The organism is Clostridium sp. Marseille-Q5894, assembly GCF_946902305.1.
Lineage (GTDB): Bacteria > Bacillota_I > Bacilli_A > Erysipelotrichales > Coprobacillaceae > Thomasclavelia.
The window spans coordinates 115,343-230,685 of the sequence record NZ_CAMPPT010000001.1 but is presented as its reverse complement, the minus strand read 5'-3'; the positions used below and the strand labels follow the sequence as shown (position 1 = coordinate 230,685).

Genomic DNA, 115,343 nt, shown 5'->3' with positions numbered 1-115,343 from the left:
AATAATTTCATTCCTTGTTTTCTACCTAATGTATTATGTGGTAACATACCTTTTACCGCTGCTTCAACCCAACCAGTTGGATTTTGTTCTTTAAATTGACGAGCAGTTTTTACTTTTAAACCACCTAGCCAACCTGAATGACGATAATAATTTACTTTATCTAATTTTTTACCAGTCATTACTACTTTATCAGCGTTAATAATAATTACATAATCACCAGTATCCACATGTGGTGTATAAGTTGGTTTATTTTTACCTCTTAATACTGATGCTACTTCTGATGCTAAACGACCTAAAGTTAAATCAGTTGCATCAACTACATACCATTTTCTTTCGATTGTGGCTGCATTAGCCATAGTTGTTTGTCTCATTTATTTTTTCTCCTTTATCCTTACCGGGGACTTTAGAGTTCATAAGAACATTCTCATTATAAGTACTTCATCGTATAATGTCAATCCCTTTTCTATAAATAAATTACCTATATTAGATAAAATTTTCCTCTTTAAACAATAAAACGACATAATTTAATTACATCTACATAGACAACATTATTTTATTATCCAACCAAAAAATCAAGCGATAATTTTAATACTTTCTTTATATGTTCAACACTATCATAATTATGATTAGCTCCGTTAATTGGAATAAATTTAGCTGTATCTATAAATTTAGGTACATATAGTTTAGATATATCAAACGGAACAGTCGTATCTTCTGTACCATGAATAATTAGTAAATCATTTTTATAAATATCTAAACCATCATAAAAATCACGAGCTAACATATCATCAACAAACTCTTGAGAAATTTCGAATCCGCCATGATCATATAATCCATCTTGATTTGCTTCAACTTTACCTGTTAAATAATCTAAAGCTGATGGTAAATTAAATGCTGGTGCCCACAATACCAATTTACTTATCACTTCTGGATAAAGTTTCGCTAATTCACTAGCTACAGCTCCTCCCATCGAATGTCCTAAGACATATATTTCAGTGCAATTTTCCATTTTTAAAGCTTCTTCTAAAATTATTCTTGCACATGCCAACTCATCTTTAAAAGTCATATCTTTAAAGTTTAAATCACTTTCACCACTACCTAAAAAATCAAATCTAAAAGTTGCAATGCCCTTAGCTTCTAACATTCTTGCTAATTGCACATAGCTAAATTTAGTCCCTGTCTTTTGACCAGTAAAACCATGAAAAATCAAACAAACTGGATGCTTATCTTTATTTGGTTTATGAAAAAAACCTCTCATTGTGCCTTTTGGTGTTGGTATTTCACAATAATGTTGCATTATAACACCTTATGCGCTCTTTTAAAGCGTTTAATACCATCATTATTAATATATTGATTTGTAATATTACGTATATTTTCCTCACCAAAATCTCCACCAATAAACAAGCAAGTATCCATAATCTCACTAGTTAATAAACGCCAGATTTCATCTGTAAAATCTTCATTTAGCACCATTTCTTTAACTATTTTCAAGCAATCTTCTATATATTCTGTTTTATCAATTTCTGTAATACCTTCCATTATTTATTCTCCTTTACGAGTTCTTTAATAACATAACCAGCTATCATCAAACCAGCGACACTAGGGACGAAACTCACACTTCCCGGTGTTGCATCAGCTACTTTTTGTGGTTGTTCTTTTGAATATAATACAGGACATTTTTTTATTCCACGAATCTTTAATTCTCTTCGCATTACTCTCGCTAAAGGGCATACACTGGTTTTAAAAATATCAGCTATTTCAAAACTTTCTGGTTCCAATTTATTACCTGTTCCCATAGATGAAATAATACGAATTTTTAATTTGTGACAATTTTCAATTAATGCTATTTTGGCTTTTACCGTATCGATAGCGTCAACAACAAAATCACAATCAGAAAATATATCTTCCATTCCCTGATCAGGAAGATAAAACTGCTGATATGTAGTTATTTTTAGATTGGGATTGATATCTAAACATCTTCTCTTAGCAACATCCACTTTATTCATACCGATCGTCGAATGTAATGCATATAGTTGTCTATTTAGATTAGTAATATCGATTTTATCATGATCAACTAAAACTATTTCTCCAATTCCATTTCTAACCAAAGCCTCAACTACATAACTGCCAACCCCACCTAATCCAAAAACTGCCACCTTTTTAGTTTGGAGGTTTTCAAGCCATTCTTGATTAGTCATTTTTACAATTCTTGCAAACTGTTCCATAATTCACCTCCCACTTATTATAAACCAAACGATTTTATTTATAAAGCTAAAGGTATAACTTTTTCTTTAGTCCATTTTGGGTAATTACAACCAAAGAAATTTGACCCCATTTATAATTAATTTGGTGATGATGTTATGGTTATTTATAAAAGAATTCGTGATCTTCGTGAAGATAAAGATTTAACTCAAAAAGAACTAGCTAATTATCTTAATGTTTCGCAAAAATCATATTCGCGTTATGAACGCGGTGAAAGAACGATTGCTCCTGAAATCTTAGATAAAATTGCTACTTTTCACGAAACTACTGTCGATTATCTATTAGGTAGAACTGACGATAAAACTGATTATACAAAAAAAGAAAACCAAATACATCGTTAAAATCATTTATATAAAAACTCTTACCCTGCTATTAATGCAGGTTTTATTTTTAATCAACAAATAATAACAATCATATTTTTTAGTCCAATTTGGGGTATTTAAGCATAGACCAATGGGGTCAATCCTATAATAAAAACAGGTGGTGATAACTATGGTTATTTACAAAAGAATTCGTGATCTTCGTGAAGACAAAGATTTAACTCAAAAAGAATTAGCTAATTATCTTAATGTTACACAAAAATCATATTCACGTTATGAACGTGGCGAAAGAACAATCGCTCCTGAAATCTTGGATAAAATCGCAACTTTTCATGAAACCACTGTCGATTATCTATTAGGTAGAACTAATGATAAAACTGACTATACTAAAAAAGAAAATCGCTCTAAACATCGATAAATTATATAAAATAAACCATTCTGTAATAATCATCTAAAATGATTATTACTTTTTATTTTAATAAAAAAGAGTTAGAAAGAATCTAATTCTCTTTATAACTCCTTTTCATTATTCATAGTCTGCAGTGTATCCACGATTATCCAATTCAAGTTTAACAACTTGCCAATCTTTAACTAAATCACCAAGTTCTTCCTTTATTCTTACTACTCCCATTTTATCCTCACCACGAATAACAGCCATGATAGTTGGCCCTGCTCCTGATAAATATGCACCTAAGACTTTCTCATCTTTTTCTAAGACCGCCATAATATCATTAAACCCTTTAATTAAATCTCCACGATATGGCTGGTGCAAACGATCTTTAAAGCCTAATTTAAGCCCTTCATCATAACCATTGATCAATGAAGCAACCATTAACGCTAGATGTGATACATTTTTAATCGCATCTTTCCGTGGTAAAACCTGCGGTAAAACCGAACGTGATTGTTCAGTCGATAATGTAAATGGTGGAATTAAAGCAACAAAACGATAATCATGCTTAACAGGAATATTTAATGTTAAAACATTATTTTCTTCCATCACCGACACTGTTAATCCCCCAAAAACAGCTGGTGCCACATTATCAGGATGACCTTCAATCGCTGTTGCCAACTCTAAAATCTCTTGACGATCATCAGCCTTATCTTTAAAAGCAAAAGCTCCAACGATTCCTGCTACAATACATGTCGAACTACTTCCTAGTCCACGAGTATAAGGAACATCTCCACTACATTCGATATTTATCCCATGGTATTTTAAACCACAAACTTCAGCAGCTCTTTTGAAAGCCTGATAAGTCATATTATCTTCATTACAAAATTGCTCTGGACAGCCTGTAATATTTAAACCACTATCACTTAATTCAAAGATAAAGGTATTGTATAAAGTCAGTGCTAAACCAGCCACATCAAATCCTGGACCTAAATTTGCACTTGTTGCGGGTACTTTTACTTTTACTTTCATGATAACCTCCTACATTGCTTCAATTTCTGATTTAATAAAGCTAATAATTTCAGTTTTATCGATTGCTTCTTTATGTAAAACAGCTCGATCTTTAATACCTGTTAATGCTCTAGGAACTGAAACACCTGTTCTTTCATTTAACTTTTCAATAGCACTATAAACATCAAGTTCTTCATCATAAATTGCTTTGTATACAGATTCAGGGAATTTATAAGGAGATGCAGTTGATAATAATATCGTCTTCGTATCATCCCCACTATCTTTTTGATACTGCTTTAAGACTCCATAACCAATTGCTGTATGAGTATCTAATAAATATCCTGTTTCATTAAAGCACTGTTTTATTGTTTGTAAAACTTCATCTTCATTTAAATATCCTGCTTTAAATTGCTTTTTAATTTTTTCATAAGTATCTTCATCTACTTCATAAACACCTTCACTGTTTAATTTATCCATATAACTACGCACTTTATCCCCATCGCCATCAGACATAAACCAAACTAGTCTTTCAAGATTACTAGATACTAAAATATCCATTGCTGGTGCATTAGTTTTATAAAATTCTCGATTAGCATCATAACGACCTGTAGTAAAGAAATCTGTCAAAATATTATTTTTATTTGATGCACAAATAAATTTATTAATTGGTAATCCCATTTGTTTTGCGAAATATCCTGCTAAACAGTTACCAAAATTACCACTAGGAACACAGAAATTAACCTGATCTCCTAAATTAATTTCATCATTTCTCACTAATTCAAAATAACTATGGAAATAATAAACGATTTGTGGAATCAAACGTCCAACATTGATTGAATTCGCTGATGATAAAAAGACATTATGTTTATCACTTTCAACTTTTAATTCATCAGATCCAAATGCTTTTTTCACAGCTGTTTGTGCATCATCAAAGTTTCCATGAATTCCAATAACCTTAACATTTTTACCAGTCTGACTTACCATCTGCTGCTGTTGAATTGCAGATACTCCATCTAATGGATAAAAAACTTTAATACAAGTTCCAGCAACATCTTTAAAACCTTCTAACGCAGCTTTCCCTGTATCACCACTAGTTGCTGCTAAAATCATTACTTCACGTTGTTCATTTAACTGCTTTAAAGATAAAGTCATTAAATAAGGCAATAATGACAATGCCATATCCTTAAACGCTGCCGTTTGACCATGAAATAATTCAGCCACATAAACATCACCAGCTTTTTTTACTGGCACGACAATTTCAGGAAACAGTCCTTTTCCATATGCATTTGAGCATGCTTCATGAATCAATTCTTTTCCATCTTCTGGTACAAAAGTACTTAATACTTCTGTAGCTAGATCTACATAATTCAAATTAGATAACGCTTCTAAATCCATTTTAGTAAAATCAAAATTAGGTACTAATAAACCACCATCTTCACCGATTCCCTGAACGATAGCTTGATAAAAATTAATTTCTTTTTGAAGATTTCGCGTACTTACATATTTCTTTTCCATTGTTCAACCCCCTGTTTGATTTAAATTATTGTATACAATTTATTTAAAGAAGTCAATATATTGTTATTATAACATAATTCGATAAAATTATTTTGATTATTTCAATTATTATTGATTATCATTGACTTATTGTATACAATCGTGTTAATATGTCATAAATTAGAAAAATGGAGGACCGCAGTATGTTATTAATAGGCAAGAATTCAACAATTATGGCTATAATTAGTTCCATTATTGCGCCTATTATAAAGATTATGGTTCTACTATTTAATAATGATGTAGGACCTTTATATAAGGTCCATTTTTATTATGAATAAGGGGGTATAGGATGAAAATCGGTATTATCGGGTTAGGAACTGTTGGTTATGGGGTCGTAGAGATTCTTACTAATGAAAAAGAACGTTTATCAAAAATTATCAATGAAGAAGTTACAATCAAATATGGTTGTGGATTAGAAGAAGTTGAATTACCAGAAGGAATAATCTATACGAAAGATTATAACGATATTATTAATGATAGTGAGATAGATGTTGTAGTAGAATTAATTGGTGGAACAACAATAGCTAAAACAATTATTCTAAACGCAATTAAAAATGGTAAGCACGTTGTTACAGCTAACAAGGCATTACTTGCCCATTATGGTAAAGAAATCTTTATAGCTGCTAAAGAAAACAATGTTCATATTTTTTATGAAGCCAGTGTTGGGGGCGGAATTCCTGTATTAGTTAGCCAAAAAGAAAGTTTAGTAGCTAACAATACTAAAGAAATTATTGGTATTTTAAATGGAACGACAAACTTTATCTTAACTTTAATGGAAAACGAAAACTTAGATTTTGATGAAGCCTTAACTATTGCAGATGGCTTGGGTTATGTCGAAGCAAACCCTGCTTTAGATTTAGATGGAATCGATGCTGCACATAAAATTTGTATTTTGGCTCAAAATGGATTTAAAAAATTTATTGATTTTGACAAGATTTCTGCTACTGGTATTCGTGATGTTACAAAAACAGATATGGATTATGCAAAAAAATTAGGGTATCGTTTTAAAATGATTGCTCAAGCAAAAGAAGTCAATGATGGTATCGGAATCGATGTAGCCGCAACATTGATTAGTAAAAAAGAACTAGTCGCAAATGTTATGGATGCATATAATGTAATAGAGATTGATAACGATTATGTTGAAAACGTAATTTATTATGGTAAAGGTGCTGGTAGATATGTTACTGCTTCAGCAGTAGTTAGTGATATTATCAAAACTACCCAGGCAGAAAGATGGGATCATGATTATGAAGACTGTCCTAATGTCTATCCTATTACTAAATCTAAATATTATCTTCGAGCAAACAAACCATTAGATGTTGATTACGAGATGTATTTTACAGAAAAACATGATCATATTTATATTACTCATGAAATTGAGTTAGCTGATTTAACAACCGTCTTAAACGATGAAGAATACACAATTTTTAAAGTGAGGGGATAAAATGAACATAATTGTCCAGAAATTTGGTGGGACTTCTACTCGTTCAAGAGAGTCACGTTCAATAATGTACAACAATATTATCCGTGAAATTAATAATGGTAATAAAGTTGTCGCAGTAGTTTCAGCTATGGGGCGCTATGATGATCCCTATGCTACCGATACTCTGTTATCAATCGTTAATACAAAACAATTAACAGACGAAGAAATCGATCGATTAACTAGTATTGGAGAAACAATATCTACTTTAGTATGTAAAAGTGAATTAGCATCATTAGGATATCGTGTTGCCACGATTACTAATGATGAATTAGGAATCGTGACTGATTCAACATTTAAAAATGCCACAATTAATAAAGTAGAAGGAAAAGATATTCTTGAAAAACTAAAATATGTAGATATTGTTTTTTGCCCAGGTTTTCAAGGACATTCTGTACATGGTAAAATTACAACTTTAGGACGTGGCGGGAGTGATTTATCTGCAGTAGCTATCGGAGTAGCCATTGATGCTCGAGAAGTAGAAATTTATAGTGATGTAAATGGTATATATACCGCTGATCCAAGATTAGTACCTGGTGCCATAAAATTAGATTGTATTAGTTATGCTGAAATGCTGGAACTAGCTAAAAACGGTGCCAAAGTTTTAAATCATCGCTGTGTTCAACTAGCTGCTAGTCACAATATTGCGATACACGCTCGTTCTTCATTTGAAGATACTAAAGGAACATATGTAATAGGAGATGACCGTATTATGAAAGAAAATTTAAATCAGCTAATTATTTCTGGGATCACGGGTTCACAAAATGAAGCCCGTATCACTTTAGTAAAAGTAGACGCAACAAACAATAGCGCTGGAAATCTTTTTGAAAAAATTGCTGATGCTGGTGTAAATGTCAATGTTTTCAACCAAGCTTTAGTCGGTGGAGGAAAAATGGATATTTCGCTAATAATCAGTGATGTTGATGTTCCTGCTGTTGTTGATATTATTAATGATTTAAAACCTCAATTAAATGCCAATCGAATTATTGTTCGTGGTAATATCGGTAAAGTATCTGTAATTGGTGTAGGAATTAAAAACAACCGCGGTATGTTCCAAAAAGCATACAATACTTTGAATAATAATGGTATTAATGTTGAGATGACATCTTGTTCAGAAATTAATATTTCTTGTTATATAGATCGTGATGATGTAAAAAGAGCACAAATATTATTACATGAAGCATTTTTAGGAAGGAAAGGTAAAATAAAATGAAAAAATATAAAGTTGCAATCGTAGGAGCTACTGGAGCTGTGGGAAGAGAAATGTTAAGATGTATTTTCCAATTTAATTTTCCATTTGAAAGCATTAAATTATTAGCTTCATCTCGAAGCGCTGGAAAAGTTATTGAATTTGAAGATCATAAATTTACAGTTGAAGAATTAACTGAAAACAGTTTTGAAAATGTTGAAGTAGCATTTTGGTCTGCTGGTGGCAGCATTTCTGAAAAATATATGCCATATGCAGTAAATGCTGGATGTATCAACATCGATAACACTAGCCATTTTAGAATGGATCCTGATGTACCTTTAGTAGTACCAGAAGTAAATGGTGAAGCTTTGAGAAATCACAAAGGAATCATCGCTAATCCTAACTGTACTACAATTCAAATGGTCAGTGCCTTAAATCGTTTAAATGAATATTTTGATATTGAAAGAATTATTGTTTCAACTTATCAGGCTGTATCTGGAGCTGGAGTTGCGGGAATGGAAGAATTATATCGTCAATCTCAAGAGGTTTTAGATGGTAAAGAACCAGTAGCAAAAACATTACCTTGTGCTGGAGATAAAAAACATTTCCCAATTGCTTTTAACTGTATTCCTCAAGTAGATAAATTTGATTTAGATAATCATTTTTCTAAAGAAGAGATGAAAATGGTTAATGAAACTAAAAAAATCTTTAATAAAGATATTAAAGTTAATGCTACATGTGTTCGCGTTCCTGTTCTTCGTGGACATTCTGAATCAGTATATATTGAAACAAAGAAACCAATCGATATTGACAAAGTATTTGAATTACTAAGTAATTCTACTGGTGTAGAACTATATGATGATATTGAAAATCAAGTTTATCCAATGGCAAATTTATTTGTCGGTGACCAATTAGTTCACGTAGGGAGAGTTCGTAAAGATTTAGATAATCCAAACGCCTTAAGTTTATGGGTAGTTGCTGATCAATTAATGAAAGGTGCTGCTTATAACTCTGTAGATATCGGTTTAAAAATGATTGAAATGGGAATAATCTGATTTAACATTTTAGCATTAATCTAAATATTTTCTTATACAATTCTTATTTTTTATATATTTAACAAAAAAAATCTCATATATAACCGATATTTTTTTGATGTAATTCTCAACCATGTCAAAAACATGTCAAAGAAAACACCCATTAATTTGGGTGTTTTCTTTTATGATCCTGCTTAACTTATCTTTTATCTGCCGTAGTTCTTCTACGGCTTTTTTAATGTCTTTTTCTTTCTTTAAATTTTCTACTGTCTTATTCAGTTTGTTAGTTATTTCCCTTAATTCTTTCATATTTTCCCTCCTAAATTATTTTACTACAATATGGAGGTATATTTCGCCAAATTCATATAGACCTATGAGGATTATAAAGGACACTAAAGTCTAGGGTATAGCACTTAGGTTTTAGTATCCTTTACAGTTTATCAAATTTTTTGACGTTATACACCCATTTTAATATCTCATTACTTCTATTTTTGTCAAAAAACAAGTAAACAAAAAAAACCTAGATCATGTTGATCTAGGTTTGAGCTCTATTTTTTTAAATATCTGCTTATTTTATCTATCTTCAAGTATTCTACTCTATACTCATCTTCACCGATTTGTATCGAATTAAAGGAATGACTTTGTTTTATAATTTTATCATGAACACATCCATCTACAATAACTGTATTAGCAGTTTTCTTGTTCATTAACTTATTTTTCACATACTCTTTATGGCAGACTATAGTTTTAAATTTATTTTTTTCATATATTTCGCACACTCTTGAAACATCTAACAATTCCTGATTTTCTACCCAAGAATTATTTTTGTAAACAACTATATTTGAAACACAAAAACAGTTGTTCTCATCATCTTCAGATATACAAAAATTATAAAAAATTTTTCCCACATTATATGATGCAACATACTTAGGATTTAATTTAGTATCTTTAGTACATTTAGATTTGTCAAAAGAATACCATTGTCCTTTTAAAAGTGCTTCTCTAATGAACACAAATCCTAAAACCCGATCTCTTACTGTTCTCTTTTTCCATGCTTCGCCATTTTTTGAATTTTTTAAGATATCAAGTGTAATAATTCCTTTTTTCATATTGGCATATCCATCAATTTTTGAGAAAGCACCAGGAAACCGTAATTTCTTGTTTTTCGTTCTTTGATCATGAAAAGCATGTAAATCAAGTATATGTGCAACATGTCTTGCTTCGACTTTTACGCTAAATGATCTACTGTTACCTAGCTCAACTATATAAATATTATTTTCAATATAATTTTCATAATAATCACAATATAATTTTAAAGATATTTTATTAACTTCAGGTAGGTTTTTATTTAATATTATCTCGTTTAACTCTTTTATAGAATACATAAAACCATTCCTCCTGAAAATCAAAAGTAAAGCGCTAGCCAAATCTAGCGCTCTACCATAACTTATTTACTGACGCAGTACATTGCAAATACAACTACTGCCACCCGTGCTTTTCAACGCGCCCCCGCACAGGTTTGGTTAACAACTCCAAGGGGAAGTAGGTCAGTGCTACTCTCATATAAAAATTATATGACTTACGCCGAACAGATAACACAAAAAACTTGCAAGTTAGGCAAGGAGGTTTCTATTCATATAATATATACTACTTTTTTTTAACTTTATCAAGTGTTTAAATAAAATTTTAACTTATTTTTAGTTAAATTAATTTATTTTATAATGAATTTGAATTTTATATACTTATTATTTACATGTATATCTTTATAACCGTTACTTATTACACTATGAGTTAATCCCATATGAATTAGTGTATATTCTAATCTAGTGTTTAATCGATTTCCTTGAATGTCCTCGGCGCCATGTTTTAGGTAAATTTTTTCCATAGCTAGATTACCTTAATTTCAATTGCTTCTAACTGCAAAGACTGCCCTACGCTTCCCAAGGTACTAATACCGTCTGCTTTAGTCCAGCTAGACCAGCCAATATTAGCCTGATGCACTCTATACACCACATTTGCATTAGTACAGTTTAAACACAAACATTCCAGCGCCTCGGCTTTTCCAACTGTTCCAATTACTGTGTTATTGTCAATTTTTCCATAATCGTGCCAACCTTCATTAGCGATATGAGCTTTAGCGTATATATTTAAATTAGATAATCTTGTATCGATTTGAATTGCCTCTAATCGTTTAGATTGCCCTACTGTCCCGCAAGTTGCACCATCTATGACTGCACTTGTCCAGCCGATATCCTGCACATGTCCTGCATATGCGATCTTAATTTTATTGGTAATATTCAAGTCCACGCCTGTAATCCCTTTAACAATCGCGTTAGCCATTGCTTCTGCACTATACAAATTTGCATCATCTTTATCATCTACAAAACAACATTCTATCAAAATTGCTGGTGAATTAGTATGTTTCAATACATATAATGTAGAACTAGATTTAACGCCTCTGTTTTTGAACCCTAATTCAGCAATCGCGTTGACCACCTTTTCAGCATATGCTTTTCCTTTTGTAGAATAATAATAAACTTCTGTTCCTGTAGTTTTTTCATCTCCGCTTACATCATTTGCCCCTGCATTGAAATGAATTGAAACATCAATATTCACTAAATGTGCGTTGCATTTTGCTACAATATTTTTTAAATTTGCACTTTGTGATGTTCCTAAATCATCTGTACAGTCATAAACCGTATGCCCTAATATTTTTAATTTTGAAATAACTAAATCTTTAACTTTTCTATCTTCTGTTGTTTCATCAAGAACACTATTCGCACCAGGCACTTTAAAATTATGTCCTCCATGTACATTAAAAATCATATTTTAATTTCCTCCTAAAGTTTAATATTCTCTATTTCTGCTCTTAGTTCTAATGTTCGCAAATAAGCAAACATTTGTGCGGCTTGTTTTTTGAATAAATTAATATTGCACTTTGGTTTAAAATTAAGTGTTCCATTTTCATATTTTTCAATCATTTTACTAAGACCATCATAACGAATTTTTAATTGATAATATTCAGCTTTAAATCTTTCTTTATAATCTTGATTATTCATCATGTCTACTGTTTCTTTTAATTCCATATTTATTTTTCCTCCTGATTAATCATTTTATCGGCTACTTCTAACCCTTTTGTTAATATATTTGGAATGTTATATCCAGCTTCTACTAGGTTTTCTACAATGCTTCTAAGTTCATTAATAGCTAACGAAGCTAAAACAAACCATCCTAATAATGTGGTGATACCCAAATCAATTCCTAAAGTATTTCCAATTTCAATAAATAATACTGACGCTGAAAATGAAATCATGATCATGATCCAGTACCCTAATTTTTTTAAAACTCCCGTAAGCCCCTTAGCGCTATTTTCTTTTTTGTTTAAGCGGGATTTCATCCAGCCTGTTATAAAATCTACAACATTGAATAACAAAAATAGCGCAAATAAAATCCAATGTTCTCCAAAAATAAAGGTTAAAAAAGCAATAATTGCTCCTGTAATTGCATTGTATGTGTCCATATAATTTAAATTGTTCATGTTATATTCCTCCTAATTTATTTATTCTTCAAATAATTCCCATGCACCTGGATAAGCCAGCGGATCCCATACACACCCATCCATTTTACATATGTATTTTTTACTATTAAAAATTATCTTATCACCCGCATTATAAGCATCATGAGCACCTAAAGGTTGTATGTACTCTGGCCATTCTTCCTCTGGTTCTGTAGGTTCTACACTGCTGTTATTTTCTAAAACAGTAATCCTACTGTCCAACTGCTGGTAATATTCCCACAGATTAGCAATCTGCTGTGTGTTTTCTGCGTATGAATTGTCGGGAACTGCGTTAGTTCTTGCTAGATTAACCAGTTCATCCCGTTCCTCTTCTGTAAGTGCATTTTCCACCCATAATTTATTAATTTTATTTAAAATATCTACCAATTCGTAGCTCCCTTTTGTGATTACATCTTTTATAACACTATACATTTTTTACTACCTCCTCTTGTAAAGTTAATACCGTGGATTCTAATTTTTGCTGAGACAAAAGTAAATCTTTAGGATACCTGCAATTATAAATTGGCTTAACCTCCCCTTCTACAAATACATACGTTACTGGACTGAAAGTACGCAACTGCTTTAATTTATCAATTACCTCAGGTTCTAAAGGTGTTATCTCAGCTTCTTTTAATATTAATGTAAATATGATAGGTGTTTTTAATTCTTTTACATAATTATCGAAAGCAACACGCTTTTGCTCGATTGGTGTATCATCAGATATTCCTAGCCTTTTGTTTGAAAATTTAAGATGCACTTGATTGGCGTTTTGTGCAAATCCTTCTTGATTTAAATTCCAACTTTGTCTAGCCCAAGGCAATATGTTGCATTTCAACTCAATAAATATCGAAGGATTTATATATATATCTTGTAACACGAAAAATCTACCATAATATCCTTTTTGCGCTTCATAGTCATGTTGAAATGTTTCAGTTCCAGTAAATTTATAAAATATTATCTTTTTATTTAATTTACCATCAACAGCATTTATTGTATCTCTAATTAATTTATCACTTGATGATAAAAGCGGCTCATCTAGGAATAGTTTAACCGCACTTTCCTGATAAGGCTGATATTCAGTTGCGGTGTCACCAGCCTCTATTTGAACAGTTGTAGAATGAGACCCTGCTGGCATTGCTCCGTTTCCTATTCTGACTGTCATGTATTTAGCATTATTGTATTTAGATAAATCAATAGTAAATATATTCTGATCAATGAAACTATACAGCATAATTATAGTTAGATTTTCATCATACAGTGCAGCGTAATTTTTGTTAAAAATTTCATTCGAGATAGTGACTGTAACTTTTTTAACATTTGATACATCAATCAAAGTTCCGCAATTCTTATCGTATGGACTTCCTTTATCATTTAATGTATTGAGGTAGGTATCTGCGTCAGCAGTTAACGGTGTCATTGTAATTATCCCGTTTTCTACTTCAACTGTGCAGTTTTTCCTGTACCCACTAGCAACACCAGCATTAAGCAAATTCTTCCCGCAGGTTTTTATATCTAAGCTATACTTCCCATACGGTTCAAATTCTGTTAAGTTTTTTTTATTCTCAAAAAGCATAATATTGCTATACTCGACAATATTATTTTCTTCTGTATTTTTAATTCCTTGGTAAAATAATAAATAATATTTTCCTGCATCTAGCCATTTTGCACTGCCATTACCAAAAGCTGTAGGATTGTCATTTGCATAATTAATCAAAGTAATATTACCATATGCTGCATTGCCTGCTATAACATTAAAATCAAATCGCAAACAATAAGTTGCGCTTTTATCAATTGTGATAACAACTGTTTTGCGCGGATTTAAATAACAATCTACGTTAGATATTCTAACAACACCATTTTCTACAGACATTCCATCTGTATAATTTTTCCACTTTTCAACAAAATTAATATCAAACAAATTTTCAGTCCGTGGCGTACAGCTTACAATCTCACTGGGTATGGTTGGCGAAGGTGATGTCGTATCCTGAAAGCTGTATCCTGCTTCGGTAGTATCGTTTTGATTGTATTCTATTTCTTCTATAATAGGAGTATCTAAACAATAATAAGCTATCGCATTAGGATTGTTAATATAATTTAACAAAGCTTCTTGTGTGTGCTCTGAAATATTACTTTCTTTAACAATTATAGAAAGTGTTTTACCGCCTGCACTATTACCGCCATATATACTTTCTTTTGTATAGTCATAAGCACTGTAGCTTATAAAAATATTAGAATATATTTCATTAGCGAATTTCAATGTCGGCTTAACAGATGCATAAAATCTTACTCCGACTCCTTCTCCATTATCACCAGCATAGCTATACACTAAATTGTTAATATTTACTTCTTGTACATTTCTCTCTATCCACGCTTTTTTATCCACATGGTCTACTATTTTGTAATCACGGACAGTGGGAGGAATGTAAGAATTAATAGTTTTAGCGCCTAGTACGACACTAGCTTTACCATCTTCATAAGCTCTATACGAAAATCTAAAATACTTTGCACTTGCATGAACATTTATGGTGTTTGTTACAGTAATATTCTCTATTGTATAATCACTAAAATCACTTACCCTAGAAATAAAAGTTTTATTACTGTCATAAAAACTAATCCCATACCATGCTCTAGTATCACTATCGTTATCGCTCCCAGAAGGAGTAACATTAATATAAAAAGATAGCTGTGTTGCATTGTTCGTAGGAATAAAATCACTTAATTTTTCATTTCTTTTTCCTTCGTTACTAGACACTATTTCACCGGCAGAAGTAACATATCCATGAATTGCTAATTTTTCATCAAACAAGTTTTCACTTTCTTTCAAACTGCGAAGCTCTACATAATCACCGTTTGCTAATGTTTTCTTACTAATAATTGGAATCGGTCTAGCGGGCGTAGGAACAATGTTTTCTTCTACATCCTGCACTGTATTTCCTTCTATACTATCTATTTTAAAATTTCCGGCTAAAGTGCAGTCTATTGTAGTATTATCTGTAAGCGTAACAGGCGTATACGGCTTATCCATCTTGTCTCGTAAAAGATAATCTACTTCTTCCTGGGTGTACAGCTTTTCTTTAATCGCGCTGTCGATAAGCGCATTTACTTCATCATTGTTTATGCCAGCTTCGCCAGGAATAATATTTCCTTCTTCGTCTACCACCATTGCCTTGCCTGCATTGTCGGTACCCTGATTCTTGTCTAATTTCCCGTCTGTTGCCAGAGTAGCTCTATCTGCTTCTTGTTTGGCTATATTAGCTTGTGCACTTGCCTCTGCAACTTTGCTATTTATAGATGTATTAGCTTCTGTAATAGTTGCATTTAACGCGGTATTTGCGCTGTTTACCGTGGTATCAAAAGCTTCTTTTTTTGTTGTGTAATTTGTATTAAACTCGTTAATTTTTTCGGTGTAATCGGTATTAAAATTACTAACCGCTGTATTAACACTGTCTAAATGTTCTTTAGCTTTATTAGCATTAGTTAGAGCACTAGAAGCACTACTACTAGCATTAGTTGCACTCTGCTGTGCTTCTGTTCTGGCAAGATTAGCCTGATCTGCGAAATTGGAAGCACTATTTTTAAATCTTTCTGTACTGGCCATATATTCCAGTGCTTTTTCTTCTGCTTCTAGTACTTTTTGCTCCGATAACGAAGCATTATTCGCACTTTCTAACGCACTTTTTGCATTGTTGGAACTTTCTGTTGCTTTTTCTTTTACTAATTCCACATCATTTTTTATTGCTTCTCTGGCAGCACTGGAAACTACACTTATCCACGTTTCTGCTTCTTCCGGCAAAATATCTACTGTATTACCAAAAGCTCTTTTTACGTATAATTCAACCCAGCCAAGGTGTATTACTTTGTCGCTATAGTTTAGCGCAAAAGAAAACTGCACAGATCCTGCTTTTGTAAAAATATCTGCAGGCAATGTAAATGTTCCGTCCTCTGCAATATCCAGCAGTCTTTCTTCCTCCTTGAACTTTTTGTACCAGCCAGTAAGAATACCGTCCGCGTAGTTTTCGTCCCGCACAAACTGTATCTCCAAGTTTTGGCTATACTGGAAATTAGACATTAACTCTTCTATTTCTATTGTTACATTTTCTTGGATTATTTTTGCTATTAACATTAATTCACCTCCTTATGCTACGTAAAAATAGCTATAATTTATCCGCATATCACCAGAAAAAACTCTATCAAATACCGCGTGTACATCACCTGAATTTTTTGAGCTGTCTCCAAGCCAGGTTGATCCCTCAACATGGACGTCACTAGCACGACTATCTCCATTTGAAAGAGTTATCGCAAGTTTAGTTCTTTCTGTAATAGTAATACCGTATTCGTTTTTAAAAAGATTTACTATTTCTGTCCATGTATGAAGCAAAGCTGAATCATTTCCAGCAGGGACTGTAACTATTTTGCTTCCAGCCACCATGTACAGCTGTTTTACAGGTGGTATCCTTTTTCCTTCCACCTGTAAAGCACCTCCAACATCAGGATCATAGAAGGCGCCAAAAGCCACACCATTTTGGTGAATAGATATTGCTGGAATACCGCTTTGCAGTATTGTTTGTTTCATAACATCTGTCGTTATTTTGTCTGAAAGAACAATTTTAAAATCATAGTTATTTGCAACCTCAAAACCATTAGCTCCTAAGTCACCTGCAATTTCTGTTTCAATACTGAAACTGTTACCACTTACACTATAATCAATGCTCGTGCTTCCTTGTGTCCATGTACTACTTCCTTGAACTTTATAAAAATACTGTATCGAAAGCGCATTATCTACATTGCCAAAATTGCCATTCCAAAAAGTACCTTTACATGTAACAATAACATTAGAACCTATACCACCTTTTTCTCGAGATACAGTTAATTCCAAAATCGAAGGTGGAAAATAATCTATAAAATTTTTAACAGTATGAGTATTTGAAACTATATTTCCTCTACTGTCCTCTGCATAATTTATTATTACATTAGAAGCTGCGTTATTAATTGTCCAAGAATTATTTGAACTTGCACGCTGTACACTTTCTCCACATACAATACGATATTCTTTAATACTTGCTTCTTTAACAGCCATAGCAGAACCAAAACTAGCTGTTATTTTAGAATAGCCTTTTATTACTGTATCATTACCTGCCAGATCACCATTATCTACAGTTAATGTGGCTGTATTTGGAAGGCTTGGAGCAGGATCTTTAATTGTTATTATCCTGTCTCGATAGTCAGGATTAACCCATTGCCCATTAATATTTGTATAGATTCCAACACGAATTGTTTGTGAATTTTTAGTACATTTTTGACGAATTAGTTTTTTTTCTGTTTCTGTCAAATTCCAGTCTAATCGACCATTTGAACAAGTACGTTCACAGATATGATCACCATTAGGGTTGACTTCAAGCCATGCTTTTACCCCTAAGCCACCAGGATTACTATAAGTAAGCCAGGGATCATCTTCATCTGTAAAATTTTCAATCATGCTTGTTAAAGTTGCTTGTCTAGGAATTGTTGGAAGAGACCACGAACCAGTCACATCTTCGTTTACTGTATTTGAATAAACAGCTGCGACAACATGTGCACTAAAATTAAAATTACCATTTACATCATGATATACAGTTTGATATCCATTTGCTAAATCACCTTTATATCGTTGTGTACGACTATTATTATTAACCAGAACTGCACCAAAAGCATCACAATAATCTCTATAGTGATAATAATATGATGATGTTCCTCCAACAACAGTTACCCGCCAGTAAATTACCGATGAATTAGTAGCAATATCCTGACTTACCAGCGCCCATGCAAATTCCAGATATCTGCCCTGATATCCACCACCGCCTAAAACACCACTATTCGCCATTTTCGTATACCTCCACTTCATTAGGATTGATTCTATTAATTATTGTTTGATCATTAATATTCTGAATCAGTAAATTAACAATCGTTGCTTTATTCTTGATAACAGCTGTGTTTGTTACAATACCGTCACTATCAAAAGTAGTTATATATTCGCCCTGTTTATTCATGAAACCAATAATATCTGCAAGGGCCACAAATTCTACATCAGTACCAATAGAAGAAATACGAACACCGCGACCAATCTTGACTGTATCCGACCAGGTTTCATTAGAATTAAGTGACCATTCCATTTTTTCATCACCTTTATTCAGCATTAGATTTATGATTGGACAGGCATTATCTGTATCACATTCAAATACGATCGTTATATAACCATCTGATATTTCAAATGTATGTTTAAATTCGGTATAGTCATTATTGCTTAAAACAAATTCATCTCCATTAATAAGCAGCTTAACATTAGCTAAATTAACCAGTTTTTTATAAACAAAAGACAAAGTATATACACCGTTGGCAACATTTACCTGTTGCTTTAAGCTATTATTTTTTAATAATAAAGCATAGCCATACTGGTTTCTAGAACGGGTCTCTGCAGTTGCATCAAGACTGTAATTTCCTTGCCAAGAACCATCATTAAAACAGCCGATACTATCTCTAATAAGATTGTTTCCAGATGTTGTACTTAAAGTGTTAGTTAGGCCGTCAAGATTAAGTACCATGCTTTCCAGCTTTTCCTCAACTTTTTCATTTTCTTTTTTTATAACTTCTTGCAAAGAAAAATTTATATCATCTTTACTTTGTTGAATTAGAGATTCAAATTTTATATCTGTTTCGCCACGGGTATAAGTATTGTTTATTCTCATAGTATTACTTTCTACATCACGTATTATTTCATTTATAAACGTCTCACTTCTTTTAATTTCTGTATCAATATCAGATACAGACTGTTTTATGTCATCTATTGTTCCTGTTATCTTCTTAAATTCGGTACTTAAAACAACGATATTTTTATGCTGTTCTTCTGGATATTCTGTATACTCAACAATTTGATGCAAAACGCAAATTTTGCTAACAGAATCCATCAACGTTACTTTATCGTACATCTTAAAATCCAAACATTTATAAGACTCAACTGTTCTCGACAAGTCTACTATATTACAACTATATGATCTGATTGGAGCAGATAAAATTTTTAGCTTATCTATTGCATCATCTAATAATTCCTGTGGATCTAAATATCTATCATCTTGCCAATATCCAACCAGTATTTTTTTGCTATAATCAAAGTTTTCAACGTAATTTTTGCCATTATTGATTGAGGCAAAATTCACATAATCTGTATTCACTACCTCACCATCATCATTTGTAATTTCTGTTTTCTTTCCAAAAGCGTATAAACGCGTAATGAAATCTGTACTATCTCCTTTATAATTTAATTCTTTAAGATTGAGTTCATCTGTTATATATAATCCTCTAGATTGAAATGTATCTGGTTTTATAACTTTAATAGTTTTATCTAAAATATGATATTCAAATACAATGTTATATGTGTTTTTACATTGCATTAATATATCGTAGCTTGTAACGCCTTCTAAAGTAATTGCTCTTCGACCAGTTATTGTGCCAGCTCCTTCAATCGTCCAACCATCTGGAATTATCATATTTACAACTTCGCTAAAAAGTTTATACTCTGTGTGAAAGTTAAGAAAAAAATTAGACTTCCAATCATCTAAATTAAGCAAACATTCAATCGTAGCCAGTTTAGGTCGTTGGTTGATTTTCTTTATTTTGTAACTATTATCTCTAAAACAAAGCTCTGTTTCTTCTGTAATTAAATTATACATATCATCTTTTATATAAATATCGAAGGAAAGTGTTTGCTCTCCTTCGTAATTCGTCACAATACTGAAATTGGTTTTTCGTATAATTGGAAAGTACTTTCCCTCATTTAATATTTTTAACATACTGACTCCTACATGTAATTTGGATAATACTGCAACTCAAACTCTACATTTTCATCGCTTAATATAATTTCGTTTTCACCTGGATTAACTATAGGAAACTTTATTAAGTTCTTAACTTCATCGAATTTTGAAATCAATCTCTCATCTTGGTAATATACAAGTTTATCTATGCCATCGATAACAAAAGTTCTATTCGCTTCAAGTTCAGATATTATGTAATCATTTATTTTAAAATTATTAATATTTCTAGATGCGGTAATCTTATAAATACATCCACTATAGGTGTTTCCTTCAGCATCAAACAAAAATTCATTTATAGTTTTTAATGGACCATGACATATACAGGACACTGTATAATCGGCAAGATATTTCAAGTTTCCCAAATGCTGTATTTGTGGCGTAGCATTCAATATGCAGTCATAATACAGATTAATTTCTTCGTCGAATATGGTAAACTGTTTTACAATTTCAGCCATAAAATTGGACATTGCTGTTTCACTTTCAAAAGCGAGTTGAAGCGTTCTTAACGCCGGATTAACATCCATTCCCATATCAACTTGATTGAGACCGTTATAAAGAATATTGCTTGATATTTCAGGAGAAGTATAGGTAAACCCTATAAATACTGCTCCTAAAGTTCCGAAATTTTTATTATTTATTAACATATACTTTCTCCTTAAAATCCAAGTTCTTCGGCAAGATATTCTTTTTCTGCGATAGCGAACTCACGTCCATCTATATTGAATGGAATTTGAATAGTCACTTTTTTATTAGATCGTCCACCTTTAGAATATTCAAGATTTTCTTTTTTAGTTAAAACACGCTCACCTTCGTGCAATCTTACATTATAACCATCATAAGGGACATAATCCAGCCCGTTATAAGCGAGATAGCGATGTTGTTTACCATCGCTCCCTTCTCTTATTTCACCATAAACATCTAGATGCTGGTTAACATATTTTGTAGTAACTGTAACAGTTTTATTTTCAGGTTGCCATTTATCCCAAGTACCGAACATCTTATCCCACCAGCTTATTATTTCACCAGTGGTTATATCAACTTTATCTGCGAAATCAGAGTGGGCGTTCATTAGTTTATCTATCCCTTCTGATTTTATTTTTTGTGATGACTTTACTGTTTCTTCATATTCTTGATTGGCAGCATCTATGATCTGCTGTGCTTTTTCTGCGTATTTACCACCTTCAAGATTCTTTAGCTCTTCTGCCTGCCTAACAAGTTCATCTCTTTTGTTTCCCGCGGTTTCAACTTGCTTTTCATACTCTTTATTCATTTCTTTTATTGTGTTGCCAACCATTTCAGCGGTTATAGTTTCTTGGCTTGTTTTTAAGCGATTAAGAATTACGTTTTGTTCTGCTTCATTCTGACTCATAGCCTGCACAGCATTAGTTTTCATGTTGTTGTAAAGCTCATCTAGCCGTGCTTGTTGATTTGCTGTAATACTTCCACCCTGTTGCTTTATTTGTTCATAAATCGTCAAAATTTCATTTTTCATTTCTTCTGTATTTGCAACTCTTTGATCAAAACCAGCTTGAACACTTGCTAGAATTTCTGCTTTTTCTTCTTCTGTAATTGCAGTTGTATTTGCAAACATATCATTATACTTCCCAACTACTTCATCTCGCTGTGTATTTGCAGCCGTGATAATGCTTGTTGCCATATCATTTACTTTTGATGTGATACTTGAAACATTTTCATCTGTGATTGCTGTTAGTCCTGTATACATATTCATTGTTTCCTGCTGAGCAGAATTTGATAGTTCTAGATATGCATCAATTTGCTTCTGTGTCTCTTCCCCGATTTTTACAGTATGTATTTCATATTTCCCTGTAACCTCATTAAACGCTGCTGTTGTAGAAGTTTTGTACAAATCTACTGCTGGTAAAACATCTGCAGTTACTGCTTTATATATTCCATAGCATGCACCCCCAATAGCCGCCGCTCCTGCAACCCAAGGTGCTGCAGCAACAGCTATTCCTCCGAGCGATGTTAATAGTCCTCCAATCCCTGCAGTTCCTGCAGCGCCAGCAGCTGCAGTGCCTAAAGTTCCAGCCTCTCCTGCTACTGTAGTTAGAGCTGCTGTTGCCACAGTACCACTTCCGCCTAGACTGGATAGCAATCCTCCAAGTTTTCCTATAAGACCTCCTGATGTTGCAAGATTTGACCCTAATTTTCCTAACAATGGAACACCTTTAGAAGCAAGTGTATTTATTCCTGATAGCAAAGGTTTTAATTTAGTATAAGATGTTACAAGTCCTCCTGTGATCTTTAATACTGGACCCGCCGCTGCTGCTAAGACTGCCCATTTAACTATGTTTTTTTGCTGTTCAGGTGTAAGTTTGTTAAACCATTGTACAAGTTCATTAATCTTATCTGCAATCGTTGTAACAACAGGAATCATGTTAGTACCTAATTTTATGGCACTGTTTTTAAGATCATTTATTGCACCTTTTAGTTTTTCAGCAGGAGTTGCATCCATCTTGTCAAAGGCTTCCTGTGTTGCTCCGGCGCTTGTCTGCATCGCTGCCAACATTTCATTGTACTCTTCACCATTTCCTTTAGCTAAAACTAAGGCTGCAGATCCCGCTTCTACAGAGCCGAACATGTCTTTAAGTGTCTTTCCGTTTTTCTTAGCTTCTTCTTCTAACATTTTTAGAATTTCACTTGTAGATTTACCTTCCTTTTTCAAATCAGCAAAACCTTTTTTTGTAAGTTTTCTTAATGTAAGATCCGTAATAGAGCCGCTTTTACCTAATTCAGACAACATTGATTTTAAATACGTCCCCGATTCAGCTGTTGCGATACCATTTTTAGTTAGTTGGGCATAAGATGCCGATAACTCATCTATGCCAAAATTTACACTCGCTGCTACTGGAATTACTGCTCCCATACTGGAAGCAAGCTCATCCACTGTCGTTTTCCCTAAATTTTGAGTGGTAATCAGCATGTCTGATATTTTTGTCGCATCATCTGCCGTCATGCTGTATCCATTTATAGCTGTTGTCATAACATCTACGGCTTTAGCCCCATCTGTAAATCCGCCTTTTGCTAATTTTATGGCATCCGTGGTGAATTTAATTGCTTTTGTTTGGTCCACTCCCGCAGAAATAGAGCCGTATACAGATTCTGCAAACTCGTCTACTGCTACTTTAGATTCGCTAGAAGCTGTTAAAATATCAGCTTTATATTTATCATAATCGATAATATTTTTATCCAAAAGAGTTGACACTTTTGCAAATGAACTCTCATAATCAATGGCCATTTTAGTAGCAGCAGTTCCGGCTCCAATAAGAGGTACTGTTACGGCTTTCGTTAAAGTATTGCCAACCTTTGTCATATTGGCCCCAACTTTTGCAGTTTTCTCAAGTGACTTTGATACTTCATCAGCTTTTTTTACAGCCTCATTTTTAATTTTATCCATATCTGTCTGAAATGAAGCTGTATCCACTTTTATTTTTGTTAATAATGGTGCCAGTTCTATACCATTTGCCATCTAACCACCCCGCTTCTTATTAAAATTGCGAATTGCATCTACATCTGCATCAGTTCGCTGCAGACGATGCAGATCCTTTAAAAAATCACGTCCTTGCTGAGATTTAAGATTGTTGGCTATCCAAGAATCTTTTTTAAACAATAGAAAAAGGCTTAGAGGCAAATTATTGACTTGTCTTATTGAAAGTCCTGTATAATCCGCTATAGCCTTTAATTCTCCACTTAATAAGGTATACTCACCTTCCCACTCATCCGACACAAAATATTTGTTAATAATCGCATCACGAATCTTTTTGTTGTCGGGAAGTGGGATTTTTAGTTTGGGTCGTTAAGAGCCCTTCTTGAAAGCATAATACATTCTTTATAAATTCTTGTTATAGCTCCCGTTGGAAGTACATCTATATCTTTTTGCGTAAATTTTATACCTGTCGTATTTCTATTTAATAGCCATAAAATTATTTCTGATTCATCTTCATGAGTAGCATTGTCACTATTTTCATATTCATTTATTTTTTTCATACCAGCATACGTTAATTCTGGACAACGAATTAATTTATCGCCGATTTTAAATTCAATGTATCTGTTTGCATATTCATTTAAATCAACTGTTTTCATATTAAACTCCTTCCACTGATGTTAATTCTTCAAATTCGGCATCTGTTAATTCTTCTTCAAATTCGGCCAACCAATCTTTTTTTCTTTCGATTGCACTTAGTTGAGCATCAATCGTCAACTCTTTCTCGCTTGTAAATTCTAATGCAAATCCATTACCTCCTTGCGCAATTGTGGTAAATCTAATTTTTTTGCCGTTATCTTTTTCATGTACAAACCGGACAAGCACATTCTTTAAGGCTTTTCGCCCTCCAAAAATAAGTTTTCGACTTTTAGCTGTTTTATCTGTTTCAAAAGAGGCAGTAGATAATAGAGCTAATTTATCTAACTCCCAGCTGATTATTCCTGTCTTAACGGCCACAGTCTCACTTATTGTAAACCTCTTTACAATTTTTCCATACTGATTTTTTACATCATAAAGCTCCGGTGTATATTCTATACTAAAACCGCTATTACAGTGCCCTACATTATGCGTTTCTGTTTCAATTTCTGAGTTTTCGGGTATTTCTGTTTCGTCAAATTCATACATATACAGTTCCCCTGAACCCATTAGAATCTCTTCTTTATTTTTTTCCATTATTTAACCTCCATTTAATAATAAAAATTAGTGATAATTCCCATACCTGTATACTATCATTATATAATTGTCCTCCTCCTGCAAGTTCAGCACGAAAGAGCAAGTTTTCATTACTATACCATGTTTTATTTGTAGGAGTTTCTAATATATCCAATATTTTATCTCTTTGTGTTACTGCATTATCAAGATTGGTATCAATTATTTTTATTTCATACTGCGACTCTCTTATACATCCAAACGAAATAGGTGTATGTGTGTAGCATATCCCCGGCAATTCTGTAACGAAAGAAGGTCTTATATTAACATTTAAACATTTATCTATATATTTTTTTAAATATATTTCAAACATCATTTTCCTCCTAATTTATTTTCTATTCGTGTTTTAGCCTTATTTTTTGCTCTATCCATAAAAGGATTAGGTTTTTGACCTTTTGTTGTATGCCACCCATCATATTTTCCACCTTTTGCTTCATATGTCCATGGTGTCTTTCGACCATTACCATCTTTTGCATAAAGCCCAGTCCCTTGATGCACATGTGGTGCAACCTCTTGGCTGGATCCTACACATCCTACCACACTCTCATTTTCTAAAATAACTTCATGCACTATAGAAACCCTAAGAATTCCCTGGTCTACAGGACATTCTCTTTTCACTTCTGCTTCTAGAACAATACACGCAGATTCCATGTTGCTCTTTAATGTTTCTATTATCTTTAATACTGCATCATCTATGCTTTTTGTGAAATTTTTATTATTAGTCATTAGTAGATACCTTCGATAATATGAGCATATTAGTTACTCCCATAACAGCTTGATCATTAATTTGATAGATTTCATCATCGATTTTTAAACGATTTTTTTTTGTTATTGAGCAATCGAATGTTAATGCGATATAATCTGCTTTTTCATATTTAACTCCATTTACGATTTTAACTGACTGTACATTATCAAAGAGTTTTACCCTCTTTAATTCCTTTTCGAGAATCCAGTTTTGTTTTTTTTCTCCTGTTAAAGTAGAAATGTTTGTGCACACTTGAACTTCCGCATCTACATATCTCATGGAAATCTCCTTTTAGATTTAATTTTTTTTAAATCTATCTCGCTTAAATTATCTTGAAAACTAAAAGAAATCCCACTAAAAGATTGTGAATTTAAGCCTTCTGCTCCAAATTTATTTATTGCCGCAAGTACAGAATTTTTAATTGTACTTGAAAAAGAAGATGGCAAATCCTCATTTTCATCGTAATGCAGCATTTCACGTAAGTCGTTAATGCTGTCTTCTACCATGTCATAAAGTAATTCTCTGTCTATATTTTCTGCATTAGGTCTTAAATAAATCATTTCTACAATTTTTTCTTTACGTATCATAATAATTCTCCTAACACAAAAGGATAGTAGTTTACTATCCTTTTGAAATAATTCTCGCAATAGGCACCAATTTATGAGCAATCGTATCCCCGTCGCTATCTGCTACAAGTCCCCAGTTAGTACCTTTTGCCAACTCATCATTTGTCGGTGATAAAGACGCTTGATTTTTCTTAAGGTAAGAAATGCCATAAACTGATACCCCATTACGTTTTCTTGAAATAAGCGTATCTTGACCACCGTTTATTTTAGCCTCACGGACCATTTCATATGGAACTTTTACCGGCATAGGCTCAAGAGAAAAAGCTGCTTCGCCTAAAATATAAGTTGTATATTTTGTATATGCAGGTGATGCGTTTTCTCCAGTTGTAGCAGCTACATTTTCAGTTGGCATACTATCATCAATTATAACAATACGTCCGTTCCATGTTGCTAAACCTAAATCTCTTTCAACCCCATTTGCATCTGTATATTTTAAATATCCTAATAATTTTAAATTCTCTAAATTTGTTGCTACCGCTGAGTGCATGATAGCAAGCTTAAATACATCCTTGTTATCTCCACACGCTTTTTGAATTGTATTATTTAATGTCGTTGCATCAACAACACCATCACCTTCTATAGAAGTAATATCATTGGTGTGGGCAGTAACAAATTCTGTATTTTTTGAACCTGTCATTAAAAACACACCTTTTAAGATAGCTAACAAAACATCCTGATCAACATCATTCCAGTATTTTAGAATCTTATTTCTGACATTGGCCATAAAATCAACTCCACCAGTAATGTCATAAGAAAAATCTTTTTCTGTCCAGCCATGTGCTCTGCCGTATGTAAAGCATCCTTGTAAATAAGTTTTTGTTGAATCTGTAGTGATATCTGTTGCACCATCATAATTATCTGGTGTTCCTTCTAAATTTCCATAAAATGGAATTTCCGCGTAAGCGGTAGTTGTTTGTCCTGCAAATGTATCAGATAATCGCTTATCTCTTACAATCGCACCACTTTCTAATAATTTATTTCTTCTAGCATCTGGAATCGAATTCATATATTTTCCAAATGCAACTTCATTAAAATGTTTTGCATCAAATAATGCTGCCATAGTTTATCTCCTTTTCTATTTATTTTCTTCCAATGCTACAAAATCTTCATAAGTCATTTTACTTAAATCCTTTGGAGGGGTTTTTGCACCATCAGGATTAGCTGGCGATGTACCTCCTAAAGAAGGTTCAAATAAATCAGCATAAGATTCAAGAATTGCTTTACCCTGATCTTCTAACCCCAAAACATTTCCATTTTCATCAACGTTCAATTTATCTAAATCAAATTCTTTGCGAATCAAATTTTCATGTTTTGATTTATGATCACTAAAAAATTTATTAATTGCTGTCTGTTTAGCAAAATCATTCTTTAATGTCTTTGTATCAGTGTCATACTGCTTTTGAAGATCCTTGAGTTTTTTATCCAAGTCTTTTTTTTCACCATCAAAGTCTTTTACAGTATTATTTAAGGTTGCTATCTGTTGATCAGCTTTAGCAAGCTCTTTTTCTTTGGCATCATATTTTTCCCTACTGATGTATTCGCCACCAGCAAGATTAGCAATCTTAATTTGATTGTTTTTATCAGCTTTATTGTGCGCCTCAATAGCTTTTAAAAGTTCCTCATAAGTTAACTGCTTATCACCAAATATTTTTTTTAAAAACTCCATATTGATTGTTCCTCCATTCCACCAGCATTTCTTATTTATATGTCGAGTTTCTCTCGACTGTGGAATACATGTATTTATATCTCTGCATGTTCGAGAAAATTTAAGATAGTTTATATGCCTTATCCAGGGCAAAATAAAAAGCACATCACTGTGCTAATTACCGATTATTGAGCTTATCTAATTTCTTCTTGAACATCGGCTGTATACGATTAAATGCAACTGTATCATTATTTATTCGAGCTTGATCCAGTTTTTTTTGAAGCTCCTTTGTTTCAGCATTATGCCACATAACATGATATTCAGCTCCACAATGCGGGCATGTATAAAATACTTTTATCAGTTTTTCTAAAAATCTCTCACTTAATACCAAATCTGCTGTATTGATATCGTTATTGCAAATCGTACAGGTTATTAACATATTAAAAACCATCCCCCTCCATTTTTTTTAACAGCATATTTTTGTATTTCTTTTTCTCGGTATCACTGATATCTACAGTTCCTATAACAACCGCTTCAGGTATATCATATAAAAACCTAAACTCGGTTTTATCCTCATCTGATAAGTGATGATAATTCTTTCTTTTGTCATCATCTGACAGTTTTAAAAAGTCTTTCAGTTTCATTTTAATCCAGCTCCTCTAGAAGGATAAACACCTTCCCTTTTTTCTCTTCCTTAGCTACTACTTTAAACGAACTACCACGTTTATACAATACCTCTCTTTCAAGTTTATTTATAAGTGTCAGATCTTTTCCTTTTTTTGAATTTAATATATATATTTGAATATTTCCTTTTTTATTATAAATTTCACCTGAAGTCGTTGATAGATATTCATGATATGTTACGATCTTACCAACTTCGTGTTTTTGCAAAAAAGATTCTAATACATAAGGATTATTAATAATTAATGATCTTGTAATATCACCCTTAAAATTATCCAATTTATCCAAAGCAGTATCAAGATTTTCACTCATTTGTTTTATACTTTCACTTAAATTTTTCCCTCGTCTTAAAATATCATTTATTTTATATGACTCACTAGAAATATACTGATTCATTGCATACATCTCATCATTTGACAGATCATATATATGCTGAATATCTTCTTTTGTAATTTCATCCTCAAATACTGGCAGCCATGTACATCTGCATCCAGGGTGACAAGGTAGATTAGGTGCTTTATCAATCGGATAAATCTTACCGTGATTTGCTCCACATGTTTTACAGGTACGTTCATCTTCAGCAGCCCACCATCGTACATATTCAATACCCGCATCTATTAATCCTCTCATTGAAGCTCTGTTGAGTGAATTAATGGTTTCAGTACGTACGAGGCGATGACAAATGTTCATATCCTTATTCATTCTATTGGAAAGCTGAAAAGCCATTTCCGCAACGGTTTCACCTTTTGTAATACCGACAGATAAAATATTATTTAATTCATTTGCTAATTTTCCTGTATTTTTCCATAACCTTTGTGAAAATGATGACCCCTGCCAGGGTGTATTAATTATATCCTTACACACATTTTTAGACAATCTTGAAAACTTTTCATCACTGATACTGACAAACGCTGTTTCATGAATATTCTGTATCTGCTTAGAAACATTTTTAAGCATTTCTTTTTCAACACTCTCACCAAGTTTTTCACACTCTCTGAGTATTTGGTCCTGAAGTGATTTTAAATGCTCTCGACGATATTTTTCACTCCGTGTGAGCTCTTTTAATTCATCCAGTTTCATCAGTTCTGAACGGATGCTGTTCATTGTTTTGTTGTAATGGTCCAAAAGCGCCATATTTTCCTCTTCAAGTGAATTATAAGAATCCCATACAACATTGGCTAGTCTTTTTTCCCAATAAGCACTATTCTTCATTGTTGCCATCTTCTTTTATAGGAACTTTATCTTTAAAAGGATTATTATAATCGTTTTGTTCTTTTATCTTTTTTAGCTCTTTTCCAATATCTTTGACCCACGGGTGGTTAGCAAGAATAGTCTCATCACTTATTACTCCCTTTGAATTACTACAATTTGCAATAGTTTCAGTTTCATCTGATTTCATGTCTACGTTAAAAGTTATTTCAATTGGTATTTCATCTATCGCCTTATTTTTTTCTTTTAAATAATGATTAATGAAATACTGTAATGTTTTAAAAGATTCCTGGTACTCCTGCGCCATTGCATTTGCTTTAAGTTCAAGTCCAGAATATAAAAATTTAAGCGCAACTCCTGAAGGAGCTGAACCAAACTTATCTAAATCTTTATTAATTGACTGACCATCTTCGAATATGTCTCGCTTTAATTGCTCATAATGTTCTTTTATGGATGTAACATCAGTTGGTGGAGTAGCAATATCAACACCTCCTTCGGACTTGTCATCCAATAACGCCATTCGATATTCTTTCAGTTCGCGCATAAACCTTCCTTTGTCACCGCCACCATATCCATAAACAAACACTAAATAATTAATTGCATCATCCACATAGTTTGCGGTCTCGCTTCTTGAATGATCATAACCATCTATCAAAGATTTGATAAATTTAATATCAGGAAATTCAATGATATTGTTCTTAAATGGTACAAAAGGGACACGTCCCCAGTTTGTCCACACTCCATCTTTTCGATAATGTGCAGTTGGCCCATTGTATTCATCAAGCATTTTATGCGGATCAGGAACAAGCAAATCATTAATAAGCCGATAATATTTAACATCTTGAGTAGACCATACTTCAACTTCAGTAACTGGAACTCTTATATTTCCCTGCCACACTATTTCATTATAAGCTCGAATCATATAATCTAGCTCTTCATGACTTCTATCACGCCAAATTGGGATACACTGTTCTGAGGGAATGATCATTGTTTTGAACTCTCCTTTTTCATCAAGGTATACCTGGAGCCAGCCAATGCCTTTATTAGAAGACTCATATCCCAGTTTAAATATAGTATATCTGCAGCTTTCTAAAATTGGTTTAATGGATTCCAAATAATTTTTATTGGGATGGTCAAGTGTATATGGTTTAGATAGAAGATAAGAAACTTTTTCATCGATCATCGTTTTGTACTTGGCATGAGCCAGTTGATTATGAGCTTTATAATCCTCTCGCTGCTCCTTTGTTAAAGGCTTCATTATGTCATTATCTACTCTGTAGTATCTTTCTCCAGTATCCATCCATCTTTTTTTATTTGAATCGATAAACTCATTAATTAAAACTTTTACACGTTCCTCGTTTAATTCATTAGTTTCATTTGCCATACGTGAAGCTATCACTCCCTTCCTTATTGCTTTTATCAGCCCCATTTAAACACCTCCAAGCTGTTTTCTTAATATTGTATAAACAAAGTAACGGACTGCATCCATACAGTGGTCATGTAGTTTGACTGGTTTGTCTTCACCTCTTTCACCAGCTTTAGTATCCCATGTATAGCTGGCAAACTCTTTTAAAGTTTCTATGCAGTTATTTTGAAAATATATGAGTTCTAAATTTAATGCACTTCCAACAACACGGATACCATCTTCAACGTCATTTTTAGCTTTACGTACATTGAAACCGCGCTTTCTAAGTTCAGTTATAAATGATGCTGCAGAAGGATCTACAATAATCTGTCTTACTTTTTTACCATCTAAGAATTTTCCCAGATCATCTGCGTATTCCCAATCGGTTTTCTGTTTTCCATTATCGCGTCCTGAATAGTAGTACTCTTTAGTGCAGTACCACTTGCCTCTATATGATTTTTCCCAAAGCAAAAAGACCATGGCATTTTGGGTTCCATAGTCACAACTTACATATCTACTGTCCTCATCATTGATCAGGTCCTTTACTGTATCAAAACAGTTTTTTGCAGCATCAAACATATCATAAATAATACCTTCAGCCACACACCATATTCCAAGAATGTAACGTTTATAGAATACACCTGAATACATTGAACGATAACGTTGTTTTATACGCTCCGACAAACTTAAATTATCATCCATCGTAAAATGCAGATAAATAAGGTTCTTGTTTCTTTTTTTATTTATCCAGTTAATTTTAAACCAGTGGTAAGGTCCATCAGGATTACAGTTAAACCAATATTTTGACCCATCAACTGAACAACGCCCAGTAGCCTGATTAACAAAGCTCTCTGGCATCAAAGCAACTTCATCAAAAAAACATCCTGCCAATGTAATACCTTGAATAAGATCCTGAGAACGTTCATCTTTTCCGCCAAAAACATAAAAATGGTTTTTAATGCCTTTTCTTCTAACAATAACAAGATTATCGGCACGATGATCTTCAACTTTGTATCCCCTGGCTTTAAGCATCAGTTTTAGCCAAAACAGAACATTTCTTCTAAATGAACCAATAGTTTTTCCACACATTCCAAAGTTCTGATTATTAAATGTAGTCATGGCCCATAGAACATACGATAAAGACATTGCAACTGTCTTTCCTGAACGAATCGCACCATCAGCAATGATTCCATCTTTATTTTTTACTGGACTGTCAGGACACCACCAGTTCAGTACCTGACGCTGCTTTTTAGAAAATAGTTTGAACTTAAATGTCGCTATCTTCTTTTTCTTCATCTTCCCAGTCCTCTTTCGCAGAACCATTTAATGCATTCAAAAAGCCATCATCTTCATATTCTTCTTCAACTTCATCATTCTTAGAAACAATTGATTTTGTTTGTGCTTTCAGTAATTCAATCTTGGCTTTCTGTTCATCAGTTGCTATATTCATGTGTTTTGACAACCATTCAAGCGCTTTTAAACGGTCACTGAATTTAAGAGCTACCCCGTTTTTATCCTGTTTAACTTCCTGAATAAGTGTTCCATCTACTTTTTCACTGTTTTTTAAAGCAACCCATCCATCTTTGAAAGTTGCATAATCTGTAATATCAGCAAAAGCGATGTCTATGTACTTTTGGACTATATCATGTGGATCAAGAAGTGCCTCAGCATATATTTCTTTTTTTAACCTTTTAATTTCCTCCTGAACCTCTGGCAGATTGTACCATCTGCTTCCACCTACCATTGCACTTGCATATGTGACATCGGGCTTTATTTTAAGATATGCCTTGACCTGACTGTGGTATTTCAGGCAGTAAATACAAAAGAGCTGTTTCTCTTCATCCAGCTCTCCTTTAGCAACTATTTCGGTTGCTATTTCTTTGCATACTTTTTTTGTACGCATACTTTTTGATTTTGTACGCATACTTTTTGCGCTTTTTTTATCTCTCCATCGATATCTCTGGGACCATGACTTGACAGTAGAAAGAGAAACTTCATACTTAACTGCAATGTCTTTATATTTCATTCCATCCAAATAATCCACAACTGCTAATTCATATTTTTCTTTCAAGTCATATCACCACCACCTCTTTTCGTATACTAAGTTATTTTATTTATTCTCGCATAAAGCGACACCATAGAAACAAATTATATTTATACAAAGGGGAGGCGTTATTGACTAGCTGGTGCCGCTTTATCTAAAAACAAAAAAAGCCTTGGGAGAGGTAAGGCTTTTTTGCTGTTATCTAAAATTCAAGAAAGGAATTATAAAAATGAAATTATAATAGTGCTGTCTTTCTAAAAGACCACATTAACATAGTACCATACTTGACAGGGAGAATCTTATACATAAACCAAAAAAAATGCTTTTTTTAAAGCATTTTTAATAAAATATTATTCGCTTTTCTGTATAGTGAATTAATATTTAAGATATTGTAGTTATCCATTACCTCATTTTTGCTGGTAGCGCTAATGTAAAAATCGATAATAAAATTTCTATCTTCTTTATTTAGTTTTTCTAAATAATATTCTATAGTTTCTAACCGCTCGTTTAAATTAAAATATTCTTTTATATACCGATTTCTATTTTCTGCTATGTATTTAGCTTGCTTGATCTCTAGCTCTGTTTTTTTATCGATTAGATAATTATATCTTTCTAAACTGTCTTGGACATAGCCTCCAAGCCCATCTCCATTTCCCGGGCTTTTTACAAGTGTCAATTCTTCTTCGACCTCGAGAAGCTTATTTTTGAACTCTCTGAGAGGCGTTTCGTAATCTGCTATTATTTTATCCCGTTCATACTTTAACGCGTTGTACATCTTAATTTCGTTACGTAGAACGGGTAATGTGTGTATTTTATAGATCAATGTTCAACCTCCTATTTCTTTTTTCTGCTTCTTTTTTTATCAAAATAAACCGCATAACAAATTAGCATTGCCAATTCACATATTAGGGTTGCACCTACTCCGCACCAAAATTCACTTATGTACATTTCAACCACTCTTTCCAGCAATTCATTTGTTGTCCAACTAACGAACCACATTTAGAACATTTTGGCCAAAAAATCATATATTCTTCTTTAGTCAAACTCATTTTTTAATCCACCCCAATTCTATTAACTGCTGATGTATAGCTTCGTGTATTTTTGTATCGATATGTACTTCATAATCTATACACTTTTGATCGCTCCATATCGTATATGTCTGGTCAAAAATATGAAACACTATTCTCCAGTAAGCGCCATTATGTCTGTTATAATTTTCTGTAACATACCATATTACATTTTTAGGTGCTTTTTCATAAAGTTCCAATCCAAGATTTTTAAACATTTCTTGTGCTGTCATTTTTTCTCACTCCAATCTATTACTTGTTCAAAATTCGAAACGAAAGTTCGTCTAATGCTTCTTCATATTTATTCATCTTTAAATAATCCCAATTCTTTTATAGTATATTCTTTTCCTAATACCATACCTTTGTACATTGTTCCTTTTTGAAAAAATGGAAGATGTATATATTCAATTCCAAAATAGCCATTCATTTCAACAAAAATATATTCTCTAATATCATCGGTAACTTTTGTGATATTAAGAGTTTTGATTTTAAACGGTTTCAAAACGCTTTCTAAGTATGTTTTTTCGTCATTAGTAAGAATCGGTTTTTCAATTTCTTCCATTTTATTTTCTGTCATCTTTCTCATCCTCCTTATATCTTTCCTCCAGCTCATCTAGCAGGAAGAACCCGCTTACTAGCAGTAAAAGCACGATAAGTATTAGCAATGTTTCTTGCATTTCTTGTTCACCTCTTTTTTCTAGCTCTGTACGTCCTGTGATAATGCTTTTGATACCAGCGTCCACATTCCCTGCAATAGCTGTTATGTCGGTTTTGTGATCTCATAAATCTAAAATTATCAATCTGCATATATTCACCGCACATTGAACATTTTCGTTTCATACCTTTCCTCCTATACTAAAACATTAACTTTTCTTAACGTTCATCCTCTACTTCATAAATGTCCAAATGAACATTTCTTCTGGCTTTGCCAGGTATATTTCTATTTTTGAATGCTGTCTTCTGTGAATGGAATGAGCTTACATTCATTCCTAACTGCTTAGCACATTCTCTTGCGGTACCCATTGCCAATATTTCATCTGTACGATTGTCATAGCAGATATATTCCTTCGTTTTCATAAGTCCTTGCCTCTATGCTTCATATAATCGATTACATCATCGTAATTGCTGAAATCAGTCTGATTGAGTATATTCGTAGATGATGTTATCTTCTTTGCTATCACATCAGGATCATCAGTATGCAGTGCTCTTATGACTCTTTTGATCATGATGTCATTTTTACTACTGCATTTACGTTTTCTAACGACTTTCTTAGGTACCTTCTTGCTGATTTTTTCCATATCAGCTTTTATTTCCTCCATAACGTCCATTTTTTTACACCTCCACATCAATCAATGACGGATTGCTGTTGATATTAGGGATTTGATTCTTGCAGAAGCATTCCCTGATACCGCTGGCTCTCTGCCACAGATTGAATCTTTCATATTTTTCTATCAGAGTCCAGCCACATGACTTGTGGCCAACTCTTAATTTTTCTTTTGTAATGTCATATCTTGTTAGTTTTCCCATAATTTCTGCCTCTAAATATTATATTCAATGATTTTTGATTTAACATAATCCATAAGCGCCTCCTGTGTTTTTTCCTTGTTTGCAACTGCCTTCAGTATTCTTTCATCAATGGTTCCTTTTGACACGATATGATAGATCAGTACTGTTTTGTCCTGACCCTGGCGATAAAGTCTGTCATTGGCCTGCTGATAAAGCTCCAATGACCAAGTAAGCCCAAACCAGATGATGATATGTCCACCATACTGCAGATTGAGACCATGCCCGATAGAAGCCGGATGCGCAAGAAGTATAGGTATTTCTCCGCTGTTCCACTTTTTGATATCTTCATCACTGTTGATCTCATATGTATCAAATCTTTTCATGATACGCTTTCTGTCATGTCTGAACTGATAGAAAACGATTACTGGCTGCCCATTCGCTGATTCTATGAGATCCTCAAGTACATCAAGCTTGTGATCATGAACACTCACGATATCATGATTTTCAGTATAGACTGCGCCGTTAGCTATCTGCTGAAGCTTGTTGCATGCTGCAGCTGCATTGCCTGCAAGTACTGCATCATCCTGACCCAATTCGATGATCGCATCTTTTTCAAGTCTTTTGTAATAGTTCATCTCAGCTGGATTTAGTTCTACTGCAATATCGTGGAATATCTCATCTTGCATTTCCAGATAATCCTCTTTGCTCATCGATATGCAGATATCACCTATACGACTGTAGATCGTATTTTCCGCATCAGGGAGCGGCACATAGTCATAAACGATATATCCATTGCATCGTCCTGGCTTGAAATATCTCTGTCGATATTGCGTTATCGTCTTTCCAAGACGTTCTCCCTGGTCAATCAGATAAATCTGCGCCCACAGATCCATCAGCCCATTTGGTGCAGGTGTTCCTGTTAGCCCGACAACTCTGCTGCATCGGCCGATATATTTTCGTAACGACTTGAACCTTTTTGACTGATTGTTCTTGAAACTGGAGAGTTCGTCAATGACACACATATCGAAATCCCAGTGATGATTGTTCACTAGCCACGTCACATTTTCACGATTGATGATATATATATCCGCAGCTGCTTCTAATGCAGCTTTTCTTTCTGCAGGAGTTCCAACTGCTATGGAATATCTTAGATGTGCTATCTCATCCCATTTTTCGATTTCACCCGACCATGTGCTTTTTGCAACTCTAATTGGCGCTATCACAAGTACTTTCTCTATCTCCATGCGACTGTAGATAAGCTCCTCGACAGCTATCAGTGTGCTGATCGTTTTACCAAGCCCCATATCCAGCAGCAGCCCGCATCGTTTGTGTTCAAGAATAAAATCGATTGATTTCTTCTGGTATGGATATGGCTTAAACTTCATCTGGTATCTCGCCTTTCATAAGACCAGTTACCAGATTATCGACCTGCTGTTTCGTGTTGATGAAAAATGTCTTGAACCCATACTGCGAAAGCTGCTTTGCTCTCCATGTCTGCATTGGAGAGATCCGTCCGCCTTTTTCTCGTTTGGTTTCGACAAAACATATCATTGCGTCTGGCATCAGCACGATTCTGTCAGGGACCCCTTTTGTACCTGGTGCGTTCCATTTGGGGCACATCCCTCCAAGATCCCTGATGCTTTCGACAAGATAGTCTTCTATTTCTTTCTCTGGTTTGTTATTGGTTCTACTGTTCCATGCCAATTTAATCTTATCTCCTCTCTACATAAACATCGTCTCGCGCGCACGCGTATACACATATCGCGTTTAGGCGTGTATTTTATATAATTTATATTAATATTTAACACTATATATGTTTTTAATGTTTACCTGTTTACCAATCCCCTGAAAGCCTTGCCCCGTATAGGACTAGCCTGGTAAACACCTTGATAAACACCCATTTATTATGTGTTTATCCTGTTTATCACTTAGGTGAACACTTATCGACTGTGATTACATCTTGTTTGCTCTAGGTGTTCACTCTTTTATACCCCCGTTTTGGTCCATATATCTTGAATCTCATCGGACTTCTCTGTTTTTCCCACGTACCTGTACTCTCGATTATCTTATTAATACTCGCTATCTCGTAAGCATTTAATTTCTTAGTATCATCATATCCAAGCGCCTCACACCATATCTCCGCCGAACATACCTTGGTTCTTTGTACAGTTCCTGTCTTATTAGAATTAATAAAATCCTGACGATCATACAGGTCCATAGCATCCCAGTTGTCGGGTAGCAGCCTATCCAGATACTCTTTTATAATTAATTCATTAGGGTCCTCCATCATAAAGAACTCCTGTTCTTCTTTAGCGGCTCTCTCTAATTCCTCATCTAAAAACAGCGATTCTGTTGAATTATCGTACAGATACTTGGCCTCTGCCCATATCTGTTTAACCTCCCCCTCTGTTAGATCATCGAACACATTTTTTCTTGATTTACCTTTAACATTACCGCTGACTATCCAGTATCTGCGATTACCGGTTTTGTCTCTCAAAAACGCACTCTCATTCGTTGTGGCGACGAAAATACACTGTCTGGGATAATTTTCAGTCCTGCGCCCATATGCCTTCCTAAAACGGTCTGTAGTCCCTGACAAAAATGATTTAATTGTTTCAGCATCACTTTTTTTCATTGCCGTTAACTCACTGAACTCAACTATCCAGATGCCCTGCAATCCTTCTAATGCATCTTTAGTCTTAATGTCCTTGATAGAATCTGTGTACCAGTTAACAGCTAGTTTTCTCACGAAAGTAGATTTTCCGCAGCCCTGCGCACCCATAATCGTAAGCATGGTATCAAACTTACAGCCGGGCCTATAGATCCGGGTAACTGCTGCTAAAAGCGTCTTTCTCGTCACCGCCCTTACATATTCGCAGTCGCGGGCCCCAAAATAATCAATTAGTAAGGTATCTATTCTTTTCTTACCATCCCATTCGAGACTTTCTAAAAAATCTTTAATCGGATGGAATGAATTTTTTTGACATGCTTTGACTGTCGCATCGAATATCTTGTCTTTGCCGGTTATGCTGTATTTTCTATCAAGATATGAACGAATATAGACATCGTCGTTATCAGTCAGCTCAGCATCCCATTTATGTATCTTGCGCCATGGCAAATCGCGTAATGCATAGAATCTTTTAGACAGCTCGTTATATCCCAGCTTGTCTTTAAAATAAGGGTCGTTATTCAAAATTAATTCGATATTGAAGTAGTTGCCGATAACAGCGCCCTGCTTTGTAACCTGCAGTTTTTCTTCCCAGTCTACCTCATCTTCAAACTCTTCGATAATACTGTTTTTAGCCTTTACTATTTCTTTTATTACTTTCTTATCCTTAGTGGCTAATTCTTCCATTGCTATATAGCTTGGAAGCTTGTTAGCTGGTGTATTTTCCTTTGCGTCTTCGTCAAGCTCCTTGAACTTGTGGAGCCGTACGAGATCAAATGCATTGCACAGCATACCGCTTGCAGGATCTGTTCCATGATGAGAATAGCTGAATATTCCATCATAGGTAATGACACCGGCTGATGTACTTCCTTTTGTATAGGTATATCTGTTATCTACGTCACATGGTTCATAATCATCAATAAATGCTTCAATAGCCTCATCAATCGTATAGCTTCGACAGAACGCACCAACAACGCCATTTTTTTCAAGCGGGTTCTTTTGTTTTCTGATATCCTTTTTAACAGCATCTCCTGCTCTTTTGCTTGATGGCCACGACGTAACATCTGTCCAGTCTTCATATTCCCCAAGAACATCATCAGCGCTTAAGAAATCGCTGTCTATGGACTCAAATACAAAATCCGCACCAGATGATGTGCTTGGCCAGTACATCAGTCTCTGTGGCTGATATGTCGTATCATCGAATGCATTGATATCAAGATTATCTGCAATCTTTCTTGCAATCGCCTGATATTCATCTGGACTTACCTTTCGGTCTAATGGAATGATAAGTCTCAATCTTGGATGAGCGGGCTCATGCTTGTGCGTTGAATAAATACAGCTTGCATTGCCATAAAGCAGGCTCCATCCATCCCATATGGTCATGTCACCAAAATCGATATCAAGTGCAACGACCTGACGGTATTTGACGTTCGTTCGACTTCCTTTGACAAGATAGCCTCCAACGAACCCTCCAACATCCTTGATATCATCCTGCTTTGATTTAGTCATTTTCTTATAGTCTGTTAATGTTTCAGGGGTACGAACAGTACCGGATAGTTTCTCTACCAGCTCCGACCAGTACATCTGCTTGTTCTTCCATGTTTTCTGTTTTCTGCTGTTTCCGACAGCTACATCCAGCTGTATATCATTCATCATGGTTTTACCCCCCGTTTAATCTTTTTTGTAGTAAGGAGTTTCATACCCCTCAGCGTTCAATATGAGCCCAGGAGCCCATTCTACAGGCTCACACATAATCGAACATACATCTTTAACTTCTGCACCTGCAGGTGCCTCTATGATCACTTCATCATGCACATGGCCAACTATGTCATATCCTGCTTCAGCAAGTCTGAGCATGGCCTGAGCAAGGATGTCACGTGATATGGCCTGTACGATATTTTCTACGAGTTTACCGCCCCACGTATCCGTCAGCTCCCACTTGCGAGATGTCTGATTCATCCCTTTGTACTGGATCTTGGCTCCTTTATCTGTATCTACGATCTTTGCATCTCTGTAACAAAGCTTCCTTCCAGAAGGGAGCTTTATGATAAGATGCCCTTTTCGATAGGCGAATACGATATGTTCTACTCTTCTTCTTACTGTCTGCTGGTAGATGGCGTCTATAGCTTCATTGCCGACCATTGTCCATAATGAAGTGATGCGTTTATTTGTATTGCGCCACATCTTGACCAGTTTAGGAAGTTCATCTTCTTTAAGTCCCATTTCTAATGCACCCATCGATTTGAGTGCTGCAGGACCGCCACCATAGCCTAAAGCAAGTTCCGCGATTTTTCCTTTCTGTCTCAAATGGCCATTGACTCCATGCTTTTCAACAGGTACCTTGAACATCTGACTCGCTGAAGCGCAGTAGATATCGCCATTATTTTTAAAAACATTCATGCGCCACTTTTCACCTGCAAGCCATGCGATAACCCTTGCTTCTATAGATGAATAATCTGCTACTATGAATTTACAACCATCTTTTGCAATAAAAGCTGTTCTAATAAGCTGTGACAGTGTATCCGGCACACTTTCATAAAGAAGGTCAAGAGTTTCAATGTCATTGTCCCTGACAAGTTCTCTTGTCATGTCGAGCTCGTCTAAATGGTTCTGTGGCAGATTCTGCAACTGAACGAGACGTCCCGCCCATCTGCCTGTACGGTTGGCCCCATAATACTGAAACAATCCTCTTATTCTATGATCTCCATTATCTGCCCTTTCCATTGCTTCATATTTAGCGGTTGAAGTCTTGCCAAGAAGAAGCTTGAGCTGTATAGCTCTCTTTATTTCTGGATCAGTTACACTCTCATAAAGTTCTGGTCCTGTTTTCTTTGTAAATGACTTGACTTCAAGTCCTTTTGAATTAAGGTACTGCTTGAACTGAGCCGTACTGTTGGGATTTGATAATCCTGTAATTGTTTTCAGCTCATCTATATAACCCTGTGTTATAGTACTGTCTATTTCTACTGCATTAGCTACAAGACGATGATCAATCATGATGCCTCTTCTGTTGATCTCCTGATCAAGTATATAGACACTTCTTTCCCAATCAGGCTGTTTAAAATCCTTCAGTATCTCATACGCTTTTTGCTCAACTTCAACATCTCGAATACAGTATTCAATGAATGTTTCCCACTTAGCCATGTCATGTCTTGGCAGATTCCTTGTTCTATGGCCATTTGACTTTGTAGGTTTGCATGGCTTTGAAAAATAATTGATGAGCAGTGTTCCTACACTCATCTTCTGTTCATCAAAGTTCAAGGCTGCACCCAGATTATTCAATGACCCAGGAAGTCCATTATGCATGGCAAGTGCCATCGTACATACCCACTGTCTTGGATCAATGTCAATCATGAAATATTCTCCGATACATGTCATTTCAAACTGTGCGTTATGCGCAGCCTTTACAACAGACGGGTCCTGCAGATCTTCAAGAAGATCATCGGGAAACTCATCATTGACCATATCTATGCATCTGACTTTTTCATTGTCATAGGCATAGGCAAAAAGCAGTATTTCAAATGAAGGGTGCGATGCATAGGCATACACACCCACCTTCGTTAGATCGAGCTCACAGTATGTTTCGATATCGATGTGAAGAACCCTAGATGTCATAGTCATCATCTTCTGGCTCTTCTTCGTCAAAATCATCAGAATTGACCCCACGAGCTCCTAATGCTTCTCCATCTTTTTTGAATTGAACGCCGCCTAAGGCTACTGCAACACCTTTGTTGCCGTGAGAGTCAAACGCAAATACATCTAAGATTGCATTGACATAGCACCCGCTGTAGATAACATTGTCATCTTCAGCTAAAGGTGACCTGTCTCTGTCAACGACAGTTGGACGTTTTGAATTGTTGGCATTGAAGAAATACATTCCTCCATAAACTTCCAAGTCGTCCTCTCTTTCTTCATCGCCATCTCTAAGCGGTGTTTTCAGTTTGGCCGGGATCTTATTGTCCTTGACCAATTTAGGAAATTTTTCACGCGCAACTTCATAAATAGCCTTTTTGAGCTCCTTGATTTGTGGATGGTCCTTGGGGATAATGAACTGTGCACTGTATTTTTCTTCTTGACCTTCCTGCATAGCACGTGCCTTGAATACATTGGCATAACTGATTCTTACATTATTTAATTTGATTCTACTCATTGTGTTTCTCCTCTATCTGTACATATTAATTAATTTTTCCTGTTTTGATTTTGAAAGCTTTCTGAAAGCTTCAAGGTGCATGACACAGAAACCTCTGTCGTTTGCACCAACGAAGAAGTTAGGTGTCGTATCAAGAAGCCTCAGCGGCTTCTTTCTTTTGTTTTTAGGTTTATTGTATTCGTGGATACGTTCTTCATTTCCACGTATCCTGTCTTCGATGATCCTTTGTTTGGTCATCTCTATTTTTTCTTCTTGACTCATCATGATTCATCCTCAAAATCATCAGCAGTCGTATAGACTGGTCTTTTATCACTCGCCGGGGCAAGTGTTGGTTTGCCTTTTGGCTTTTCAATATATTCGCCAATTAACTCATGGAATTTCTTTTTCCCGATGAGCTTTTCAAGATTTGTCATAGCGACTAGTTCCTTAGGCTTATAAATGACAAATTCCGGATAGCCGTCAGCGAGAAGTATGTCAATAACCTTATCTTGATCTGTAAATCTGCGATTGCTTCTGCCTTCCACAACCTTGTACCCGGGAACCTCAAGTTTCCCTTCAAGCATGCCGTTGATCGCATAGGACTCAACATCTTTGAGCCAGTTTTGAACCGTCTTGATACGCCCAACTATCATTGCAATATCATCAGGTTCTAACAGTGACTTATCCAGATTCCCGTCAAGATCCTCAAATTCTTCTTTGACGGTTTCAAGACAATAGTCAGCAAGTTTTCTGCATCTGTTCTTCATCTTGCAGAAAGTACAGTGTTCTCCGGCATTGAATTCTCCCCCACCAGCAATTGCAATTGCTGCAGTAGGTTTGACTGTACAATTTCCCCACTCGGTAAGATCTTTAACACTCATCACAGATTCACTGATATTGCTGATACGTGGCTGATAGATACACATTTCCACTTTATCGAAGTCATATATAAACCCAAACATCTCTATTGCACCAAGTGCGTACAGTTTCATTTGTGGGTTATTTTCAGCAAAAACTGGTACACCTTTTCCGTATTTGAAGTCAATGACAGTTAATGTTCCATCCTGTATGATGATACAGTCACCAGTTCCAAATCCTTCAGGAACATATTCGCTGAAATCAAGTCTTTCTTCAACGAGAATGACAGCATCATTAGAGCTTGTCTTTTCAATTATGTAATCGACATAGCCATCTGCATATTCAATCATTTCTTCATCGAAAAGCTTATCCCTTTTAAGCTTGTTAAGATGTCTTGTTACAGCTGATTTAGCCATGGCCCCTAAATGGCTTCTTAGTTTAACTTCACATATTTCATGTGCAAGAGTTCCCTCCATAGCATAGACACTTGTACTGTCTGGAAGCTCTGCCTCAAGCATCGCAGATGGCGGACAGTTCAGCCATCTGTGTGCTCCGCTTGCGCTCAACAGTGCATGGTTTCTACCTGCATGATTCATATTAAATCTCCTTTAATTCAGCAAGATAGCTTTCTAACTTGTCATCAGGAAGCTCATCTATCTTGCTGTAACCATATCTTGTAGTTAAGGCTTTTACTTCTTTTTGTTTCTTGGCTTGAACCAATTTAACGCCAAGCTGTTTGATTTCCTTTCTTAATGCTGTGTAATCAGCTACAGGCGCTTCAACAGTTTCTTCTGTAGTTTCTCCCTTTTGTACTTCTGTGGTTTCTTCCTTTTGTACTTCTGCCATCCTGACATCTGATATTTCTTCCGGTGATGCAGTTTTATGTATAGGTGTGCTTCCTTCTAAAATCTTTAAAAATTTCTGTGCTATACTTTTCGTATCTGCGTCAAGGCCAATAATTACGTTTACTTCCATTAGTCTTTTTCCTCCTCCTGCACTACTGTTCTTTTTAAAGCAAAATCTAATAATTTTATAGCAAGATACCCTTTTGAAATCCCCGTATCTTCTGCCAGTGTCTGCAGTTGATCGTAGATCTCAATTGGAACCATTAACGGTTTCCAAATCATGCTTTTTTTATTGCTTACATTCTTTTTAATGATAATCTGTTCCATTTTTTCTCTCCTTTATAATAATTTTTCTATTAATCCCGCCGTGATAAATCCAGCAAGAATAATAATAATTACGACTGTAAATACTCCGCGGGCGGACAGTTTATCCATTTTTCTTCTCAATCTGGATCCAGCTTTGAGCAACTGTTTTTCCACTCATAGATTCTCTTTTCTGTTTGATTAAAGCAACTTCAAATTCACTGTTTTCAAACAGCGTTTTAAGAAGACTAAATTTACCAGTCGCTTCGCTACTGTCAATTTTTAACAGTACTTTCACTTTGACTTCCTCCTAATTAACCTTTATAATAAAGATGGTTTAATTTTATTTGTCGCTGTTCCCGCAGCGGCTTTTTTCTCTTTTGCAAGTTTACATTTCTCAAAAGTAGATAAATCCTGACCTCTATAATTTTCTTGAAATTCTTTAATCATCCATAGGGGGTATTTAAAGCCATCCCCCAGTTTTATGGGTTCTAAAATTTTTGAGTCTAGTAAATTATCAAGCGCCTTTTGGCCTATACCCAGCATCTTTTTTAAAGTTTCCGAATTAACACTATTTAAATTTTCATCATTAACTTTAACCTGTGGCATAGAGTTTCTAAATGACTGCACAATAATATCTTCAATCATCTTGTTATCTATAATCACTTTAACAGCATTTTCCATCTTTCTCACCCCCTTAAAAAAATATATTTATGTCTCACCTCGTGTTATAATTAGTTTGAAAGGAGGTGTATAATAATGTCGGTAAAATTTAACATAGATAAACGTAAACTTGAAAAAGCAATGAAACAACAAGCTACAAATGCATTACATCAAAGAAAATATGATGTTACTTGCCCCCATTGTGGAGCAAAAATCAATGTTCCAACTGGTAAAAGTTTTTGTCCTATATGTAAGAATGAAATTGACTTAAACTTAAATATTAACTTTTAAATCAATATGAGCTAATTCGTCCGCCAACGATTTAGCTTCTTTTAATAATTGGACTAATCTTTCAGCTTTATCAATTTGTTCATCGATATTTTCGATTTTTACTTCTACATTAATTTCTTTTTCCATAGCTTCCTCCTTTCTAAGTTGATATGTTTTGATTGGCAATTTCTTTTCCAGCTTTGTAACCTGCGCAATATCCTGCGTGATAGTCTTCCATAGTATCGTTAAATCTTGCCATAATTTTGGAATCATGCTTTTTAATTTTTTCTATGTCAGCGCTCATTTCAATAATCTGTTTTTTTAGTTTTTGGTATTCTTGTTCTGTCATAAAAGTCACCTCCGTTCTTTACAATTACATATTAGCACTTTAAAATTACAAAGTCAACATTTATTGTAATTTTAATTTACAATTTAATAATTTTGATGTATTATATATACGAAAGGAGGATGGTAAAAGTGTGCACTGTAAATGATCGAATAGCACAGCTTAGAAAAACGTTAAATCTAAGCATGGAAAAATTTGGAAATCAAATCGGGATAAAACGCGGTTCTGTAAATTCCATTGAAAAAAATGTTAATAACCCCTCTGAAAGAACTATAATGTTGATTTGTAGTACTTTTAACGTTGATCCAATGTGGTTAAAGCACGGGATTGGGGATATGTTTTTAAAATTTCCTGAGACAGAGCTTGATAAAATCGTGCAGGAATTTAATTTAGATGAAGCAGATCGTACGTTTTTAGAAACGTATCTAAGTGCTAGCGAGGATGAGAGAAAGCATATAAAAAATTTTTTACAAACGTTTGCAAAAAAAATCGATAAAAAAAAATGAAGCAGAATAAACGCTTCATTTTTTTATTTTTTGAAATTGTTTAAGATAATAGCGAACTATAATTAAATATACTTCCTTTAAATTTTTTGGTGTTAATGCATGTAGCATTTTTATAATTTCTTCTACATATAATGTTTCCTCTTTCATTTTTTGTTTCCTCCCAAAAATATTTTCTTTATACTTAAAATTTAGCATTTTTTGCTAAAAAATTCATTATTTTGGGATGAACGACGTGTTTTTGTGAAAATTAACATAGTTTTAAGTGTTTTTTTTTCGCAATATAATAATCCAGATACTTGTCCATAAAATGTTTTTGCTCGCTCCGACTGACTGAAATTTTAACACAATTATTAATAATTACATAACTTGTACGAGCTTTTGTAATGTTAGCGGCATTAACAATATAAGATTTGTGGCACCTTATAAAATGATATTTTTCAAGTTCTTTTTCTACGTCAGAAAGTTTTATCCGTCTTTCTAAAATTATATGATCATTGGCTCCTATGTAATCTACATTGTTACCTCTAGATTCGATGTATAGTACATCTGTTAGTTTTACTAACTTATTGTCTATCATAACGGTTTGTTCTTTTCTTCTTTTTTCTCGATCGATTAATTTTATGCATTTTTCAAGATCGTTTTTTAAGTTACATTTTCTAATAAAGTCTAGCGGTTTTACATCAAAAGTATCAAATACGAAATTGTCGTGGCTAGAAACAAAAATTATATAAGTATTTTCATACCCTTGCTCGCGATATTGATGCGCCATTTTTATGCCATTTTCCCCATCAAGTTCAATGTCTAGAAAAAGAATCTCAATATCGTTATTTTTTAGAAATTCAAAATCAAAGCTTGTTAAAATTTTTATTTTTTCATTTTTATAATATTTTTTTAGTTCTTTTTTTAATCGCATAGCAAAAAAATATTCGTCGTCGATTACTACTATCATATCCATTCCTCCTGCCTTTTTATATGCTCTCGCAGAAGTTAATTTTTACCCCTTTATTATCTTTTACAAAATAAAACAAGAAATTACTTCTTTAAATTTTATTTCTGTAAGATTTTATGTTATTATTAAATCAAGTACAACTTATAATATTGTTGTACAGTGAAAAATGGGATACTTAAATTAATACAAAAGAAAGGGGAAGGGAAAATATGAAAAGAACACCTGAGTTTGTGCTTGGTTTAATTGGATCTATCTGGGCTATGCTAATAGCGATCGGTACGACATTTATCTCTGGTTTTGCGCCGGTAACAAATGGGTTTGCAGGGGCGGCAATGATAACTAATATTATTGGACTTATTAGTGCTATATGTGCGGTTATATTTGCGTGCTTAGTTAATTCCAAAACAAAAGCATCTGGTATTGTAATGGCAATTTGTGGAGTCGTTGTATTTTTAACTAATTTTTTGCAAATTATACCAGCTATATTGCTAGTTATTGCAGGCATAATGTGCTTAACTAGAAAGATGTAACAAAAAAAACACTCTAGCGCCACTAGAGTGTATATGTAAAAAAGCAAGAGAACGCCTTTTACGTACTCAATTTTACCACAAGAGCACGTTAAAGGCAAGAAAGGACGTGTTTTTATTATGGCGATACGAGAAAGACCAAGCAAAAAAGCAGCTAAGAAAGTAACCTATCAAGTTTATTTTGATTATAGGGACCGATATGGGCAGAAAAAAACATATATAAAAGGCGGTTTTATAAAAAAAAGAGATGCAGTAAACCATGAAACTTTAAAAAGAGCTGAATTAATCGACACTGGGGATATAAATAAAATAAACCCAATAACAGTTAATGAGGTTTATGCACTTTATAAAAAAAGCGCCCCACTAAAAAAATCTACAAAGCAGATGTACGAACATAAATACAAACTTTACATTGGGCCATTATTTGGCAAATATAAAATTGCATTGATTGATAATTATCTTGTGCAAACTAAATTTGATACCTTAACAAATCTTTCATATGGTTCTAAGGACATACTTTTAAGGTTGTTAAATAATATTATTAAATATGCACACATAAACAATTTTATAAAAAGCGAATATAAAGCTAAAATAAATATAGGAAAAAAAGATAAAAAAATCAGTGCTCCTATATCTGAAGATATATTTAAGGATTATCTTGAAAGAATTAGAAACAGTAGGGTAATGGTATTTAAAAGACAGTATGAGTTAGCTCTCTGGATTGGATACTATACTGGCGCACGAATTGGTGAGGTATTTGCGCTAGATGTTAGTGATCTTGATTTTGAAAATAATCAAATTTATATAAATAAAACTTTGGAGTATGACTACGAAGAAAACAGTTTGTACATATCTTCTACAAAAACAAGCGCGGCTACCAATTCAGTTCCCATGGTCAAAGCACTTAAGAAAATACTATTAGAATATCTTAAAGATCATAAATTTGATATACTAATATGTACTGATGACGGTAATTATATAAAACCTGGAAATTTAAGTGGCCATATGGCATATTACTCAAAAACAACTGGCAATCATATTCATTTTCACCAATTACGCCACGCTATGGCTACTCGGTTATTTGAAAATGATGTGAACCCCAAGATAGCGCAGAGGATCTTGAGACACGAAAAAATTGAGACTACTTTAGGGATATATACACATTTGAAAAAAGAAATTGCAGACGAAACACTTAATGATATTTTTTCGGAAAGTAAAGAAGATTCTGAAACAAAACATGTCAAAAACATGTCAAAAAATGATTTTAATAGTAGTAAAACAAACTAAAACCTAATCATACCAACAGTTTTAAGCGGATAAACATATATTAAAGATGATTGAAATGGGGTTACTGTAATTTAATATTCTAGCATTAATCTAATATACTTTTTAATCATAATCTTGTCTCTGTCATAAAGCATCCATTACGGATGCTTTTTTATGATCTTGCTTAATTCATTTTTTATTTCTACAGCTTTTTTATATCTTTATCCTTTTAGTTTCTATAGTATTATTTCATCATATCATAAAATATTTTTATATAAATATTACCGTTTAATCTTAATATCGACCGTTTAATACAAAAATTGTAATAATCCATTATTTTAATGCTATAATCAATATATAAAAATAAAGTGGAACCAACAGCAATAACTTGATAAGCTAGATACACTCACTTATAATAATCAAGCCTAAATAAGATATATTTTAAATAACTACTATAATTTTAAAATAGATAATATGATCACATAAATCTACCCTTTCAACAGCGCTCAATTAAGAGCGCTTCTTTAATTCAAAGCTTTTCTAATATCTATAGCTTTTAATAATATTTACAATCTTAAAATTATATTCTTTTTTTAAACTTTGTAATTTTTTTAGAATTATTTTTAATCTTTCACCCGTTTTCTTTTAGATTAACTGTCTATACTAAATGCGAGGTGAAAAAATGGAAATAATTAAAGAAAATAAAAAATTAATTTATCGACTTCTTTTAGCAACATTCATCATGGCTGGTTTTTGTCTAATACTATACAAACCTTTTGTATATCTCTTAAATAATCCCGAACATTTAAAAGCACAATTAGATCAATTTGGTAACTGGGGCAAATTATTTCTAATTTTAATTATGGCAGTGCAAGTTGTATTTGTCTTTTTACCAGGTGAAATTATTGAAGTTGCTTCAGGCTTTTGTTATGGTGAAATTCAAGGTCTAGTAATTTGCTTACTAGGGGCAATGATTGGAACAGTTATAATATACTGGTTTGTTGAAAAATATGGTATCAGATTTATTAATAAATTTTTCAATCAAGAAAAGCTGCATGAAATATCATTTTTAAAAGGTAAAAAAAATTTAGAACTCATTCTTTTTATTATTTTTTTTATTCCTGGTACACCAAAAGATATTCTTACATATTTTGCACCTCTTACAAGAATTAAATTATCTAGCTTTTTGTTAATTACAACTGTAGCAAGAATTCCTTCAATTATAACAAGTACTATTGGCGGTCACAGTTTGTCAGAACAAAATTACCCCTTTACTATTGCAGTATTTATAATTACCGGTATCATATCGATCGTTGGTCTGTTTGCTTATAAATGGTATATAAATAAACAGCAAAAGAATCTTTAGAAAATCTTTTGATTTCATTTCTGTTATTCTTAGATATAGTAGCTTATAATAGTTATGAAAGAAGGTAGAAATATGAATCAAGATAATATTTTAATTGTAGAAGATGAAATAGAAATCGCTAGAGCAATCGAAATATATTTAAAATCTCAAGGATATCATGTATACATTGCTAATAATGGAGAAGCTGGTTTAGAAATAATAGAACAGCATGATATCCATTTAGCAATCGTTGATGTAATGATGCCTATTATGAATGGCATCGAAATGACATTAAAAGTTCGTGAAAAATATGACTTTCCAATCATTTTCTTATCTGCTAAATCAGAAGATATTGATAAAATCACAGGTTTGAATATTGGTGGTGATGATTATGTAACAAAACCATTTGTACCAATGGAACTTTTAGCCCGAGTATCCTCTCAACTTAGAAGATACCATAAATATTTAAATATGTTAGATAAAAAACAAGATGAAAGCAATAAATATGTAGTTGGTGGATTAGAACTTGATCTAGATACTAAAGAAGTAACGGTTGATGGTAAAATAATTAAAGTTACTCCAATCGAATTAAAAATTCTGGAATTATTAATGAAAAAACCCGGTCGCGTTTTTTCAAGTGAACAAATATATGAAAACGTCTGGCAGGAAGCCGCCATTAATACTGAAACAGTTATGGTTCATATTAGAAATTTACGTGAAAAGATTGAAATCAATCCAAGTAATCCACAATATTTAAAAGTGGTCTGGGGTGTTGGTTATAAAATTGAAAAACAGTAGGTGATATGATGAATACAAAAAAAATAATCTTTTCAATTATAGCAGTCTTAATATTATTAACTAGTAGTGTTGGTATTTATTTTAGTTATGATTTTATTGAAACTGATAATCAAAAAACCATTGATTTTTCTAAAAATCAAATTCTTTATGATATTTTAGATACTATTTATCCTGTCAGTTTCCAATTGGATAATATTGGAAAAAAAGAAGGAATTCCTAAATATATTACCGCAAATAGTGAAGCTAGTAATGAATTTTATCAAAACAGTATTCTATATAATCGCGAAATCATGTCTGATAAAAAAAATATAAAATATTATGCCGAAGGAAACAATAACTCTTTAAGCAACACTAATAATGATATCAAAAACATTTATGATAATGATGCTTTAAAAGAAAAATATCAGTGGTATTTAAAAATTAATTTTGATGAAAATGGACAATTAAGCTATGATTCCCTAGGCTGTTCAACATCGGCAAATCAAAATTATGAGTTGATTTGGAATAACTATAAACAAGCATACTTTCAATATTTAGAAGCATATGATGAAAATGTCGTTTTGCACAATCCCACAAATTTTACTATCTATCTTGCTGTACCGTATAAACTTAGTAGCGATTCAATTGATACGATTGCCTGGTATGCAACAGGAAATTCATTAGCTGCTAATGTTGAAAATATCACTCCCTTTGTAATTATTGCTATAATTGTAGTAAGTTTATTTATTCTTTTTTATCCTTATGAAATAGTTAAAGAAATAAATATATTTTCATCTTTAGCTAAAATCAAATTAGAAATTTTACTTTGCATTTTGAGTGTTTTATTTGCTGGTGTTATTGCTATTATTTATGCTTTAATTATCGATACTTTAAATGGTTATTACATTTCAAAATTATCTTCAGTAGGTTTTGGAGAATATAGTGAAATTATTTTAAGTACAATGAATATTGGAACCTGGATAATTTTCTTATTTCTTTGCATGTTTACTGTTTATTATATAAAATCAATTTTTAAAGAAGGAATAATATCATTTTTAAAAAACAACATGCTTTGCTGCTGGATAATTAGAACATTAAAAAAAATATTCAACAAAATAATTAGTTTTGATTTCAATGACAATATAAATAAAATTGTTCTAAAAATAGTTATTGTAAATGGTTTAATAATTTCTATTATTTGTTGTTTCTTTATTTTTGGTGTATTTTTCACTTTAATTTACTCTATAATTTTATTTATTATTTTAAAAAATAAGTTTGAAGCTATTAAACAAGATTATCAAATATTATTAAATTCTGTACAGCGATTATCTAATGGTGATTTTGATGTTGAAATCAATCAAGATCTTGGTTTATTTAATCCTTTAAAAACTGAATTCACAAATATAAAGGACGGTTTTGAAAAAGCAGTTAATGAAGAAGTAAAATCACAAAAAATGAAAACTGAACTGATTTCTAATGTTTCACACGATTTAAAAACACCTCTAACATCAATTATTACTTATATTGACTTATTAAAAGAAGAAAATCTTAATGATAATAAAAGAAATGAATACATTAATACACTTAATCGAAATGCTTTTAGATTAAAGAACTTAATTGATGACTTATTTGAAATTAGTAAAGCTAATAGTGGGAATATAAAATTAAATATTGTTGATGTTGATATCGTTGCCTTGATTCAACAAACAAAATTTGAACTTACAGATAATTTTGCAGGAAAAAACCTAATTTTTAAAACTGTATATCCTAAAGAAAAAATCATCTTAAAATTAGATAGTCAAAAAACTTATCGTATTTTTGAAAATCTGCTTATCAATATTAGTAAATATGCCCTTGAAAATACACGTGTTTATATTGAAGTAATCAATTATACTAATAAAGTAGAAATCATTTTTAAAAATATTTCTTCTGATGAAATCAAAATAAGTGCTAATGAATTAGTAGGACGTTTTGTTCAAGGGGATAAATCTAGAAATACTAGTGGTAGCGGTCTAGGTTTAGCAATCGTAAAAAGCTTTACAGAATTACAAAATGGTATTTTCAAGATTGAAGTTGATGGTGATTTATTTAAAGCAATCGTTGTTTTTAAAAAATAATTTATTTTAAATCTAAAAACTACCAAGACGGTAGTTTTTATTATTTAATCTTTTAAATTAAAAAAATAAACTAAACACAATAAATCTTTCAATCTTTTTGTAATAATCCTACTCCTAATGGATGCGGTCCCGTATGTACTCCAATCGTTGCGCCAATTTGACGAATTGAAACATCATCATTAAATGATGGACATATTTCTTTTATTGCTTCAATAAATTTTTCTTTAAATTTAACAGCCTCTTCTTTATCATAGCCAAAACCAATACAAAAACGATACTTATTTACATCATATTGATTATCTTTAAAGTAATCAATTATCTGTTCTATTATTTTTTGGATCGACTTTTTACGTCCACGAGTTAATCCATTACTAAATATTTCTCCATCTTTGAGTAAGATCAACGGCTTAATTCCCAATGCTCCTGCTGCAATACCAGATAACTTTCCAACACGTCCGCCATGTACCAAATAATCCATTCCACCAATCGTAAAAAAAATTCTTCCTGTTTCCTTGATCATATTTACATATTTAATAGTCTCTTCAAACGAAGCACCATTATTTTTCTTGACTACAGCTGCTTCAACGAGCATTCCTTGGAGTACCGTATTTACTGTTGCATCAATTATTTCAATTTTCATATTTGGATATTTATCTAATAACATATTTTTAGCATTCATTGCTGAATTATAAGAGCCGGAGAATTTTGTTGATATACAAATACAAATAATATCTTTGCCATCCTTTAAAATCGGTTCAAAAACATCCAAATAATCCTGAATAGAAGGCATTGATGTTTTAGGATAAACTTTAGGATTATCAACCATAAATTGGTAAAATTCTCTAATTCCTAATTCAATAATCTCTTTTTGATGATGAACACCATCTATCGATACATAAAAAGGCACAACTTCAATATCCAACTGTTTTACTAATTCAGGTGCTAAATCACATGAACCATCTGTTATGATTTTATACATTTAACTCGCTCCTTTTAATTTTTTACTAAATAACAAATCAACCATATTTTTATTAACCAGTAACCCTATATTCTTATTTTACTAGATTTTTATAAAAGAGTATACAATAAAATTTTTTGTACCAAAAAAGGAAGAATTAATTTTATTGATAATTAAAATCAATAACTTTAAAACTTCCTTATTTTTTACTGTTATCAGATTTATTCATCCGATATAATTTTAAATTATTTTAAACTTTTTTCTTTTCTACTTCCATATAAAGCTATTGTTGCAACTATAAGTCCTGCAAATGAGTAGATAAGATTTACATCATCGCCTGTAGCGACACTTGTTGTATCTCCTGTTTTTACAACTGATGTACTTTCTAATCCTTCGATTGCTTTTGTTAAAGTATCTTTAGCTTTATCCACTTCACTTTGCACTGCTTCAGGATCATTTGCTACTGCTTTAGCTTTTTCTAGCGCTTCTTCTACTACTGCCCATGTCTTTGCACTATAATTTACTTTATTTAGCTCCATCGCTTTAGCTATCGTTCCTGTCAACAGTTCTTTATTTGGGATCAACCGTAAATCTAAATATGCTTTCAATAATCCATTATATGTATTGTCTACCTCATCTTGTGTTACATTTGGATCTTCTAATACTGCTTTAGCTTCGGCTACTGCTTCTATAAATTTTTCTGCACTGGCTTCTGTATAGCGTTCTATATCTATTCCACTTACTTTATCATATAATCCCTGTAATAATTCTTTTTCGGCTTTTAATCTTAAATTTAAATATGCTCTTACTAATTCATTATATGCATTATCTACTTCTTCTTGTGTTACATCTGGATCATCTAATACTGCTTTAGCTTTTGCCATTGGTTCTGCTAAGTTTGTAACACTTGCTTCTGTATATTTACTCTTATCTAATCCTTCACACCTATCATACATTCCCTGTAGTAATGTCTTATCTGCTCTTAAGATTAAGTTTTCAACTGCATCGATTAAATTATTGTATGCATCGATTACTTCTGCTTCTGTAGCTTCTTCATTTGCCAATACTTCTTTTGCTGCTTCTAAAGCTTCCTGTAATCCTGCCCACGATCCTGTTGTATAGTCTTCTTCATTATATTCTTCTACTCTATTGACCAACTCTTCTAAGAATCCTTTATCGGCTTTCTTTGTTAAAGCATTGATTGCTTCTTGTAAATCATTGACTGCTTTTTCTACTTCAGCTTCTGTAGCATTTTCATTATTCATTACTTCTTTAGCTGCTTCTAAAGCTTCCTCTAATACATTCCATGTACTTGGTGTATATTCTTCTTCATCATAGCCTTCTGCTTCTTTTATTAATGCTTCTAACTCAGTTTTATCTACCTCTTCTACTGGTTTGAATCTTAAATTCAAGAATGCTGTTACTAATTCGATATATACTTTATCGACTTCGCTTTGACTAGCTTTTTGATCCGCTAAAACATCCTGTGCTTTCTGTAATACTGGTACCATCGCATTCCATGATTCTTCAACATACTTATCTTTATCTAGTCCTAGAATATGATTTACTAATCCTTCTAATAATGTCTTATCTGCCTTAGCTGCTGTTTCTAAGTTATTGATTGCTGTCTGTAAATCAGCATAAGCTGCATCTACTTCTTCCTGCATTGCATTTTCATCATTTACTACCGCATTAGCTGCTTCTAAGGCTTCTTTAAATGCTGTCCATGAAGTGACTGTATAGTTTTCTTCTGCATAACTATTTGCTTCATTGATCAAAGCTTCTAAAGCACTCTTATCACCTTTTACAAATTCCAACATCTGCATCGCAACTGATAAGCGGGCAAATGAAGCATCGACTGTTTCCTGACTGGCACTATCATCAGCTAAGATTAATGTTGCTTCTTGCAGTGCTGCTTTAAATTCATTAACGACAGCTGGAACGACATTAGCTAACTGTTCTTCAGTTACATTATTTGCCATTTCAACAGCTATTGATAATGCAAATTTATCTACATCTTTTACTTCTTCTTCATCTAAAACTAATTTAACCATCTTTTCTGTCAAATTACGTTTAGCAAGTTCAACTTCATTTGCATCAGGAGCTTGTAAATTAGCAAGTTCTTTAGCTGCTGCAATTTGACTTTGAAGTGCTGTCCATGATTCTTCAGTATATCCAGCATTTTTAATACTTTCTGCTTTTTCAATCAACGTATTTAATCCATCAATATCAGCAGGAACATCAGCACGATGTAACTTAATTTCTGATGCACTACCATTATTGTTTACAGCTTTAACATAAACAAGACGAATAAACTTAGTTGTAACGCTATCAAATTCAATTACTTTAGTGCTAGAATCAGAACTTAATGTTCCGGTTTTGATTGTATTCCAACTTTCACCATCGTCACTAATTTCAATACGATACTCAGTTACATTACCATTAGAACCAGTTTGACGAGGTGTATAACTCAAACCATTGATTGCTGTTGGTTCATCAATTTCAAGAGCAAGCCAATGAGGCATCGTAGTAATTGTCCAGTCTGTATGCCACATTGTTCCAGTATTATTGTCTAATACATTACTTGGATCAGAACCATCACGTTGATAAGATGATGCTGTAGCTGTAAGTTTAGAATTATCAACATAATTTACATTAAGCTGTACTTTTAATTCTAGATTTGCTAGTGTATTAGCTAATTGAGTTGCATAACCATCAACTGTTTCTTGCATTGAAGCTGGAAGATCGCGACGGATACTATTAATTACGTTTTGTAAACGAGCTACAGATTCTTCACTAAATGCTGATAAATCATCTAATATTAAATCTAAATATTTATTTACACGACTGTAATCAGCTTTTGTATAATCAGTTGCTTCAATGATTGCATTGATTTGTGCTGTTAAATCTTCAATTTCTGTACTATCTGGATCATATACTTTAAATAATTCTTGAGCTTGTTCAACTAACGCTTGTAATATCGCGTTATCTTTTTCTTGCAATAGTGCATTAGCTGTTATTACAGCATAATCAAGATTCATTGTAGAATTAAATGTTTTATTTTCACCAATTCTAATATCATCTACATATCCAACAAAAGCATTTGTTTTACTTCCAATTCTTTCAAGTGGGAACATCGTTGTCGCAAGTAATGGTCTTCCTTCAATCTTCTCACCATCACCTAAAACGTCAACTAATTTACCATTAACATAAAGTGATGCTACGTTATGTTCATTTTTAAATTCAAGCTCTACCCATTCATTTATAGGTAATTCATAATCAAATGAATAATCATGATTTTCTCTTGAGAATCCAACTTTTCCAGTATCTTTCTGAACAGCTTTGATTGTTCCATAACTACTTTCAAATAAGATTTGTTCTTCATTACTGTTTGATGTACGTTTAACTTTTACTCTTAAATCATTTCCTAATCCAGCTGTAGTAACTGGTGAAGTTACATAACTTTCATTACCACTTAATTTAAGAGCATTTCTTCCATCCACTGATACAATAGAAGCATTAGTTCCAGCTGTCAAATCACGATTATTTTCACTATTATCCACTAGTGAATCCATCGGATAATTTGCAATGATTCCTTCTTTACTATCAACATCATATCCAAAATTAGTTCTAGGAGCATCACCTATTGCAGCTCTAGCAACATTAGCTTCATTTAAAGATTTAGTACCTTTACCCCATAATTTAGCTCCAAATAATGGAATAGCATTTTCTATACGATCATAAACATCATATTCACTAACACCATTTTCAAGATAATCTGTCATATCGTTCCATACTGCAAATGCCCCACCGATCATTTGTTTATCACCAGCAGGAATAGTCACTCCACTAATAGTATTGATATCTAAATTATAAAGTGTGCTATCATATAAATAATCATAGTAATAACCTGCATTAGGAACAACATAATAATTTCCATCATTACAATTGATCAAATCATAACCTTGTTCATACATTTCATCCATGTTGGCATAACCAAAGTTCCATAAGTTCATTTGTACGCCTTCACTTCTTACTGGAGTCGTTCCACGACATTGTGATAAACTTCCCCAAATACGTGCTGTACGTCCTGTCTCTTGAACAAATCCTAACATATCATCTGAGAATTTACGATATGCTTCTTTATCAGCGTTATATTCGTCAGCACCAACATGTACGATTGTCTGAGCATCGAACACTGGATCATCATCTGTCATATATTCACTAAAAATACTTTGAACAAAATCAAGACATTCATCATATTTATCACGTAATGCTAAATGATCATTATTTCTACCATTTGTTCCATGACGTAAATCAGGTCTTACTTTAGTAAGTGCTAATGAATGCGCTGGAGTATCGATTTCTGGTACAATATCCACTCCATAAGTTCTAGATTCTTTAATGAAATCTCTAAATTCATCTTTTGTGTAGAACATATCCGTACTAGTTAAATCAGCTTGATTTAATCCATTATTACCACCTGCTTTAACATCTGATTCTAATCTAAACGCAGAATAAGCACTCATTGGATCAGCGACGTTTTCTAGTCCAATCAAGTTATCATTTAAATGCACTTGGAAATCATTCATCTTATACCATGACATTTGTTTAACAACTTGTTTTAAATAATCTAATGTAAAAGTTTTTCTACCTACATCTAAAATGAAACCACGAACTTTATATAACGGATAATCTCTTGTAATACCACAAGGAATATCATTTGTTTGTTTTAAACTTTGTAAAATAGTTCTAGTAGCCCAGTAAGCACCTGTTGTCGTTTCAGCTTCAACTTCAACATATTCACCAACAGACATTAAATATCCTTCATCTTGTAAACCTTTACTAGTATCATCTGTTAAAGCAAAATATAAATCTCCATTTTGGACATCTGCCTTGCTTCCTTTAACAACCTTTAATTCTTTACCGGTCATATCTTTATAATCAGCTACCAATGCATTAGCAACATCTTGTAATTCATCGCTAGCAATAATAACTCGGCTATTACTTGAAATCGTAAAACTTCCTGCCTCACCTTTCCATTCAGCCAACTCTGGCAAAATATTTGGCGCTTTATTATCACTATTTTCAACCTCATATTTACCAGGTACAGTTATTTTTACTTCTTTAAATTTGTAATCATTAGTATCATTATCTGTAACTTTAAATGAAACTTTTACTTCTTTATCAACTACCGGCTGATAAATCGTTAAATCATCATCAATCACCTGTTCAAAATCAGTACCATTGTACTCAACTTTATATCCTTCAATTTCAGGTAAATTAATTGATAGCTTCTTATCCCCAGGATTAGGCGTATCTACAGTAATAGCATTTAATACTTCACCAATTGTTGGTTTAGTATCTGGATTACCACCATACACTTCCATTTCATAAATAGAAACTGTATTCCATGTAACTCCTCCATCTGGATCTGTAGATGTATGTGAATCAATCAATAAGCGTACATAACGAGCTTTATACACTTGATCTAATTCGATTTTTTCATCAATAGATGCTGGACGATCGTTAAAGTCTTTAACTGTTGTCCAATCGTCTTCACTCATTGGATCACTTAACTCTTCAGCAATCTGAAGTTTATAGCTAGTTGCTTTTCTATTTTCCCAGAAAATTTTTACGACATTAACATCTAATACCTCACCTAAATCAACATAGATCCAGTCTGGACCATTACCAATATCACTTCCCCATCTTGAAGATCTTGATGTAGTATCACCATCAGTAGCATTTGCGGCTCTTACAGAGTTAGCTTCGATTGAACTAGCAACTGCTGTTTTATGCAAAGCAACATTTTCTGTTGGATCTTGATACTTTTCATCAGTATTTAATACTTTGAAGTCGCGACAAGAAACACTAGGATATCCCTTCATCTTTGTCACTTCAAGTTTAACATAACGTCCCTTAACGGCTTGAGCTAAAAGATCTTCAGAAGTTTTACTATTATTTTCAGTTCTAACAACAACTGCTGCTCCCCAATCATTTATATCATTCGATACATAAATATTGTATTCTTGAGCATAGACTGAACTACTTTCCCAAATCATTTGGAATTTATTCATTTCATATTCTTGTCCCAAATCAACATATGCCCATTGTACTGCATCTCTTTCTGCTGACCAGCGACTATCTTCGTCGGCATCAGTCAAATATGATGCTGGCATTGTACTATATTCAGCACTAGCAACAACAGGTTTATTCAAAGCAAGGTTGTTACTAATTTCTTCAGCTGACACATTGACACTTAAAGAAAACATACTTGTAAGACACAATACTAAAGCCATTAAACTTTTGCATATTTTATGCATAATTTTCATCGTTTCTTTCATCTCCTTTCTTTGAAAAATGATTACATATACATCTCCCTTTTATTTTAAGAATTACTCAAATATTTGCTCGTTATAATTTAGTATATTTAAAATATTCTAAAAATAGTATCAAAGCCCCAAAATCTATGTAATCCCTTTCATTTAAATTATCCATTATTTATCGCAAAATTACAAGTTATTTTGTTTTCAAAAAATTTGTATATTAAAAAATAATCATGACTATTGCCATGATTATTTAATACGAATTTTTCGGTAAAACAACCTTAAAAGTTGTTCCTTGTCCTAACTTACTTGTAAGAGTAATACTTCCTTGATAATACTGAACAATATGTTTAACTATCGCTAAACCAAGACCAGTACCACCAGTCTCTTTATCACGTCCTTGATCACATCTAAAGAAACGTTCAAAAACACGCCCTTGATCTATTTTAGAAATTCCTCTTCCAGTATCACTTACTTCAATTACAATATTTCGTTCTTGATCATAAGATTTAATCGTAATCCTTCCATTTTGGACATTATATTTAATTGCATTAGTTATTAAGTTACTTAATAACTGATACATATGCTGATGATTTGAAATATAAACTATATCAGAAATTTCTTTATTTACAATTAGATTCTTCTTATCTATTTCAACTTGCATTGTATCAATTATTTCATTTACTAATGGTTCAATATGAACCGGATGTTTAATTACATCAATATCCTTATTCTCTAATCGAGAAATCATTAAAATATCATTGATCAATGTTGACATATTATTAACTTCATCATGAATTTTATCTAATGCTCTTTTAGATGCTTCTTTATCATTAATAACACCTGTTTCTAATAATTCACTATATCCTCTAATCGATGTCATTGGTGTTTTTAACTCATGTGAAACGTTTGAAAAAAATTCCTGACGCATTTTTAAAGCATTGTGCTGTTCAGTAATATTAACAAATAATAATGTTACACCATAATCAACTTTTGCAATATAACAATTGTAAAACTGCTTTTCCTTTTCTATTTCAACTCTTTGCTGTTCTTCACCTAAATTATCTAAAATATCAATAATTTTAAAATCAAAAATAAAATCTTTGATTGAATTATTTAATTTAATGGTATTGTTGTATAATTCTTGAGCTTTACGATTAACCATCAGCACATTTAAATCACTATCTAATAAAATAAAGCCTTCCTTCATTTGATTTAAAATACCATTAATTTTAATCTGTTCATCTTTCAATTTTTTCATAGTAGCATGAATAGTCGATGCCTGTTCTTCAAGTTTAGAAGCAATAATATTAAATTCATCATACTTATAATCATCGAATACCAATTCGCGATAATCTTTCATTTTCGTGATTTGGGTATTGATATCTTGAATCGGTGCTGTTAATGTATCAGAAAAACGCTTTGATAATACCATCGCAACGATCAAAGAAATACCAGCTCCAATTCCTAAAGGTTTTATTAAAGTTGGCAAATTATCAAAAATTCCATCATATGGAAGCGATAAGCGAACGATTCTTCCATTATTATACAAAGCTACATATAACATATTACGCCCCACCGTACTTGAATATCTAGTAGCATAGCCAACCCCATCACTCAAAGCTTGTTTTACCTCTTCACGACTTTTATGGTTTTCTAAAATACCATCTTCACCACTATCAGCGAGTACATTTCCATCAACATCAATAACAGTTAATCGCGTATGATCATTATATGCAAGAGGATTTAAAGCATCTACCTGCTCTTTTATATCTTGATTATCATCTAACTGATAATCAACTAATTTAACAGCATAAAGCATATCCTGTTTCATATTTTCTAACATTTGATTTGATAATATGACCATTGATATGCTGGTAGATAATATTAAAGTTACAAGTAATATTGTTAAAAAATAGCGAAAGATCGTTTTATTCACTACTATCACCTTCTTCGTAAAAACGATATCCAACACTGCGAACAGTCCTAATATATTTATGACCATCATCTTTTAATTTACTGCGTAAAGCACGAATATGAACATCTAACGCTCTAGATTCTCCAACAAAATCATAACCCCAAATCTCATTTAATAACTCTTCACGTTCTACAACTCGATGTTTGTTGTCCATTAAGTATACTAATAATTGATATTCTTTATTAGTTAACTCTATTTTTTGATCATCTAATTTAACGATTCGCGTCTGTTTATCAACAATAAGATGTTTAGTATTAATAATATCACTTGTGACATGGCGTCTAAGTAAAGAACGAACTCGTGCTTGTAGTTCAAGAATTCCAAATGGTTTTGTCATATAATCATCCGATCCACTATCTAAACCATTTACTTTATCTATTTCACGATCTTTAGCACTTAAAATTAATATTGGTAATTCATTATTAGTTTCTCTAATTTTTTTTATTGCCTCTATTCCACTCATCTTTGGCAACATTAAATCAAAAATAGCCAGTGAAGGTGTCTCTTTAGAAAGCATATCTAAGGCATCAATTGCATTATTGAATTGAACAACTTCATAACCATTGCTCACTAAAGCCAAATTTATTATCTCACGGATATTTTCATCATCCTCAACTACAAATATACGTTCGCCCATTACTAGTCCTCCTTAAATTAAACGATAATTATCAACCGTTCCAGTTTGATTAAATTCGATCCATTCACAAATATTTACTGCATGATCGCCGATTCTTTCAAAATATTTTGCAATCATCAAAAAGTTGATGACAAGATCAATATTTTCTTTATCTTCATTTACTATTTGCACTAATTCTACCTTAACATCTTCAAATAGTCCATCCATTTGACTTTCTAATTCCTTAATTTTTGCAGCTTTTTTCAAATCATGTTCATGAAATGCTTCAATCGATCCTTTAACCATATCTCTTGCTAGACGTGCCATATTAGGAATATGTTCAACCATTTTATAAGGACATTTGACATCAGTTTCCAATAAGATTTCTGCAATATCAGCACTTTGATCACCAATTCTTTCCAAATCAGTAACTACCTTTAAAGCTGTCGAAACATTTCTTAAATCACTAGCAATTGGCTGCTGTTTCAAAATTAAAGATAAGCAACGTGCTTCGATCGTCCTTTCCATATCATTAATAACTTTATCACCAGATAAGATATCGCGACATAATTCACGATCACCACTTTTAAAGGCTGTAATGCAATTTTCAATTGCCAAAACAACCAAATGACACATTTTATCTAAATCAACATGTAATTTATTTAAATCTTTTTCAAAATTACTTCTTAACATTTTTTTCTCCTATCCAAATCTACCTGTAATATAATCTTCCGTACGTTTATCTTTAGGCATTGCAAAAACATCTTTAGTCTCACCATATTCAACCATTTCTCCAACAAGGAAAAAAGCTGTATAATCTGCAATACGACTAGCCTGCTGCATATTATGAGTTACGATTGCAATCGTATAATCTTTTTTTAATTCTAACAGCAATTCTTCTATTTTTAATGTCGAAATAGGATCTAGAGCACTTGTTGGCTCATCTAATAAAATTACTTCTGGTTCTACCGCTAAAGCTCTAGCAATACATAATCGCTGCTGCTGCCCTCCAGATAAGCCCAAAGCACTAGTGTGTAAACGATCTTTTACTTCATCATATAAAGCTGCTGCCTCTAATGATTTTTTCACGATTTTATCTAATTCTTTTTTCCCTTTTATCCCATGAATTCGTGGTCCATAAGCAACATTATCATATATACTCATCGGAAAAGGATTAGGCTGTTGAAAAACCATTCCTACTTTCTTTCTTAAGATCGTTGTATCAACCCGACTATCATAAATATCTTCTCCATCTAATTTTACATCACCTGTGATCTTGATCCCTTTAACATAGTCATTCATACGATTCAACGTTTTTAAAAATGTTGATTTCCCACATCCCGAAGGACCAATAAAGGCTGTAATTTTATTTGTCTTAATATCCAGATTAACATTTTTTAAGGCATGTTTTTCACCATAATATAAGTCCAGATTTTTTGCTTCAATTTTATTTTCCATTCTATTTCACCTTATTTACATCAAATTTATTCGAAATTAATTTTGCTAAAAAATTTAATAATAAAACAATGACAATTAATACGAGAGCAATTACAAAAGCAGTTTCATAATTGGCTTTTGCCATCTCTAAGTACAATTGAATCGTAAGTGTAGCCCCAGAACTTGTTAAATGAGTAAAAATATTTTTAGGTAACACACTTACTGATCCTGCTGTAAATAATAACGCTGCTGATTCTGCAACAATACGACCCATTCCTAAAATTACCCCAGTTAAAATTCCCGGCATAGCACTTGGTAATAAAACTGTCCTGATCATGTACCATTTAGTTGCCCCAATTCCCAGTGCAGCTTCACGATAACTCTTTGGTACTGCCTCTAAAGCTACTTGAGTGTTTCTAGAAATAATTGGTAAGATCATAATTGCAAGTGTAAATGAACCTGTTAAAATTGAAAATTTCAATTTTAACAAATTTCCAAAAAACAACATCCCAAACAACCCATAAATAATAGAAGGAATTCCCGCCAATACTTCGGTTGTAAAAGATATAACATTTACAAATTTCTTGTTTTTTGCATACTCATTTAAATATATTGCTCCGCCTATCCCAATTGGACATGCAAATAATAATGTAACAACAATAATATATAAAGTATTAATAATATTTGGTAAAATTCCGATCGTACCTTTTAAGATACTAGTAGAATTAACTAAGTAAGAGAAATTAAAATGCGGAATACCTCGATATAGGATATAACCAATACAAACAACTAAAATCAGCACTGACAAAGCACTACAAAATTGAATTAAAAAATTTAAAACTTTATCACTAACCCGATTTTTTCTGTCAAAAATACTAAGATTATTCATGCTGATCTCCTTTCTTAATAATAAATGTTAAAATCAAATTAATAATCATAATAAAGATAAATAAAACTAACCCGATTGTAAAAAGTACTTCTCGATGAGTTCCTGATGCATACCCCATTTCAGATACAATTCCAGTTGTTAAAAAACGTACTGAATTAAATGGTAAAGGCACATTCACCGAGTTTCCCGCAACTAGTAAAATTGCCATTGCTTCACCAATAGCCCGACCTACCCCTAAAACAATAGCTGACATGATTCCTGATTTAGCACTAGGCAACACTACTTTAAAAATCGTTTGAATTTGACTTGCTCCAAGTGCTAATGAACTTTTACGATAATCATCAGGCACCGCATTTAAGGCTGTTTCCGTAATATTGATCAAAGTTGGCAAAATCATAATTGCTAAAACTAGAATTGCTGAAATTAAGTTTGCCCCGCCAGTAAACTGATGTGTTTTTGAACCTGCAAAAATCATTAATTCTAATTTATACATAAATGGACAAATCAACAAAATCCCCAATAAACCATATACAACTGATGGTATACCAGCAAGTAATTCAATTGCTGACTTAACAACCTTTCTAACTTTTGGATTTGCTAATTCTGCTAGATTAATAGCGGTAAATAATCCAATTGGGACCCCGATACAAATTGCTAAAAAGACACCAACAATTGATGTAAGTATAATTAAAAGAATTCCATATTGCGGATCAGCAGCCGTTGGTGCCCATACGCTACCAAACAAGATTCCTGTCAATCCTTCTTTAAATATTGCTGGCGTACCAGAAATAATCATATATCCTGTAATAGAAACTACTGCAATGATAGACATAATAGCACAGCCACGAAATATAATCGCGGCTGTTTTTTCCACCAAAGATTTTGTTTTTCTATTACTAATAATAGATAACATATCTTTTTTCATAACAAACTCCTATTTTGGACTTACTAAACCTACGGCCTTAAGAACTTCTTGTCCTTTTTCGCTTTCAATAAATTTGAACACTGCTTGCACTTTTTCACTTTGTTCACTAATTTTACCTTTAGTTGCCATTACGAATGGTCTTTGTAAAGTATAGCTTCCATCCTTAACTGTTTCTTCACTAGCTTTGACATCATCTAATTTTAAAGCTTTAACACTATCAGTAATATTATCTAAAGAAACATAACCAATAGCCCCTTTAGTTTCACCTACTTTAGCAACAACAGCACCAGTTTCATTTAATTCTTGAGCATATTTACATGCATCTTCAATTCCTAAAATTTCTTCAAATGCCCCACGAGTTCCAGAACCTGCTTCACGCCCCATCACAACTATTGCTTGATCATCACCACCTAATTGTGACCAATTAGTAATTTCACCTGTATAAATCTTTTTCAATTGATCTGTAGTTACATTATCAACTTTATTGCTTGGATGCGTAATAACTGCAATACCATCAATTGCAACAATATTTTCTTCTAATCCTTTAGCCTTTTCTTCATCGCTTAAAGCTCTTGATGAATCTCCGATATCAGCAGTTCCTGCTAAAACCGCTTCAATTCCAGCACCTGAACCAGTAAATTGTGGTTCTAATGTTAAGTTTGGGTAATCTTCTACGATTGCTTCTTTTAATGCATTAACAAATTTTTCCATTGAAGTAGAACCATTCAAACTTACATTTCCACTTACTTCATTACTTCCTTCACCTGCATCATCTGATCCACCACAGGCAGTTAAACCTAAGCATAATACTAATGTTAATAAAATTCCTAATACTTTTTTCATATTCTTTTAATCCCTTTCTTCTTACTATCTTAAGACACCTATATAATAAGAGAATTGTATCTGATGATATATCAATAAATTGTATTTATTATGTTAAGTTTATGTAAAGAAAAACAAGATCCTTACTCAGAATCTTGTTCATACATTCTTAACATTAAATTTAATCTCTTTTTGATAATTTCTTTTAAATCTAGTGGCAATAATACTTGGACATTCGTCTGTAACATCATCAGCCAGCCAATCAGACCATCTGATAATGCAACATTTTTTATGATTGCTTCTATTTTTCCATCATATCTTTTACTCACAAGTATTTCTTTTCCAAATTGATTAACAACTTCTTTTAAAATTCCCTGATTAAATCTTATTTTTAAATCTATTCGATTTTTACTAAGATACATATTAACATTTTTATCAATCTCTTTTAACATATCAAACTGTTCTTGGATATCTATATAATTACTATTATGATTTCTGACTAAACGGATTCGATCAACACGATAAACACTTAAACTATTTTCTCTTTTATTAAAATATCCAATCAAATAATAATTAGATCCTTTCAAAATTAATCTATAAGGTGAAACTACATACGTATCAAAGCTTTGATTACCATTAGTATGATAAACCTCTGAAAGCTCATCATCTATAACATCATAACTTATATATTTAAATGCAATATTTTTTCGCATGTTAATAGCTTTAATAATTGTTGTAAGGGTTAATAAAAGATCATAATCTAATACATTACTATGCTTGTCTTCAATATTTATTCTTTTAATTTGATTAGATGAACTTAATAACAATAACTTATCAACCATCTCTTTAGCTGATTTTTGATCTAAATTAGGGTTAAAAATGATACTATCTATTAATATTTGTAATTGACCATCATCAAAAAATGCATCTTCAATAATATATCCCTTACTTTTAATAGCTTTTATTAACTGCTTATTAGTTAGACACATATAAAAATCATTGATTCGATCAATCAAGCTATATATAGTTTTTACATTAAGGAACAATCCATACTGTTTTAAACACTCCTGAATTTCTTTTGCACTAATTATTCCTTTGCTTTCGTTAATAGTTTTATAAATGTAATACATTTTTTCACCCATAAGATCCTCCTATCCTGTTGCAAGATTCAAAGGCATATGTTTCTTTTTAGAATATCTTAAATATAGACGAGGACTAAAATTATATAACGCTGGTAAAAAGCGCTCAAAGCTATGATCAATAGTAATATATTCTAAATGCAAATATGCTTTTTTATATTCCTTTTCTAATAACAAAATATAACTGGCTAAATAATGATAACGCTCAAAATCTAAATTTAGACGATTAGCTAAAGCATCAATCAATGATTCTATTATTTTTTCATTAAAATTTACTAAATGTCTAATTAGACAATATGTTTCTACTGAAAAACCACCTTTATCGATAATATAATTTAATAAATTATATTTATATGTCAACAAAGGTTGATAGTGCGCATTTAATAAAATATTCATAAATATTAAATGATCCTCCATTTCATCAAAATCAACACTATCATCAATCAATCTTTTTATTTTACTAAAAATCAGTAACTGTAAATCTTTTCTCTTATTAATTTTGTTTCTAATAATTCTCATATCGATACTGCTGTTAATAACATCATCAAGATCCTGTTTCCAATAACTTTCTCCAATTTTTAATAAATAACTTTTAACTGCGATGATATCTTTATCGATAACTTTTTCATAACTTTTTATTTTCATAATCAACCACTCCTTTTATCACTTATATTATAATAAATTTCAAAAATTCGTGATTCGAGTTACCCCTATTATAACACCGAAATTTCGGTGTTATAATCAAAAAGTTAAAAAATTTATAAAAATTCCCTATTTTTTCTAATCATAAAATGAATTTTTCTTTCTATAAGCAAGCCAATCACTGCCCAGCCAAAGACCATTAAAAATAAGCTGATACTCATTTTAGCAAGATTTAAAGTTTCATAAAATAATAATACCGCACTACTAAAACCGCCTATCATAATAATACAAATTAAGAGTCTTAACTTTGTAAAAGGAAAGCAGGAACGAATTACTGCTGCCATTGAAATAATTCCTAAAACCAAATACATTAATGTTACAGATTCTAAATCATTTAATTTAAAAATCGGTGTTAACAACATAATTAAAATAAAAATAATAATAATGCTTATTGCACTACTAAAAGCCTTACTTAATACCTTAGGTAAAAAACATCCCCTTATTTTTCTAATATCTGATTCAAAAATCGTCATAAATGAAGGCATTGCTTCAATCAAAAGATCAATTAAAGTAATTTGTAAAGGAATAAACGGAAACTCTTTATTACAAATCACACAAAGCAAAGACAATAAAATCGTATAAATAGTTTTAATGAAAAAAACACCTGCCACTCTCGTAACATTATTTACAACTTTTCTTCCTTCCAATAAAACATCAGGTAAACAAGTAAAATCAGATTTTAATAATACAACTTGAGAAATTTGTTTAGAAGCATCACTCCCATTAGCAATAGCAATCGAACAATCTGCTTCCTTTAATGCTAACAAATCATTTACACCATCTCCTGTCATAGCAACCTGATGCCCTGATTCTTTTAAAGCCTTGACGATCAATTTCTTTTGATTAGGTGTAACACGACCAAAAACAGTATAATCTTGAACAATATTTTCTATTTCATCATCAGTAACTTTAGTCATATCGATTCCTTGTTGAAAATCTAAAACTCCAGCCTTTTTAGCGATTGCTGTAACTGTCTTAAGGTTATCCCCAGAAATTACTTTTATATTAATTCCTTCATGATGAAAATATTCTAAAGTTTCTTTAGTTTGATCTCTAATTGTATCTGATAAAACGATTATCATTAATGGCTTTAATTTAGGTAGTTTTGTTTCATTAATTTCCTTTGATGTATGTCCTACTCCAATAACCCGCATTCCTTGATCCATAAAAGTTTTTATTTCTTCTGGCAATTCATCTTGAATTATCTTTTCTACCGCTCCAACAACAACTGTCCCAATTTCTTTAAACTCTACAGCGCTCCATTTTCTCAATGAAGAAAAAGATATTTTATTTATACTTTCATACATATTATTTCTATTAAAATAATCATCTAAAGCTTGAAAAGTAGCATTATTATCATCACTCGCATTTAAATAAGAACCCATTAATTTTTCAATTTGACAATTTTCCAGTGAATCAAGTTTAAATACTTGTTCTACTTTCATCTTTCCATTCGTTATCGTGCCAGTTTTATCCAAACATAAGACATCAACATGTGCCAAAGTTTCTAAAGAATATAGATCTTGAATCAAAACATCTTTCTTCGCTAACCTTGTTATTCCATTAGCTAATGATACACTTGTAAGTAATACCAAACCTTTAGGCAACATCCCTAATAATCCAGCTGCTGAAAAAACAACGGCATTAAATAAAGTATCTTGTCTTAAATATAATGCTTCTATAAATAAAATAATTCCTAATGGTATGATCATAAAAGTGGTAAGCTTAGTAATCTTTTTCATTGAATCTATTAATTCTGAATTAGTTTCTTTGACTTTTTGAGCCTCTTTAACAAGTGCTGTAGCATAGTTATTATCCCCGGTACTAATAACTTGGGCATAACATTTACCAGATACTACACTACTACCTGATAATAATTTTGATCCAGCTGTTTTATTTATTGGATCAACTTCTCCGGTAAGAAGTGACTCATTAGCTTCAATCATCCCTTCAACAACGATTGCATCATTGCATACTTGGTTTCCACTTTCTAAAACTAGAATGTCGTCCATTACAACTTTACTAATATCAATAGTTTGTACTTTACTGTCGCGAATTACTGTTATTAGTGGTTTAGTAAGTATTGATAATTGATCGACCTGCTTTTTAGCTTTAATCTCCTGAATAATACCAATTATTGCATTACATACGATAATTGCCATAAAAATAGTATTAGACCAAGCTTTAACCATTACTAAAGCAATAAAAATTAAAAAATTAAGTAAATTAAATAATGTCCAAATATTTTCTTTAAATATTTGATAGTATGTTTTAGAAGCAGATTTGCTAGTGCCATTAACCAATCCCTCATCAATTCTTTCTTGAACTTGTTTGCTGCTAAGACCTATCTGATAATTTTCCATTATTACATACCTCCAAATTTTTACCTATTATAGTATAAATCTTTCTAGGATAATATTAACTTTACAAACACTTAACAATATTGTTAGCTATAATTTATACTGTAAACTTCTAAGTATGTAATCTTTTATTTTATAAACAAAAAGAATTAACAAAAATGTTAATTCCTATTTATTTAATTTATCTAAAAACTTCTTAATTCTTGAAGTTGCCTCTTTGATTTGTTCAATAGAATAAGCATAAGAGACTCTAATAAAGCCTTCTCCAGCTTCACCAAAAGCATTTCCAGGTACACATGCCACTAACTGATCTTTTAACAGCTCTTCGCAAAATTGCTCTGAAGTCATTCCTGTAGATTTAATACAAGGAAATACATAAAAAGCTCCTTGGGGTGTAAATGTATGCAATCCCATGTCATTGAATGCTTTAACAATATAATTACGTCTTAACATATAAGCCTGGCGCATCGCTTCGATTTCGTTATCACAATGACGCATTGCTTCAATAGCTCCATATTGTGCTCCGGTAGGTGCTGACATAATTACATATTGATGAATTTTGTTCATTGCTTTTGTTAAAACGTCATTAGCTAAAACATATCCTAAGCGCCATCCTGTCATAGCATATGCCTTTGAATAACCACTGACTAAAATAACTTGATCTTTGATTTCATCAAATGAAGCAATTGAACAGAATTTTTGTTCATAAGATAATTCAGCATAAATTTCATCAGTTATAACAATTATTTCATGTTTTTTAATAATTGGTACCAACTTAGCATAATCCTCTCTAGTCATAAAACCACCCGTAGGATTACTTGGATAATTTAATAAGATTGCTTTTGTTTTTGGTGTTATTGCAGCTTCTAAAAGTTCAGGTGTTAATTTAAACTCATTGTCTTCTTTAAGCTCAATATTAACGACCTTTCCACCAGCTAAGGCTACCCCAGGCGTATAAGCAACATAACTCGGTTGTAATAAAATTACTTCATCACCGGGATTGATCAATGCTCTAAAAGCTAGATCAATAGCTTCTGATCCCCCAACAGTAACAACACATTCTTTAGCATAATGATAGTCTAAATTAAATCTTCTTTTTTGATAACGACAAATTTCTTTTCTTAATTCAACTAAACCCTGGTTAGCTGTATAAAAAGTCTTCCCCTGTTCAATTGAATAAATTGCAGCTTCTCTGATTTTCCAAGGCGTATCAAAATCTGGTTCTCCTACCCCTAATGAAATAACCCCTTCCATTTCATTAGCTAAATCAAAGAATTTACGAATTCCACTTGGTGGAATTTTTTTTACTGTATCATTTAATACTTTATTAAAATCCATTATGGTGTTACCAATAATCTTTCTGCAGTTTCTTTATCGTCGTCATCAAAACTAATACCATTATTTTTATATTGCTTTAATACAAACATTGTTGCAGTACCAGTTACACCATCTAACGGTGCTAATTTAGAGGCAACAAAACGGGCTGCTTCTTGCATAGTATGTCCTTTAACAATCGCAACAAACTCAAAACTTCCACTTAATAAATACATCGTATCTACTTCAGGAAAAGCATAAATCTTTTTAGCAATACGATCATAACCATACTCTCTTTCAGGTGTAGCATTGATTTGAATCAATGCCATAACGTTATCTTTATTAGTACGATCCCAATTAATAATTGTGTGATAACCACAAATAACTTTATCCTTTTGCAACTGATCGATCGCTTTAACAACATTATCCTCACTTTCATTTAATGCCATGGCTAAATCTGTTACTTCCATTCGCGCATTATTATGAAGTAATGTCAATAATAAGTTTTCATCCATTTTTCTATCCTCCAATTTATTTTATTTATTATATAACATTTTATGTATAAGGTAAAGATTAAGCAGATATAGAATAATTTAAAAATCCAATGATATCGCTCACTTTATTTAATATTTGTGCTAAAATAAGATATAGGAGGTTCAAATATGCAAACATTTTATGTATCAAGTTATGGAAAAAATGATAATAAAGGAATATATATCGCTAATTTTAATGAAAATACAGAAGAATTTTCACTTGTACAACATATCATAACCAAAGATTATCCATTATATATGATCATTAAAAATAATATTTTATATATCGCCTATAAAAATGCTAGCCGTTCAAATACCGGCGGTGGACTAGGTAGTTTTTCTATTTATAAAGATGAATTGATCATTAATAACAATTATAACTCTAACGGTCGTTCTTATACCCATTTATGTATTAGCGATAATTCACGCTATCTTTTTGCAGCTAATTACCACGTCGGAGCTACCGCTTCATATTTATTAGAAAATTATTATATCAAAGAAAAAATCAGTGCTGTTCATCATACTGGTTTAGGTCCTGATTTACTTAAAAGACAAACAGGACCCCATTGTCATTATGTAGGAATTACACCAGATAAAGAATTTGTTTACGCAGTTGATTTAGGGGCTGATAAAATAATTATGTATACTTATCAAAACGGTAAATTAGAAGAAGCCTCAAATTATAACTTAAATATTGTTCCTGGTTCTGGTCCTCGACATATGATTTTTTCTCATGATGGACAATTTGCATATCTTGTCAATGAAATTTCTAATAACGTAATGGTTTTTAAATATCGTGATAAGTATTTTACATTAATTCAAGTAATCCATACTACACCTCATCATTTTCATGGCTTTTCTAGTGCTAGTGCAATTCGTTTGAGCAGCTCTGGTAAACATTTATTTGTTTCAAATCGTGGCCATGATAGTATCGTTTTATATCGAATTAATCAAGAAACCGGTAAATTAACACTATTATACATGGTTCATACAGGAAAAAATCCTCGGGATTTTAATATTATTAATGATAAATATCTAATCGTGGGCGCACAAGATGATAATGAAATCGAATTATTAACATTTAATGAAGAAAAAGAAGAATTAATACGGACAGCAAGTACCCTTACTATCCCAGCACCTATATGTATTGCAATTAAATAAAAACTTATATGTACAAGGAGGTACAATATGAATTATGAAATCAAAGGAGGAAATCTTCCTGTTGTCATTTGCCATCTAAAAAAAGGTGAATATATGCTCAGTGATAGTGGCGCAATGAGCTGGATGGATCCTGTAATGAAAATGGAAACAACAAGTGGCGGACTATCAAAAGCTTTTGGCAGAATGTTTAGCGGTGAAACTATTTTTCAAAATCAATATCAGGCTACTGAAGATGGAATGATAGCTTTTGCTTCATCTTTTCCAGGCAGTATAAAAGCCATTGAAGTAAATCCCGGCCATGAAATCATTGTACAAAAATCAGCATTTTTAGCTGGAAGTGAGAATATTGAAGTATCTGTATTCCTTAATAAAAAAATTTCTTCCGGTTTAATTGGTGGTGAAGGTTTCATTATGACAAAAATTAAAGGAACCGGCACAGTTTTTTTAGAAATTGATGGCTCAGCAATTGAATACGACCTATTACCTGGTCAACAGATGATCATTGACACAGGTTACTTGGCAATGATGGAAGCAACATGTACCATGGAAATCCAAAGTATAAAAGGTATCAAAAATAAATTACTAGGTGGTGAAGGTTTTTTTAACACCGTAATCACTGGTCCCGGTAAGATTATTTTACAAACTATGCCTATTAGTGCAGTAGCAATTAACTTAATCCCATTTCTACCTAACGGAAAATAATTATAATTTATTAATAATAATATTTGCAAAAATTGTAATAAAAAGTATATTATATATGTATATTTTAGTCATGTGTAATTAGATTAGCTAATTATACAAGGAGGTTTTCTATGATTAATAAAACATCAAGTATTGAATTTAAAAAATATGGCTCTACTTACGAAGATCATTTATCAGTTACAGACAACTTAATATGTAGAAAATTAAATACATCAGGAAGGGTTATTAGCCATATGTACTGTTTTTCATGTGCAGTATATATAGAACTTACTGAAGGAATCGCTTCTATTTTAATTGGTGATAGTTTAGATCCAGATAAATTAGAAACATTTGCTATTCATCGTTATTTAAAAATTGAAGCAAATAAGTATTTCAATATTATCCCTTTATCACAAGAAATTGAAAGTTACTTAATTACTCCTTCAAACTACAATTTAAAAACTGAATTTTTAAATCCTCCATACATTTATAAGCCAATTGTATCTAAATTAAAAATTGAAGAAATTCTTGGTTATTATTATGTAATTAAAAGTCCTAATTACCGTTTTAAAGGTGAAGCCCATAAGCATTACGAATTAACATATGTGGATCATGGTAGTCTTGATACAACAGTTGAAGGAACAACATATACATTAAATAATTATGATTTAATGCTATATGGACCAGAACAATTTCATACTCAACAAATCACAACTAACAAATCTTGTTCTTATTTAACTGTTATTTTTGATATGGAAATCATCGAAGATGATCTAATTCTCAATCGTATATTTCATTGTGATAATGAACTCCATAACATATTCAATAAATTTGTCAAAGCTAGTTCAAATTCATTACCATATTCTAAAACACTTATGCTTTGTTATTTACAAGAAATCATTATTTTATTGACCCAATATGATTTATCGATAGATCAAAAACATGTATCAACAGGATCAATGCAACATTTTCAAGATGAATTATTACATGAGATCTTAGATTACATGAATGAAATGATTACGGAACCTTTGACTATTGAAGAAATTTGTCATAAATTTTCTATTTCGCGCTCATCTTTACAAACTCTATTTAGAAGTAACTTAGAAATTTCACCTAAAAATTATATGGTCCAAATAAAATTACAAAAAAGTAAAGAACTCATTCGCGAAAATAAATATACAATTAGTGAAATAGCATTTATGCTGGGCTTTAGCTCAATTCATTATTTTTCTAGAACATTCAAACAACATTTTAATCTTACTCCAAGTGAATATGCTAAAAAAATATATAAATAAATTTATATACAGCTATAAAAAATACTTTTAAAGACACTAAACAAGGCTTACAGATGTAAGCCTTGTTTTATTATCTTTACTTATATCTTCTTTTTCTACTTTCATAGAATGCTAATGTTGCAAATGCTAATCCTGCAAGTGGATATAACATATTTGTCGTATCTCCAGTAGCTACACTTGCTGTTGTATCACCAGCTTTTACTGAATTACTTGCTTCTAATCCAGCCATTGCTTTAACTAATACTTCTTTAGCAGTATCTACTTCTTCCTGTGTTGCTTCTGGATCAGCTAATGTTGCTTTTGCTTCATTTAGCGCTTCCATCATTACTGACCATGTCTTAGCACTGTAATTTGTGGCATTTAATGTCTCAGCTTTGTTGATCAATCCTTGTAATAGATCCTTATTTGGAATTAATCTCAAGTCTAAGTATGCTCTGATCAATGCTTCATATGAGGCATCTACTGCTTCTTGTGTTGCATCTGCATCATCTAATACCGCTTTAGCATTTGCCATTGATTCAGCTAAGTTGGCAACACTTCCTTCTGTATATAGACTCTTATCTAAGCCATTTACTTTGTCATATACTTCTTGTAATCTTGTTTTATCAGCTCTTAAGACTAAGTTTGAGATTGCTTCTGTTAAATTATTTAACGCTTTGTTAACATCACTTTCTAAAGCATTTTTATCACTCATGACATCTCTAGCTGCATCTAAGGCTTCTTTAAATGCTGCCCATGAATCAGTTGTATAATTTCCTTCTTCATATTTTTTGGCTTCATTGATCAAGGCTTCTAAAGCACTCTTATCACCTTTTACAAATTCCAACATATGAATCGCGTTAGCTAAACGATAGAAAGCACTGTCAATCGTAGCTTGATTTGCACTAGTATCAGCTAAAACTGCTTCTGCATTAGCAAGTGCAGTTTCAAATTCTGTTACTACAGCAGGTACAACATTATCCAATGCCCCTTGAGCTTTTAAGGTATTTGCTGTATCTACAGCTATTTGTAATGCTGTTTTATCTATTGTTTGATCAATAAATTTTAAATCATTATAAGCTGCAATTAATGATTCTAAAGCTGCATTTATTTGAATCTGTTGAGAAACATTATCACAATTAACTGAGATTGCTTTGTCTAAGGCTACTTTAAACTTAGCAAAGCTTTCTTTCGTATAAAGACTACTATCAGTATTTTCTACTCCTACAATAAAATCATTTAAAGCTTCTCGATTTACTAAATTATTAGCATTTTCAATTTCACCTAATTTAAATTTAGCCTGTTTAATATAGCACAAATCGGTAGTAACTCCATTAGGCCAGCTCAATGAAAAATCTTTATCCCAATGACCATAGGAATCCATAATAAATGTTCCATCTTCTAAAACTACTACCCCTGCATAACCTGTATCACCCGATTTAGCATTATTTGACCAATCTTCAGCCAATAAAATGCGATATTCACCATCGTTTTGTTCCATTAAATCTTCATAAGTTCCTACCCATGCAATCCATTCACCACAAGTCCAATCATTTGAACCATCAAACTGATTATTACCATTTAAATCATATTTAATTTCTCTAAATGTAATTACTAAACGTCCACTAATTGGATCATATGCTGCCTTATGTCGTTCACCAGCTAACGATCCTGGTAAATCCATTGGTTTACTCCATGTTTCTCCTTCATCATCAGAATAAATCAGTGTAGATGGATTATTATGAGACTGACTTCTTGCAAGACCTATTATTTGTTTTCCATCTGGTGATCTAAACATACCAATTTCACACATTTGATAAGTTGATTCAATTGAACGATATTCATTTAAATAAGGAACTGGATCAGTCCATTGTTCATTACCATTTTCATCAAATGTTAAATAGGTTTTAAAGTTTACATAACTATAATTATGATAAACACCCATCCATTTTTGAATATAATTTCCATCTTCATCTTTTAATTGAACTAAACTTGCCATTGCAACTATTGCATCATTATCAGCATTATCATAACTTCTTCTTGAATACCAGTGATTATATTCATTCCATGTCTCACCATTATCATCAGAATAACTTGTATTCCATCCATATTGATTACCATCATTATCACTACCCCAACCTGGGCAAGCTGTAATCAATAAGATTCTTTCAGTCCCATCAGCTAAATTCAAAATATATATAGTTGGTGTCTCCTGAGAACCAGTCCATGATGAAGGTGTATCTGTTTTTTCTGTCCATGTTTCCCCATCATCATCACTAATTTGCATGATCAATGGTCCTTTTCCATGTCCCTTTGGATATGCTGTAATTAATCTACCTGATTTAGTGCGCACCATATCTGGTTGTCCTAAATATTGCCGATCAGTATTAGGTGCTTTTTCAATATCAGATAAATTATCTTCTGATAGTTGGTACATAGGTATTTTACTTGTAATCGAAATATTTTTATTTACTGTAATTAATATTTCATCCCTATATCCACCAGCTTTATTCTCAACAATAATTTTTGCTGTTCCTCTTTTTAACGCTGTAACTATTCCCTGCTCATTTACAGAGGCAACTTGTGAATTACTTGAAGTATATGTAATAGTCTTATCATCATTATCACTAATTAAATTAGTTTGAATTTGATAAGTATCATTAATAAACATTGTCTTACTAGTTTCTGTTAAATTTAAACCGTTTAATAACATATTGGCATTAACTTCACTAGCATTCAATACTCGATTATATACTTTAATCTCATCAATATATCCAGTAAATCCAGTACCACCAATAATATCTAATGGCAGTAACGCTTTATTTGTTTTAGTCCAAGCATTAGTATTTACTAAATTACCATTTACATACATTGATAAACCTGTACTTTTACTCTGAGTCCATGTGACATTATACCATTCATTTTGATTAAAATTATATGTAAAAGTTAATACATCACCACTATTTTTACCAACATGATAACCTGCACTGCGATTACTAGCTAATTTCAAATCAAATGAATAATCTTTATTTGCGTCCATTAAAATTGAAATACGATCAGTAATAGGGGCAGTAGATTTTACCCAATAACTTATCGACCAAGAATCATTTTCTCCAATTCCAGAATCACTATTAAATGTTACATTTCTATTTTCTTCTTCAATATACAAAGCATTACCAGATTTGCCCTCAGCAAAACCAGCCCCATTCACTATACCATTTCTACTACCCCAATTATCTGTCGCATCATTATTATCAAATGAATAATAAGCCACTCGAGCACTTTCTTCAATTTGAGGTGCAGTAACTGTAACTGTAATACTGTCTTTTTTAGTTGGATCTTGATTTGATATTGCTGTAATAACGGCACTACCCATACCATTTGCACTAATTAATCCACTATCTGATGCACTAATAATATTTGAATTTGAACTATGCCAATCAATTTTTGTATTAAGTACATTTGATGGATTTACAGTTGCATGTAATTGTTTTGAATTTCCAAGAGCAAGTTGTAAATCATTTTCCAAAATATCTACCGATGATACCTCATCTGTCCCATTTTCTTTTAAAATTAAATATTTTTCTGTTAAAGCATCAAGATCATTTTTAAATGTGTTCATTTCTTGTGCTAATTTTGTAACATTTGCTTTACTTAAATATTGTCTACTGGTATTAGCTGTTAATGTCAATTTTGCATACATAGCATCAACATCATTTTGTAATCCAGGAATCCTAGCTACCATCTGTTTAATTTTATTAACATCCCGCATTCCTTGACCCATTCTTTCCAAACGAACTGAACTCTTAGAAATTGGATTTTTAGCATCTTTCAAATCCGGATAGATCAAAAAGCAATCACCAGGCTCAAAAGAATTATGCGTAGTATCATTTAATGGATCCACTACCCAAGCATCATATGCCCAGCGAAGGAACCCAGCAGTCTCTTGACCGGCATTAATAATTGACCAATAACTTTCAACAGGTGCACTTAAAGAGAAATTACCAGGTTGATGTTCTGTACATGAATATAAAGTTGTTTTATAACCTAAGGCTTCACGTTCTTTAACCAACTTTGAAAATTCTGCTGGATGTGCATCAGCAGCCGTATCACCGACATTTAAATCAGTAACTCTTAATGCTAAATCATGCTTATTTACAAATCCGTCCATAGCCCCCGCAGTTTTTAAAGGCTGATCATGGATATTTCTTACTGAATCAATTAAATCAAAAGCGGCACTACTGAATCCTCTTTCATCAATTCCAATATAAGATTCATCAAACCATCCTTTTTCCATTAAATGATCTATAAGTTTTCTTAAAAAATCTGTCCATACTTGATTATAACGTGTATTCCCTACGGTATATCTTTCATAAACAAGTTGATTATTTTCCCAATATGTAAATGAATTATGCCATGGTGCGATACTATATAATACTATTTTATCACCAATACCTAAATCTTTATTAAATTGTACCCATTTATCAAAATCAGTAAAATCATATGTAAAACTGCCATTAGCCTCTTTTGTCCATTTAATCATTGAAGGATAATGTACATCATTTGCACTATATGTTTGACCAGCCCATGCTTCTTCACTAATCGTTGTTGTAATTGCATGTCCGCCAATACTTTTATAAATTTCCATTCCTGAACGCATAATATTTAAATGTTCTTCAGAAAATGGTTCAACACCATAATATTCTGCTGAATTATATGGATATTGCCACAATTCAATATCAAAAGTATTTTTAAAAGTTGAAGCATCATTTAAAATTTCATCTTGAACATTTACAACATATGTAAATTCTAATGGTGTATCTAAACCATCTGCATTTACTGTTATGGTTGTCTGATAAGTTCCTGCTTTGGCATCACTAGGTATTACAAATTCTACCCAAACTGGTTGAACCTTATTAAACTCAATATCAATAGGACTGCTTTGATATAAGATATCAGAACTTTCTGAACGATTCGCACCATTATCAGCTGGAATTTCACGATTTGGATCACCATAACCCAAATATGCTCCATTATAAGCTTTTGTAGATTTAATAAAAGTTGTTTTTATATTTTCTTTACCAATAACATTTTCACCATCTACAAGATCTTCTGTTGTAAGAGTAACATTTTTCAATCGACAATCTTTAGATATTAAGGCAATTTCTGAAATTGCTTTATCATTTTTCCATGCTGTTAATTCTTTAGAAATGGTACCCATTTCCTTAACTTCATTATAACGATCTTGCGTATACTGGGTATCTGTATCAACAATACTGCCACCCATATTAGCTGCTGCTTCAGTTACTGTAACAGTTACTATTTTAGTAATATTAAATTTAGGTAAATAAACAGTAATCGTCGCTGCTCCTTTACCTTTTGCGCTAATTAAACCATCTTCATCAACACTAGCGACTTCAGTATTATCCGAAATATATTCTACTTCATTTACAGTTGCATAATCAGGAGAAACAATATAATCAATTTGTTGCTTTGCTCCTTCTATCAATTTATATGAAGATGAATCTAATATAATATCTTCAACAGCATATGGTGCGTGATATACAACAACCTGTGCACAATCAATTAATGTATTAGTCGAATTTGTATCTTTTTTCCCTGTAGCTACAGCTTTAAAAGTATGTGCTCCTTCTTCTAAACCATCAATCGATGTTATAAAAGTAGAGTTAATATTACTTGAATTATATAAACTATATTCGCCAACTTCTCTACCATCTATATAATATTTTACCAGTCCCATGGGATGATTTTTCCCCGCATAAATATCGATTTTATGTCCGATAAAATCAACTTGATACCATATCTTACTAGGATCGTCAGTTGATGGTGTATCAGACCAAATATGTTCGCTATTTCCACCTGCAGACCAACCTGTATCAGAGAAAGTAAATTTATTTGTTGTTCCCGTAGTTTTAGTATGTGGAATGATAGTCTTTTCAACTTCATTCATAGTTGAACCAAAAACTTTGGCATAACTAATTTGCAATCCTTTTTGATTACCATCATTTGGTAAAGTCACAGTTACTGTATGCTCACCATATACTAAATCCTTTCGTGAATAAAGAACTGTTTCTTTTTTACCTGTTGTATCAATTGCAATAGTTTGTGCTTCTTCATCATCCATTTGAAATGTATTTTTATCTGAACCAGTAGGAGTAATCCCAATCAATTCTACTCCTGTACCTTTAAAAGTAAAACTATATAAATGTTTGCTAGCTTCAGTATTATCAGCCGTCCATACCCAATGTTGAGTCTTTAACTCGTCACTGCCATAATTTGCATCGCTGCTCGACCAGCCTACAACACCGTTTTCATCAGTACCAGCAGAATAAGTAAAATAATTTTCTTCTGTATTTGAAACAACTGTATCATCAACAATCAAATAATCTTCATTTGCTGATAATGGTGATAAAAACGGAATTATCATATTCAAAACCATAAAAAAACAAAGTCCTAATTTTAAAAATCTATGTTTCATATCCTTTCCCCTTTCTAAAATTTATCATTTTTATAAAATTAGATTTAAATCCCATCTTAAATGAATGATCACAATATTAATAGTACCATTAATATTAAAATTTTTATTTATAAAAAATTATTGTCTATTTTTAAATTATTACTACTTAAATCTACAAATATCTTCTATTATCTAATCATAAATCTTAAAAACTTGTAGCTCCTTATATTTTTTCATAATTACTCTATCCTCAATACCAAATTCTTCAAAGCTGTTTCATCCATACTCTTTATATACTAGCTCTATATCTACAAATTAGAGTCGCAAATAAAAAAAGTCAGTCATCAATGACTAACTTTTTATTTATCCTTATAAATATCTAGGCTTTATTCACACTACCAACAACATGCATTTTAGACATTACATATTTTTTTACTTCTTCGCGTCCTACTGCACAATATTTTTTTGGATCAATAGCATCTGGATTTTGTGCTAGATATTCTTTAACTCCTTTTGAAAAAGCAATTCTCAAATCTGTTGCATAATTTACTTTACAAATACCTCGTCTTACACATTCACTAACTGTTTCATCAGGAACTCCTGAAGTACCATGTAATACTAAAGGGATTGAAACTACCTCTTTAATTTCACTAAGACGATTTAAATCTAATTTAGGTTCTCCTTTGTACACACCATGGGCTGTTCCAATAGCCACTGCAAGTGAACCTACTCCAGTTCTTTCTACAAACTCTTTTGCCTCTAATGGATCAGTATATCCACCATCACCACCATCTAAATCATCTTCTTTACCGCCAACTTTACCTAATTCTGCTTCAACACTTACTCCAGAAGGATTACAAGCATCAACAACTGCTTTTGTAACCTTAATGTTATCCTCAAATGCTTCATGTGAACCATCGATCATAATAGAAGTATATCCAACTCTTAAAGCCTGCATTGCAAGTTCAAAACTATTTCCATGATCTAAATGAATTGCAACCGGTACACTAGCATTTTGAGCAGCAACTTTTGCATTAGCATAAAAATAATCTAAGCTCGCATATTTAACTGTTGATGGTGTTGTTTGCATAATAACTGGTGATTTTAATTCTTCTGCAGCTGCAACAACTGCCATAACCATCTCCATATTTTCTACGTTAAAAGCTCCAATTGCATATTTATTTTTTTGAGCATCTAATAAAATTTCTTTAGTTGTAACTAATGGCATATTTCCTTCCTCTTTTCTATTAATTTCTTCTTCGATTATAACACAATTTTCATATTTGTAATAATAATTTGCTAAGTTATTTAACATATCCTAACTTGATTTTAAATCTATCTAAAAAGTGCAAAATATTTTTTAACAATTATAAATACTATTTAAACGATAATTGTTATTATAATGACGAAAGGAGATAAAACTATGAATAATAATCCATTAAAAAAACTTGTAACTCTTCAAAAAGAAGGCAAAGCTGTTGGAATTTACTCAGCATGTAGTGCTAATAAATATGTAATTGAAGCTACTTTAAAACGTGGTAAACAAGATAATTCATGTGTATTAATTGAAAGCACTGCTAATCAATGTGATCAAAATGGTGGATACACAGGTATGACACCATTAGACTTTAAAAATTTTGTTTTAAAGATTGCTGAAGAAGTAGGTTTTGACAAACATAAATTATTCCTTGGTGGAGATCATTTGGGACCTCTTACATGGACTGATCTTAATGAAGATGAAGCAATGAAAAATGCAACTGAATTGATTAAACATTATGTAGGCGCAGGATTTACTAAAATTCACATCGATACAAGTATGAAAGTTAATGATGATGATCCAGATACTCGTTTAAGTGATGAAACTATCGCTAGACGTGGTGCTTATTTAGCTAAAGTAGCTCAAGATACTTATGCTAAACTATTAGAAGAAGATCCTGAAGCAATTGCTCCTATCTATATCGTTGGTAGTGAAGTACCAATTCCTGGTGGAGCTGTTGGTAGCGAAGATAATGGTGTTGCAGTAACAAAAGTAGAAGATTTTAAAGCTACTGTTGCAACATTTGAAAAAGCATTTTTAGATAATGATTTACAAGATGCCTGGGATAATGTTATTGCAGTTGTAGTACAGCCTGGTGTTGAAGAAAAAGATTCTGGATGTACTGAATATGATCGTGAAAAAGCTAAAGAATTAATGGCTTCGATCAAAGATTATCCTAATTTAATTTTTGAAGGTCATTCTACTGATTATCAAACAAAAATTAAGTTAAAAGAATTAGTTGAAGATGGTGTTGGTATCTTGAAAGTAGGACCTGGTTTAACATTTGCTATGCGCGAAGCTTTATTTGCATTAGCTCATATTGAAAAAGAACTTTTATATGGTACAGATGTAAAAACAAGCGATTTAATAGAAGTTTTAGATAAAGCAATGTTAAGCGATGATAAATACTGGAAAAAACATTATCAAGGTACAGAGTTAGAAATTCGTTTAAAACGTAAATATTCTTTCTCAGATCGTTGTCGTTATTACATGCCTCTGCCAGATGTAAATGATGCGATCAACACATTGATCAGTAATTTGAATACTTATGGAATTCCATTAAATCTTTTAAGCCAATTTATGCCAATTCAATATACAAAAGTGCGTGAAGGATTACTTGAGAATAATCCTGAAGCATTAATTATCGATCGTATCATCAATACTATCGATGAATATTTATATGCAACTAACCAAAGTGAACTATTATAATAAAACTCATTCCTTATAACAATTAACAAATTTATCAATAATAATTTATAATAGTCTATATATTTTTCTCTCTCAAAAAAGCTGTAGCAATAATGATTGCTCAGCTCTTTTATTTTAAATAAATAATTATAAAAGGAAGAATTAATTTTACTGATAACATTCAATAATCTTAAAACTTCCTTTTTTTATAACTATTTCATTTTAGTTAACGCAATTAAATTTATGATTACACAATAACACGCCATTACGCTCAAAAGTGCACTAACAACCAATACTGCAATACTAGCTTCCATCATCCAGGCATTTACTACTATCAACACAGCAAAAGCTAAATACAGCACTGCTCTTAAAATTGCTTTTCTTGGTTCTTTAGAATCAATGATCGTTCTTAATAAAGTTTGACGATTTTCTCGATTAAATTTACTTGTTTGTCTCAAACTTGGCAAAAACCTAAATCTAAATAATAGTTCTGCCATTAAATAAATCGCTATTCCTGCTATAACTGCATGCACCCAACTAGGGAAATATTCACTAAATAATATTATTATTATTAAAACTAGGACTAACCGATTTTTGTAAACATAAAACTTACCTTCAACCTTTTTATCAATTAAATATCCATTTTTTGTTAGCCAATCATAATATACTGTTTGTCCATGTCGGTCCAAATAAATATTTCTTCCTGAAATATTTCCTTTGTTGTTATTTTTATTTTGTGCCATCAATCATTTCCTTCCCCTTACAATATGTCTGAATTACCTCATAATCTTTATCTAAAACAACTAGATCTCCATCATAACCTACTCCAATTGCTCCTTTATGATCATCTATATGCAAACATCTAGCAGGATTGATTGTACAAGAATTAATAGCTGTATTTACAGGTACCAATGCATCTTCGATAAGAATTTTTAATCCTTGATTTAATTTTAAAGTAGATCCTGCTAAACCACCTGTACTAGTTAAATGAGCACTACCATCTTCATAGATTTCAATCTCGTTTCCACCAAAAATGAATTTTGATCCTGCTGGAGATCCTTTAGCCATTAAAGCATCTGATACCATAATACTATAATTTGGTCCTTTAGATGTAAAATAATTATTTAATGCATTTAATGTAGAGTGATTTCCATCACAAATAATTTCACCATACATATTTCTAATTCTATATGCTCCACCTACTAAACCATTAGCGCGATGATTAAAAGGTGTCATTCCATTGTAAACATGTGTCATTGAACGTGCTCCATAGGCATAAGCTCTAACAGCTTGTTCATAAGTGGCTGCTGAATGTCCTACACTTACAACAACCCCATTTTCTACACAATATCTAGTAAGAGCAAAGTCATCATCAGTTTCTGTAGCCATTGTAATATATTTAATCAACCCATGTGCTGCTTCTTGATATCTCTTAAATTGTTCAATTGTAGGTTTTACAATATATTGCTCTGGTTGTGCTCCTTTATATACCATATCAAGATATGGACCTTCAAAATGAATTCCTAAAACCTCAGCGCCTTCATAACCATCTTCAACCACTTTAGCTACATTAGCAACTGCATTTGTTAAAACTTCTTCACTTTGTGTAATAGTTGTAGGTAGTAAAGCTGTTACTCCTTCGTTAACAATATTTTTAAGCCAATATCTTAATCCATCTTCTTTTGCATCATTAGTATCGAATCCATATGCTCCATGACAGTGAATATCAATAAATCCAGGTAATACCCAGTTACTTCCATAATCTCTATCTACCTCTTTTTCATTGTAGTCATAGATTCCGACAATTTTTCCATCTACCACTTCAATCTGTCCTGAAACAAACTGATCTGCTAACCAAATCTTCTTACTTTGAATAATCATTTTTATATCCTCCTATTTGTTATTTAAAATCGATACTTCAAGTACATACTATAACTATATTATAACACTTTATTAATTTCAATATTTATACTTTTTAATTTAAATAGTTACTATTTTAATTATTAACAACTTTTATTATTTTCATAATTTTATTAAAAATTTAAATTTTTATATTTTCAAATCATCCAATTATATTGATTTTTAAATGAAAAAGATCATATAAACAAAATTCATTTTCATATTTTAATAACCATCAGCAATACGATTCACTAAAAATTTAATAAAAGTATATTACTGCATTAAATTTTATAAGTTTATATATTATATAACTATAAAAAAACTAAAAATTTTATAATTTTAGACATATTAATTTTGTAATTTTCAACAAACTAATTATCACTTTTAGTTTAGCTATTGTTTATTTAAATTTCATTGTTATAATGTGAATTGTAGATAAAATAAAAAGAAAAGGAGAAGAAAAATGACAAAGACTATTTTCGGGATTAATGACACTCAAATGAGTGAAACAAAAAGTACTTATACTTTAACTGAAATTTATCAACAACCTGTTACTTGGAAAAAAACTTGTCAACAAGTTGCATCATTGAAAGATGAATTAAAAGCATTTATTAACCAAGTAATCACAAAAGATGATTTTGATGTTATTTTAACTGGAGCGGGAACTAGCGAATTCGTAGGAAATACATTATTTTCATATTTAAACAAAAAATTAAATTATAAAGCTAAATCATATGGGACTACTGATTTAGTAGCTACACCTGAAAACTACCTATCAAGAACTAAACCAACATTATTAATAAGTTTTGGTAGATCAGGAAATTCACCAGAATCAGTTGGTGCAATCGATGTAGCTGAAGAAGTATGTGAAAACTTATATCATTTATTTGTAACATGTAATAAAGATGGCGCTTTATCAAAAAGAGCTGCTGATAATGATCATTGCTTTGCTATTAATTTAACTGATGAAACTCATGACCAATCATTTGCTATGACTTCAAGTTTCTCTAATATGTATTTAGCAACATATTTATGCTTTAATTTAGATAATCTTGATGAAACTATTGCTGAAGTAGAAAAAATTGCTGCAGCTGGACAAAACTTTTTAGATAATCAATATTCTGTAGCTAAAGAAATTGTTGATAGTTATGATTTCAAACGTATTGTTTATTTAGGAAGCAATGCTTTAAAAGGAATTGCACAAGAATCTGCATTAAAAATGTTAGAATTAACTGCTGGTGAAGTTGTGACAATGTTTGATACTCCATTGGGATTCAGACATGGTCCTAAATCAATTGTTGATGATGACACTTTAACAGTTGTTTATATTAGTGATAATGAATATTCTCGTCAATATGAAGTTGATTTGATCAAAGAAATGAGTGGTCAAAGAAAAGGTAACAAGATCGTTGCTGTAATGAATGGAAAATGTGATGAAATTAAAGAATTAGTTGATTATGTTGTTGAATTTGACATTGACGGTAAATATGATAATATATTACTTGGTTTTGATTACATTGTATTAGCTCAAACAGTAGCTGTATTGAAATCATTATCTATGGGTAAAACACCTGATAACCCTTGTCCAACTGGAGAAGTAAATCGTGTTGTTAAAGGTGTAATATTATATCCATATAACAAAGGAGAATAGAAAAATGTTAGGATTAATTGTAACTGGTCACGGAAATTTTGCTAGTGGATTACGTTCTTCATTAAGATTGATCGCTGGTGAAAAAGAAAATATGTGTTTTGTTGATTTTGAAGAAAAAGACAGTGTTGATGATTTAAGCACTAAATTAACTTCAGCAATCGATTCATTATCTAACGTTGACGGTATCTTATTTCTATGTGATTTAACTGGTGGATCACCATTTAAAACATCTGTAGAACTTTCTGTACAAAAAGATAAACCTATGGAAGTTATTGGTGGAGCAAACTTACCAATGGTAATCGAATTATCTATGGCTAAAGAATTTGTTGATTCATTAGATGCATTAACTAACATGGCTATCTCTACAGGTAAAGATAGTATTGTTCGCTTTGCTTTCTCTGCCCATAAAGAAGATACTAATGATGAGGATGGAATTTAAAGAATGAATTGGGAAGTTATTTTATGGACTTGCATAACTGTTGGTGTTTTACTTGCAATATGTGGAATTATCATGATGGTAATTTCTGCACGCAATATGAAAAAACGCCGCAAAGAAATTGGTGAAGTCCACACTACATTAAGAGTTGGAAACAGAATCCTTTTTGCAGGTGGTCTGTATGGACGGGTTGTAAAAATTTATAACGATGAAACTATTGATGTAGAAATTAGTAAAGATGTTATTGTAAAAGCTTCTAGATATAGTATTCAAAATATTGAAAGCAAATACAAATAGATAAATCGTACTAATTATAACTTAAAAAACGAGGTACCTAACCTCGTTTTTATTTTGAATGATTACGTCTTTAAAAATATTTATCACAATTAAATTCTGTATAATCATTTATACAAAAATCAGCACCATATTCTTTTAAGGTAGTAAAATCATCACCGATTCCTACAACTAATCCTGTACCAATTTCTTTCGCATATCCTATTCCAGTTTTACTATCTTCAAAAATAACACAATCATCTATTTCAACATTTAATAACTTAGCAGCATCTTTAAACATACTAATCTTATTAGTATGCTTACCATCATCGTATATAATTTTATTAACATCAAACCATTTATCTAATTCAAATGTTTTAACAAAAAAATCAATATTTTCCTTAATTGATGCACTAGCAATAGTAAAAGGAATCCCTTGTTTTTTTAAATAATCAAAGCATTCAACCGCTCCTTTTATTAAATGCAGTTTATCTGGATGTTCTAAGCAAATATTTCGATACACTTCTTCTTTATATTTAGAATAATATTCATTATCTTTTTCATTCATATCTTCTTTGATACAATACAAAATTTCCTTATTATTTTTTCCGTGCATCTTAACTCTTAATTCATCATCCAAATCTCTACCAGTTATCTCTTTTGTTACTCTCTGCCAAGCAATATTATGAAATGGTGTATCATAAAATAACGTTCCATTAAAATCAAAAATTACCGCTTTATATTTCATCTTAACCTCCCAAAAAGAATAAACTATTACTTATTAGCTTCTAATTGCTCAATATGTTTTTTAGCAGATATACTATACTTTTCCCTTGGGTTGAAACAAACTATTGCATTTTTAAAATATGTAATAGCACGTTTACTATCTTCTAACCTTTCATACTGAATAGCAATCATATATAAAATCACACCTAAAGAAAAACCATAAAACTTTTTTGAATCGATTTGTTTATCCATTTCTTCTGCTAAATCATTACGCTTATTAATCATAACTTCATATGCCTGCTGATTATATTTAACAAAATTTTTATCTTCAGATTTACTAATTTCTTTTAGTAAAATATCAGCATATTTCTTATTTTCCTTAAGTATAAAAGTATGATAATACAATTCCAAAAAAGCTTTTTTATCTTCTGGATTATTATAATCCGTTTTAATGATATATTCCAACATTTTATCAAATTTTTCAACGTTTTTATCTAAATAATAAGCTTTGATTTTATATAAGTCACAAGTGTAATCTTTTAAAAATCTTCTTGATATTGACATATCAGACAACTTTTCAGTGAGCTGATAATCTTTCTTTCTAATTGAACTATCAAGACTATTAAGTAAAAATTTCTTTACTATTTGAAAAGCAAAAAAGCCAAGGAATAATATAAAAATAACCGCCATTGTAATTGAATTCATATCAATAGTTCACTCCTCTTTATTATAAAAACAAAGGGCACGATCAATTTGACCATACCCCTTAATTTTTGATATTAAATATCTAATTATTCACTTTCAGTAGGATATTCATACCATTCTACAAGTGGAGTATATCCACCTGGGATAGTATTACCATCAGCATCCATAGCTTTAGAATCACCAGAGAAGATACCGAATGCACATCCAACGATACCAACAACAAGAATTAATAAGATACATTTTACAGGAGTCCATCCTCTTTTAATTAAAACATAGATTCCTAAAGTAATTAATAATGGTAATAATTTTGGTAAAACACCATCTAATAATCCTTGAATATTGATTGCAGGATCTCCTACATATAAACGTACAGTAGTTGAACCATAAGTAGCAATTAATCCACCTACTACGAAAATACCTAAAATACTAGCTGCACGAGTAAATTCTTTTGCATTAGAAGTAAGCATAGTAACTGCTTTTGTTCCTAATCCATAAGACCAGTGCATTAACCACCAACGAATTACAAATTGAACAGCATTGAAAACAACTAAGAATAAGATTGCTCCAAGAATAGAACCATCCATAGCAATGTTTGCTGTTAAACCAGCAACGATTGGTACTAAAGTTAACCAGAATAATGCATCACCGATACCACCTAATGGTCCAGCTGCAGAAATACGTACAGAACGAATAGTGCTTGTTTCAGCTTTATTTTGTTCCAATGATAAAACGATACCCATAACGAATGTTACTAAGAATGGGTGAGTATTTAAGAAATCCAAGTTGTGAGCCATAGAAGCTTTTAAGTCTTCTTTATTTGTATGGATTTTTTGAAGACCTGGTAAAATACCCCATAACCAACCAGCAGCTTGCATTCTTTCATAGTTGAATGATGCTTGTAAGAAACATGACATCCAAACCATTTTATTTAAAGTCTTTTTATCCAACTTTGGAGCTGGCGTTAAATCTTGATATCTTTCAGGAATATTATATGCCATCAGACTCACCTCCTGTATTTGTTCCTACATTATTTTTAATTTTTGTATGAATTAAGAAGTCATAAATTGCAACTGCGACACCTACAAATGCACATAATAACAATGTTGCACCTGAAACAGATGGAATTGCACTACAGATTACTGCCATAGCAAAACCTGCAAGTAGGAATCCCCACATTTCTCCTGACATCATAACTTTCATTAAGATGGCAAATCCTACGAATTTCATGGCTCCACCAGCTGCATCTAAACCAGCCATTACCCATGAATATTCAAATGATAATTCTTTCAAAGTTGTTCCTAAAGCTTGTCCACCATATAAACCAGCTACAGCTAAAATACCAAACAATGCCCCTAAGATTCCCATTTCAATAAAGTTAATATTACGGATACCTTTTACATCTGCATTAGCTGCACATTCATCAGCTTTAGCCATCATACCTGACATAATTGTAAATGTTAAAGTTACAGCGTATTGTCCGAATACCGCAAATGGAATAGCTAATCCCATTGCAGCTCCTACACCATCAGCAGTTGCTTCCATTCCCAAAGAAACTGCAAAAACTGTTGCCATAATTCCACCTAAAATTGCATTTGGTGGTTGTGCCCCACCGATTGGCATACTACCAATCTGAATTAATTGATACGCACCACCAACAACAACACCTAATTGGAAATCTCCTAAGATTGCTCCAATAATAGGGCATGTTACTATTGGTTGATACAATGATTCCAAGAAACTGAATTGGTCAATACCCATGATAAATGCAACGATAAAAACCAATAATGCTTGGATAATGTTTACATCCATGTTCGTTCTCCTTTCAATTATCTGTTATACAGATTCCTTTTCCTATTTAAATAATTTGTCAATGTTTTCAGCAGGTGTATCTGGAACACGTTTAATTTCCAATTCAACCCCTAAATCCATCAACTTTTTAAAGGCTGCTACATCAGCATCATTTACTGCAACAGATGTAGCTACTTGACGTTTTCCATCAGCCATATGCATGTTACCAATATTTACTTTTTTAATTGGTACTCCGCCTTCAACTAATCGTAAAACATCATGAGGGTTATCACAAATGATGAAAATCATTTGTCGATCAGCTGCCTTATGAATCGTATTAATTGTTTTTTCAACTGTCCAATAACGTGTTTGTGCATAACTTGGAGCAGCCATGTCCATTAACCCTTGTCTAAATGTGTCTTCAGCAACTTTATCATTGGCAACTAATAATAAATTTGCCCCAACACTTCCAGACCATTGAGTAGCTACTTGTCCATGAATCAAACGTTCATCGATTCTTGTTAGAACTATATTAGGCATATAAATTCCTCCCTTCGCTTGACCTAATTGTAAGCCCTTTAATCTTACACCATATATTTTACCAATATCTATCAAACTAGTCTTTGTACTTTTTATTTATGTTTTTATCTTTTTAAGTATTTCTACTTGTACAATCCCAAAAAGTGCAAAAAACATTAAATATTTAACACTTTATACAAGCAAATTCAAAAAACTAATTTAAACTTTATATATCAGTAAATAAGTGTATATTAAGAACCTCATTTATAATTATAATATTTTTTTGTGATAATTGATAATAAAATTATAATTTTTTTAAATTTTTTTCTTTTTTATTGATTATAACAAATTGTTTTTGTTAATTTCATTAAAACACCGGCTAAACCTGTAATTACACAACATATATATTATAATTGATCTCATTTAATACCTACAAAATATTATTTATATAACTTTTTATTTTAAATTAACTCTAAATAAATTTTAAAGCAAATAAAATATAATTAACAAAAGTTATAGTTATTTTAATAAAAATCATATATAATAACTTTGTTTTCAATGAGGTGACATATAAGTGAAAATAATTCAATGAAAGGAATTAAATAATGAACAGAAGTATTTCAGTAAAACTGATTGTAGTCAATGCAATGATTGCAAGTGTTTATGCTGCCCTCACTTTAGCAATCTCACCTATTGCCTATTCTGAAATTCAGTTTAGATTATCGGAAATCATGGTTTTTTTAGCATTTTATAATAAAAAATACATTCCTGGCTTAATAATAGGATGTATTATAGCTAATCTATTTTCACCGATGGGACTACTAGATGTAATTTTTGGAACGATCAGTACAATTATTGTCTGCATTACTATGTATGTAATTAAAAACAGATATTTAGCTGCTATTATAGGTGCTATAATTACAGGATTGATTATTGGCGGTGAACTTTGGTATGCTTATCAAATTCCATATCTAATCAATGCTTTATACGTAGCGATCGGTGAATTAATTGTCTTGATCATTGGCGCTTTAGTATTTAAGGCAATAGAACATAATGAATATTTTATAAATATATTAAAAACTTCTTAATATTATATAAGACTCTTTATTGATTGTGTAATAATCAATAAGATGTCTTTTTTATTATCTACTTTAAAATACATACAAACTATCATTTTTTCTTGCATCCTTATCTTATGAATAACATATTTAATAGAATTTAAAATCAAAATATTTATATACTTTTAGCTAACAATAAACAGGTAAATCCTATATATTGAGGATCTACCTGTCTTTTATTTAATGATTATACAGTTTTTAAAATACTTTTTATTTAAATTTAACTGACTACTTCAATTTAGTGATATCTACTAATGACGTATCACCTTTATGACGTTTTTCCAAACTTGTAATTAGTGCTTGAGCTGTATCTAAAGAAGTAAAAATTGGAATTCCAGCTTCAACTGCAAACCGTCTAATCAAAAAGCCATCTTTTAAATTATTATTTCTTGTCGGAATATCAATGATCAAATCTACGGTATCAGTCAGCATTAAATCAAATAAAGTATTATTTTTAGCATTGATTCGATTTACCAAACTAACTGGTACATCATGTTCTTTTAAATAATTATAAGTTCCTTCTGTAGCATATAAATCATATCCAAACATGTAATATTGTTTTGCTATTGGTAAAAATTCTTCTTTTGCTGAATCTTTAATTGTACAAATGATATTCTTTTTCTTAGGTAAATTAATACCCGTACCAATAAATGCTTTATATATAGCCTCGTCATAATCTTTAGAAATTCCTAAGACTTCACCTGTTGATTTCATTTCTGGTCCTAAACTAATTTCAGCACCTTTGATTTTTTCAAACGAGAATACCGGCATTTTAATCGCGACAGTTTCTTTTTCAGGCGCTAAACCATACTCATATCCCTGTTCTTTGATTGATTTTCCCATAATTACATGTGTAGCGACATCAACAACCGGAATATCTGTTACTTTAGAAATATATGGAATCGTACGACTAGAACGTGGATTTACTTCAATTACATAAACTTGATCTTCATATACAATAAACTGAATATTAATCAAGCCGATTACATTTAATGCTTTAGCTAGTCGTTTTGTGTATTCAACAATAGTTTCTTTTATGTGCTCTTTGATTTTTTGTGATGGATAAACTGAAATACTATCACCTGAATGTACTCCTGCTCGTTCTACATGCTCCATGATTCCTGGAATTAAAATACCATGTTTATCACAGATAGCATCGACTTCTACTTCTTTACCAGCTAAATACTTATCAATCAATATAGGATGTTCTTGATATTGGCGATTAATAATTTTCATGAATTTTTTAACATCACCATCATTTAAACAAATCTCCATTCCTGCTCCACCCAAAACATATGATGGTCTTACTAAAACAGGATATTTCAATTTATTTGCAACTTCCAATGCTTCTTCAATCGTAAATACTGTTGATCCACGTGGTCGATCAATATGACATTTTTCAAGAATTTCATCAAACCGTTCACGATCTTCAGCAGCATCTACATCATCAGCTGAAGTACCTAAGATCTTAACTCCCATTTCCATTAAAGCTTTAGTTAATTTGATTGCAGTCTGACCACCAAACTGAACTATTGCACCATCTGGTTTTTCAATATCAACAATATTTTCAACATCTTCAGGAGTAAGAGGTTCAAAATACAAACGATCTGCAATATCAAAATCTGTACTTACAGTTTCTGGATTATTATTAACAATAATCGTATCATATCCAGCTTCTTTTAAAGCCCAAACACAATGAACAGAACAGTAATCAAATTCAATACCTTGACCGATTCTAATCGGACCTGATCCAAGTACCATAATTTTTTTCTTATCATCAGCTGGATCAACTTCATTTACTCCCCCATATACTGAATAATAATACGGAGTTGTTGCATCAAATTCAGCCGCACATGTATCAACTACTTTATATACTGCAGTGATATCATTTTCTTTACACATTGTTTTAATTTCATTTATCGATTTATTTGTTAATTCACTAATAACTAAATTAGGAAATTCTAAACGTTTTGCTTTTTGTAATAATTCAACCGTTAATTCATCATTCTTAAGTTCATTTTCAACTTCAATCAAATGTTTGATTTTATCAATAAACCATACATCGATCTTTGTAATATCATGAATTTCTTGCTCACTAATTCCTTGACGTAAAGCTTCAGCAATTGCAAAAATTCTTTGATCATCAACATCTTTCAATTTTTTCCGCAAAAACTCTTGATCTTTACCTTCAAGATCATTTAAATACAAATAATACACATTTTGTTCTAGTGAACGTAAAGCCTTCATTAACGCCCCTTCAAAATTATTGCAAATACTCATAACCTCTCCGGTTGCTTTCATCTGAGTCCCTAATTCTCTAGAAGCATCTACGAATTTATCAAAAGGCCATTTAGGAATCTTACAAACAATATAATCTAAAGTAGGTTCATAAGAAGCATATGTTTTACCTGTAACAGCATTAATTATTTCATCAAGATTATATCCTAATGCAATTTTAGCCGCTAATTTAGCAATTGGATAACCAGTGGCTTTACTAGCTAAAGCCGAAGAACGACTTACCCTAGGATTTACTTCAATAACACAATATTCAAAACTATTAGGATTTAATGCGTATTGAACGTTACAACCACCTTTTATATTTAAAGCTGTAATAATATTTAAGGCTGATGATCTTAACATCTGATATTCCTTATCAGATAAAGTCTGACTTGGCGCTACAACTATACTATCACCAGTATGTACACCAACTGGATCCAAATTTTCCATATTACATACTGTAATACAATTGCCAGCCCCATCACGCATTACTTCATATTCTATCTCTTTCCAGCCCGCAATACATCTTTCAATTAAACATTGACTAACTCTTGAAAGTCTTAACCCATTAGAACAAATATCATGCAATTCTTGTTCATCATGAGCAATTCCCCCACCAGTTCCTCCTAAAGTATAAGCCGGTCTTACAACTACCGGATATCCGATCTTTTGGGCAAATTCAATTGCATCATCAACGTGATTAACTACGATTGAAGCTGCACATGGTTCATTGATTTGTTCCATCAGATTTTTAAATTCTAACCGGTCTTCAGCCAATTTAATCGTATCGGTAGAAGTTCCGATCGTTCGTACATTATGTTCTTCCAAAAAACCTTCATCAGCTAGAGCCATTGCAATATTTAAAGCATTTTGACCACCCAAAGTAGGTAAAATACTATCTGGCTGTTCTTTAATAATTAAATTTTTAACAACAGGAACAGTTAATGGTTCAATATAAACTTTATCTGCAATATCTTTATCAGTCATAATCGTTGCTGGGTTAGAATTAATTAAAACTACTTCGACCCCTTCTTCTTTTAAAGCACGACAAGCTTGTGTTCCCGCATAATCGAATTCTGCTGCTTGACCAATAATGATTGGGCCTGAACCAATAACTAATACTTTTTTTATTCTACTATCTTTTGGCATCTTATTTTACCTCCATCATCTTTATAAACTCTTCAAATAATGCATCTGTATCTAAAGGCCCAGCACATGCTTCAGGATGAAATTGTACTGTTTTAATATTTTCATTTAAATATTCTAAGCCTTCGATCGTTTTATCATTAACGTTGATAAACCATGGTCTTGCTACAGTTTCGTCAATCGAATCAGTTTTAATTACATAATTATGATTTTGGGTTGAGATATATACTCGCCCTGTTTTTAAATCTTTGACCGGATGGTTAGCACCATGATGTCCATATTTCATTTTTTCTGTTTTAAAACCATGTGCTAAAGCCATAAGCTGATGTCCTAAACATATTGCAAAAATTGGTTTTCCACTTTTTACCAAAGTTTTGATTTCTTCAATAATCTGGACATTTTCTGATGGGTCTCCAGCACCATTCGACAACATAATTCCATCATAGTCGTTAGCTAAAATTTCATCAGCAGTAGTACTAGCAGGATATACCGTTACCTGACAGCCATGTCTAACTAAACTTTTAGCTATATTTGCTTTTGCTCCATAATCCAACAAAGCAACTTTCTTTATCCCATCACCAAGTATATAACTTTCTTTACAAGTTGTTTTTTCAACTACACCAGTTACTTTGAAATCATGAATTTTTTTGATTACTTCTGTCAAATCATCGTATTTATTAGTTGTAATCATTCCATTCATACAACCTTTACTACGAATGATCTTAGTTAAATTACGCGTATCAATTCCCTGAATCCCTGGTATATCATGTTGTTTTAAATAATCTTCAAGTTCAATATTTTTTCTAAAGTTACTTCCTAACCTTGCAAGTTCATTAACAACAAATCCTTCAACATGCGGTTTATATGATTCTTGATCATCTAAACAAACACCATAATTTCCAATTAAAGGATATGTCATTACGACAGATTGCCCAGCATAAGAAGGATCTGTCAATACTTCTAAATATCCAGTCATTGAAGTATTAAAAACAAATTCACTCACAACTTCTTTTATTGCTCCAATACTTCTGCCTTCAAACACATTACCGTCTTCTAATATTAAGTATGCCTTCATAGTTATCCTCCTTTATTACTATAAAAAAACATATCAACAGAAATGATATGTCTAACAACAACAAAAATATGAAAATAAGGCTTTTTGATTCACTTTTTTACTTTCCTTAAATACTACCATCAGCCTCATTCCTTTCTTTTCTTGTATAGTATAGTAGAAAAGAAGGGATTATTCAAGATATTTTTATATTTTTTTATTATCGCGTATATAATTTATCATAACAATATTTTAAAAATATTAAAATAAGATTATTTTCTTAAATAATCGTTTAAAAAAACGGTCATTTAACCGTTTATTTTTTCTTATCTAATTTATATGTTTGAACCCAATTATCAATTACCTCTTCATTCATCCCTGTTGATGATAAATTAAGATAATTTTTTTCTTTCCCTTTTTCTACATAAAACACACCTGGTGTAGTTGAAAATTCAGGAAAATATTTTTTTATAATTGCTAAGTTTTCTTGTTCACTGCGATTTTCATTATCAAGAACAACCTCATACATAACGACATGATGCGTCTTTATATATTCATCAAATACTGAATGAAAGTCTCGACAATATAAACAGTAAGTAGTTGAAAGAATAACCGGAAAAGATTCTTTTTTCTCAATCATCGCTTCCATCTCTTCAAGCGTTATATATTTAATCTCTCCAGCTGTTGTATCTCTTTCATATTCTGTGATTTCTTCTTCATTTTCAGTAACAGCTTCTTTTGAAGTTGATATATCTGAATCATCACTTTTATTACATGCAGTTAGACCTAATAGCATTGAACAAATGATTATAATTTTTATAATTTTCATATATACCCCCATATAACAGCATTAGCTTTATAATATACCAAATTTTAATTCATTAATTTGTGATATTAAATATAAATTTATAATAACTTTACTTTTCACCAGCTTCCTTTAGCTTAATCAACAATAATATTATACACAAAATTATATCATTTGATAAATGCAGTTTTTAATAATAAATTTATCCAGATTATCAAAATAATAAAAATGCAGTCAAATTAATGACTACATTTTATAAAATATTATTTAATTGCCGCATGATATTCTTGTAAAGATTTTACTTCATGACTACCATGAATCTTCATTTCCATAATTCCTTCCAATGAAGCTTTGGCAGCTGCAATATTAGTCATATATGGAATCTTCATCTTAATTGCTGACTTTCTGATATAACTATCATCATGAACACTTTGTTTTCCATCAGGAGTATTGATAACCATTGCCAATTCACCATTTGTTAAAGCATCTGCAATATTTGGGCGACCTTCATGAATTTTTTTGATTTTTTCAGCCGGAATACCATTTTCTGTAATCAATTCATACGTCTTACCTGTTGCAACAATTGTAAAACCAGCATCATAATATCCTTGCGCCAATTCAACAACTTCAGGTTTATCTAAATCACTAACACTAATCAAAACTTTTCCTTCTGTTGGTAAAATAGATTTTGTTGCTTCTTCAGCCTTATATAAAGCTGCTCCATATGAACTAGCAAGTCCTAAGACCTCGCCAGTTGAACGCATTTCTGGTCCTAGAATCGGATCAACTTCTGGGAACATATTAAATGGGAAAACTGCTTGTTTTACACCAATATGTGGAATTTTCTTTTCTGTCAATGACGTTACTGGTGAAGGACGTCCCGTTAAATCACTAGTAACGATATCAGTAGCTAGTTTAACCATGTTAATATTACATACTTTTGATACTAAAGGTACTGTTCGAGAAGCACGAGGATTGGCTTCTAATACATAAACTTTATTATCAGCGATTGCATATTGCATATTCATCAGACCACGTACATTCATTTCTCTAGCAATCTTCTTAGTATACTCTTTAATTGTCTCTAGATGACGGATCGGAATATGTTTTGATGGTAAAATACATGCTGAATCTCCTGAATGAATTCCAGCTAATTCAATATGTTCCATAACCGCTGGAACAAAAACATTCTCACCATCACTAATTGCATCTGCTTCACATTCCATTGCATTATTTAAGAACCGATCAATCAAAATTGGACGATCTGGAGTTACCCCAACAGCTGCTGCCATATATTGTTTTAATGATTCGTCATCATAAACAACTTCCATACCACGACCACCTAATACGTATGAAGGTCTTACCATTAATGGATAGCCTATTCTTTGAGCTATTTCTAGCGCTTCATCAACATTTACTGCCATTCCTGATTCTGGCATTGGTATTTCTAGTTTTTCCATCATTTCATTAAATAAGTCACGATCTTCAGCCATATCGATCGTTTCAGGTGTAGTACCTAAAATATTAACACCATTTTTCTTTAACTGTGCAGCTAGGTTTAATGGTGTTTGACCACCAAACTGAGCAATTACACCAACAGGTTTTTCTTTTTCATAAATACTTAATACATCTTCTAATGTTAAAGGTTCAAAATATAATTTATCTGATGTATCGTAATCAGTTGAAACAGTTTCTGGATTACAATTTACAATAATTGTTTCAAAACCTAATTTCTTTAATGCTAAAGCAGCATGAACACAACAGTAATCAAATTCAATCCCTTGTCCAATTCTGTTTGGTCCACCACCTAAGATCATGATTTTTTTCTTATCAGTATGAATATTACTTTTATCTGGAGCATTATATGTAGAATAATAGTATGCACTATCAGGTGTTCCACTTACATGAACTGGTTCCCACGCTTGATCAATACCATTAGCTAATCTTTGTTTTCTAATCACATCTTCTTCAACAGCTAATATTTGACTTAAATATTTATCAGAAAAACCATTTTGTTTTGCTTGTTTCAAAACATCGACTGGTAATTCTTTACCTCTATAAGTCATAATATTTTCTTCTTCTTCAACTAGCTCTTTCATTTGTTCAATGAAATAATGTTTTATTTGCGTCAATTCAAACAACTCTTCAACTGTTGCTCCTTTTCTTAACGCTTCATACATAATAAATTGTCTTTCGCTTGTAGGAATTGTTAATTTCTTTAATAATTCCTCTTTTGATAATTCGTTAAAATTCTTTGCATACCCTAAACCATAGCGACCTATTTCAAGCGAACGAATTGCTTTTTGGAATGCTTCTTTATAAGTTTTACCAATACTCATAACTTCGCCAACAGCTTTCATTTGTGTTCCCAGTTTATCCTCAGCACCTTTGAATTTTTCAAATGCCCAGCGAGCGAATTTAATAACTACATACTCACCATCTGGTACGTATTTATCCAAAGTTCCATACTTACCACATGGAATATCTTCCAAAGTCAATCCAGCTGCTAACATTGCTGAAACTAACGCAATTGGGAATCCTGTAGCCTTTGAAGCCAAAGCAGATGAACGTGAAGTTCTTGGATTTATTTCAATTACAACAATGCGATCAGTTTCTGGATCATGAGCGAACTGAACATTTGTTCCACCAATAACGCCAATTGATTCAACGATTCTAAAGGCCTGATCTTTTAAACGATCTTGTACTTCCTGACTTATTGTCAACATTGGTGCACTACAGAAGGAATCACCAGTATGTACTCCTAATGGATCGATATTTTCAATAAAACAAACTGTGATCATATTGTTGTTGGCATCGCGAACAACCTCAACTTCTAATTCTTCCCAACCTAAAATTGATTCTTCAATCAAACATTGGTTAACTAAACTTGCTTGTAATCCACGAGATACGACTGTCTTTAATTCTTCAACATTATAAACAAGTCCACCTCCGGCTCCTCCCATCGTATAAGCCGGACGTACAACTACTGGATATCCTAATTTATCAGCGATATCTAAAGCTTCTTCAACTGTATTAGCGATTTCACTTCGAGCCATTTCAATATTTAAAGCATTCATTGCTTTTTTAAATTCAAGTCGATCTTCACCACGTTCAATTGCATCAACTTGAACCCCTAAAACCTGAACATTATACTTTTCTAAAATTCCTGCTTGATTTAATTCTGAACATAAATTTAATGCCGATTGTCCTCCTAAATTAGGTAAAAGAGCATCAGGTCTTTCTTTTTCAATAATTTGTGTCAATCTCGCTAAATTTAACGGTTCAATATAAGTAACATCAGCAGTTTCTGGATCTGTCATAATTGTTGCAGGGTTAGAATTCACCAAAACAATTTCATATCCTAAACTTTTTAATGCTTTACAAGCTTGAGTTCCAGAATAATCAAATTCACAAGCTTGACCAATAATAATTGGTCCTGAACCAATTACTAATACTTTATTAATATCTTCTCTCTTTGGCATAATCGTCCTCCTTTTAAATTTCTTAAAAAAAACATATCAATATTGATATGTTAATCACAAAAAATAGAACTACAAAAGAATTGAAAATGATTAAAATTTAACTTACCAAAATACTCTTTTAACATCATTATCTTCCCTTCGTTCTTTTATCTATAATATTGTACATAACAACATTATTAAATTCAACAAATTAATAAATATTTATTGCTACAAAAAATTTCATTTATATTTTAAATATGTCTAAAATAAAACTTATGGTAAATACTAATTATAGGGTGATTCAATGAAAAATTTAACTCATAATAAAATAATCAAAGAAATTCTCGAAAATGTTCACGATGATATGCAAGATGAAGAGATAATTCATCTGGTTCTCGAAAAACCTATTGCAAACAATAAACAAGAAAAGGAAACTTTTGGCCAAAAACTTGCAGATAAAATCGCTCATCTAGGTGGCAGCTGGAGTTTTATTATTATTTTTATAATTCTATTAATAGCATGGATGTGGTTTAATTTATTTACACCTAACAGTATCGATCCCTATCCTTTCATCCTTTTAAATCTGATTCTTTCTTGTGTAGCAGCTATTCAAGCACCAATTATTATGATGGCACAAAATCGTCAGGAACAAAAAGATCGTCAAAGAAATGAAAATGATTACAAAGTTAATTTAAAAACCGAAATCATTATCCAAGACCTTCATAATAAATTAGACTTAATTATCGAAGAATTAGAAAAAGTAAATCAAAAATAAGATATCGCCTTATATCGACAACTATGTTAAAATCATGTTGTCGAGATAATATGAAGTGACCTCCTAGTTGCCAAAACGTGGATTACGATTCATAATATGATTAACAAAAACAAAATTATGAAAGTCGATACCATAACGACAATAGGAGGTCACAATGAAAAGTATAATCTATATTGGAATGGATGTCCATAAAAACTCATATAGTTTATGTGCGATTTATGGAAAAACTGGAGAAATTTTAGGAGAAACTAAAATAAGTTCAGATATTAAGCTTATTGAAAAATTCATCAATAATGCAAAAAAGAAGATCAATGAAGATGTTGATGTTTTGGCTGGCTATGAGGCTGGGTGTTTAGGATATTCTCTATATTGGCAATTAAAAGAAAAAGGAATTGCATGTAATATTCTGGCACCAACAACAATGCAACGTTCTGCTAAGAACAAGGTCATCAAAAATGATAGAAGAGATGCACAAATGATTGCAACAAATCTAGCTAATGGTTCATATAAAGCAGTTTACGTTCCACATGATCATGACGTTGAGATAAAGGAATATATACGTATGATGAATGACTTTAAGGATGAATCAAAAAAAGTCAAACAACATATCAATGCATTTGTATTGAGATTAGGTTATCGTTATGGAGGTAAATCCAGATGGATACCTGCTCATATAAAATGGCTAAGAGGACTAGAACTCAATTCTATGTATAAAGAGATATTGGATGAATATTTATCACAGTTAGAAGAATTAACAGAAAAGATAGAGAGATTCCAACATAAATTAGAAGAATTATCTCAAAAAGACTCATACAGAGAAAAGATAGGAGAATTGCGCTGTTTTAAGGGTATAGATACAACAGCAGCAATGACCTTACATGTAGAAGTATCAGATTTTAATAGATTTCCAACAGCACCAGCCTTTGCATCCTTTTGTGGACTAACACCTGGAGAGGATTCAAGCGGAGAGAAAAATAAACGTTTAAGTATAACAAAGCAAGGAAATTCACTTGTAAGAACAACATTGGTTGAATGTGCACAGGTACTGGTAAGAGGAACAATAGGCAAAAAAGGAAAGAAAGTGAAATCAAAACAGTTAGGGCAGGATGTAAAGGTCATTGATTATACAGATAAGGCAGTATTAAGATTACAGAAGAAATATCATCAAATGATATTAAGAGGAGTCAATAAAAATATAGCAGTAACAGCAATAGCCAGAGAATTGGCATGCTTTGTATGGGGAGTAGAAACAGGTCATATCGCATAAAAGATGATTATGAATAGAAAAAATATAAAGAAAGGGGAAGTTGTGAAGGAATAAAACAAGATAAAAACATCGAAGGCATAGAAGGACTTCAAAAAAAGATAACAGGTTCAACTATCTAAGAAATCACCTTTATGGCAATGTTATTTTGATAAAAAGTCGCGAGTTTATTGAAATGATGAAAACATTGACCCACGTTTTGAGATTATAGAGTTGTCGACGAACCATTAACCTATTGGTAACCAATCCACGAATAACAGAGTGGTTAACTGTCGCAGGATCTATAAGTTTGAAGTCTTTGTATGCCTTTGATGAAACAATTTAATAAAAATATTATGAATTGTATATTTTTGTCTTGACAAAGGTCACTTCATAACAGGTGATAAAATGTTAAAATTTATAGAATATCCAAAATGCAGTACTTGCAAAAAAGCAAAAAAATATCTTGATAATCTTAACTTAGAACATACTGATCGTCATATTGTTGAAGAGAAATTAAGTAAAGACGAACTTTTAGCATTATATAAAAAAAGTGGTTTACCGCTTAAACGTTTTTTTAACACATCCGGTTTAAAATATCGAGAATTAAATTTAAAAGATAAATTATCAAAAATGAGTGAAGATGAACAGCTTTCTTTACTAGCAAGTGATGGTATGTTAGTTAAAAGACCAATCGTTGAATCTTCTGATAAAGTTTTAGTTGGTTTTAAACCAGCTGAATATGATATGTTGAAATAATGCCAGCTGCTTATAGTCATTATCGTTTAGGTAAAAAAGTTATTAGCCAATTAAAATATCCTTTAAAAAAAATTATTCTTGATAATCGTGATTTATTTGATCTAGGATTACATGGTCCTGATATTCTTTTTTATAATCGGCCTTACATTCATAGTAAAATAAATCGTCTAGGAAGTGCTATGCATCAAGAAAAAGCTTGTATTTTTTTTAATCGAGCTCTATCGATATTAAAGAAATCACAAAATGAAGCCCAATTTGCGTATTTGTGTGGTTTTATTTGTCATTTTATTTTGGATAGCAATTGCCATGGTTATATCAATATAGTTATGGAAGAAACAAAATTAACTCATTTTGAAATTGAAACAGAACTAGATCGTGATTTTATGTTAAAAGATGATCGTGATCCTTTAAGAACTCATCTAACTGATCATATTTTAATCAATGATCGTATTCTTAATACGATTGAATCTTTTTTTGAAGCTTCAAAAAAAGATTTAAAAAAGTCTCTTAAAGGAATGAAATTTTTTGATCATCTATTAGTTGCTCCGCAACTATATAAAAGAGGTTTGATTTATTTTGTTTTGCTTATTTCTTTTACTTATAAAAGATTTCAAGGATTTATTGTTAATTATCGAGCTAATAAAAAAATTATTCCTTATATTAATTATCTTGAAGACTTATTTAATAAGAGTATTGATGAATCGATAATATGCATTTATGATTTCATTGATGCGCTTAAAAACAATAATTCTTTATCCAAAAGATTTAATGTGAATTATAAATAACCCCTATCGGGGTTTTTATATTAATTATTTTACTATCTTTCACTTTATTTACACTAATTAATGGTACAATAATAATAGGAGGGAAATATTATGTATCAAATTTTATTAGTAGAAGATGAAAAACTAGTTCGTGATTTTATATCAGAATATTTTAATAAACGTGAAATTAAAGTTATTGAAGCAGCAAATGGTTATGAAGCATTGAATTTAATCAATGAAGATATTAATTTAGTTTTATTGGACATCATGATGCCCGGTATAGATGGTTATGAGGTTTGTAAACAAATTAGAAATTCTTCAAACATTCCAATTATTTTTATCAGTGCTTTATCATTAGATGACAATCAGCTATTAGCCTATGAATTAGGAGCAGATGATTATATTACCAAACCTTTTAAACCATCCATTTTATATGCTAAATGTTTAGCGATAATTAAACGTACTTATCATAAAGATACTGAAGATATCATTAAATTTGGCGAGATTACTCTTGATTCTAATTTTCATCAAGTTATGATTGCAAATCAAAAAATAAAATTTGCGCCAAAAGAATATGCTATGCTGGCTTATTTTATTAAACATCATGATCGTTTATTAACTAGAGAACAGTTATTAAATGATCTATGGGGATATGATTATTATGGTGATGGTAGAGCTGTCGATACTTATGTAAAAAAAGTTCGTAAATTAATATCTCCATTAAATTATATAAAGACTATTCATAAAAGTGGTTATATTTTTTCAAAGGTGGATAGTTAAGATGAAAAAGTTAAAATTTAATAAAAATGTAAAATTGATACTTTTTTGTATTTTAAGTATCATTACCATTAATGCTCTATATACTTATCAAGATTATCAAAATGAAAAAAATAAACCTGAGCATATTTCTTCTTCTTTAAATATTGTAAAAAATATAAATGATGATTTAAGTTTAAGATTTGGATCTTTTGAAGATATTGTAAAAAATAATATTAATCGAAATTATTTCTTAAACTTTATGGCTTTTGATGATTCACTTAACTTGATTTATAATAATAATTTTGAAGATATTGGTTTTTCTTATGAAACAGAAAATATATCTGAAAATTTGATTAGTTTAAAACATTTTGATCTACAAACATTAAAAAATATTTATACTTTATTACGTGATTCTATTGATAAAAAGGAAAAAGTTGTTGCTACATTCAATTATGATGCAATTAAAGATGATGGGACGATCGTTATTAAGGAAATACTTTATTTTGAAATAGATGGAATTGTCTTTTATAATGGAAATTTTGATAATTTAATCAGTAAAGAAATTACTTTTTTAAGTACTCCATTTGGTCATTATGGTGTTGATGAAAATAATAATGCTTATATAAATGATAATAATTATAATATTTATAATTATTTTACAGATAGTTTAAATGATGTAGTAGCATCAAAAAAGTTTGATAAAAATGGCTATTATGAGGTTATAAACCCAGTTAATGATTATATTCATCCTATCGATTATTATGATGAAAATGATCAGCATATTAAAGTTGATGTAAAAATTTGTTTTCAAATATTAGATTATAAATATGGTGCTTATTATACAGATGAACAAACAGAAGAAAAACTTTATGGTTCCCTTCATCCTGATAGTGGATATATAGTATGGTGTGATTATGAAAGGGATAGTAATAGTTATACATTTGTAAATTATTTATCTGATCATTATTTTAATTATCTTATCTCTTTATTAATTATAATTGTTAGTTATTTTGTTATTAAAAAAATCAATCATGAAAATAATACGATCATCGTGGAAAAAGAAGAAAATATTATTCCTTCTAAACCTAAAAGGGAAGTTTTTAATAAAGAATCGGTTGACTTAGAAAAACAACTTACAGAATTATATAATAATAGTAAAAATTTATTAGTATTTAAAAAATTGAAACTAAATTATTTACCTAATAATTTAGTTGTTCTAGGTAATAAAGATGAATTAACTAAAGTAATCAATAATATATATTATTTTATTATTAGTCACAGTCATCCAAATGATACTTTAACAATTAGGATTGAAAATAAAACTATTTATTTTATTAATAACGATCACTCTATTACAAACAAAGAGTTTGAAGAATTAAATGACATATTTGAAATAATTGAAGCCCATGATTTTAATTATCAGAAAAAATTAGATACTGATAATTATCAAATAATTATTAATACTATTTAAAGTTTCACCTAAATTACACATAAGCAACACTTGACCTACACATATTAAAGCTATAATTATAAATGAAAGTAGGTGAAAGATATGAAAAAATTTAGTTTAACATTTAAAATTACTGCTATTGTTCTAATCAGTTTTTTAGTAATTTTAAGTTTTGAAGCATACCAGGGTTATAATCGTTATAAAAATGCTGCTATTAAAGAAAAATCAATTGACAATGAATATGTTGATGTTATTAAAAATGCTATTTATAATGCAGCTATTGATCATAAAGATCTTACGATCGATCAATTAAAAAACGAAATCATCAATGATACTGATGAAGAATCAAAAAAATTTTATACTCTTTATAAAGTTTATGATGAAGATGAATTAGAAGAACGTCGTAATAATACTAAAGAACAGTATATTTTAATTGCTGATAAAGATGGCAATTTAATTAATGCTTCTGGAATGTCTGATATTTTCTTTATCCATAATCTTGATTATATAGGTTTTTTAAATGATAATAATAATATTTACATCAATATTAATGCTAAAGATATTCCTAGAATTGTTAAGACGATCAGTGATAATTGGGATAATGGATTAAATGTAGAAGTATCTACTACTAATTTTGAAATGACAAATGATAATATAAGAATTATTGATAATCCAGCTTATTTGAAAATAGGTAATGAAGTAATTATTGATGGTGCTTATAAAGACATTGAAACTATTTTTATTGATAATATTAGTTCATTTTTCTATAAATTAGAAAAAAATAAGCCTATTGATAATTATTTTCTTTTCTCATATCCTTTTTTTGAAAAAAAGATAGCTTCAAAAGTTACTAATACTTATGAAGCAGGAAGTTATGAACAAGATAATACAACTGTTGTCTATTCATATGCAGCGATCGAAGATAACAATTATCAACCTTTTGGTTATATCTTAAAAGTTGGTCTGTATCCTGATTTAAATAAAAATGTATTTATAGACTATTTAAACGATAATATCTATAGTTACTTATTATCTGTTTTATTTGTAATTTTAATAAGTGTCGTTGCTTCAAAAATTATTACTAAACCAATCAAGTTAATTGAACAGTCTACCAAAGAAATAACTAAAGGAAATTTTGATCATTATTTAAAGATTAACTCAAAAGATGAACTAGGCTCATTAGCTCATAATATAAATATAATGAATAATACGATAAAAAATAACATTGCTGATCTAAATGAAAATATTATTAAAATAAAAAAATTAGAAAATATTCGAAAAGAATTTATCGCTAATTTCACCCATGAAATAAAAACACCACTAGCAATTATTAATGGTTATAGTGAATTAATAGAAGACTGTGATGATAATATAAAAAAAGAACGTTATCTATCTATTATAAATGAACAAACTGAAAAAATAAATCAGCTAGTTCTCGCAATGCTGGAACTATCAAAATTAGAATCAAATCATATCAAACTAGACTTAGAAGAATTTAATTTAAATGAGTTAGTTACTGCAATTATAGACAATCTAACATATTTATTGAAAATCAAAAATATTAAAGTTGATTTTTATAGCGATGATTCTACAATAACAGCTGATAAATTTAAAATTGAGATGGTTGTAAAAAATTATCTAACTAATGCCATTAAACATACAAATAATCATGGAATTATTAAAGTTATTATTAAAAATAAAGCATTGTATGTCGAAAATATGGGTAAACACATTAGTGAAGATAAGTTAGAAAATATTTGGCTTAGCTTTATTAAAGATGATCGAAATGGTACAGGCTTAGGTTTAGCTATATGTAAAGCTATTTTAGATTTGCATCATTTTAAATATGGTGTCGAAAATATTGAAAATGGTGTCAGATTTTATTTTCAAACTTAAATTTTAACTTTCTAGGCCATCTAATTAGTTTAAACAGGATAAAATATAATATTATAAATTAAAAGTATTAATTACTTTTATAATTTAATCAATGTTTTATCATTTATTAATCAAATCTTAACAATCTTAATAATTAGTCTATATTTACAAGTTAATATGTATTTGATAGAATATTTTCTATAAAATTTTAATTAATAAAGGAGTGTTTTAATTTATGGATGCAGGCCCCGAGTCTTCAATCACATTACAAGTAGTTTTAATTGTTGTACTTACTTTAATTAATGCTTATTTTGCTGCCAGTGAAATGGCTATTGTTTCAGTAAACAAGAATAAAATTCGTCGTTTAAGTGAAGAAGGAAATAAAAAGGCCAAGTTAGTTGAAAAATTACTTGATCAACCAACAAACTTTTTATCAACAATTCAAGTAGCGATTACATTAGCGGGATTTTTTAATTCTGCAAGTGCTGCTACTGGTATTTCTGTCAGTCTAGCGAATATTTTAAAAAATTGTTCAGTTCCTTATTCTGATACAATTGCAGTAGTTTTAATAACTATTTTAATTTCTTTTATTACTTTAATTTTTGGTGAATTAGTACCAAAAAGAATTGCTTTACAAAAGGCTGAATGGTATTCAATGTTTTGTGCTAAACCAATTTTAATTATTAGTAAAATTGCTAGTCCATTTATCAAAATATTATCATGGTCTACTAAATTTATTTTAAAATTATTTGGTATGAGTGATGAAAATGTTGAAGAATCTTTATCACGTGAAGAAATTCGTTCAATGGTTGAAAGTGGTCAAGAAACTGGTGTTTTTAATGAAATTGAGACTGATATGATTACTAATATTTTTGAATTTGATGAAAGTCTTGCTTTAAATATAATGACACCGCGTACTGAAGTATATTGTATTGATATCAACGATCCTCTAAGTGAGAATATTGATCAAATGATGACAATGCAGTATACACGAATTCCTGTTTATGATGATTCGATTGATAATATTATTGGAATTTTAAATATGAAAGATTTTTCAATAGAAGCTCGTAAAGTGGGATTTGATAATGTTGATATTAAAAAAATATTAAGAAAACCGTATTTTGTTTTAGAAACAAAAAATACTGATGATTTATTTAAAGAATTACAGGAAGATCATCAGCATATTGCTATTTTAGTTGATGAATATGGAGGATTTTCTGGAATTGTTACAGTTGAGGGTTTAATTGAAGAAATTATGGGAGAAATTGAAGATGAGTATGATCTTGATGATGAACCTAAATTACAGAAAATCGATGATTATAATTATATTATAGATGGAAATTATTTGATTGATGATCTTGATGATGAATTAGATTTAAAGTTAAATAATATTAATCATGATACAATCAGTGGTTTCGTTATTCATTTATTAGGTGAAATACCTAGTGATAATCAAGAACGTACTGTAACATATAAAAATCTAACATTTAAGATTACTGGTGTAAAAGGTAATCGCATTACAAAAATTAAGTTATTGATAGATAAAAAAGTACCGGAAGCTAATCAAGATGATTAGTCTCCGGTTTTTTCTTCTCCATCTTTTTCATTTGTCGATTGATTATTATTTTCCATTATAAATACTCGATGAGGATATGGAATCTCAATTCCTTCTTCATCAAAACGAGCTTTAATACTTAATCTTAGATCCGATAATAATTGAAAACCAGAAATATTATCTTTTGATAATACAGTTGCTCTTAATTGAATTCCACTTTCATTGAATTCAACACAATGTACATTAACAGTTGGTTCATGTTTTTTCTTTTGCGCTTTTGTTCTTCCATCTAAACATAAAGGATGTTTAGCACCTTCTTCTTGAATTATAGCAATTGCTCTTTGTAAATCACATTCATATGATACTTCAATAAACAAATGATTAGCTTTTTGGGCTTTTACATTTGAAATATTTTCGATAATAGCCTTGTTCATAATTGTATTAGGTATAATAACCTGAGTTCTTTCAATTGTTTCAATAATACTATGTCTCATTGATATATCGATTACTGTTCCCTTAACATTATATTCTTGAACATTTACAAAATCACCTATTTTATAAGGCTTATATGTAATGATCATAAAACCATTGATCATATTACTAGCAGCTTCTTGTGAGGCTAGCCCAACAACAACAGCTAAGATTCCCCCACTAGCAACAAGAGCTCTGATAATCGATTGCATTGATGTAATTTCACTCATGATCGTTGCTAAAACAATTGTTACTAAAATAACTTTTTTTACACGCATTGGAAAAACCAACTTTAATGGATCAGTTATTTTCTTTTTCATAATTTTATTAATAATTTTATTTACAATTACAGCAACAACTATTAATACTAAAATACTAATAGCACTATTAATCAATCCATTTACAAATAAACTATCTATCTGTTCATAAATTTTTTCCATTTCATCACCTACTTAGATTTTGATTTAAAATGTTTACCAATAAAATATAAACATATTGATTGGATCGTGCCAACTAAAGCAATTATCAATAATATATAACTAAACCAAAATAATATTTTATTTCCTACATTAAATGCATTAACTACTAAAAATATAATAAATGCTACTGCTGCTATAATTCCTAAATATTTAGAAATATTTAAAAATTTTGTTGATAATATTTGATTTCTATCCATTTTACTTACCTATACAAAAGCGTTTAAATAACTCATCTAATAAATCTTCTTTTGCTTTTTCCCCTAATATATCTTTTAAATTATTCCAACATTCATATAAATCTGTTACGATCAAATCAGTCGGAACCATCAAATTCATTGCTTCTACAGCTTGTTTTAAAGCTTGACTGGCTCTTTGTAATAGCATTGTTTGCCGAGCATTAGTTAAAATATAATCATTATTATCAATGATTTTTCCTAGTTCAAACATCTTTTTAATCTGCGTTATTAATTTATTTATATCATTATTCTTAGCACTAATAGCTATTCCCTCTATATCAACCTTGATTTCTTGATCAGTTTTATTAATAACAACAATTCTGTTTTCATTTTTTGTTAAATCTAGTAATTTATAATCATCATCATCTAATGCCATAGAACCATCAATAACTAATAATACCAAATCTGCCTGATGGATCAATTCTTTGGATTTCTCTACTCCCATACTTTCAATAAGATCATCAGTTTCACGAATACCAGCTGTATCAATCATATTTAAAACAATTCCATCAATACTAATACTTCCTTCAACAATATCTCGAGTTGTCCCCGCTATATTAGTCACGATTGCTTTATCTTCTTGTAACAGTGCATTTAATAAACTACTTTTTCCAACATTTGGTCGACCAATTATAACTGTTTTAATACCATCTTTAATCAAACTAATATTTTTAGAATCATCTAATATTTTATTCATTTTATTTAAAAGATTTTCACTTAATGGTAATAAAGATGTCGCAGTTAATTCTTCAACATCATCATATTCAGGATAATCAATGTTAACTTCTATTTGTGTAATAATTTTAATTAAATCTTCTTTTAAATCTTCAATAAAATTACTAATATTTCCAGTAATGCCTTTTAATGCTAAATCTGTGGCATAACTATTTTTAGCAGTAATAATATCACTAATTGCTTCTGCTTGTGATAAATCTATTCGTCCATTTAAAAA

110 protein-coding genes (2 of these 110 running past the window's edge) are annotated in these 115,343 nt (G+C 31.5%); 28 read left to right on the top strand and 82 right to left on the bottom strand.

Features of this window, described 5'->3' with window-relative positions; all coding sequences use genetic code 11:
- The 4 genes from rplM to OC535_RS01020 form a co-directional block, all read right to left on the bottom strand.
- A protein-coding gene (rplM, locus tag OC535_RS01035) for a 50S ribosomal protein L13 (protein WP_024721009.1) crosses the window boundary here: on the bottom strand, positions 1 to 371 show its 5' portion. 67 nt of this gene lie to the left of the window's left edge; the window shows 371 of its 438 coding nt (coding positions 1–371); the start codon lies at positions 369 to 371; its stop codon lies beyond the left edge, outside the window.
- 185 nt (positions 372 to 556) lie between these two features.
- The gene (locus tag OC535_RS01030; protein ID WP_227052959.1) at positions 557 to 1,297 is read right to left on the bottom strand and encodes an alpha/beta hydrolase; all 741 of its coding nucleotides are present in this window, start codon (positions 1,295 to 1,297) and stop codon (positions 557 to 559) included.
- The gene (locus OC535_RS01025; RefSeq protein ID WP_024721007.1) at positions 1,297 to 1,539 is read right to left on the bottom strand and encodes a hypothetical protein; all 243 of its coding nucleotides are present in this window, start codon (positions 1,537 to 1,539) and stop codon (positions 1,297 to 1,299) included. Before OC535_RS01025 ends, OC535_RS01030 begins: the two co-directional genes overlap by 1 nt.
- The gene (locus OC535_RS01020; RefSeq protein WP_498823076.1) at positions 1,539 to 2,228 is read right to left on the bottom strand and encodes a tRNA threonylcarbamoyladenosine dehydratase; all 690 of its coding nucleotides are present in this window, start codon (positions 2,226 to 2,228) and stop codon (positions 1,539 to 1,541) included. The genes OC535_RS01025 and OC535_RS01020 overlap by 1 nt, the downstream gene beginning before the upstream one ends.
- A 132-nt stretch (positions 2,229 to 2,360) precedes the next feature.
- Between OC535_RS01020 and OC535_RS01015 the strand changes: the two genes are divergently transcribed.
- Entirely contained in the window at positions 2,361 to 2,603 is a 243-nt protein-coding gene (locus OC535_RS01015) for a helix-turn-helix domain-containing protein (RefSeq protein WP_034595300.1), read from the top strand.
- A gap of 151 nt (positions 2,604 to 2,754) precedes the next feature.
- Positions 2,755 to 3,000, top strand: a complete 246-nt coding sequence (locus OC535_RS01010; protein ID WP_024721004.1) for a helix-turn-helix domain-containing protein — start codon at positions 2,755 to 2,757, stop codon at positions 2,998 to 3,000.
- Between the two features lie 108 nt (positions 3,001 to 3,108).
- On the opposite strand, the gene thrB is transcribed toward OC535_RS01010, so the two are convergent.
- Together thrB and thrC are read right to left on the bottom strand one after the other, a co-directional pair.
- Entirely contained in the window at positions 3,109 to 4,002 is an 894-nt protein-coding gene (thrB, locus tag OC535_RS01005) for a homoserine kinase (RefSeq protein WP_498822970.1), read from the bottom strand.
- Between the two features lie 9 nt (positions 4,003 to 4,011).
- Positions 4,012 to 5,496 (bottom strand): threonine synthase, encoded by a 1,485-nt coding sequence (gene thrC, locus OC535_RS01000; protein ID WP_024721002.1) that lies wholly within the window; start codon positions 5,494 to 5,496, stop codon positions 4,012 to 4,014.
- Between the two features lie 328 nt (positions 5,497 to 5,824).
- Here thrC and OC535_RS00995 point away from each other — a divergent pair, with 328 nt between their 5' ends.
- The 3 genes from OC535_RS00995 to OC535_RS00985 are packed head-to-tail and all read left to right on the top strand — an operon-like array spanning position 5,825 to position 9,259.
- On the top strand, positions 5,825 to 6,979 hold the full coding sequence (locus OC535_RS00995; RefSeq protein ID WP_227052963.1) for a homoserine dehydrogenase: 1,155 nt from the start codon (positions 5,825 to 5,827) through the stop codon (positions 6,977 to 6,979).
- 1 nt (position 6,980) lies between these two features.
- Complete coding sequence (locus OC535_RS00990) at positions 6,981 to 8,228, top strand: aspartate kinase (RefSeq protein WP_024721960.1); 1,248 nt, start codon at positions 6,981 to 6,983, stop codon at positions 8,226 to 8,228.
- The gene (locus OC535_RS00985; protein WP_498822969.1) at positions 8,225 to 9,259 is read left to right on the top strand and encodes an aspartate-semialdehyde dehydrogenase; all 1,035 of its coding nucleotides are present in this window, start codon (positions 8,225 to 8,227) and stop codon (positions 9,257 to 9,259) included. Before OC535_RS00990 ends, OC535_RS00985 begins: the two co-directional genes overlap by 4 nt.
- Positions 9,260 to 9,385: 126 nt before the next feature.
- Here OC535_RS00985 and OC535_RS00980 read toward each other — a convergent pair whose 3' ends face one another.
- The 42 genes from OC535_RS00980 to OC535_RS00775 all read right to left on the bottom strand — a co-directional run bounded on the left by OC535_RS00980 (position 9,386) and on the right by OC535_RS00775 (position 45,767).
- Positions 9,386 to 9,547: a hypothetical protein gene (locus tag OC535_RS00980; protein ID WP_498822968.1), complete on the bottom strand. Its 162-nt coding sequence runs from the start codon at positions 9,545 to 9,547 to the stop codon at positions 9,386 to 9,388.
- A 239-nt stretch (positions 9,548 to 9,786) separates the two neighbouring features.
- Positions 9,787 to 10,623 carry a hypothetical protein gene (locus tag OC535_RS00975; RefSeq protein ID WP_498822967.1) on the bottom strand — a complete coding sequence of 279 codons (837 nt, stop codon included), beginning with the start codon at positions 10,621 to 10,623 and terminating at the stop codon, positions 9,787 to 9,789.
- Positions 10,624 to 11,125: 502 nt separating this feature from the next.
- On the bottom strand, positions 11,126 to 12,064 hold the full coding sequence (locus OC535_RS00970; RefSeq protein ID WP_498822966.1) for an N-acetylmuramoyl-L-alanine amidase: 939 nt from the start codon (positions 12,062 to 12,064) through the stop codon (positions 11,126 to 11,128).
- Positions 12,065 to 12,078: 14 nt separating this feature from the next.
- The gene (locus OC535_RS00965; protein WP_498822965.1) at positions 12,079 to 12,324 is read right to left on the bottom strand and encodes a crAss001_48 related protein; all 246 of its coding nucleotides are present in this window, start codon (positions 12,322 to 12,324) and stop codon (positions 12,079 to 12,081) included.
- A gap of 2 nt (positions 12,325 to 12,326) precedes the next feature.
- Positions 12,327 to 12,776 (bottom strand): phage holin family protein, encoded by a 450-nt coding sequence (locus tag OC535_RS00960; protein ID WP_498822964.1) that lies wholly within the window; start codon positions 12,774 to 12,776, stop codon positions 12,327 to 12,329.
- Positions 12,777 to 12,797: 21 nt separating this feature from the next.
- The gene (locus tag OC535_RS00955) at positions 12,798 to 13,226 is read right to left on the bottom strand and encodes a hypothetical protein (RefSeq protein ID WP_498822963.1); all 429 of its coding nucleotides are present in this window, start codon (positions 13,224 to 13,226) and stop codon (positions 12,798 to 12,800) included.
- Positions 13,219 to 16,917: a hypothetical protein gene (locus tag OC535_RS00950; RefSeq protein WP_498822962.1), complete on the bottom strand. Its 3,699-nt coding sequence runs from the start codon at positions 16,915 to 16,917 to the stop codon at positions 13,219 to 13,221. The genes OC535_RS00955 and OC535_RS00950 overlap by 8 nt, the downstream gene beginning before the upstream one ends.
- Positions 16,918 to 16,929: 12 nt before the next feature.
- Complete coding sequence (locus OC535_RS00945; RefSeq protein WP_498822961.1) at positions 16,930 to 18,654, bottom strand: hypothetical protein; 1,725 nt, start codon at positions 18,652 to 18,654, stop codon at positions 16,930 to 16,932.
- Entirely contained in the window at positions 18,644 to 20,617 is a 1,974-nt protein-coding gene (locus tag OC535_RS00940; RefSeq protein WP_498822960.1) for a phage tail protein, read from the bottom strand. The genes OC535_RS00945 and OC535_RS00940 overlap by 11 nt, the downstream gene beginning before the upstream one ends.
- 8 nt (positions 20,618 to 20,625) lie before the next feature.
- Positions 20,626 to 21,282, bottom strand: a complete 657-nt coding sequence (locus OC535_RS00935; protein ID WP_498822959.1) for a phage tail family protein — start codon at positions 21,280 to 21,282, stop codon at positions 20,626 to 20,628.
- Between the two features lie 11 nt (positions 21,283 to 21,293).
- Positions 21,294 to 24,128, bottom strand: a complete 2,835-nt coding sequence (locus OC535_RS00930; protein WP_498822958.1) for a phage tail tape measure protein — start codon at positions 24,126 to 24,128, stop codon at positions 21,294 to 21,296.
- 314 nt (positions 24,129 to 24,442) lie between these two features.
- Complete coding sequence (locus OC535_RS00925) at positions 24,443 to 24,742, bottom strand: hypothetical protein (protein ID WP_498822957.1); 300 nt, start codon at positions 24,740 to 24,742, stop codon at positions 24,443 to 24,445.
- A 1-nt stretch (position 24,743) separates the two neighbouring features.
- Complete coding sequence (locus tag OC535_RS00920; RefSeq protein WP_498822956.1) at positions 24,744 to 25,316, bottom strand: hypothetical protein; 573 nt, start codon at positions 25,314 to 25,316, stop codon at positions 24,744 to 24,746.
- Positions 25,303 to 25,665 (bottom strand): hypothetical protein, encoded by a 363-nt coding sequence (locus tag OC535_RS00915; RefSeq protein WP_498822955.1) that lies wholly within the window; start codon positions 25,663 to 25,665, stop codon positions 25,303 to 25,305. Before OC535_RS00915 ends, OC535_RS00920 begins: the two co-directional genes overlap by 14 nt.
- Positions 25,665 to 26,078, bottom strand: coding sequence for an HK97 gp10 family phage protein (locus OC535_RS00910; protein ID WP_498822954.1), 414 nt, complete (start codon positions 26,076 to 26,078; stop codon positions 25,665 to 25,667). Before OC535_RS00910 ends, OC535_RS00915 begins: the two co-directional genes overlap by 1 nt.
- Positions 26,071 to 26,376, bottom strand: a complete 306-nt coding sequence (locus tag OC535_RS00905) for a hypothetical protein (RefSeq protein WP_498822953.1) — start codon at positions 26,374 to 26,376, stop codon at positions 26,071 to 26,073. The genes OC535_RS00910 and OC535_RS00905 overlap by 8 nt, the downstream gene beginning before the upstream one ends.
- A complete protein-coding gene (locus tag OC535_RS00900) occupies positions 26,373 to 26,684 on the bottom strand; it encodes a phage head-tail connector protein (protein ID WP_498822952.1) in 312 nt (103 codons plus the stop codon). Before OC535_RS00900 ends, OC535_RS00905 begins: the two co-directional genes overlap by 4 nt.
- Before the next feature lie 34 nt (positions 26,685 to 26,718).
- Positions 26,719 to 27,783 (bottom strand): major capsid protein, encoded by a 1,065-nt coding sequence (locus tag OC535_RS00895; protein ID WP_498822951.1) that lies wholly within the window; start codon positions 27,781 to 27,783, stop codon positions 26,719 to 26,721.
- Positions 27,784 to 27,798: 15 nt separating this feature from the next.
- Positions 27,799 to 28,389: a phage scaffolding protein gene (locus tag OC535_RS00890; RefSeq protein ID WP_498822950.1), complete on the bottom strand. Its 591-nt coding sequence runs from the start codon at positions 28,387 to 28,389 to the stop codon at positions 27,799 to 27,801.
- Between the two features lie 157 nt (positions 28,390 to 28,546).
- A complete protein-coding gene (locus OC535_RS00885) occupies positions 28,547 to 28,807 on the bottom strand; it encodes a hypothetical protein (protein WP_498822949.1) in 261 nt (86 codons plus the stop codon).
- Between the two features lies 1 nt (position 28,808).
- Positions 28,809 to 29,012, bottom strand: coding sequence for a hypothetical protein (locus tag OC535_RS00880; RefSeq protein ID WP_498822948.1), 204 nt, complete (start codon positions 29,010 to 29,012; stop codon positions 28,809 to 28,811).
- A gap of 1 nt (position 29,013) precedes the next feature.
- Complete coding sequence (locus tag OC535_RS00875) at positions 29,014 to 30,261, bottom strand: minor capsid protein (RefSeq protein ID WP_498822947.1); 1,248 nt, start codon at positions 30,259 to 30,261, stop codon at positions 29,014 to 29,016.
- Entirely contained in the window at positions 30,251 to 31,687 is a 1,437-nt protein-coding gene (locus OC535_RS00870) for a phage portal protein (RefSeq protein ID WP_498822946.1), read from the bottom strand. Before OC535_RS00870 ends, OC535_RS00875 begins: the two co-directional genes overlap by 11 nt.
- On the bottom strand, positions 31,688 to 32,959 hold the full coding sequence (locus tag OC535_RS00865; RefSeq protein WP_498822945.1) for a PBSX family phage terminase large subunit: 1,272 nt from the start codon (positions 32,957 to 32,959) through the stop codon (positions 31,688 to 31,690). It lies immediately after the preceding gene.
- Positions 32,931 to 33,734 carry a terminase small subunit gene (locus OC535_RS00860; protein ID WP_498822944.1) on the bottom strand — a complete coding sequence of 268 codons (804 nt, stop codon included), beginning with the start codon at positions 33,732 to 33,734 and terminating at the stop codon, positions 32,931 to 32,933. Before OC535_RS00860 ends, OC535_RS00865 begins: the two co-directional genes overlap by 29 nt.
- 301 nt (positions 33,735 to 34,035) lie before the next feature.
- The gene (locus OC535_RS00855) at positions 34,036 to 34,530 is read right to left on the bottom strand and encodes a hypothetical protein (RefSeq protein ID WP_498822943.1); all 495 of its coding nucleotides are present in this window, start codon (positions 34,528 to 34,530) and stop codon (positions 34,036 to 34,038) included.
- A gap of 222 nt (positions 34,531 to 34,752) precedes the next feature.
- Positions 34,753 to 35,007 (bottom strand): hypothetical protein, encoded by a 255-nt coding sequence (locus OC535_RS00850; protein ID WP_498822942.1) that lies wholly within the window; start codon positions 35,005 to 35,007, stop codon positions 34,753 to 34,755.
- A gap of 68 nt (positions 35,008 to 35,075) precedes the next feature.
- Entirely contained in the window at positions 35,076 to 35,351 is a 276-nt protein-coding gene (locus tag OC535_RS00845) for a hypothetical protein (RefSeq protein ID WP_498822941.1), read from the bottom strand.
- A 107-nt stretch (positions 35,352 to 35,458) separates the two neighbouring features.
- On the bottom strand, positions 35,459 to 35,614 hold the full coding sequence (locus OC535_RS00840) for a hypothetical protein (protein ID WP_498822940.1): 156 nt from the start codon (positions 35,612 to 35,614) through the stop codon (positions 35,459 to 35,461).
- Between the two features lie 33 nt (positions 35,615 to 35,647).
- On the bottom strand, positions 35,648 to 35,851 hold the full coding sequence (locus tag OC535_RS00835) for a hypothetical protein (RefSeq protein WP_498822939.1): 204 nt from the start codon (positions 35,849 to 35,851) through the stop codon (positions 35,648 to 35,650).
- Positions 35,848 to 36,102, bottom strand: coding sequence for a hypothetical protein (locus OC535_RS00830; protein WP_498822938.1), 255 nt, complete (start codon positions 36,100 to 36,102; stop codon positions 35,848 to 35,850). Before OC535_RS00830 ends, OC535_RS00835 begins: the two co-directional genes overlap by 4 nt.
- Positions 36,103 to 36,312: 210 nt before the next feature.
- Positions 36,313 to 37,665 (bottom strand): DEAD/DEAH box helicase, encoded by a 1,353-nt coding sequence (locus tag OC535_RS00825; RefSeq protein ID WP_498822937.1) that lies wholly within the window; start codon positions 37,663 to 37,665, stop codon positions 36,313 to 36,315.
- Positions 37,655 to 37,984: a PDDEXK family nuclease gene (locus tag OC535_RS00820; protein ID WP_498822936.1), complete on the bottom strand. Its 330-nt coding sequence runs from the start codon at positions 37,982 to 37,984 to the stop codon at positions 37,655 to 37,657. Before OC535_RS00820 ends, OC535_RS00825 begins: the two co-directional genes overlap by 11 nt.
- Positions 37,985 to 38,249: 265 nt before the next feature.
- Positions 38,250 to 40,604: a virulence-associated E family protein gene (locus tag OC535_RS00815; protein ID WP_498822935.1), complete on the bottom strand. Its 2,355-nt coding sequence runs from the start codon at positions 40,602 to 40,604 to the stop codon at positions 38,250 to 38,252.
- Between the two features lie 15 nt (positions 40,605 to 40,619).
- Positions 40,620 to 42,599 carry a DNA polymerase gene (locus tag OC535_RS00810; protein ID WP_498822934.1) on the bottom strand — a complete coding sequence of 660 codons (1,980 nt, stop codon included), beginning with the start codon at positions 42,597 to 42,599 and terminating at the stop codon, positions 40,620 to 40,622.
- Complete coding sequence (locus OC535_RS00805; protein WP_498822933.1) at positions 42,553 to 43,098, bottom strand: DUF2815 family protein; 546 nt, start codon at positions 43,096 to 43,098, stop codon at positions 42,553 to 42,555. The genes OC535_RS00810 and OC535_RS00805 overlap by 47 nt, the downstream gene beginning before the upstream one ends.
- A gap of 12 nt (positions 43,099 to 43,110) precedes the next feature.
- Positions 43,111 to 43,359: a hypothetical protein gene (locus OC535_RS00800; RefSeq protein WP_498822932.1), complete on the bottom strand. Its 249-nt coding sequence runs from the start codon at positions 43,357 to 43,359 to the stop codon at positions 43,111 to 43,113.
- A complete protein-coding gene (locus OC535_RS00795) occupies positions 43,359 to 44,531 on the bottom strand; it encodes a DUF2800 domain-containing protein (protein ID WP_498822931.1) in 1,173 nt (390 codons plus the stop codon). Before OC535_RS00795 ends, OC535_RS00800 begins: the two co-directional genes overlap by 1 nt.
- A 1-nt stretch (position 44,532) precedes the next feature.
- Entirely contained in the window at positions 44,533 to 44,910 is a 378-nt protein-coding gene (locus OC535_RS00790) for a hypothetical protein (protein WP_498822930.1), read from the bottom strand.
- On the bottom strand, positions 44,910 to 45,107 hold the full coding sequence (locus OC535_RS00785) for a hypothetical protein (RefSeq protein WP_498822929.1): 198 nt from the start codon (positions 45,105 to 45,107) through the stop codon (positions 44,910 to 44,912). Before OC535_RS00785 ends, OC535_RS00790 begins: the two co-directional genes overlap by 1 nt.
- 100 nt (positions 45,108 to 45,207) lie before the next feature.
- Positions 45,208 to 45,381, bottom strand: coding sequence for a hypothetical protein (locus tag OC535_RS00780; protein ID WP_498822928.1), 174 nt, complete (start codon positions 45,379 to 45,381; stop codon positions 45,208 to 45,210).
- A 23-nt stretch (positions 45,382 to 45,404) separates the two neighbouring features.
- Entirely contained in the window at positions 45,405 to 45,767 is a 363-nt protein-coding gene (locus tag OC535_RS00775) for a hypothetical protein (RefSeq protein WP_498822927.1), read from the bottom strand.
- A 75-nt stretch (positions 45,768 to 45,842) separates the two neighbouring features.
- Between OC535_RS00775 and OC535_RS00770 the strand changes: the two genes are divergently transcribed.
- Positions 45,843 to 46,037: a hypothetical protein gene (locus OC535_RS00770; protein WP_498822926.1), complete on the top strand. Its 195-nt coding sequence runs from the start codon at positions 45,843 to 45,845 to the stop codon at positions 46,035 to 46,037.
- Here OC535_RS00770 and OC535_RS00765 read toward each other — a convergent pair.
- Both OC535_RS00765 and OC535_RS00760 read right to left on the bottom strand, forming a co-directional pair.
- The gene (locus tag OC535_RS00765) at positions 46,020 to 46,163 is read right to left on the bottom strand and encodes a hypothetical protein (protein WP_498822925.1); all 144 of its coding nucleotides are present in this window, start codon (positions 46,161 to 46,163) and stop codon (positions 46,020 to 46,022) included. The genes OC535_RS00770 and OC535_RS00765 overlap by 18 nt on opposite strands.
- 13 nt (positions 46,164 to 46,176) lie before the next feature.
- On the bottom strand, positions 46,177 to 46,365 hold the full coding sequence (locus OC535_RS00760) for a hypothetical protein (protein WP_498822924.1): 189 nt from the start codon (positions 46,363 to 46,365) through the stop codon (positions 46,177 to 46,179).
- Between the two features lie 128 nt (positions 46,366 to 46,493).
- Here OC535_RS00760 and OC535_RS00755 point away from each other — a divergent pair, with 128 nt between their 5' ends.
- Positions 46,494 to 46,868, top strand: coding sequence for a helix-turn-helix domain-containing protein (locus OC535_RS00755; protein WP_498822923.1), 375 nt, complete (start codon positions 46,494 to 46,496; stop codon positions 46,866 to 46,868).
- 15 nt (positions 46,869 to 46,883) lie between these two features.
- On the opposite strand, the gene OC535_RS00750 is transcribed toward OC535_RS00755, so the two are convergent.
- Both OC535_RS00750 and OC535_RS00745 read right to left on the bottom strand, forming a co-directional pair.
- Positions 46,884 to 47,015, bottom strand: a complete 132-nt coding sequence (locus OC535_RS00750; protein WP_498822922.1) for a hypothetical protein — start codon at positions 47,013 to 47,015, stop codon at positions 46,884 to 46,886.
- Between the two features lie 100 nt (positions 47,016 to 47,115).
- Positions 47,116 to 47,817: a LytR/AlgR family response regulator transcription factor gene (locus OC535_RS00745; RefSeq protein WP_498822921.1), complete on the bottom strand. Its 702-nt coding sequence runs from the start codon at positions 47,815 to 47,817 to the stop codon at positions 47,116 to 47,118.
- A gap of 209 nt (positions 47,818 to 48,026) precedes the next feature.
- Between OC535_RS00745 and OC535_RS00740 the strand changes: the two genes are divergently transcribed.
- From OC535_RS00740 to OC535_RS00720, 5 genes are all read left to right on the top strand, one after another.
- Positions 48,027 to 48,347 (top strand): DUF4064 domain-containing protein, encoded by a 321-nt coding sequence (locus OC535_RS00740; protein ID WP_498822920.1) that lies wholly within the window; start codon positions 48,027 to 48,029, stop codon positions 48,345 to 48,347.
- Positions 48,348 to 48,464: 117 nt separating this feature from the next.
- Positions 48,465 to 49,631, top strand: a complete 1,167-nt coding sequence (locus OC535_RS00735) for a tyrosine-type recombinase/integrase (protein WP_498822919.1) — start codon at positions 48,465 to 48,467, stop codon at positions 49,629 to 49,631.
- 661 nt (positions 49,632 to 50,292) lie between these two features.
- The gene (locus tag OC535_RS00730; protein WP_024721958.1) at positions 50,293 to 50,976 is read left to right on the top strand and encodes a TVP38/TMEM64 family protein; all 684 of its coding nucleotides are present in this window, start codon (positions 50,293 to 50,295) and stop codon (positions 50,974 to 50,976) included.
- Between the two features lie 72 nt (positions 50,977 to 51,048).
- Entirely contained in the window at positions 51,049 to 51,753 is a 705-nt protein-coding gene (locus tag OC535_RS00725) for a response regulator transcription factor (RefSeq protein WP_024721957.1), read from the top strand.
- A gap of 8 nt (positions 51,754 to 51,761) precedes the next feature.
- Complete coding sequence (locus OC535_RS00720; protein WP_498822918.1) at positions 51,762 to 53,849, top strand: sensor histidine kinase; 2,088 nt, start codon at positions 51,762 to 51,764, stop codon at positions 53,847 to 53,849.
- A gap of 88 nt (positions 53,850 to 53,937) precedes the next feature.
- Here OC535_RS00720 and OC535_RS00715 read toward each other — a convergent pair whose 3' ends face one another.
- The 14 genes from OC535_RS00715 to OC535_RS00650 all read right to left on the bottom strand — a co-directional run bounded on the left by OC535_RS00715 (position 53,938) and on the right by OC535_RS00650 (position 73,833).
- A complete protein-coding gene (locus OC535_RS00715) occupies positions 53,938 to 54,828 on the bottom strand; it encodes a DegV family protein (RefSeq protein ID WP_498822917.1) in 891 nt (296 codons plus the stop codon).
- Positions 54,829 to 55,052: 224 nt separating this feature from the next.
- Positions 55,053 to 61,142, bottom strand: a complete 6,090-nt coding sequence (locus OC535_RS00710; RefSeq protein WP_498822916.1) for a discoidin domain-containing protein — start codon at positions 61,140 to 61,142, stop codon at positions 55,053 to 55,055.
- A gap of 247 nt (positions 61,143 to 61,389) precedes the next feature.
- Positions 61,390 to 63,075 carry a sensor histidine kinase gene (locus OC535_RS00705; RefSeq protein WP_498822915.1) on the bottom strand — a complete coding sequence of 562 codons (1,686 nt, stop codon included), beginning with the start codon at positions 63,073 to 63,075 and terminating at the stop codon, positions 61,390 to 61,392.
- Positions 63,068 to 63,751 carry a response regulator transcription factor gene (locus tag OC535_RS00700; protein ID WP_498822914.1) on the bottom strand — a complete coding sequence of 228 codons (684 nt, stop codon included), beginning with the start codon at positions 63,749 to 63,751 and terminating at the stop codon, positions 63,068 to 63,070. The genes OC535_RS00705 and OC535_RS00700 overlap by 8 nt, the downstream gene beginning before the upstream one ends.
- 12 nt (positions 63,752 to 63,763) lie before the next feature.
- Positions 63,764 to 64,423 carry a phosphate signaling complex protein PhoU gene (phoU, locus tag OC535_RS00695; RefSeq protein ID WP_034863851.1) on the bottom strand — a complete coding sequence of 220 codons (660 nt, stop codon included), beginning with the start codon at positions 64,421 to 64,423 and terminating at the stop codon, positions 63,764 to 63,766.
- Between the two features lie 9 nt (positions 64,424 to 64,432).
- Positions 64,433 to 65,188, bottom strand: a complete 756-nt coding sequence (gene pstB, locus OC535_RS00690; protein ID WP_024721950.1) for a phosphate ABC transporter ATP-binding protein PstB — start codon at positions 65,186 to 65,188, stop codon at positions 64,433 to 64,435.
- A 1-nt stretch (position 65,189) separates the two neighbouring features.
- Positions 65,190 to 66,056, bottom strand: coding sequence for a phosphate ABC transporter permease PstA (pstA, locus tag OC535_RS00685; protein WP_024721949.1), 867 nt, complete (start codon positions 66,054 to 66,056; stop codon positions 65,190 to 65,192).
- Entirely contained in the window at positions 66,049 to 66,981 is a 933-nt protein-coding gene (pstC, locus tag OC535_RS00680) for a phosphate ABC transporter permease subunit PstC (RefSeq protein ID WP_498822913.1), read from the bottom strand. Before pstC ends, pstA begins: the two co-directional genes overlap by 8 nt.
- Before the next feature lie 9 nt (positions 66,982 to 66,990).
- Positions 66,991 to 67,824 (bottom strand): phosphate ABC transporter substrate-binding protein, encoded by an 834-nt coding sequence (locus tag OC535_RS00675; protein ID WP_227052708.1) that lies wholly within the window; start codon positions 67,822 to 67,824, stop codon positions 66,991 to 66,993.
- A gap of 122 nt (positions 67,825 to 67,946) precedes the next feature.
- Complete coding sequence (locus OC535_RS00670) at positions 67,947 to 68,945, bottom strand: helix-turn-helix transcriptional regulator (RefSeq protein WP_227052709.1); 999 nt, start codon at positions 68,943 to 68,945, stop codon at positions 67,947 to 67,949.
- Positions 68,946 to 68,954: 9 nt separating this feature from the next.
- Positions 68,955 to 69,587, bottom strand: a complete 633-nt coding sequence (locus OC535_RS00665) for a hypothetical protein (RefSeq protein WP_227052710.1) — start codon at positions 69,585 to 69,587, stop codon at positions 68,955 to 68,957.
- 113 nt (positions 69,588 to 69,700) lie between these two features.
- Positions 69,701 to 72,007 carry a cation-translocating P-type ATPase gene (locus OC535_RS00660; RefSeq protein ID WP_498822912.1) on the bottom strand — a complete coding sequence of 769 codons (2,307 nt, stop codon included), beginning with the start codon at positions 72,005 to 72,007 and terminating at the stop codon, positions 69,701 to 69,703.
- 165 nt (positions 72,008 to 72,172) lie between these two features.
- Positions 72,173 to 73,342, bottom strand: a complete 1,170-nt coding sequence (locus OC535_RS00655) for an aminotransferase class I/II-fold pyridoxal phosphate-dependent enzyme (protein ID WP_498822911.1) — start codon at positions 73,340 to 73,342, stop codon at positions 72,173 to 72,175.
- Complete coding sequence (locus tag OC535_RS00650) at positions 73,342 to 73,833, bottom strand: Lrp/AsnC family transcriptional regulator (protein WP_024721942.1); 492 nt, start codon at positions 73,831 to 73,833, stop codon at positions 73,342 to 73,344. The genes OC535_RS00655 and OC535_RS00650 overlap by 1 nt, the downstream gene beginning before the upstream one ends.
- A 147-nt stretch (positions 73,834 to 73,980) precedes the next feature.
- Here OC535_RS00650 and OC535_RS00645 point away from each other — a divergent pair, with 147 nt between their 5' ends.
- From OC535_RS00645 to OC535_RS00635, 3 genes are all read left to right on the top strand, one after another.
- Positions 73,981 to 75,012, top strand: a complete 1,032-nt coding sequence (locus OC535_RS00645; protein WP_498822910.1) for a lactonase family protein — start codon at positions 73,981 to 73,983, stop codon at positions 75,010 to 75,012.
- A 27-nt stretch (positions 75,013 to 75,039) separates the two neighbouring features.
- Positions 75,040 to 75,714, top strand: a complete 675-nt coding sequence (locus OC535_RS00640; RefSeq protein ID WP_024721940.1) for a TIGR00266 family protein — start codon at positions 75,040 to 75,042, stop codon at positions 75,712 to 75,714.
- Between the two features lie 110 nt (positions 75,715 to 75,824).
- On the top strand, positions 75,825 to 76,988 hold the full coding sequence (locus tag OC535_RS00635; RefSeq protein ID WP_498822909.1) for a helix-turn-helix domain-containing protein: 1,164 nt from the start codon (positions 75,825 to 75,827) through the stop codon (positions 76,986 to 76,988).
- Between the two features lie 76 nt (positions 76,989 to 77,064).
- On the opposite strand, the gene OC535_RS00630 is transcribed toward OC535_RS00635, so the two are convergent.
- A complete protein-coding gene (locus OC535_RS00630; protein ID WP_498822908.1) occupies positions 77,065 to 83,466 on the bottom strand; it encodes a glycoside hydrolase domain-containing protein in 6,402 nt (2,133 codons plus the stop codon).
- 358 nt (positions 83,467 to 83,824) lie between these two features.
- Complete coding sequence (fba, locus tag OC535_RS00625; protein WP_498823075.1) at positions 83,825 to 84,673, bottom strand: class II fructose-1,6-bisphosphate aldolase; 849 nt, start codon at positions 84,671 to 84,673, stop codon at positions 83,825 to 83,827.
- A gap of 195 nt (positions 84,674 to 84,868) precedes the next feature.
- Between fba and OC535_RS00620 the strand changes: the two genes are divergently transcribed.
- The gene (locus OC535_RS00620; protein WP_227052716.1) at positions 84,869 to 86,191 is read left to right on the top strand and encodes a class II D-tagatose-bisphosphate aldolase, non-catalytic subunit; all 1,323 of its coding nucleotides are present in this window, start codon (positions 84,869 to 84,871) and stop codon (positions 86,189 to 86,191) included.
- Between the two features lie 191 nt (positions 86,192 to 86,382).
- Here OC535_RS00620 and OC535_RS00615 read toward each other — a convergent pair whose 3' ends face one another.
- Positions 86,383 to 86,913 carry a hypothetical protein gene (locus OC535_RS00615; RefSeq protein ID WP_227052717.1) on the bottom strand — a complete coding sequence of 177 codons (531 nt, stop codon included), beginning with the start codon at positions 86,911 to 86,913 and terminating at the stop codon, positions 86,383 to 86,385.
- Positions 86,900 to 88,051: an N-acetylglucosamine-6-phosphate deacetylase gene (gene nagA, locus OC535_RS00610; protein ID WP_498822907.1), complete on the bottom strand. Its 1,152-nt coding sequence runs from the start codon at positions 88,049 to 88,051 to the stop codon at positions 86,900 to 86,902. The genes OC535_RS00615 and nagA overlap by 14 nt, the downstream gene beginning before the upstream one ends.
- 481 nt (positions 88,052 to 88,532) lie before the next feature.
- On the opposite strand from nagA, the gene OC535_RS00605 reads away from it, so the two are divergent.
- The 3 genes from OC535_RS00605 to yajC are packed head-to-tail and all read left to right on the top strand — an operon-like array spanning position 88,533 to position 90,453.
- A complete protein-coding gene (locus OC535_RS00605; protein WP_498822906.1) occupies positions 88,533 to 89,720 on the top strand; it encodes an SIS domain-containing protein in 1,188 nt (395 codons plus the stop codon).
- Between the two features lie 4 nt (positions 89,721 to 89,724).
- Positions 89,725 to 90,159 carry a PTS galactosamine/N-acetylgalactosamine transporter subunit IIA gene (gene agaF, locus OC535_RS00600; protein WP_027088668.1) on the top strand — a complete coding sequence of 145 codons (435 nt, stop codon included), beginning with the start codon at positions 89,725 to 89,727 and terminating at the stop codon, positions 90,157 to 90,159.
- Positions 90,160 to 90,162: 3 nt separating this feature from the next.
- Positions 90,163 to 90,453 carry a preprotein translocase subunit YajC gene (gene yajC / locus OC535_RS00595; protein WP_227052720.1) on the top strand — a complete coding sequence of 97 codons (291 nt, stop codon included), beginning with the start codon at positions 90,163 to 90,165 and terminating at the stop codon, positions 90,451 to 90,453.
- Between the two features lie 70 nt (positions 90,454 to 90,523).
- On the opposite strand, the gene OC535_RS00590 is transcribed toward yajC, so the two are convergent.
- The 5 genes from OC535_RS00590 to agaV all read right to left on the bottom strand — a co-directional run bounded on the left by OC535_RS00590 (position 90,524) and on the right by agaV (position 94,188).
- Positions 90,524 to 91,177 (bottom strand): HAD family hydrolase, encoded by a 654-nt coding sequence (locus tag OC535_RS00590; RefSeq protein ID WP_498822905.1) that lies wholly within the window; start codon positions 91,175 to 91,177, stop codon positions 90,524 to 90,526.
- A 26-nt stretch (positions 91,178 to 91,203) separates the two neighbouring features.
- Positions 91,204 to 91,860 carry a hypothetical protein gene (locus OC535_RS00585; RefSeq protein WP_227052722.1) on the bottom strand — a complete coding sequence of 219 codons (657 nt, stop codon included), beginning with the start codon at positions 91,858 to 91,860 and terminating at the stop codon, positions 91,204 to 91,206.
- A gap of 86 nt (positions 91,861 to 91,946) precedes the next feature.
- On the bottom strand, positions 91,947 to 92,858 hold the full coding sequence (locus OC535_RS00580) for a PTS system mannose/fructose/sorbose family transporter subunit IID (RefSeq protein ID WP_498822904.1): 912 nt from the start codon (positions 92,856 to 92,858) through the stop codon (positions 91,947 to 91,949).
- Positions 92,848 to 93,669 carry a PTS mannose/fructose/sorbose/N-acetylgalactosamine transporter subunit IIC gene (locus OC535_RS00575; RefSeq protein ID WP_227052724.1) on the bottom strand — a complete coding sequence of 274 codons (822 nt, stop codon included), beginning with the start codon at positions 93,667 to 93,669 and terminating at the stop codon, positions 92,848 to 92,850. Before OC535_RS00575 ends, OC535_RS00580 begins: the two co-directional genes overlap by 11 nt.
- Positions 93,670 to 93,711: 42 nt before the next feature.
- Positions 93,712 to 94,188: a PTS N-acetylgalactosamine transporter subunit IIB gene (gene agaV, locus OC535_RS00570; RefSeq protein ID WP_024721928.1), complete on the bottom strand. Its 477-nt coding sequence runs from the start codon at positions 94,186 to 94,188 to the stop codon at positions 93,712 to 93,714.
- A 584-nt stretch (positions 94,189 to 94,772) separates the two neighbouring features.
- On the opposite strand from agaV, the gene OC535_RS00565 reads away from it, so the two are divergent.
- Positions 94,773 to 95,255 (top strand): QueT transporter family protein, encoded by a 483-nt coding sequence (locus OC535_RS00565; RefSeq protein ID WP_024721926.1) that lies wholly within the window; start codon positions 94,773 to 94,775, stop codon positions 95,253 to 95,255.
- Positions 95,256 to 95,513: 258 nt separating this feature from the next.
- On the opposite strand, the gene carB (OC535_RS00560) is transcribed toward OC535_RS00565, so the two are convergent.
- The 4 genes from carB (OC535_RS00560) to carB (OC535_RS00545) form a co-directional block, all read right to left on the bottom strand.
- Positions 95,514 to 98,711 carry a carbamoyl-phosphate synthase large subunit gene (gene carB, locus OC535_RS00560; RefSeq protein WP_227052725.1) on the bottom strand — a complete coding sequence of 1,066 codons (3,198 nt, stop codon included), beginning with the start codon at positions 98,709 to 98,711 and terminating at the stop codon, positions 95,514 to 95,516.
- 1 nt (position 98,712) lies between these two features.
- The gene (locus OC535_RS00555) at positions 98,713 to 99,783 is read right to left on the bottom strand and encodes a carbamoyl phosphate synthase small subunit (protein ID WP_498822903.1); all 1,071 of its coding nucleotides are present in this window, start codon (positions 99,781 to 99,783) and stop codon (positions 98,713 to 98,715) included.
- A gap of 292 nt (positions 99,784 to 100,075) precedes the next feature.
- Positions 100,076 to 100,588: a DUF6568 family protein gene (locus OC535_RS00550; protein WP_024721923.1), complete on the bottom strand. Its 513-nt coding sequence runs from the start codon at positions 100,586 to 100,588 to the stop codon at positions 100,076 to 100,078.
- Positions 100,589 to 100,827: 239 nt separating this feature from the next.
- Positions 100,828 to 104,046, bottom strand: coding sequence for a carbamoyl-phosphate synthase large subunit (carB, locus tag OC535_RS00545; protein ID WP_227052726.1), 3,219 nt, complete (start codon positions 104,044 to 104,046; stop codon positions 100,828 to 100,830).
- Between the two features lie 283 nt (positions 104,047 to 104,329).
- Between carB (OC535_RS00545) and OC535_RS00540 the strand changes: the two genes are divergently transcribed.
- From OC535_RS00540 to OC535_RS00505, 8 genes are all read left to right on the top strand, one after another.
- Positions 104,330 to 104,800, top strand: a complete 471-nt coding sequence (locus OC535_RS00540) for a DUF1003 domain-containing protein (protein WP_227052727.1) — start codon at positions 104,330 to 104,332, stop codon at positions 104,798 to 104,800.
- 154 nt (positions 104,801 to 104,954) lie between these two features.
- Positions 104,955 to 106,067 (top strand): IS110 family RNA-guided transposase, encoded by a 1,113-nt coding sequence (locus OC535_RS00535; protein WP_498822902.1) that lies wholly within the window; start codon positions 104,955 to 104,957, stop codon positions 106,065 to 106,067.
- 384 nt (positions 106,068 to 106,451) lie between these two features.
- The gene (locus OC535_RS00530; protein ID WP_227052863.1) at positions 106,452 to 106,802 is read left to right on the top strand and encodes an arsenate reductase family protein; all 351 of its coding nucleotides are present in this window, start codon (positions 106,452 to 106,454) and stop codon (positions 106,800 to 106,802) included.
- A complete protein-coding gene (locus tag OC535_RS00525) occupies positions 106,802 to 107,587 on the top strand; it encodes a zinc dependent phospholipase C family protein (protein WP_498822901.1) in 786 nt (261 codons plus the stop codon). Before OC535_RS00530 ends, OC535_RS00525 begins: the two co-directional genes overlap by 1 nt.
- Before the next feature lie 90 nt (positions 107,588 to 107,677).
- Positions 107,678 to 108,346, top strand: a complete 669-nt coding sequence (locus OC535_RS00520; RefSeq protein ID WP_498822900.1) for a response regulator transcription factor — start codon at positions 107,678 to 107,680, stop codon at positions 108,344 to 108,346.
- Between the two features lies 1 nt (position 108,347).
- Positions 108,348 to 109,796 carry a hypothetical protein gene (locus OC535_RS00515; protein ID WP_498822899.1) on the top strand — a complete coding sequence of 483 codons (1,449 nt, stop codon included), beginning with the start codon at positions 108,348 to 108,350 and terminating at the stop codon, positions 109,794 to 109,796.
- An 81-nt stretch (positions 109,797 to 109,877) separates the two neighbouring features.
- The gene (locus tag OC535_RS00510; protein ID WP_498822898.1) at positions 109,878 to 111,671 is read left to right on the top strand and encodes a sensor histidine kinase; all 1,794 of its coding nucleotides are present in this window, start codon (positions 109,878 to 109,880) and stop codon (positions 111,669 to 111,671) included.
- A gap of 214 nt (positions 111,672 to 111,885) precedes the next feature.
- Entirely contained in the window at positions 111,886 to 113,226 is a 1,341-nt protein-coding gene (locus tag OC535_RS00505) for a hemolysin family protein (RefSeq protein ID WP_498822897.1), read from the top strand.
- On the opposite strand, the gene OC535_RS00500 is transcribed toward OC535_RS00505, so the two are convergent.
- The 3 genes in view from OC535_RS00500 to mnmE are tightly spaced (at most 8 nt apart) and all read right to left on the bottom strand, a layout consistent with a single transcriptional unit that may run on beyond the window.
- Positions 113,223 to 114,116, bottom strand: coding sequence for a mechanosensitive ion channel family protein (locus OC535_RS00500; protein ID WP_024721525.1), 894 nt, complete (start codon positions 114,114 to 114,116; stop codon positions 113,223 to 113,225). The two genes, OC535_RS00505 and OC535_RS00500, sit on opposite strands and share 4 nt — an antisense overlap.
- Positions 114,117 to 114,124: 8 nt before the next feature.
- The gene (locus tag OC535_RS00495) at positions 114,125 to 114,352 is read right to left on the bottom strand and encodes a hypothetical protein (protein ID WP_024721524.1); all 228 of its coding nucleotides are present in this window, start codon (positions 114,350 to 114,352) and stop codon (positions 114,125 to 114,127) included.
- Position 114,353: 1 nt separating this feature from the next.
- A protein-coding gene (mnmE, locus tag OC535_RS00490; protein ID WP_498822896.1) for a tRNA uridine-5-carboxymethylaminomethyl(34) synthesis GTPase MnmE crosses the window boundary here: on the bottom strand, positions 114,354 to 115,343 show its 3' portion. Its footprint extends 345 nt past the window's final position; the window shows 990 of its 1,335 coding nt (coding positions 346–1,335); the start codon falls outside the window, past its right edge — the gene reads right to left on this strand; its stop codon occupies positions 114,354 to 114,356.

Bases quoted from the DNA above. Each gene is read 5' to 3' on its own strand.
- OC535_RS01030 (WP_227052959.1), bottom strand. From the start codon at position 1,297: ATGCAACATTATTGTGAAATACCAACACCAAAAGGCACAATGAGAGGT.
- OC535_RS01025 (WP_024721007.1), bottom strand. From the start codon at position 1,539: ATGGAAGGTATTACAGAAATTGATAAAACAGAATATATAGAAGATTGC.
- OC535_RS01015 (WP_034595300.1), top strand. From the start codon at position 2,361: ATGGTTATTTATAAAAGAATTCGTGATCTTCGTGAAGATAAAGATTTA.
- OC535_RS01010 (WP_024721004.1), top strand. From the start codon at position 2,755: ATGGTTATTTACAAAAGAATTCGTGATCTTCGTGAAGACAAAGATTTA.
- thrB (WP_498822970.1), bottom strand. From the start codon at position 4,002: ATGAAAGTAAAAGTAAAAGTACCCGCAACAAGTGCAAATTTAGGTCCA.
- thrC (WP_024721002.1), bottom strand. From the start codon at position 5,496: ATGGAAAAGAAATATGTAAGTACGCGAAATCTTCAAAAAGAAATTAAT.
- OC535_RS00995 (WP_227052963.1), top strand. From the start codon at position 5,825: ATGAAAATCGGTATTATCGGGTTAGGAACTGTTGGTTATGGGGTCGTA.
- OC535_RS00990 (WP_024721960.1), top strand. From the start codon at position 6,981: ATGAACATAATTGTCCAGAAATTTGGTGGGACTTCTACTCGTTCAAGA.
- OC535_RS00985 (WP_498822969.1), top strand. From the start codon at position 8,225: ATGAAAAAATATAAAGTTGCAATCGTAGGAGCTACTGGAGCTGTGGGA.
- OC535_RS00980 (WP_498822968.1), bottom strand. From the start codon at position 9,547: ATGAAAGAATTAAGGGAAATAACTAACAAACTGAATAAGACAGTAGAA.
- OC535_RS00975 (WP_498822967.1), bottom strand. From the start codon at position 10,623: ATGTATTCTATAAAAGAGTTAAACGAGATAATATTAAATAAAAACCTA.
- OC535_RS00970 (WP_498822966.1), bottom strand. From the start codon at position 12,064: ATGATTTTTAATGTACATGGAGGACATAATTTTAAAGTGCCTGGTGCG.
- OC535_RS00965 (WP_498822965.1), bottom strand. From the start codon at position 12,324: ATGGAATTAAAAGAAACAGTAGACATGATGAATAATCAAGATTATAAA.
- OC535_RS00960 (WP_498822964.1), bottom strand. From the start codon at position 12,776: ATGAACAATTTAAATTATATGGACACATACAATGCAATTACAGGAGCA.
- OC535_RS00955 (WP_498822963.1), bottom strand. From the start codon at position 13,226: ATGTATAGTGTTATAAAAGATGTAATCACAAAAGGGAGCTACGAATTG.
- OC535_RS00950 (WP_498822962.1), bottom strand. From the start codon at position 16,917: ATGTTAATAGCAAAAATAATCCAAGAAAATGTAACAATAGAAATAGAA.
- OC535_RS00945 (WP_498822961.1), bottom strand. From the start codon at position 18,654: ATGGCGAATAGTGGTGTTTTAGGCGGTGGTGGATATCAGGGCAGATAT.
- OC535_RS00940 (WP_498822960.1), bottom strand. From the start codon at position 20,617: ATGTTAAAAATATTAAATGAGGGAAAGTACTTTCCAATTATACGAAAA.
- OC535_RS00935 (WP_498822959.1), bottom strand. From the start codon at position 21,282: ATGTTAATAAATAATAAAAATTTCGGAACTTTAGGAGCAGTATTTATA.
- OC535_RS00930 (WP_498822958.1), bottom strand. From the start codon at position 24,128: ATGGCAAATGGTATAGAACTGGCACCATTATTAACAAAAATAAAAGTG.
- OC535_RS00925 (WP_498822957.1), bottom strand. From the start codon at position 24,742: ATGAAAACAGTTGATTTAAATGAATATGCAAACAGATACATTGAATTT.
- OC535_RS00920 (WP_498822956.1), bottom strand. From the start codon at position 25,316: ATGGAAAAAAATAAAGAAGAGATTCTAATGGGTTCAGGGGAACTGTAT.
- OC535_RS00915 (WP_498822955.1), bottom strand. From the start codon at position 25,665: ATGTTTGAAATATATTTAAAAAAATATATAGATAAATGTTTAAATGTT.
- OC535_RS00910 (WP_498822954.1), bottom strand. From the start codon at position 26,078: ATGACTAATAATAAAAATTTCACAAAAAGCATAGATGATGCAGTATTA.
- OC535_RS00905 (WP_498822953.1), bottom strand. From the start codon at position 26,376: ATGAGATATGTAGATGCGGAAGTTCAAGTGTGCACAAACATTTCTACT.
- OC535_RS00900 (WP_498822952.1), bottom strand. From the start codon at position 26,684: ATGATACGTAAAGAAAAAATTGTAGAAATGATTTATTTAAGACCTAAT.
- OC535_RS00895 (WP_498822951.1), bottom strand. From the start codon at position 27,783: ATGGCAGCATTATTTGATGCAAAACATTTTAATGAAGTTGCATTTGGA.
- OC535_RS00890 (WP_498822950.1), bottom strand. From the start codon at position 28,389: ATGGAGTTTTTAAAAAAAATATTTGGTGATAAGCAGTTAACTTATGAG.
- OC535_RS00885 (WP_498822949.1), bottom strand. From the start codon at position 28,807: ATGTTAATAACCTGTACGATTTGCAATAACGATATCAATACAGCAGAT.
- OC535_RS00880 (WP_498822948.1), bottom strand. From the start codon at position 29,012: ATGAAACTGAAAGACTTTTTAAAACTGTCAGATGATGACAAAAGAAAG.
- OC535_RS00875 (WP_498822947.1), bottom strand. From the start codon at position 30,261: ATGAAGAATAGTGCTTATTGGGAAAAAAGACTAGCCAATGTTGTATGG.
- OC535_RS00870 (WP_498822946.1), bottom strand. From the start codon at position 31,687: ATGGGGCTGATAAAAGCAATAAGGAAGGGAGTGATAGCTTCACGTATG.
- OC535_RS00865 (WP_498822945.1), bottom strand. From the start codon at position 32,959: ATGAAGAAAAAGAAGATAGCGACATTTAAGTTCAAACTATTTTCTAAA.
- OC535_RS00850 (WP_498822942.1), bottom strand. From the start codon at position 35,007: ATGACAGCACAAGAAATGTTTAAAAATCTTGGATTGGAACTTTATGAA.
- OC535_RS00845 (WP_498822941.1), bottom strand. From the start codon at position 35,351: ATGACAGAAAATAAAATGGAAGAAATTGAAAAACCGATTCTTACTAAT.
- OC535_RS00840 (WP_498822940.1), bottom strand. From the start codon at position 35,614: ATGAAACGAAAATGTTCAATGTGCGGTGAATATATGCAGATTGATAAT.
- OC535_RS00835 (WP_498822939.1), bottom strand. From the start codon at position 35,851: ATGAAAACGAAGGAATATATCTGCTATGACAATCGTACAGATGAAATA.
- OC535_RS00830 (WP_498822938.1), bottom strand. From the start codon at position 36,102: ATGGACGTTATGGAGGAAATAAAAGCTGATATGGAAAAAATCAGCAAG.
- OC535_RS00825 (WP_498822937.1), bottom strand. From the start codon at position 37,665: ATGAAGTTTAAGCCATATCCATACCAGAAGAAATCAATCGATTTTATT.
- OC535_RS00815 (WP_498822935.1), bottom strand. From the start codon at position 40,604: ATGATGAATGATATACAGCTGGATGTAGCTGTCGGAAACAGCAGAAAA.
- OC535_RS00810 (WP_498822934.1), bottom strand. From the start codon at position 42,599: ATGATTTTGACGAAGAAGAGCCAGAAGATGATGACTATGACATCTAGG.
- OC535_RS00805 (WP_498822933.1), bottom strand. From the start codon at position 43,098: ATGAGTAGAATCAAATTAAATAATGTAAGAATCAGTTATGCCAATGTA.
- OC535_RS00800 (WP_498822932.1), bottom strand. From the start codon at position 43,359: ATGAGTCAAGAAGAAAAAATAGAGATGACCAAACAAAGGATCATCGAA.
- OC535_RS00795 (WP_498822931.1), bottom strand. From the start codon at position 44,531: ATGAATCATGCAGGTAGAAACCATGCACTGTTGAGCGCAAGCGGAGCA.
- OC535_RS00790 (WP_498822930.1), bottom strand. From the start codon at position 44,910: ATGGAAGTAAACGTAATTATTGGCCTTGACGCAGATACGAAAAGTATA.
- OC535_RS00785 (WP_498822929.1), bottom strand. From the start codon at position 45,107: ATGGAACAGATTATCATTAAAAAGAATGTAAGCAATAAAAAAAGCATG.
- OC535_RS00775 (WP_498822927.1), bottom strand. From the start codon at position 45,767: ATGGAAAATGCTGTTAAAGTGATTATAGATAACAAGATGATTGAAGAT.
- OC535_RS00770 (WP_498822926.1), top strand. From the start codon at position 45,843: ATGTCGGTAAAATTTAACATAGATAAACGTAAACTTGAAAAAGCAATG.
- OC535_RS00765 (WP_498822925.1), bottom strand. From the start codon at position 46,163: ATGGAAAAAGAAATTAATGTAGAAGTAAAAATCGAAAATATCGATGAA.
- OC535_RS00760 (WP_498822924.1), bottom strand. From the start codon at position 46,365: ATGACAGAACAAGAATACCAAAAACTAAAAAAACAGATTATTGAAATG.
- OC535_RS00750 (WP_498822922.1), bottom strand. From the start codon at position 47,015: ATGAAAGAGGAAACATTATATGTAGAAGAAATTATAAAAATGCTACAT.
- OC535_RS00745 (WP_498822921.1), bottom strand. From the start codon at position 47,817: ATGATAGTAGTAATCGACGACGAATATTTTTTTGCTATGCGATTAAAA.
- OC535_RS00740 (WP_498822920.1), top strand. From the start codon at position 48,027: ATGAAAAGAACACCTGAGTTTGTGCTTGGTTTAATTGGATCTATCTGG.
- OC535_RS00735 (WP_498822919.1), top strand. From the start codon at position 48,465: ATGGCGATACGAGAAAGACCAAGCAAAAAAGCAGCTAAGAAAGTAACC.
- OC535_RS00730 (WP_024721958.1), top strand. From the start codon at position 50,293: ATGGAAATAATTAAAGAAAATAAAAAATTAATTTATCGACTTCTTTTA.
- OC535_RS00725 (WP_024721957.1), top strand. From the start codon at position 51,049: ATGAATCAAGATAATATTTTAATTGTAGAAGATGAAATAGAAATCGCT.
- OC535_RS00720 (WP_498822918.1), top strand. From the start codon at position 51,762: ATGAATACAAAAAAAATAATCTTTTCAATTATAGCAGTCTTAATATTA.
- OC535_RS00715 (WP_498822917.1), bottom strand. From the start codon at position 54,828: ATGTATAAAATCATAACAGATGGTTCATGTGATTTAGCACCTGAATTA.
- OC535_RS00710 (WP_498822916.1), bottom strand. From the start codon at position 61,142: ATGAAAATTATGCATAAAATATGCAAAAGTTTAATGGCTTTAGTATTG.
- OC535_RS00700 (WP_498822914.1), bottom strand. From the start codon at position 63,751: ATGGGCGAACGTATATTTGTAGTTGAGGATGATGAAAATATCCGTGAG.
- phoU (WP_034863851.1), bottom strand. From the start codon at position 64,423: ATGTTAAGAAGTAATTTTGAAAAAGATTTAAATAAATTACATGTTGAT.
- pstB (WP_024721950.1), bottom strand. From the start codon at position 65,188: ATGGAAAATAAAATTGAAGCAAAAAATCTGGACTTATATTATGGTGAA.
- pstA (WP_024721949.1), bottom strand. From the start codon at position 66,056: ATGAATAATCTTAGTATTTTTGACAGAAAAAATCGGGTTAGTGATAAA.
- pstC (WP_498822913.1), bottom strand. From the start codon at position 66,981: ATGAAAAAAGATATGTTATCTATTATTAGTAATAGAAAAACAAAATCT.
- OC535_RS00675 (WP_227052708.1), bottom strand. From the start codon at position 67,824: ATGAAAAAAGTATTAGGAATTTTATTAACATTAGTATTATGCTTAGGT.
- OC535_RS00670 (WP_227052709.1), bottom strand. From the start codon at position 68,945: ATGGGTGAAAAAATGTATTACATTTATAAAACTATTAACGAAAGCAAA.
- OC535_RS00665 (WP_227052710.1), bottom strand. From the start codon at position 69,587: ATGAAAATAAAAAGTTATGAAAAAGTTATCGATAAAGATATCATCGCA.
- OC535_RS00660 (WP_498822912.1), bottom strand. From the start codon at position 72,007: ATGGAAAATTATCAGATAGGTCTTAGCAGCAAACAAGTTCAAGAAAGA.
- OC535_RS00655 (WP_498822911.1), bottom strand. From the start codon at position 73,342: ATGGATTTTAATAAAGTATTAAATGATACAGTAAAAAAAATTCCACCA.
- OC535_RS00650 (WP_024721942.1), bottom strand. From the start codon at position 73,833: ATGGATGAAAACTTATTATTGACATTACTTCATAATAATGCGCGAATG.
- OC535_RS00645 (WP_498822910.1), top strand. From the start codon at position 73,981: ATGCAAACATTTTATGTATCAAGTTATGGAAAAAATGATAATAAAGGA.
- OC535_RS00640 (WP_024721940.1), top strand. From the start codon at position 75,040: ATGAATTATGAAATCAAAGGAGGAAATCTTCCTGTTGTCATTTGCCAT.
- OC535_RS00635 (WP_498822909.1), top strand. From the start codon at position 75,825: ATGATTAATAAAACATCAAGTATTGAATTTAAAAAATATGGCTCTACT.
- OC535_RS00630 (WP_498822908.1), bottom strand. From the start codon at position 83,466: ATGAAACATAGATTTTTAAAATTAGGACTTTGTTTTTTTATGGTTTTG.
- fba (WP_498823075.1), bottom strand. From the start codon at position 84,673: ATGCCATTAGTTACAACTAAAGAAATTTTATTAGATGCTCAAAAAAAT.
- OC535_RS00620 (WP_227052716.1), top strand. From the start codon at position 84,869: ATGAATAATAATCCATTAAAAAAACTTGTAACTCTTCAAAAAGAAGGC.
- OC535_RS00615 (WP_227052717.1), bottom strand. From the start codon at position 86,913: ATGGCACAAAATAAAAATAACAACAAAGGAAATATTTCAGGAAGAAAT.
- nagA (WP_498822907.1), bottom strand. From the start codon at position 88,051: ATGATTATTCAAAGTAAGAAGATTTGGTTAGCAGATCAGTTTGTTTCA.
- OC535_RS00605 (WP_498822906.1), top strand. From the start codon at position 88,533: ATGACAAAGACTATTTTCGGGATTAATGACACTCAAATGAGTGAAACA.
- agaF (WP_027088668.1), top strand. From the start codon at position 89,725: ATGTTAGGATTAATTGTAACTGGTCACGGAAATTTTGCTAGTGGATTA.
- yajC (WP_227052720.1), top strand. From the start codon at position 90,163: ATGAATTGGGAAGTTATTTTATGGACTTGCATAACTGTTGGTGTTTTA.
- OC535_RS00590 (WP_498822905.1), bottom strand. From the start codon at position 91,177: ATGAAATATAAAGCGGTAATTTTTGATTTTAATGGAACGTTATTTTAT.
- OC535_RS00585 (WP_227052722.1), bottom strand. From the start codon at position 91,860: ATGAATTCAATTACAATGGCGGTTATTTTTATATTATTCCTTGGCTTT.
- OC535_RS00580 (WP_498822904.1), bottom strand. From the start codon at position 92,858: ATGGCATATAATATTCCTGAAAGATATCAAGATTTAACGCCAGCTCCA.
- OC535_RS00575 (WP_227052724.1), bottom strand. From the start codon at position 93,669: ATGGATGTAAACATTATCCAAGCATTATTGGTTTTTATCGTTGCATTT.
- agaV (WP_024721928.1), bottom strand. From the start codon at position 94,188: ATGCCTAATATAGTTCTAACAAGAATCGATGAACGTTTGATTCATGGA.
- OC535_RS00565 (WP_024721926.1), top strand. From the start codon at position 94,773: ATGAACAGAAGTATTTCAGTAAAACTGATTGTAGTCAATGCAATGATT.
- carB (WP_227052725.1), bottom strand. From the start codon at position 98,711: ATGCCAAAAGATAGTAGAATAAAAAAAGTATTAGTTATTGGTTCAGGC.
- OC535_RS00555 (WP_498822903.1), bottom strand. From the start codon at position 99,783: ATGAAGGCATACTTAATATTAGAAGACGGTAATGTGTTTGAAGGCAGA.
- OC535_RS00550 (WP_024721923.1), bottom strand. From the start codon at position 100,588: ATGAAAATTATAAAAATTATAATCATTTGTTCAATGCTATTAGGTCTA.
- carB (WP_227052726.1), bottom strand. From the start codon at position 104,046: ATGCCAAAGAGAGAAGATATTAATAAAGTATTAGTAATTGGTTCAGGA.
- OC535_RS00540 (WP_227052727.1), top strand. From the start codon at position 104,330: ATGAAAAATTTAACTCATAATAAAATAATCAAAGAAATTCTCGAAAAT.
- OC535_RS00535 (WP_498822902.1), top strand. From the start codon at position 104,955: ATGAAAAGTATAATCTATATTGGAATGGATGTCCATAAAAACTCATAT.
- OC535_RS00530 (WP_227052863.1), top strand. From the start codon at position 106,452: ATGTTAAAATTTATAGAATATCCAAAATGCAGTACTTGCAAAAAAGCA.
- OC535_RS00525 (WP_498822901.1), top strand. From the start codon at position 106,802: ATGCCAGCTGCTTATAGTCATTATCGTTTAGGTAAAAAAGTTATTAGC.
- OC535_RS00520 (WP_498822900.1), top strand. From the start codon at position 107,678: ATGTATCAAATTTTATTAGTAGAAGATGAAAAACTAGTTCGTGATTTT.
- OC535_RS00515 (WP_498822899.1), top strand. From the start codon at position 108,348: ATGAAAAAGTTAAAATTTAATAAAAATGTAAAATTGATACTTTTTTGT.
- OC535_RS00510 (WP_498822898.1), top strand. From the start codon at position 109,878: ATGAAAAAATTTAGTTTAACATTTAAAATTACTGCTATTGTTCTAATC.
- OC535_RS00505 (WP_498822897.1), top strand. From the start codon at position 111,886: ATGGATGCAGGCCCCGAGTCTTCAATCACATTACAAGTAGTTTTAATT.
- OC535_RS00500 (WP_024721525.1), bottom strand. From the start codon at position 114,116: ATGGAAAAAATTTATGAACAGATAGATAGTTTATTTGTAAATGGATTG.
- OC535_RS00495 (WP_024721524.1), bottom strand. From the start codon at position 114,352: ATGGATAGAAATCAAATATTATCAACAAAATTTTTAAATATTTCTAAA.